This window comes from Phormidesmis sp. 146-20, assembly GCF_052939475.1.
Window position 1 is genome coordinate 228,638 of sequence record NZ_JBJPHT010000001.1, and the last position, 115,343, is coordinate 343,980.

Here is a 115,343-nt window from a genome sequence, read left to right on the forward strand (position 1 = left end):
CATCGATAGTGACCGTCAAACCTTGATTAACTAGCTGATCGCGAACGGGTTCGATCGTGTCACAGACGATTTTTTGCTGTTCTGCTTCAGATAGCTCCGATCGTCCCCCTTCCTGGGCAACCCAGCTTAACAAAATCTTTTCTAACGACTTATCTGTTTGAGGAGAAACTTCTTGAATCGGACGCTTTTGAGCCAACTCTTTAACCTTCTCAACGGTATATCGCGCTGCATTACTATTATCAAAAGGCAACAACAATGTGCGAAATAAATGCCGACAGCGCAGGTTTAATTCTTCAGAAGTATAAGTCGAAATCAACTGAGGCCGCAGCGTTAACAAAGGAATATTGGTGCGTTGGGCCAAGCCCATTGTGGTGCTACCAAATAACTTTTCGGTGAGCAACGTGCGGCTGGGAGTGCCCAAAATAATTACGTCTGACTGATACCGCTCTGCCGTTTTGAGAATGGACTCGATCGCTCGTCCTGACTCCACCTCAACCTTAACTTCAGTCCCCGCTGGAATCTGATTGAGGGCGGCAGAGAGTTTGGACTTAGCGCGATCGACTCGTTCTGCATTGACGCGAGGAATATTACTTTCTTCAAGAGGGACAATATGCAAAAACACAATCTGGGACATGCCACCCGCCACCAGGCTTGGTACAAAATCAACCAGACGCTGCAAACCGTCAGAAAAATCGGTACAAATCAGAGGTCGTTGAAACATAACCTGAAGTCGAGGTGAAACTTCTCCCTCACAGTAGCATTGTGCGACGTTTGCAGTCAGGACTTCTACACAACACTTTCAACCGCTCCAGACAGCAATTTACCTCCCGAATTCAACACTGCATTATCAAACTTACTATCAAACAGAGAACTAGAGATACAGCCAATTCTAATTTTCCTTTCCTCCCTCCTCCCTCCTCCCCCATTTCTGATTTGTTTCTGCGGATACAAGTTCAGGCGCTCACCTATTCACTAGACTGAGAATAACGATCGGTATCCGCCTATACGACCAGGAGATTTCAATCTTGACTAGCCTGCAAACCTTTGAACTTGAAACAGCAGAAACGCTTGTGCGGCTCTCGATTTTGCTGCTTTTGGTGATTATTGTTGCCTTGTTTGTCGCCGCTGAACTGGCGATCGTCTCTGCCTCCAAAAGCGAAATTTATCAGCTATCCCAAAAAGCAGACGATCCGAGAACCAGCAAAGCGGCTCAACGAGTTCATTATGCTCAAACCAACCTGGAAAAATACTTGTCTGTCACCCAAACCGGAGTCACAGCGGGCAGTTTGCTTTTGGGGTGGCTTGGAGAAGGGGCAACGGTGCATTGGATTGAGCCGTGGATTAGTCGCATTCCGATCGCTCATCTGCCTGTCATGATCACGTCTCATACGATCGCGGCGACGGTCGCGTTTTTGCTCGTGACGTATGTTGAGATTGTGCTGGGCGAACTGGTTCCTAAAGTGTTGGCGGCCCATGCGCCCGAAAAAACGGCTCTGTTGCTGATTGGGCCGCTTCAGATCTGCTCCTATCTGTTTTATCCTGCGCTGGTGGTTTTGAATGGGACGGTGAAGTTGCTGACGGGCTGGTGGTTCGATCGCGAGAATGCCAAGCCGATTTTGCCTGCCTCAGACACGCCTTTGGTCTCCAATGATGCTCACTCAGTTTTTGTGGCGGGCGCGTTAGATTTGCACAGTTTGAATGAAAAATTGGGTCTGAATATTCCCGTTCAAAACACGCACAGTACGCTGGCAGGCTTTATGATTCACCATTTGGGACGGATGCCTGTGGAGGGCGATCGCTTTCAGTGGGGCGAGTTGGAGTTTGAAGCCGTCTCCATTCAAGAAAACCGGGTCGAAACGATTTTGCTGCGTCAAGTCACTCGTCCGTTTGGCGATCTCAAGCTTCAGATTCCCGTCAGCTCAGAAGTTCTAACTCCGAGTACGCTAGAAGATATTCCCGCTTAGGAGGCGAATGTGATGGCTCTGACTGCCCAACAATTGGCTGATCTGATGCCTGATGCGACTCAGCTTGACAGTGACGAACCAGAGATGGAAACTTCTGCACATTACGATCAGCTTGCTCTCTTGGTGACTTGTTTAGAATGGCTGTGGCGTGACCGCGACGACTTCTTTATCGGTGCCAATTTAACCCTCTATTTCAGTCGTCAACAGCTTAAAAATCGAGACTTTCGCGGCCCTGATTTCTTCTTAGTTCAGCAAACTCAAAACCATCCCCGGCGATCGTGGGTAGTCTGGGAAGAAGACGGTCGATATCCTGATTTAATTATTGAATTACTGTCTGATGAAACTGCAAATGTCGATCGTGGACTCAAGAAAAATCTCTACCAAGATCGCTTCCGAACCCATGAATATTTTTGGTTTTCACCGGATAGTTTAGAGTTTGCTGGCTTTCGATTGGTTAGTCAACACTATCAACCGATTTCGCCCAACGATCAGGGATTACTTTGGAGTGAAGCGCTTGGACTTTATCTAGGAATTCACGATCGCCAGTTACGTTATTTCACCCCTCAAGGTGATCTTGCTCTCACTGCTGGCGAAGCAGCGATCGCTGCTGTACAAGAGGCTCAAACTGTTCAACGACAAGCACAAGAACAGATACGAGAGGCTGAACAACAAGCTCAAGAAGCCCAACAGCAAGCTCAAGAACAGATACGAGAGGCTGAACAACAAGCTCAAGAAGCCCAACAGCAAGCTCAAGAAGCCCAACGTCGAGCAGAACGACTAGAAGCCCAACTACGATCTCTTCGAGTTACCCGCAAGGGGTCGCTCAACATCGATCCAGACTAAAGTTCTACCGTGTAATTTAACGCTAACTCATCACCTGTTTTGCCTCGAATTCCCCAGTTGTGTTTCGGCGTTTCTGTGAGGGTGATTTCGACATCGATCGGGTCAATTTTGACTTGGCTTGAGAGCCGCTCAAACAACAGATGAATCAGCTTTTTCTTAGTTTCAACAGTGCGCCCTTCAAATAGACTGATTTCGATCACAATATGCTGATGAGTTCGAGTTGAGAAATAGATGAAATCTTCTGGTTTCAGCAAGATAAATCGATGCGCTCTTTTCTCTACTGGAAATGCCAACGCCTCCACTACACAAGAATGAATCGCATCAGAAATCAGAGTCCAATTTTGACTGAGAAAGTCTGAACTTCCATAAATTTTGATTTGTGCCATCGTTCTCAACTCACTACATTCTTAACTTAATAATGTTAGTTAGTCCGTCAATTTATAACGCTAATTAACCGCCTCACTCAGCGAAGTTTGGGTCGATCGCTCTCCATTGGCCGATAGCTCTGCGGGCGAAGATTGCACTGTTCCCCATTGGCGCATTAGGGTTTGTAAAATCGTCTCTTGCTGCGATCGAAATCCTTCTAAATTTGCGCCGCCGCCATTCATAATTACAAACCAGACAACGCCCTGTTTTTGGGTTGGTAAGGCACCCGCCAACGCACTCACCTCATTGAGACTGCCCGATTTTGTCACTGCCAACGCAGGCAGCTTACGCTCGTCGAGAATGCCTGTATCTTTGCCTACGATCGTGAAAATATCTGCAACCGTCAGCTTCATGGGTTGGAGTGAGCGATCGATTGCCAAAAACATCGCACAAACGGCACGCGGAGAAATCCGATTTTCAACCGCTAGACCAGATCCGTTGACCAGCAAAATTTCACTTTGAGAAACGCCAGCCGCTTCAGCCGCCTTCGAGGCCACAACGTTTGCCCCCCCAACCGAACTAGCGATGATCTCCGCCATCAGATTATTGCTATAGCGATTCATTTTTTTGAGCAACTCAGCCAACGGCAGCGATCGATGACGCGCCAGCGGTTTTGTATTAGCGGGCACCGAGGATGCCACTTTGACCGAGCCAGCGATCGCGACTTGAGGGCGAGGCGTACCAGGAGGCAGGGTTTGATATTGAGTTTGCGCGTCTGCTGACCAACTTTGGGCGTTGATTCCTTCTTTGAGCAGGGCACCTGACTTTTGCGGGTCTAACTCATAGTTCATATAAAATCCGTTCACGACGATGAGATTGCCCGTAACTCGTCGGATTTGCAGCTTGTTGAGCAGATTGCCCACCGCGATCGCTTCTTCCCATACAAAAAACGGATCTTGCCCGCCCTGCACAATCAGATCGCCTTTGAGAATGCCATTCTTGATCGTGCCTGTGGTGCCAATCTGTGTTTCAAATCGGTGGTCGGGGCCAAAGGTTTGTAGAGCCGCTAAAGAAGTCGCAACCTTGGTCAAAGAAGCCGCCGGGAGCGGTGTGGTGCCTTGATGATTGGCCAACAAAGTGCTGCCTGACTGCATCCAAACGCCGTGAGATTTTGCTGAAAAGCCTTGGGTAGTGAGCTTGCTCAGATATTGCTCAATGGCCTTGCTGGTCTGAGGATCGGGCGCTGTTGTGGGAGCGATCGTCAACGAGGGTAAAGGCTGCTGGCTGACCGCTGGAGAAGAAACCGGGGTCGGTAACTCAGAGGCAGGTTTAGACGATTCCACAACAGAACAGCCCACCGTGGCCAGCAGCAGTCCCAAAAGCATGGCGAAAGAACGAGAATTTGACATAGCGGTTTTTTCTGACAACAAGGGGCATCGCTACAACATCAACATTGTGCAACGCTTCTTTGACTATGTTAGGCGGTCGTTTGTACTAATTTGTACTAATTGGATCAGTTTGCTTGATCTCAGAAGCTAATGAACTCTGGTGATCTTACACGCTGGATTGGGATGCAATTTGTAGTTGTTTGTAGTATAAATGTAGTCAGATCGCTCCCCACCCTGGACAATGGAAAACTCACGCCTGGTTAAAGTCAGCAAATATCTCAGCAAACATCTGCGTCACCAGCCAGAACGACTTGGCTTAACCTTGATGCCGGGGGGATGGGTGACGATCGCCGATCTTCTCTCAGCCTGCACCGCCCATCAGTTTCCGATCGCTCTGACTGAGTTGCAAGAAGTGGTTGCCAAAAGTGACAAGCAGCGATTTGCGATCGATCCTACAGGCACGCTGATTCGAGCCAACCAGGGGCACAGTGTCGCCGTCGATTTGCAGCTAGAACCTCAGATTCCGCCAGACGTGCTGTATCACGGGACAGGCGCACCGTTAGAGGAAGCGATCGTGCGATCGGGATTACTCAAAATGGCCCGCCATCACGTTCACCTTTCCTCAGATCTCGAAACTGCTCGCAAAGTCGGTAGTCGAAAGGGTCGCCCGATTATTTTTGTAGTTGATGCGGCGAGAATGCAGGCGGCAAACTTTACTTTCTACTGTTCTGAGAATGATGTGTGGCTGGTGGATTTTGTACCTCCAGAGTTTTTAGTGCTGCAAAAGTGAGCTAGCCAGGTGACGATCGGGACTTGTTGATCATCAGACGGGATGCGGGTTTTGGTGAGGTGATTGGGGTGAGCGATCGTAGAAGTTAGGCTGAAATGAGCTTTTGTTTAAGTGTGTGCATTGAGTGATTTCATGTGATCTTAAAGCATTCTACGGTGAGTTGGATTTATTTCTTCAAACGGGATGCTTTTTATAGTCTATGAAGTACAAAAACTGCTGTCTTTTGTTTTCTAAGGATTAGTTCTAAGCATTAGCTGGTAGATTCCAGATCGATTAAGTGATTCAATCACGAGTGTTTGGCTCAATCACTTTTCTAAGTGTTCCATAACCGAATCTAGGATGAGTGAATCTGTAAAATTTTGCTCATCCTACGATCGTTCTATCGTTGTACTAAGGATCGTGGATTAAATAACTTCGAAATTTCACCCTCACCCTAGCCCTCTCCCCAAGGAGAGGGAACCGCAGAACCATACCCCCCGGCCTTGAGCTTTGAAAAATTGCTGGGCGATCTCTGCAAGGCGGTCAGCGAGATTCGAGATCCCTGTCAAGCGAGCAACGCGACACGCTACCGATTGAGCGACGTGATGCTCGGAGCGTTTTCAGTGTTCTTGATGCAATGCGAATCGTTTCTAGTGACCCTACTGCGCGAATCCGATGGGAAAGTGCTGTACTCTAATGCCTTTGTCACCAATCACGACCTTACTGCCGAAACCGTACCGCAAGTCGTCAGTGTCGGGAGAAGTCGGTGGAAAACCGAGAATGAAAATCACCCTGTCCTCAAGGCCAAGGGCGATCATCTGGAACATACTCCTCTACTATCACTCCAGACGAAGCAAAATTACTCAAAAACGATGTAACTCTTTCTCAGTGAACGTTTTAGCATTCACAATTTGTTTCTGTTCCTTCAAGAGAGTAGTAAATGCAGTGCAAATGCTAGACAGCTTGCTGGAGAGGCTTTTCAGCATTTAGAGGGCTGTTTACTTCGCCCAAAGTGATTCAAGAGGGGTATCTGACAACCTATCCACAAATCCTCGGTGATTCTGCAAGATTAATCCTGATCTTGTTTAAAATTGAAGAAGTTAGGTTTAGAGATGAAAATATTTGCAAAGGGGCTGAGAATCAATATCTATATCAGAATCTATATCAGATTGAGGCAGGTCAAAGGATAAGTGCCATTACTACAGCGATCCTAATTTAAGTTGCAAGGCTCAGAAACACCCCTAAGTTCTCTTGGGTGAAGATATTCATGAATGCCCTGACAAAAGAAATGCTAAGAGAAGAGTAGATAGAACAATCTCTAACTACATTCACCTTCAGTAATTTTAGTTGAAGTTTATCTAATGATGTGCTCACTGATACTGGCTCTCCACAAGCTTAATAGAAAATTCCTCCACTGACAAGGGTTATCGTTATTTAAGTTTTGTGTAAGTTCATATGGCATTGGTATAACTTACTTAAATTTGAACTTCTTTCATCTGCGACTGGTCATCAAACACTGTCACTATTAAGCCTTTATTCCTGTGTTGAAATTATGAATCATCGAAATCAACCTGGAGCCTACATGCGTCGTCGTTCTTCTCAGCGGGTTTCTTACTCTACTGATAGTCGAATTCGTCGGCCAATAAAGTTGTTCCGGGAGATGGGTCGAGATCTTCTCGCTTCGCGGGAACTAGCCTGGCGCTTGCTGATACGAGATCTTAGTGCTCAGTATCGCCAATCGTTTCTAGGGGTGTTTTGGGCATTTGTACCACCCTTGGTCACATCGCTGGGACTAGTGCTTGCTCGAAATAGTGGAGTCATCAATATTAGTGAGACAGATCTGCCCTATCCCGCTTATGTGATGTTTAGCATGACTATCTGGCAAACTTTTGTAGAAGCATTGAATGGGCCGATCGCAGCAGTCGGACAAGCCAAGCAAATGCTGGCAAAGATTAATTTTCCTCGTGAGGCAATTGTTTTAGCAAAGTTGGGTGAAGTGTTTTTCAACTTCGCGATTAAGCTTATTCTAATTCTTGGGTTATTTCTCTGGTTCAAAATTCCTGTAACTTGGAGTGCTTGGTTAGCTCCAGTCGCGTTAGTTCACCTGGTAATGTTGGGGACGGCGATCGGGCTTTTGTTAGCCCCCCTAGGGACGCTTTATGGTGATATTTCAAAGGTACTCCCGATCATTACGGCTCCCTGGATGCTGCTAACTCCAGTTATCTATCCAGTTCCTCAAGCGGGTTGGTTTGGGTCAGTAGTTCGCTTAAACCCAGTCACACCATTACTGATCACAATTCGGGAACTACCAACCACTGGGGTAGTCTCAGATCCAGTTGGATTTTGGATCGTGAGTGGATTTGCACTAGTTGGCTTATTGGTTGCTTGGGTGATCTATCGGTTAGCAATGCCTTATGTTATTGAACGAATGAGTGCATGAACATTACACCACTTTCTAAAAATGCTGCTCAAGAGGTGGCAATTCTAGCGCCCTCCAGCGATGACGATATTGTCTTGTCTGTCAATGGGGTATCAAAGAAGTTTTGCCGTAATTTGAAACTCTCCTTGCTGTATGGAATGCAAGATATCGCCTCAGAATTAGTAGGTTCGCGGGGTGGTCACAAGAATGAATTACGCAAGCAAGAATTTTGGGCGCTGAAAGATATAAGTTTTCAACTGCGACGAGGTGAGGCTCTAGGTCTTGTCGGTAAAAACGGTAGTGGAAAGTCAACCATTCTGCGGGTGATTGCTGGACTGATCAACCCAGACGCAGGGACGGTAACCGTCAATGGACGAGTTGCACCACTCATTGCATTGGGCGCAGGGTTTAATCCGATTTTAACTGGACGAGAAAACATCTATGCGAATATGTCCATTTTAGGATTGACCCAGAAGGAAATTGATGAGCGGTTTGAGGAGGTCGTTGAATTTGCTGAGATTGGGGAAGCGATCGAGTCTCCACTACAAAGCTATAGCTCTGGGATGGCAGCCCGATTGGGCTTTGCTAGTGCAATCCATACAAATCCAGAAATTCTCTTGATTGATGAAGTCCTGGCAGTTGGAGACAGCCGTTTTCGGGGAAAGTGTTTCCAAAAACTACATGAACTTCGTCAAAATGGCACAGCTTTTATTCTGGTTAGCCACAATGCCCACTCCATACTCACGGTTTGTGATGAAGCCGTTTATTTTGCCAAAGGGCATCTCAAGAGTATGGGGCCTGTTGCCTCGGTGATGAGCCATTATGAACAAGATCTGTTTATCGATGCCGAAATAGATGCCAGTCTTATTGGGATACCTGCCCTAAAAAAACGCCCCACTGTCGGTTTCGATATTCAAGGAATCGTCTTTAGAGATGAAAATAACATAGTCGTTGAAAAGCCGATTAGTGGTTGTGCAACTTCTATTGGTATTCAAGCAAAGGTTCTAGATAGTTTAACCAATGTGAGTATTACGATCGCCATCAAAGGTCTAACAGAAGGCGGAGAGATGATGCTTTCACTGAATAGTTTCAATGACTCTATTCCGATCGAGTTGCTGCCAGGAGAGTACGAAATCCAACTACAAATGCCCTATCTCGGACTCAAACTTGGAGACTACTTAATGGATGTATATGTCAAGAAAGATAAGCTGTTTCATTTAGATGCAGTAGAATCTTTTCGCTTTACTGTTGAGCCAGGTCAAGACGCGATCGGCAGGTCACTTTTTTATCAACCTAGAAGCTGGAATGTTTTTGTTGCCAAATAAAGGAGAGTATTATGCAATTGTCAAACGTAATCTCAACAAGCCCCAGAGAATCTACACTTCCAACGTTTTCTCTTGTCTTTGAAACCGAAAACCTCTCCAGCGTTGAGCTTGATAACATTTATCGGAGCTTAAACTCCCTGGTCACTCAAGATATTTCGCTAGAGCAAGCCAACGAATTTTTGATTATTGATAGCGGCGATGCACCACCAGAATTGATTGCAGAAATATGCTCAAATTATCCGTGGATTCAAGTTCACCCTGCCCCTCATATTGGCTATTATGCAGCGAAAATGCTGGGTGCATCGCTTGCTACAGGCGATATTGTCATTTATTGCGATTCTGATTGTGTCTACACACCAAACTGGCTAAGAGACCTTCTCGTCAGCTTTAATCAGTATCCAGACATCAATATGGTTGCTGGAGAAACGACGACTCCTATTCGATCTATCTACGAACTAGCGATCGCTCTGCATTATTTCTTTCCTCGATTGTCTAATCAAAGCGACACTTATATTTCTGATAGCTACTTTCTGAATAATGTTGCTTTTCGTCGAGCTTTTCTACTAAGCAATCCAATTCCAACATCTCTACCGCTATATCGGGGTAACTGCAACATTCATCATCACTTTTTACAGCGTTTCCACCAGGAGAAGATCATAAAGCGCCCCCAAGCTCAGGCCCTACATGAGCCTCCTACAGTGGGATTTATAACTTGGCGGTACTTGCTAAAGGGGCGCGACAGCGTTATCAGAGAGTGTATCAAAGCCTCCCTCACGCAAGATTCTAAAATCACCAACCTCTCAACATCTTTTACACTGAGTCCATTTGAGCGCGTGTGCGGAATTCTATCGAGTATCTTGAGCATCAAGCCCCTTAACCTACCGCAAGTTCGCTCTGTGCTGCGTGAGGATAAGACCCGGATTTTATTATTTCCTCTAGCGCTTCCCATTGTGTTGTTGTTTGAGATGGTGTTTATCTTGGGTAAGGTCGCTACATACTTGAATTTCAACTTGATCTTGAATCTTTATTACACTTTCTCAGGAGAATCAGAAAATAAAGAGACTGTCACCCATGAAGATGTCTCCCAATTTTCGTAGGTTTGCAAAACAGTTTCGATAAGGGCAACTCACCGCTGAAAAAACTCTAGTCGCCTTGGGGATGTTTGGAAAAATCCTATCGTGGGTCAAAAATTTCTCAACCATCCTCTTCAACTGACCAAGCCTTAAATCAAGGGCTGCGATCGCTTAAATCTCTCATAGAACAGCAATCCTGCATAAAACAATGCCTAGTTCATCACTAGATTATTGGTTGTAAGAAATAGGTGAGTAAGCCATGACGACCATTTCAGTTGTTATTCCTGCCTACAACGCGGAAGCTACGATCGGAGAAACTGTTGATTCAGTGCTCCATCAAACTTTCTCAGATATCGAGGTCATTGTTGTCATCGATCGGTCTTCAGACTCGACCTTCGAGATTGTTTCAGCGAAACCAGATCCTCGGATTAAGGTCATTGTGTGTGACAAGGGTAATGCTGCGGCTAGCCGCAATATCGGTTTTGCTCAAGCTTCTGGCGAATGGATTGCATTTCTCGATTCAGATGATTTGTGGTTGCCTGATAATCTGTCAAATCAATGGAAGGCTTTACAACCTCCTGTGAAGGCAGCAGTTGCCTATAGCTGGTTCGATCGAATTGATGAATCTGGCAAATTAATCGGAATAGGTGGGCGTTGTAATTATTCCGGCAATGTTCATGCTGAGTTGTTGTTGAGTAATATCGTGGGTAATGGTTCTAACTCACTGATAGCGAGAGCGGCTTTAGAAGCAGTCGGAGGATTCGACGAGTCGCTGTCTCATAGCGAAGATCGAGACTTATATGTGAAGTTAGCTGAAAAATATGAGTTTGTTTCAGTTCCCAAAGTTAACTTGCTTTATCGGGTCTCCATGCGCTCAAAGTCCTTTCGAGATATTTTTCGGTCAGAAGCCTCTTACTTACAACTCATTGAAGGTGCGTACAACCGCGCTCCGGAGTCTCTTCGTCACCTAAAATCACAAAGCTTTTCCAATCATTATCAATATTTGATCTCTAAAGCATTGAGTAGCTCAAGCGGTTGGAAAAAATATTGGATTGCTCTGCAACTTTGGACTCATTACTGCGTCAAGCGACCAGGATGCTTGAGTTTTCTGTTGCTAAAAAGAGATTTGCTGCTAAAAATTCTAAATGGAGCCTTTTCAGCATCCGGCTTTCATATAAAGGCTCATTTAAATCTATATTTTTTCAGATTATTCAATACGGCAAAAAGTACTGAATAATAGCGTGGAAATCCCTCAGTTATACTGCCTGTTGTTGAAAAATGAGTGCCTGGGTGTAGTGAGTTTTGTTTGAAGGAAAGCAGGTTCTGAAAGAGTCTCAATTGCTAACCGTAATTCATATCACCTCTACGACAGCGTGTAACTCATAGCGTAAATTTTATGTCTCACCCAACTCCTAAAGTCAGCGTCGTTATGTCGGTCTACAATGGCTCTCAATATTTGCGAGAAGCTGTAGACAGTATCTTAAACCAAACCTTTACCGACTTTGAGTTCATCATTATCAATGATTGTTCTACAGATAGCACTTGGCCTATTTTAATTGAGTATGCCGATCGAGATTCTCGGATTGTATTACTTCATAACGAACGTAATTTAGGACTAACAAAGTCACTAAATAAGGGCTTGAGTTTATCTAAAGGCAAGTATATTGCGCGTCAGGATGGTGATGATATTTCTTTTCTCGATCGCTTGAGTCAGCAGTTTGACTATCTGGAAATGCATCCTGAAGTGGGTACGATCGGGACGGCCGTTGAGTTGATCAATCCCCAAGGGAGTAAAATAGGAGAGGATTATCCTCCTTCAGAGCATGAAAGATTAGAAGCAGCTTTTCTGTTTAATAATCCCATGCATCATTCAACTCTGATGTCACAGAGTGCCCTCATGCAGAGCATAGGGGGTTATAACGAAACGTTTTTGAGATCCCAAGATTATGATATGTTTTGGCGCTTGAGCCGTCAGTCTCGATTAGAAAACATTTCTAGAATCTTACTAAAACGCCGGATGGATGACAGGTCGCGAATAACTACAATCCATCGTAAAGAACAACTTGAATATGCTTACAAGATTTCCCTAAATGCTGTTCAAGAACTTACAGGTACCCAGTGCTATCTTCCAGAAACGAGCTATCAAAGACTCTGGTGGGCTTTGCTTCAGACACTGGACAACGATGCTTATCAAAAATATTGGCTAATGGCGGAAGGAGTAGACGGAGAATTGACTCACAGAGATATTAAAGCTCTCAATTCCTTCTGGGATTTCATTAGAAGTCGTCCGCTAGCGCCAGTTGTCTGGGGGCAACTATTGGAAGGATTGCTCGTCAATCTGTTTGCTCAAAGAAAACTTATAGAAGGGTTACAGCTTATCCATTTGATAAGGTTTCGATGGAAAACTGATCTCAACTCTTCTCTAGCTTTTAAGAGTTTTCTCAAACCTTATGCACCTAAATTGCTATTAAAAGTTTGGAGAAAAGTAGCGCAGTTTTAGGAGACCGTTTGTGTAAGTGGGTCGATTAGAGCCGATTCAAAGTAATTATGGACTCTGGTCTTCAAGTCTCGTGTGGTTGATTTGAGTTTTGATTCGACAAGGGCACATTTGGCATAGGTTCACTTGGGTTCGATTTCACCCAACCAAGGATTTGTACCAAGTATTCGCATCGTAGGATTGGCGAAGTTATGTTCAGCCAATGCTGTTCATTTAATCATCCTATGTTCATTTAATCACCCCAAAGGGACTGCTCTTTCTAGTCCGTATTTCTGGACAGATGTGAACTGAGTTTTGAGCGAGTTGGTAGGTTTAGATAAAAGTAAACTTGTTAGTTTTGGTGAATTAAACTATAATAACAGGAACACAGGTCTTTTATTCAACCGATCGCCATCGTGTTTACTCAGCTTTCCTCTCCAACGGTTCGTTTGCCTCATGATTTGCCTCATGATTTGTTTGAGGCGATCGCAGACCTCAAGCGCGAACTCAATGCAGTCATTTTGGCGCACTACTATCAAGACCCCGATATTCAAGACGTGGCTGACTTCTTAGGCGATTCGCTGGGGCTTTCGCAGCAGGCCGCTCAGACAGACGCGGATGTGATCGTCTTTGCAGGGGTGCATTTCATGGCAGAAACAGCCAAAATTCTCAACCCCAACAAGCTCGTTTTACTGCCTGATTTGAATGCGGGGTGTTCTCTGGCCGATAGCTGCCCGCCGGATGCCTTTGCTGAATTTAAGGCAAAACATCCCGATCATTTGGTAATTTCTTATATAAATTGCACGGCAGACATTAAGGCGATGAGTGACATTATTTGCACTAGCGCCAATGCGGTGTCGATCGTGCGTCAGATTCCAGTCGATCAGCCGATTATTTTTGCGCCCGATCGCAATCTCGGCAAGTATGTCAGTGAGCAATCTGGACGCGATCTGGTGCTGTGGCAAGGAAGCTGTATGGTGCATGAGACGTTTTCAGAAAAGAAAATGGTGCAACTTCAGATTCAATATCCTGACGCTGAGGTGATTGCTCACCCAGAATGTGAACCTGCTGTTTTGCGTCATGCAAATTTCATCGGTTCGACAACGGCGTTATTGAAGTATTGTCAGCAAAGTGCGAGTCCGTCTTTTATTGTGGCGACCGAGGCAGGCATTCTTCACCAGATGGCAAAAGCCGCCCCCGACAAGCAGTTTATTCCTGCTCCACCGATGAGCAACTGTGCCTGCAATGAGTGCCCCCACATGCGTCTCAATACGTTAGAGAAGCTGTATCTCGCCATGAAAAACCGCACCCCAGAAATCACCTTACCCGAAGCCACTCGACTCGCGGCCCTCCGACCGATGCAGCGAATGTTAGAAATGAGTGTTTGATGTTAGAAATGAGTGTTTGAAGTAGCGTCAGTTCGATGAAGTCTTTTCGCTTCGTTGTAAAGCGCTTCCGCCGCCCCAACCTCCCAACTTTTGGGAACTTTAACGCAAGATTTCCAAATCAAAGTCCCTCACTCGTGGGGGATCTAGGGAACTGGCCGGATTGACAACCGCAGATGAGCTTGGCAGTTAAAACCGCTGCGATAAGAACAAAGTCAGCCTTCGCAGACTGGGGAATGCGCCTCAACGGGTAAGTCTTGTTTGCACATAGGCTAGACGGATCTATTTAGCAGGTTTATTCCTCACATTTTCTCTAGCGGATCACATCACCGAAATGTCTGTTCACGGTTCCAAATGGCTTGATTCCATGTCAGACTACCGCTTACTGGATGGCTGGTAGATTTCATGAAGGGCAGTTTTGACGCGCAAATTTCTAAACCCAGATGGCAGGCGATCGTCCCCATTCTCTGGGTCTTGCTTTTGAGTTGGCTGGTCTTTTTTGATCGACTCGGCAGCACGGGATTACTCGACGAAACAGAACCGCTCTTTGTCGAAGCCGCCCGTCAGATGACCGTCACCGGAAACTGGATCACGCCTTATTTCAACGAAGTCACCCGATTTGACAAGCCACCGCTAATCTACTGGCTGATAGCGATCGGCTTCAAAACGATCGGAGTCAACGAATGGGCCGCCCGGCTCCCCTCCGCCCTCGCTGGCACGCTCCTCACAGCCTTCTGCTTCCACATTCTCAACATCCATCGCAAAGCCAACGAACCTCCCTCCTCCCTCCTCCCTCCTCCCTCCTCCCTCCCCTACCTCGGCTCCGCCATCTGTGCGCTCAATCTTCAGTCATTCTTTTTTGGGCGATTGGGCTACTCAGATATGGTGTTGAGTGTTTGCTTTGGAGGATCGCTGTTTGCCTTCTTTTTGGGATATCTTCAGGTCGATCGCCCCCAACTTCAAGCGCGTTTTTATCTGACGTTCTATACCCTGATGGCGCTGGCAGTCTTGACCAAAGGGCCCGTGGGAATTGTGCTGCCGGGAGCGATCGTGCTTCTCTTTCTGTTTTGTGTGGGCAAGCTGCGAGAAGGGCTGAGAGAGCTTAAACTTTTGCCGGGGATGCTGATCTTTTTAGGGTTGAGTGTGCCGTGGTATGGGGCGGCCTATCTTCAAAATGGAGCGGCTTTTGTAGACTCGTTTTTTGGGGTGCATAACGTCGATCGCTTCACCAGTGTCGTCAACCAACATCAAGGCCCGTGGTACTTTCACATTTTGATTGTGCTGGCGGGGTTCTTTCCCTGGTCGATTTATTTGCCTGCTGCGATCGGTCATTTTGCTCGACAAAACTGGAGACAGAAACCGCGATCGCAACACCTCGGACTGTTTGCTTTAATTTGGTTTGGGGCTGTACTGGGATTTTTTACGATCGCCGTCACAAAATACATTACTTACACCTTGCCGCTCGTTCCGGGTGCCGCCATTCTAGTCGCGCTGTGGTGGGATTATCAGATGCAAACTCAGTCCAAATCGTGGGCGTTTAAGCTGAGTGTCTATGTCAGTTTGGCATTGTGTTTGACGCTGGCGGTTTGTGCGTTTTATAGTCCCAATTGGCTCGATAGTGATCCCTCCATGCCCAATCTGGGTGAGCGAATTCGACAAGCAAAATTGGATTGGGTTGGATTATTGATCTGGTTAGGAGGCGCGATCGCAGGCACAATTTTGATTTTTCAACACAAGATTCAGCGATTTTGGAGCGTTCAGTTAATCACTTACGCAGCATTCATTTTATTGTTTGTCACGCCCGTTTTTGGAGTGATCGATATTGAGCGACAACTGCCTTTGAGAAAGGTTGCCGAAACGGTGGTGCAAATTCGTCAGGCAGATGAACCGATCGTCATGGCAACCAATTCTTTTGAGAAGCCGAGTCTGGTTTTTTACACACAACAACCGATCGTGTTTCTCAACCGCGCCCGCAAACTGCCACCTTATTTAGAAAAATTCCGTCAGACAAAACAGCGATCAGTTCTGGTGATTACAACCAGCAGCACGCTACAAGAAGCCCAAATCTCACCTCAGCAGTACGAAATGCTAAAACAGGTAGGCGTTTATCAAGTCGTTCGTTTTCTGGGTCGGTAATGCAAACAATTCAAAAATGGTGGAGCAACAAAACGAATCGGGCAATCTCAAAGAGATATCTGCCGAAGCAGATCGTCACTCTGCTGATCGGAGGGCTGGTTTTTAGAAGTCTCGTCGCGTTTTTACTACCTCCAGGGTTTGACGAAGCATACTACTACATTTACACGCTGCACCCCGACTGGAGCTATTTTGACCACCCGCCCCTCGTCGCCTGGACAACCGCTTTTGGCATCTGGCTTACAGGCAGCGTCTCACAATTTACGATTCGATTAGGGGGACTGCTACTCTACACCGCAACGCTGTACTTTCTCTACCGAGCCACCGTCCAGTTATTTTCTCAGAAGGCCGGCTGGTGGACATTGGCGATCGCCTCCTGCATTCCCATCTTTCAAATCGGCTTCGGCATTCTCACACTCCCCGATGGGCCGTTGATGTTTTTTTGGTCACTCTGTTTGTGGGTAGCGGCTTGCGAATTTTTTCCATCTGAACAAATATACCGTCCCACTTATCGATTAGCGCTGATCGGATTGCTCGTCGGCTTCGCATGTTTAGGAAAGTATCATGGCTTTTTGTTAGGCTTTGGTCTGCTGGCATTTGTGTTAACTAGTTCACCTCACCGCATCGCTCTAAAATCGCCCTGGACACTTCTTAGTTTTGGATTGTTTCTATTAACGATTTCACCCATTTTGTATTGGAATGGGCAACACGATTGGGTATCTTTTCGCTTCCAAAGTAACCGTGGCATTCCCTCCAAAGGTTACAGCATTCCCAACGTCATCAAAACTGCCCTCATTCAGTCAGCCTACCTGTTTCCAACCTTCGGACTGCCGCTCTGGTGGGTATCCCTTAAGGGACTCGTCCGCCCCCTCCCTCCTCCCTCCTCCCTCCTCCCTCCTCCCTCCTCCCTCCCATCCCGCTTTCTCCTCTGGATTTCCGTCCCCGCCTTCCTCAGCTTCACCCTGATCGGAGGCTATCAGCAAATCTTGCCCACCTGGACAATGCCCGGATTTTTTGCCGCCACCCCGCTGCTGGGTCAACAGGCCGCACTCTGGCAACAATGGCATCCAAAATTAACGAAACGATGGCTAAATGGGTCAGCGATCGTCATCTTCACCCTACTCCTGATCGCCCTCTCTCACGTCAGTTTTGGCACGCTACAGACTCCCAGCAATACCGCATTTTGGGGAGGATTTCTCAAGCCAGAAGAAGATGCGTCGATCGAGCTGGTAGATATTCAGCAATTACGGCGAGAGTTTGCCAATTCTCCACAGCTTTTGGCGGCGCTCAAATCGGCCGACTTTATGTTTAGCAATCGCTTTCATCTATCAGGACATGTGGCAATGGCGTTGACACCTTTGGCCCCGATTCCAATGACTTGTTTTGATCAAAGAGACGTGCGCGGGTTTGCATTTTGGTCAACCGCAACAGAATGGATCGGCAAAACTGGGCTATATATCACCTCAAGTCAATACCAGAAGCGAGAAGACTCGGCGGCTGAATTTGTGCCTTATTTCAAGACCTTTCAAAAGTTAGGAGAAGTGCCACTCAGACGGGGTGGAATTGTTGTTGAAACCTTCTATGTCTATCGCGGAGAAACCTTAGTCAAACCTTATCCTCGTCCGGCAGGTGGCGTAAGGTCTTAGCTTGCTTGAAAGCGATCGCTCAGTTCGTTAATTTCAAACTTTTGGGCCCACTCAATCCAATCACTCGAAACTTTGACGGTCGCGGGCAGCAAAACTGCTACATACGTCTGAGGTTGCTGAACGAGCAGAATGCAATGATTTTGTCCATAAACGATCGCGTGGTCAAAGTCACCTAGTGAGAGCAGCGATCGCAGTCCCAACGTTTGAAAGGCGGTTTGAATCCACATCAGATTGGGGTTGTCTTCGGTGGCAAAATAGCATTGAGGCAACCCCTCTAAATTAAAGGTGGCAATTCCTAAAACAGAGTCTAATCTACTAATCAATGAAATCCTCTGGGAAAAGAGCGATGAGGTCAAAAAATCAGCTTTGAGCATTTCGAGTTAGTAGATTGGGTGGATCAAAGTATATCCTTAATTATTCATGAACTAAAAAACAAATCCCTATAACTTAAGGAATAATTTCTTTTCAGGTTTGTTGGCTTTGAAATAACAAATTGGGGTTTCCACTTAAGCAGATTTACGTGATTTAATTCCTAGAACTGTGAAGCTTTTAAGACTTGCGATCGTTCTACTAATTGATCTCTAAAAAACTTCTAAAAAACAGTCGGCCTGTCAGAAGTAGCTCTTTTTTCACCTGTAATTCCACACTCGACTAAGTGACTATCATTACAAAGCGGGAACCTGTAAATTCTCGATACGTCAACCGTTAAGTTGTATAAAAGGGCTGTCCATGCTGAAAAACCTTTTGTCTGGAGTCACGATCGGCACGATAGCGATCGCAAGCAATTTGAGCCTGACTCAGTGTGCTCATAGCTTTACTCCGGCCACACTGCCGCAGGCTACTTCTACAGCACCCAAACTGATTGCTCAAGCCGATCCATCATTAGCCGCGATGGAGCAATCCATTCTCAAGCAGATCAACCAATATCGCGCCACTCGCAAACTACCCGCCCTAAAGCTGGATTCTTCTATCACTCAGCAGGCGAGGCTTCATAGCCAAAATATGGCGAGTGGAAGGGTGTCTTTTGGTCATCAAGGCTTTGACCAGCGCATTCAAGAAATTGGTAAGACGATCGCTTATCGGGCTGCCGCCGAAAATGTGGCCTACAACATGGGCTACAAAGATCCGGCAACTCAGGCTGTACAAGGCTGGCTCAAGAGTCCGGGGCATCTGAGAAACATTCAGGGGCAATTCAATCTCACCGGGATTGGCGTAAGCAAAAATGCCAAAAATGAGATCTACTTTACGCAGTTGTTTATCCGTGGATAGTACAAATTGGGAGTAGGAAAGGGAGCTTAGGGAATCAAAAAGGACTAGAATAATCGGGCAAATCACAGCAGGGCAGCATCTCCCTCCCGATTCCTACTCTTTTTTATGGACTCCAACGATTTTCAAAACGATTTTCAAATTTACACGGGCGATCTCTCCGCTGACATGCTGGAGACTTATTTGCAGACAGACGCGCTGGCCGTTGATACCGAAACGATGGGGTTGTTGCCTCTGCGCGATCGGCTTTGTCTCGTTCAACTCTGTGATGCTAGCGATCGGGTGACGGTCGTGCGAATCGATCGAGGTCAAACTCAAGCGCCTCATCTCAAACAGCTTCTAGAAGCGCCTCACATTACAAAAATCTTTCACTTTGCCCGATTCGATATCACGACGCTGCGCCATCATTTGGGCATTCAGGTCAATCCTATCTTTTGTACAAAAATTGCCAGCAAGCTAATTCGCACTTATGCGCCGCGTCATGGTCTTAAGGATCTGATTCAGGAGTTGGAGGGGGTGGAGTTAGACAAGAGTGCTGGAAGCTCTGATTGGGGCAACGCGATGAATTTATCTGAAGCCCAACTTCGCTATGCGGCGAATGATGTCCGCTATTTGATCAGCGCTCGGCAAAAGTTAATCACCATGCTAGAGCGAGAGGAGCGACTAGACCTGGCTGAACAGTGTTTCCAATGTCTTCCCGTCTTTGCGTCGCTGGACTTATTGCAATATCAAAACATCTTCGAGCATTAACAAAAATCTTCAAACATCCCACTGATGACGAATTTCTGGCACCGAGGCTGAAACTCTTACAGATTGGGAACGATAACTAGACCTCTTACAGATTCACTAACAAGAGGCTTAATAGAAATCCTTCTGATGTAATATGATCGAACCCATCCAAATCGATAACTCAGTCATTTCCTTCACAGTACCCAAGTTTCACTTTGGGCAAAAAGTTCAAGTAAACCGAAGACCTGGTTATATCCTTGGAGCACAGCGCGAAAAGTATTGTTGGAGCTATTTAATTGTCGAGGGCGATCCGCCAAACAATGACAGTGACGAGCATTGGCATGTTGAAACCGACATCTCTCCAATGGAGTAGAGCCACTCCAAATATATACAAATGCCTGCAAAAGCTTCTCTAAGATCAGTCTAAGGGAGGCTTTTTGCTTTCAACTTAGAATTTAGCTGGATTGTTCCATATACTGGTTGAGATCGTCAATGATCCGACTTAGTTCAGCTTCGGTGGTGATGCGAATCCGATCGTCCCTCAATGTAATCAGCACTTTGGCGGCGAATGGAGTAGGCCAAATATTGGGGTTGCAGAAGATTTCTAGAAAAACATCGCCCGTGTAGCGATATTCCATCGGCTTTTGGGGCGTTGCTCTAGTGCCGGGAGTCCTGGTAGCGGTGGCTTTCAGGCTTTCCATCAGTTGAGCGATCGCTCCCTTTAGGTCGGCAGCGGCTTCGGGGGTAAACCGAAAAGTAACAGAACCTTCGATTAAATTTAGAGTCAGGGATGTCATGGCATAAAGCGATAAATCTTTCTTTTATGGTACGGCGATCGGGCTTCTAGAAATGTCTTTTTTGATTTCCGTTTTTTCATTTTCTCCCAAACCTGTGCTGTTATTGAAAATAGGGGGAAGGCTTAACTAGATTTGTGAAGCTAAAAAATGAGTCGCAAATCAGCCCCGATCGCTCATACAAGGAAAGAACAGATGCCCACATCGGATCGCCTCCAACTTAATGCCAACCCCTTGAGTTTCTGGAGTTGTGATGCTCCGCTACAGACTGCTCTTGCGGTGAGTGCTGCTTCTCAGTCCGGTGTGGGAGGTTCAGTTCAGCCTGGGGTCTCTACTCAGGAGATGGACTTGGGAACGCTAGCCGGGACTCGCATATTAAGGGGTGATGTGAGCGATCGCAATCCCTTAGACAACTATCGATTTAGCGTTACTTCCAGCATTTCTGCCAGCATTACCTTAACTGGGTTGGCTAGTGACGCAGATATTCAATTAGTCCGCGATACTAACGGTAATAAAATTGTAGACGACAGTGATTCTATTGTTAATTCTCTTCAACGGGGCAGTGTTGCCGAATTAATTGGCGCAGAGTTATCTATCGGAACTTACTTTGTACAAGTCAAACAATTTAGCGGTGACACTCGCTATCATCTCAGCGTTTCCGAAGGCGATTGGTTTAGTACTAACTTACGCGACGCAGGACTGATTGGCGAAGCGCGCTACTTACTGTTTGCAGACGGCTCCCTCAATCGCAACGACATGATTACGCTGCTTCGAGAAACCAAAGACTACAGCACGATCGACCTTACAGAATTGACCGACTTGAGAGCGATCGTGACTCATGCGGCTCAGTTTGGAATGCCAGAATACGTCAAGGTTCTTGCCAACAAAGTCGTCTACAGTGAACCCGCCAATCTGCGCTCCGGAATCGGCAGTCTCTATGCCAACAGCAGCGCTGGACAACTCGATCGTCTGATCGGCAAATGGTTTTTGGGACAGGATCGTCCGATCGCGCTTTCCTACGATCGCACCACAACTTATCAATACGAATCTGTAAATGGCGATCTCTTTCAAAACGGAATCAGCTACCAAGATATCGTGCAGCAAGATGTATCAAACTGCTACTTGCTTTCGGCGTTGGGGGCGGTTGCGTTGCGCGCTCCTAATATCATTCTCAGCATGTTGATTGACAATCGAGACGACACTTACACGGTTCGCTTTTTTAACAAGGGCGTTGCAGATTATGTGACGGTCGATCGCTTTCTGCCCGTTCGTCCCGAAGGAGCGGCGGCCTTTGCTAGTTGGGGGGGTGGTCACTTCACCAATCCTAATAACGAACTATGGGTCGCCCTCATCGAGAAAGCCTATGCTCAACTCAATGAATCAGGCTGGATTGGTCAAGACAACAGCAACTCTTACAACGGTAAAACGATTGCGACCACAGCCACTTTTACCAACGCCAGTGGAATCAACTATGGTTGGCCAGACGACACGCTGACACAACTGACAGGACGCACTACGAGCAGTCACACCCAACCCAATAATGCCAATCATCTGATCAGCTTAATGAACGCTGTCAGCATGGTTGCACTCAACACAAGAGCGACGGTTGAGTATGGCATTGCGGCCAATCACTCTTACACACTTCTCAACTACAACGCCATCAGCGATCGCTTTCAGCTTTACAATCCCTGGGGCACTCAAATCGAAGTCACACGCAAACAGATTGCAGATAACTTCAACAGTTGGGATTTTACAACCGTCTCTTGACAGGTTTAACGAAATGAAGACAACAGCGATAGCTCCGCCTATTGATAGATTCTAAGTTGCTCAAGAAAGAAAACAACACTTTCTTAAATGACAAAGATACACATAAAGAAACAGCCTCTCAATCACAAAGACTTGCGCTTTTAACCGTCTTGCTCGATCGCTAGTTGACAGTAGCCTCAAGAGTTCACACACGCTATAGAAAGCTGAAATCTATAAGCAGTCAAGACTTCAGGATTTTTTAGCCCGCTCTGTTCTACACTAATCGTCATAGCAACTAAACGGTATCAGGTGGATCTTGTGATTCTGGACAATCGATCGACAGTACGCAAAGTATTAGTCGTTACTCTACTGCTCAACCTACTTGTCATGGCGCTCAAAACCGTCGTTGGATACTCAACAGGGTCGCTGAGTCTGCTGGCGGATGCCCTTCATAGCCTCACCGATAGCGCTAATAATATTTTAGGATTGATTGCCAGTCGCTTTTCATCTCCTCAGCCCGATCGTGACCATCCCTACGGACACCAAAAGTTTGAGGCGGTCGGCGCACTAGGCATTTCTGCCTTTCTAGGAATTGCTTGTTTTGAGATTATTCAAGGCGCGATCGAACGGCTGATTGGCACCAACAAACCCATTCAAATCTCTGCAACCGAACTCTGGCTACTATTGCTGGTTTTGGGCGTGAATATCTTTGTGGCATTCTATGAGCGGGGAGAAGGAAAACGGGTCAGCAGTCCGATTTTGATTGCGGATGCCCAACACACCATGAGCGACGTGTGGGTGACGATTAGCGTGTTGGCTGGTTTGATTGGGATCTGGGCGTTTAACTGGCAATGGCTGGATGTGGCGTTGTCTTTTCCGGTGGCGATTCTGGTTTTTACGAGTGGATGGTCAGTGCTGCGCCAAAATTTGCCCTGGCTAGTGGATGAGATGGCGATCGCGCCCGAAGCGATTTACGAAACTGCAACGCAGGTGCCTGGAGTCCTAAATTGTCATGACATTGCTTCGCGGGGAGTGGTCGGTCGTCAATCTTTTATTGAAATGCACCTGATTGTGGATGCTCAAGATGTCGAGACGGCGCACCACATTACCGAAGAAGTCGAAACCCGGCTGGCGGAAAAGTACAGTCCTGTCAGAGTCCTGATTCACGTAGAGCCACCCGCTTATCAGTCAGATCACATTAGCTATGAGGCGTGATCGTAAGACTCGTCTGCGAATAGTCACACCACAGTTTGGGTTTAGGAGAGTTGGAAGGAGTCGATCGACTGCCCCACAACCCCGATCACCCAACAAGACCGCCACACTTTTGACTACAGTCTTTGAATATCTTGGCGAATGGTTTCGAGATCGATGTAGGAATCAGCAACGTTAATCAACGTATCATTGGTCATCGAACGCAAGCTAACCACTTCGATTTGCACACCTTGATAGCTAATTTGATTGACTGCATAAGTCAAATCGCCATCGCCACTGAGCAAAATCATCGTGTCGCAGTGAGCCGCCAATGTCAGCATATCGATCGCAATCTCAATATCCAGATTCGCCTTTTTGGAACCATCTGGAAGCTGGATTAAATCTTTAGTAACCACTCGATAGCCGTTGCGCCGCATCCAATGTAAAAACCCTTGCTGCTTTTCGTTGGAGCGATCGACCCCCGTGTAAAAATAAGCCCGCACCAGACGACGATTTTTGGTTAAATAAGCCAGCAGCCGCGCATAATCGATTTCTAAATTGAGTTGAGAAGCCGCATAAAACAGATTGGAGCCATCAACCAAAATCACCACGCGATCAGACTCGCGATAATCTAAAGCGTCATCGGTGTAGCGATCGCGCAAAATTCCAGTTTGCAGGTCACGAGAGCGTCTGTCATCTCCCACCTTTGACTGCTCGGTAAACGCAATCCAGGGTTGATTTGGCGGATGATCAGATTCAAACTTTTTAGAGGACTCTCCATCCCGTCGTGGTCGTGGAACTAGCTGCATTTTGAATGACTCCTTTAGAGCGGCATTTCGATCGAACTCATGGATGGAAAATTCGCCGTTAAAATAATAAAGTAAACATGACAGTGAACTGAAATAGGCACAGAACTTCAAGAGTGGCTCGTTTTTGAAAAGGAAGTAGGAGAAACTGTCCAGGACTCAAACTCCGAATAGGTCAAACCCTGCCTTTAGAATCGTGTTCACAGTCTATCCTAAACGGAGAATTGAAGAGTCGGTTAAACTTCTCCTAAATTGCGTTTAAAGAAATTGAACAGTTCTTATCTTTTTTTATCTATTACTTGATTTCCCTAACAGTCTCTAGCATCGTTTGATACAAACACACAAATCTTATTATTTCTTAAGTATTAGTCCGGCTTAATCCGACTTAATATGACTGATTAGTAAATCAAACCTTTCACATAAACAGATCCCCGACTTCTTGATGAAACCAGGGGTCTGAGGAGATGTTGAATTTAACTTGTCAGCTTGCTATGAAGTTGCCTATCAACTCACTGCTGACTAGTCGATCGGCTGCCGCTTCTCTAAGTCAAATTTGTAGCCTTGGGGCAGAATGTGCAACGTGGCACCACACAAAGCAAGTGGCTCATCTTTGAGAAGTTCATCAACGTTGTTATGAGTGATGTTGGCAACATCCACAATCGTCACTGCCCCTTCGCCAATCACTTCTAACTCTTTGCCATTGATAGCGATCGCTGTATTTTCATCAATGCCAAATCCTAGATTAACAGGTTGTTGAGCAACGGCTGATAGGAGACGGCCAATTCTGCCGCGTTGGGCAAAGTGTTGATCGACCACCACACCTGGCAAAAAGCCCATGCCCCGATCCATTTGGGCAACTTCCATCCGAGGATTGGTTTCTGATTCGCCTTCAACAATCATCATGTCGGGCATCATCGCCGCGCCTGCACTCGTCCCCGCAATCACAATGCCTTCTGAAAACCGCTTATGCAACAAGGCTTCCAGTTCTGTGTCTTTGAGCAACTCGGTGATCCGTGCCTGATTGCCTCCCGTAAAAAAGACACCCGTTGCTTGCTCGATCAGTTCCAACGCTCTTGGGTCACTGGCATCTTCTGGTTTGGCATTGTCCAAAACTTTGACGCTCGCAACGCCCATTCCCTCAAAAAGTTCGGTGTATTGGGTGCCAACTTCTCCGGGCAATCCTGTTGCAACAGTCATGATCACAAGTCGCGCTTGCAGACCGCCCGATCGCCGCACAAATTCCCGCAGGATTTTGCAATCTCCTTCTTTGTCTTCTGCCCCACCAATGATTACTAGCTGTCCGTGTGTTTCGGGCAATGCGACACTTTCTTGAGGTTCAGTTTCTGCTGCCTCTTGCACCTGATTTGCGACCATGCTGCCTCCGAATTTGTGAGTATGTTGTTCACTAAATCATGACAGCCCAGCCACAAATAACATCCGATTGGTAGATTTCAATACAAAACATCTTTCAGTCTTGTGAAATAGAGACGGCTGACACTGGAATTTTTATACTATTTTTTATACTATTATTGCCCTCTAAGCTTTGAACATTTGAAGCCAGGTTAGGAGCTTGTTGGCGTTGCTGCAACTCTTTTAGAAATTGAAGAACATTATCTTCGAGGGGACGATCGCTAATTCTCTTGACAAACTTATCAAAGGGATTGAGATCCACGATGAATGATCCAATTTTCACGCCCACAGGTTCGAGATGTTTACCCAAAAGCTCTTGATGGAGTAGTGGAAAAGCCCGTTGCTTAAGTTGATTTAGTAACCACAAAACATCATTCTCGGTGTATGGTTTTTGTCCAGGATTGGCAACACTTCCAGCAATGGTGTCGCGATCAAAAGAGATCAAGCCCGTCAAATTAAATAAATCACTTTGAGCAATCAAACATTGGGTCTGTTTGCGCGTAGGTAATACACATAATTGAAGGCGATCAAGCAGTTGAGCCAGCGCCCGAATCGGAATCGCACTCTCGGTATTTGAGATATCGGGTGCCAGCAAAAGTGAGGGTTGTCCCTTGATCGAAACGGTATCGGGGCGAAGGTCAGCAATGGCGTGTTTGAGTTGCTCAACTTGACGAGCATCCGTACAGGTTTCTAGAAGAGAAGGCCAGCGATCGTCGCTCAAAAATTCTAGTAGTGCAATGTATTTGCAGCCGAGACTGTGACCCATCCAAAAGTAGCGAGTTTTGTCTTGATAAAGGTCACATTCGTAGCCCAACTGTTGAGCCGTCAGCGCAATTTCTCGCCGCAGTTCATCCTGTTCTTTGAGCAGACCTACCGCCAGCGGCCAATGCCGAAAGCTAAACCGAAACGGCAGCGCAATCACTGTATAACCTGCCTCATAGACACGTCTAAGCAAGTATCGGTAAAACAGTGTGGGAAACGTGCCAAAAAAAGCGCCTCCCATAAACTGTACTACGCCCCTCGGTTGAGGATGAATTGCAACCCAGCTAAAAGAAAGCGGCCGAAAGCAAAATTCTGCATTCATGACGGTGAAGGAAAGAGAGAAAGGACGGGAAGTGTGAAGTGTGATTGTGGGCAGCGATCGTTTCTCAGGAGAATTCGACGATGAACTCAACGCAATGCTTTACTTTGGGTGCATCAAGTTGTCCCTCAAATTCCGCACTTGTAAGGGACTTTGAACCAAAAATCCTGTCTGAAAGTCCCCCAGGTTGGGGGTTTTGCCGTGTACGCACAAGTTGATCGATCTGTCATTGCTGAGATCTTTCGCCCCCTAAATCTCCCAAAAATGGGGGACTTTGAGCCGTCGTCATAGCTCTGAACTTTGGAAATCTTTCCTTTGTCAAAGTCCCCCAGAATGGGGGATTTAGGGGGCTGAAGCCGCCTGAAACGAAGCGACGACTTGTGTATACACGGTAGGGTTGGGAGGCAGAAGCACCTGAAACCGAAGCAGAAAACTTTGTCGAACTTACGTCGATCGAGGCTTCAACGCGAATTGTTGTAAATTCAATAAAGTCGTTGACTGCGTTATTGATCACGTCGTCTAATCAAACCCTCTAGTTAGGGAGAACTTCAAGCCATAAGTTTTGGTTCAAAGTTCCCCCATGAAGGATTTAATAACTTAGAGCGCAGACATTCTCAGCGGTAGATTTAGCTCGGCGAACGATTGATTTAAGGTTTCAATTTCGTTCCCATTTCCACTTCCGTTACCATTGCCATTAGATAACATTGCAGCCAGCATTGACACAAGATTTGCGGAGTCGGTTCCGTTTCCATTGGCAGGGGGCAGACTGGGGATTTCAGATGTGACTTCGATCCCGACTGCACTACCGGGCACCAACAGTCTAGAAGGCTCAGAGGGCACCAGATTGAGCGCTTTGCCGCTTGCCAATGTTAGAGAGTAGTTGATTTGGTCAAAGTCAGCACTGTTGGGATTGCTGGGGAAATCGTTGGGCAAAAACGTGCCGCGAATTTCAGCATTGAGTAGCACTTTGGCGGGCTGAGGCAGTTGGGGTCTGCCAATCAGTTTTTCAAACGGAGTCGAACCCGAAAAATCGCGAGGCAACGACAGCGACACATAGCCGCGAATTTCTAACTGGGGATCAGGCAAACTGGCAAACTTGGTGACATCAGGTAGCAGTTCGACAGAAGCCGTTTTTTGAGCAGGAATAATAAACTCCTGGCTCACATATCGACCCGTCATGCCAATGCGATTGAGCGTCAAGATGTTGTTAAACCCAGCAATGTCGTAGATCAAAAAGGTGTTGCCTTCTAGAATGCGATCGACCGCATCCATATCCGCGGGACTGTCAGGCAAACTGATGCGAAACTCTAATCGATATCTCAGATCTTTGGCTTCGAGGTTAGAGATTGTCAAAAAGTAGCCTTGAACGACGCGACGCGCGACCGATTGCGCTGCGGGAGGTAATGCCATTTTAGGAGCAATTCGCTTGACCAAGAGTTCCAGGGTTGAGACTTCTATCATGGGTTCCTTTGAGAATTGGGTGTAGGCTGTACTTCTCAAATTCTGCTAATTTTCCTAAACTTCTACAGTGCCCATGCGGGTAATCTGTTTTGGAGGCAGGAATGAATGATCTGACGGTGCGATCGATGTCGCTGGCGGATGTGCAATTGGCGTTAGATTGGGCTGCTCTGGAAGGCTGGAATCCGGGACTTGAGGACGCGATCGCGTTTTATGCAGCAGATCCCGCAGGCTTTCTCAAGGCAGAGATGAATGGAGAAATGATCGGCTGTATTTCGGCGGTTTGTTACGATCGCACCTTCGCATTCATCGGTCTATACATTGTCAAACCAGAGTGGCGGAAACGGGGCTACGGGCAACAGATTTGGCAAGCTGCGGGCAGCAATTATCTACAAGATTAGAGCCGTCTCAGCGCTGGATTGGACTGGATGGAGTGGTCGATCGAGAAGCCACTTATCGCCGCCTTGAGTTTATCCCAGCTTATCGTCATGTTCGTCATGTTTATCAAGCGTCGAGCCATGCACAAGGATCTGCACCCGTTCCATCTGATGAAATGACTCCATTAATCAATGTGCCGTTCTCAGAGCTTGTCCGTTATGATGCCGAACTCTTTTTAGCCAGTCGTCCTCACTTTCTAAAACCCTGGATTTCTGTCCGAGAAGGAGCCGCCTACGGAGTGTTGTCCAGCGGTCGCTTGGTGGGATATGGCGTGTTACGTCCCTGTCGTCAAGGTTTCAAAATTGGGGCTTTGTTTGCTGATCACGTTGACATTGCGGATTGTATTTTCGTGCTTTGATCGGTCATGTTGCAAATCAACCTGTCTTCATTGATCTACCTGATGTGAATCCAGCGATCGCGTCTCTAATTCAAAAGTACCGACTACAGCCTGTGTTTACCTGTGTCCGCATGTATCATGGTCGGATTCCAGACGTAGAGAGCGATCGTATTTTTGGTGTCACCAGTTTGGAGTTAGGTTAGGTTTCATCTCTGATTTTTCAGGAACCCTCAAAAGAGGAGCCTTGACCTAACTCAAATGTATGAACCTAATAACTATGATGTGGAAGCTGAGTTAGTCTCGCCCTTCAAATCCAAATGCTTCTTAACAAGTTTCAACAATTCTGGAGGGTGGGGAGGTTTAATTAAAAATTCGGTTGCACCGATCATTGTTGCACGGATTCGATCAATTGAAGACTTGTTCTGGCCGGTAAGAATATTATGGAGTTGTTAAGTCAGCCATTAAAGACGTTTGTTAGTCCTGCTAAAGTTATGGTCATCGAGGTTAATAGCCTTGTGGTTGGTATCGTGGTTGATGGAATTCGAGATACCATGTTTTTGTTAAATCCACGCGAATTGTCCAAGATCTCAAATGCGATCGAGTCCGTGCCCGTTGACTATCTTCAAGGAACAGTGCCTTATCAAGAGCGATCGCTGTACATTCTTGATCCATCTACACTGTTTGCAAAAGGACTAATCACTCAGTAGAGTGACAAACTCTCTAGTTCAAAGTTATTTAGGGAAATGATACTAAAAGGGTAGTGAGAAGTGCTACCCTACAAGTTCTTCAAGTCTCCTTCCTCATCACTGCCATTCCTGTAGCTGAGAAAGCCAGTTTTGCATCAAGGTTGTGACTTGCTCTCGACGGGTTTCAAAGTTAGCAGCCACCCAGATTAGGAGAATTCCAATACACAGACCAATTACCCACTTGAGGAATGAGTAGACCGTAGCTAAAATCACAAGCTGATTGAATACATTAAGCAAAAAGACAGCCGTTCCGACATACAGAAATGCACGGGTCTTTAGTCCCAATCCAGCAAAAATCGCAATCAAACTGACAATGCCCGGAAGAATACCATAGTTCTCTTGAGTAAACAAAGCAACAATGCAAATTAAACCCGCTCCACAAATCCGAACATAGTGGCGAGATTCATGCTTGTCTGATTGCTGAAAAGATGGCTCAATGTAAGCAAAGTACAAAATTGAGACCCCGACCGGTAGCACCTGCCAGAACAACAAATCAACATTCAGCCGATTTAATTGACTCAAAACTAACCAATTTAGTAAGCCAACGCTGAGATAAGTCCAGCGCACTTCTCGACGAATGGAAGCAACTAAACTATAGAAAACGCCTGTAACAATCAGACTGAGCGGCTGTATGATCGCTGCCGTTCCCACCAGCACCAAAAGAGGAACCGCCAACGAAACCCTCTGCCAGGGGCGCTTTGCCCAACCCAACCGATCCCACGGAGTCACGAAGATCAAGAAGGCAGCGATCGCCGTAAGTGCCCCCGCATAAGGACGGAAAACGCTGCTAAAAATTCCGCTAAACCAGGGTTTTGTGCTGAGATACCAGGCTAATCCTGCGGCTTCTAAGAGACCTGCGTAGAGCCAAAATTCGGCTGTTGTGAGGCTAGGGTGTCGTCGTGCCTGAAAAATGGCATACAGCGATAGGATCATTCCTGTTGTAAAACCAATTAGCGCTAAAGTTCCAGGAGTGGGGACGAGTAATGTGAGAACAGCCGCTCCGATTAAAATAAGGCTACTCATTCCCCAGTGAAGATGAGCCAGTTGTTTCACTTCGGCAAGACTTAATCGAAAGTAGTTTGACCACAGCGGAAATAGCCATCTGTAGAGCACCATCAGAACGGCACCAAGGGTTGCCATAGCCATTAAGCGATCGCTCCAATCTAATGCCTGAATTTGATAAAAGAGCAGTTCATAAGCCGATAGAGAGATGCCGATCGCGCCCAAATAAGTCAGTGGTTTAAGCGTCGGAAGGCGGCGACCGACTCCAATGGCAATCAGCGCCACACCCAGAGAAATCATGCCCGTCCAAGACTCAAAGGTTTGCAGACGCAGGAGCAGCGCAAAGCTACCGTAGACCAAAGGCAATCCATGCCAACCCCAAAATCCATTTGTCTGCCGTCGATCGCCCACCACTTGAGTCGCCAATCCTAATCCGACGTTGATAATGCTCAGATAGGGAATGGAGGGTTCTGCCCAGGCCAGGCTTTCGGCAACTAGTAACTCTAAGCCCAGTCCGATGACCCAAAATGATAGCTCTGAGCGGGTTTGCCAGGTGCGGGTGCTGGCGGCTGTCACGAGGAAAATTGCTGCCAGGACAACCAGGGAGGGCGAAGTAAGCGCTGCGTAAAGTGCGATCGCATGAACCGTTGAACCAATCAAAACCCCTGCACAGAGAAACAGGGCCCACCCATCGCTGGCAGTTGCATAAAGGGCAAGAATTTGTGAGGTTCGAGTTTGAAAGATGCGACGCAGTTGCCAAAGTACAGTGGCCGCGATCGCACCCACCAAAAGCCAACTTTCTGCTTCTCGCATTCCCGGCACCCAATGCCAAAGCAGCCAACTGATAAACGTTAAGCTAAATCCAATTGCGATCTGAGCCGCTTCGAGTTGGAGCAAACAGCGTGAGTTTACGACCGTCAATAAGGCTGCTAACCCCAAGCTAAAGAGTCCTATTTCTGGAGATTGTAAGGTAAGAAACTGAACCGCCAGAAGCGCGATCGTGCTGATGCAGCTTGCAATTCGTCGTCTGTCTGAGAATCGAACGGCAATTCCAGTTAACGCTAAAGGAATCACTAACCAACTGGTTGATAAAATTGGTGGAGCTTTCTCTAATAACAGCGTATAGGATGCAGCCGCAAAGCCGAATCCAACATACCAGGCGCTTTTCTGCAATACAGTTTGAACGGTTACGCTAAAAACCCACTCTGCTATCGTGAACACGAGCAAGACTCCTGCCCAATGGCTCTGGTCTAAATCTGGAAACCAATAGTGAATCGCAGATAGAATTGTAAATAACCCAGTGAGATGAGTGAAATGAACTAAAGAATCATAGGCTGAACGAGAACGACAGCGCCAGGTAACGCATACCAGCGTGATAGTCGATAAGAATAAATTGCAGGTTTGGGTCAGGGGCACAAATGCACTCAGCCCAGTGAACAAAATTCCCAACGCTAATGCAATTCTGGCAGCGAGTTTTTCTAAGGCTGGTTTCTGCTGCTGGTGCAACCATTCTGACAATGCTAGCGTGATAGGCACGTAGGGAAATAAAATCAATCCTAACAATGCTGCTGGGATTCCTTGAGTTTCAGTCAGGCGCGTAGAAAATTCAACAATCTGTACCTGAGTTGTCGGAGGAATCAAGCGCCAAAGTAACCAGGACATTTGTAGCGCGATCGCGACCAGTCCCACGACCTCAAATCGCCGCCAAAATCGACGCAGCCGTTCTACACAAACCCATAGCCCGATCGCGCTCACGACCAGCGCCTGCCAGGGCACACTGCCGACAGACACTAACCAGCCCAAACCAAGCAATCCACTGCTGAGTGACCACGATCGCCGCGATCGTTCTGTTTGTTGAGCAAATCGAGCCGTCAGCCAGCCACAAATTCCAAACGCCAGACCCAACTGAGCAACATCCACACCAACAATAAACACCGCCCGGATCAAGAGAAGCGCTAAGGCAAACCCAAGCAGTGACAGTAATTTGGACGACGATCGAGGACGTGCGATCGTTAGCCCAACCGCAGCAAGATAAATCGCTAAAATCGGAAATTGTGCGAATTCCCAACCGCTTTGTAAATAGCTGAGTCCCAAATAACAGAGCAGCGATCGTGTTTTTTCGACGGCACTAGCAGAGAGTAACGAACTTTTAAATAGTGGAAATGTGATTGCTGTGAGAATCAAACCTGCAATTGCTGCCGTTACCCCATTCTGAAGCTGAAAAGACTGAAGGAGAAACCGGTCGATCGCCCAAAAATTAACCGGAACCAACAATAGCGCGATGATTTGTAGCGTCGAGGCTGTCAGCCGCAAATTTTCTTGACGACCCGCCCAGGTTGAGACACCCCAAAAGCTCAAGGTGTAAGCCAACAGCACAAGATACTGACCCACAGGCGGAAAGTTTTGCCACTGACTCGCCGCCAGCACCGCCGAAGACACAATCACCATAAACACGCCCAACACCAGCAGCCAAACGACGCTGAGTTCTGCCATGAAGGACTGCAAAAATCGAGTCAAAAAATTGCTCGGAGCCGGCCCAGGTTGAGAACGCTGCTCTCTAGGAATCGTTGTGATAAAGTCCGTGACTGAGACTTCCGACGGGTCACTTGAAGAGATGGCTTCTCTGACAACGGGAGCCACCAAAACGTCTGGCAAAGCACAAATTAAATAAAGACGGCTCAACGACTGAACTTGTCGATCGGTCAGTAAATCAAGCTGCAACCAGGCTTCTAACCCGTTTAACAGATTGGGATGATTGGCATCTAGATCGACGGTGATGGGGCGAGGAGAAGAGGTCATAGGACGCTTCTAAACAAGGTTGAATGGCAAATTACTAACGGCTAATACCAAATCAACCAACAAATGATACTCATAAAAATCAGTTAATTAACCGATTTCTATCTCTCAGATTTGAAAAAACCTATCAGGCAAGCCGTTTCAAAGTCCCCCAAACTGGGGGATTTAGGGGGCGAGGATCTGTATCAGTAACTAGTGAATTTGGTATAACCACTTGCGCTTCACTCTATCGGAGCGCCTCTTCTGGTAGCAGGATCAATCACCCATTTTCTCAACTGTCACAAAAACTGTCACATAGAGATGATTTACAAAAATTAGCTCCTGGCGATCGTGATTCCTGAAGTGATTAATTTAATTAATGCCAGGTAAGCAGCGGGCTATTAACTAATACAATTCGCAACACTCCGCAAAATCTCGGTATCCTTTACGAAATCTTATACTCAATGTCTTCTAGCGAACTTGGATTCACGATCGACATCTACGATACTAAACCTGGTTTTTCTCAATTCAACGCTTCACTCAATCGTCTGGTGAAGGGAATCAGTTTGCTTTTCGGAGTCCCATCGATCGCATTACCATTCCTAAAAATATGTCAAACGCAACCCTTAAAGGATTCGCTTCACTTCCTGCTGACACGTTTGCGCCTGGGCCTCAGGCGGGTAAAGATGTCGTTTCTACAAATCGTCCTTCTCCATTTTCAGGGCAGCCTGTACAGGGGTTTAGCGCCGTCCAATTTGCAGACAAAGAGACTCTCTGGTTTATGCCTGACAACGGGTTTGGAGCAAAGGGAAATAGCTCGGACTTCTTGCTGAGAATCTACCGCATCGATCCTAATTTTCGAGAAGTAGGCAGCGGTGACGGCAGTGTTAAAGTTTTAGATTTTATTCAACTGTCTGATCCTGACCAGAAAGCACCGTTCAAACTCACCAACAACGACACGTCAGAACGGTTGCTAACAGGAGCCGATTTTGATATTGAATCTTTTGTATTTGATGCGGACGGAACGATCTGGATTGGGGATGAATTCGGCCCTTACTTGCTCCACTTTGACACCAGCGGCAAGCTGCTCGATGCGCCTGTTCCCACGCCCAACTTCTTTAAGCTCAATACACTCAACGGACAAACGCCACTCGTTTTGGGTCACCGAGGCGCAAGTGGATTGCGTCCAGAACACACCTTGGCAAGCTATGAATTAGCGATCGAGCAAGGTGCTGACTTCATTGAACCTGACGTAGTTTCAACCAAAGATGGAATCTTAATCGCACGGCACGAGAATGAGATTTCTGGCACCACGGATGTCGCTAATCGTCCTGAGTTTGCGAATCGCAAGACTACCAAAATGATTGATGGGGCTGCGGTCACTGGATGGTTTACTGAAGACTTCACGTTAGCAGAAATTAAAACGCTACGAGCGATAGAAAGATTACCATTCCGGGATCAGTCTTTTAATGGTTTGTTTGAAGTTCCGACATTGCAAGAAGTGATTGATCTGGCAAAGCGCAAAAGTGCTGAAACTGGGCGGACGATCGGCATTTATCCCGAAACCAAACACCCCACTTATTTCAGCAAGCCGACCTACGTTTCGACTGTGACCCCTGGGCCCCAATCGTTGGCGCTCGAAGAACCTCTAGTCGCAATTCTCAAAGAAAATGGCTGGGACAAAAAAGATTCCCCCGTTTTCATTCAGTCCTTTGAGGTGGGCAATCTCAAAAAGCTAAATCAGCTAATTGATGTGCCGCTGGTTCAGCTTCTCGACGCAGAAGATGTGAGACTCGACGGATCGCTGATTGAAATCAAACCCTACGATTTCGTCGTCAGTGGTGACCCACGCACCTATGCTGACCTGCGATCGCCCGATGGTCTCAAAGAAATCGCTACCTATGCCGACGGAATTGGCCCCTGGAAGCGGATGATTGTCTCGGTCAAAGGCATGGATGCCAATGGGGACGGTCAAGCCGATGACGTGAACGCAGATGGAGCCGTGAACGACGCAGACAAAACCACCCTGCCTCCGACTTCTCTAGTCAAAGATGCTCACGCAGCAGGCTTACAGGTGCATCCCTACACCTTCCGCAACGAGGCGCGCTATCTAGCTGCCAACTACAATGGCAACCCTGAAGCTGAATTTAGACAATTCCTTCAATTGGGGGTCGATGCTTACTTTACCGATTTTCCCGGCACGGGTGACAAAGTGCGCGATCAAGTGGTGGCTGATTTGGTGCGATCGCCCGACAATCCCGATGTTTTGGCAGGCACGAAACTAGCTAACCTTGGCGGTTCGAGAGGCTTTGAGGGAATGGCTGTGAGTCCCGATCGCTTGACGCTCTATCCGTTGCTCGAAGGCTTTGTGGTAGGCGATCCTGAGAATGCGCTGCGGATTCACGAATTTGATGTTGCCTCCAAGCAGTTCAAAGGGTTGGTCGGCTACTATCAGTTAGAATCAGCCAGCAATGCGATCGGCGATTTCACCGTGATCAATGCCACTGAATATTTGGTGATCGAACGTGATAACGCTCAGGGCGCAGCGGCTCAATTTAAGAAGATCTTCAAAGTGGATCTGTCAAAAAAAGATGCCAATGGGTTTGTGGCTAAAGAAGAAGTGGCTAACCTGCTGAATATTCAAGACCCCCATGATCTGAATCAAGACGGCAGCACCACCTTTAGATTTCCCTTCCAAACGATCGAGGATGTTTTGGTCATTGATGCGAATACTATTCTCGTTGCCAATGATAATAACTATCCATTTTCGATTGGCAGACCTCCAGCGATCGATAACAATGAGAGCATTCTACTCACCCTTGATCAGTCCTTAAACCTCGACCCACAGGTTGGTCTGGCAGGTGTGGGATTGCCAACCACATTAATTGAGGGAGGCGACGGAGACAACAAACTGTATGGCACTGCAAAAGATGAGTTGTTTGTTGCAGGGAACGGGAACAACACACTTTTTGGTGGCGGCGGTAATGATGTCTTCAATACTGGTGACGGCAACGATATTGCCTATGGAGGATCACAAAATGACACCTTCAATCTCAGCAACGGCAACAACAAAATCTACGCTGGCGAAGGTAATAATCGAGTCACGACTGGGAATGGTAAAGATCTCATTTACGCTGGCTCCGGGAATGACACGATTAACACAGGTGCAGGAGACGATCTAATCTATGGAGGTCAAGGCAACAATACGATCGCATCTGGTACAGGGAATGACACCGTTTATACCGGAAGCGGCAACGATCGATTCGTTTTGGATGCCGGAATGGGATCGGTGACGATTGTTGGATTTGGTTCTAACGATCGCATCAGTCGCGGTAGCGGTTTATCTGCCAACGCTGTATTGAATGTGACTGCAAGTGGATTGGATACCCTGGTTAGCAGTGGCGATGATCTGCTGGCAACGCTGAAATGGACACAGCCTAACGCCGTTACGATCGTCTAAATGTAACGAAAAAATAGCACTATCTGTAGGGATGTTCTGTCTAGCATTTCTACAGATTTTTAATGCTAAAGAGATTGTAGAAGTGATAGTAAACAATTGATAATGTCACGTTAACCTCATCACAACCTTTTTTGTCTCCGAATACGGTCACAATTGCATCAGGGAATTCCAGGTTAACAACTCTGTTACCAGCAACTATCATGACTGCAAGCTTACAAGCGAACGGATCTTCTCGTTTATTAATCTCTGAAATGACGGAGCAATCCACTTTAGAGCAGCTTCGACAAGGAACGATCGCACCTTCAAAGCTTCTAGCATTACTCACGCAGTATCGATTGTTGCCGCAGCTATTACGTGAGTTGAGCGTTGACTCAGCGATCGCTTCCTTAACGTGCAGCTTTGAGGAAACGATCGCCGCCCGTCAGCAGTTTTATGAACAACATCAGATTGTTGCGGAGAGCGATCGTCAGTCCTGGTTACAGCAAAATCATCTAACGCCTAGCCAACTCGAACAACTCATCACACGCAATTTTAAAGTCGAAAAATTTAAGCAAGCAACTTGGGGCAATCACTTAGAATCCCATTTTCTACAGCGCAAAACCCAACTCGACAAAGTGATTTATTCTCTGATTCGCGTCAGTGATGCAGGGGTAGCGCAAGAGCTTTTTTTCCGCATTCAAGACGGAGAGCAAACCTTTCCAGAACTCGCCCGTGAATACTCTCAAGGTCAAGAAGCCCAAACCAGCGGACTAATCGGCCCAATGGAGCTAAGTACGCCGCATCCCATTCTCGCCAAAATGCTGTCAGCCAGCCAACCCGGACAGCTTCTTCCTCCCACCCGCCTCAATGATTGGATTGTTATCGTCCGCCTCGAAAAATTTCTCCCCGCCCAGCTCGACGACTCCATGCGTCACCGCCTCCTCACCGAACTCTACGAAAGCTGGCTACAAACCAAAATCAACGAGGAATTGACCTTAAACTCCGAACTTTGAGCTTCTAAATGGTGCCTCCTGACTCCTCACCCCTCACTCCTGACTCCTCACCTCTTCATGACCTACACGACCAGCAGCACCCAAAATTTTCTCGCAACGCTTGCGCCTTTTGATCAACTTTCAGAAGCCGCGATCGCCACCCTTGCCAACCAAACGCAGTTATTGCGCTACCGGATGGGACAGGTGATTTTGACGCGAGAACAAATGCCCGGTCAAATTTCGATTTTGTTTGAAGGACAAGTACGTTTGCTAGGGCACGATTTTCACGAACCCATTACGCTAGAACGGTCACAGCCCGGTGCTATTCTGGGATGGGTGAGTTGGATCAGAGGAATTGCTTGTGAAACTGCGATCGCTTCCACTGAAACAATTTGCATTACGCTTCCCATTGCAGCTTTTTTAACATTACTGAAACAAGAATCCAAAGTTTCTGATTACTTTTACAATCGTCCTTCTATCATCGAAGTATTCGACCTACTGACTATCGAACTTCAACGCCGCGCAGACAGCGAATTATTTTTACAACAAACAGGAGCCAAAACCCTTAAAGAACTCGCTCTAATTTTTTACCTACAGGCAGTCGTTCACACGCCGCAGACCTCAAACGACTCCTACACCTGGCTAATTAGCAGCAAACCTACGTCTCCAGATCAGGCGATCGGCGATCGTATCACTCCCAATAGATCCAATCTGCGTCTCATCGGCTTTCCCAGCGCCCTGCTTGCCCCTTCAGCCGCTCCAATTGTCTCAACGCCCCCATTGCTTGAAGAAATTCCCTACGCGCCCGATCGCCCCCCTGAACCTGATCTAGCTTCCGTTAAGCAGAAGTATCCTCACGTCCGAGGTCACGGTGATTTGGAGTCGGCGATCGCTTGTTTTCAGATGTTGAGTCAGCATTTGAGACTTCCTTTTCGACGTGATGGCGTGCGGCGGGTACTGTCTAATCAGAAAGATCGCACTGGAAAATTGTCTCTGATGCACTGTGGAGCCGTTGCTGAATTGCTCGGACTGCAAGCCCAATTGGTAAAAGTGCCCGTGAGCGCGATCGGACGACTTCAGACACCCGCGATCGTGCAGTGGCGTGATTTTGCAGTGCTGTATGAAGTCACTCAAAAAACCATCGTTTTAGGTGTTCCAGAAGCGGGAATTTTGCGACGAAAACCAGAAGATTTAGCATCAGATTTAGAGCCGTCTGAAACGATCGAAGTTCTGCTATTACAACCGACGAAAAGCGCGCCTACAGGGAAGTTTGGCTTAAGTTGGTTTTTACCTTCGCTATACAAATATCGTCGTATTCTAATTGAGGTTTTTGTTGCGTCCTTTTTCGTTCAGCTATTCGGTTTAGCAAATCCGTTAATGACTCAGGTAATTATCGATAAAGTGTTAGTGCAAAATAGTGCCGATACGTTGCAGGTATTGGGTGTCTTTCTAATCGTTATTGCCGTCTTTGAAGGAATTCTTACCAGTTTACGGACTTATCTCTTTGTTGATACAACTAATCGAATTGATTTAGCGTTGGGTTCTGAAATCATCGATCATCTGTTGCGATTACCGTTGCGATATTTTGAGCGGCGACCTGTCGGAGAGTTAGCCACCCGAATCAACGAGCTAGAAAATATCCGTCAATTTCTAACCGGAACCGCGTTAACCGTTGTGTTAGATGCCGTGTTCTCTGTGATATACATCGTTGTGATGTTTATTTATAGCTGGCTATTAACACTAGTGGCTTTAGCCACGTTACCTTTATTTGCAGCATTAACCGCAATTACGTCTCCGATCGTGCGTCGTCAACTGCGCGTCAAAGCCGAACGAAACGCCGAAGCCCAATCGCATCTGGTCGAGGTGCTGTCCGGCATTCAGACGGTGAAGGCTCAAAATATCGAACTGCGATCTCGCTGGCAGTGGCAAGAACGATACGCCCGTTACGTGAGTGCTGGGTTTAAGACGGTTCTCACCTTTACGGCAGCCAGTTCTACAAGTAATTTTCTCAATCAACTGTCAGGTTTGCTCGTGCTGTGGGTGGGCGCTTATCTGGTGCTACAGGGGCAAATTACACTGGGTCAATTGATTGCCTTTCGGATCATTGCAGGCTACGTCACAAGTCCACTACTGCGTCTCACTCAACTTTGGCAAAACTTCCAGGAAACCGCCCTGTCTTTAGAGCGTCTCAGCGACATTTTAGATACGCCGCTCGAAGCGACGGAGGTCGATCGCCAAAATATTCCTATGCCAGTCATTCAGGGCACCGTCAAATATGAAAATGTGTCATTTCGCTTTAATCCGACGGGGCCACTTCAATTAAACAATGTCAGTTTAGAATTTCCGGCAGGCTCATTTGTCGGCGTGGTGGGGCAAAGTGGATCGGGCAAAAGTACCTTGATGAAGCTGTTACCGCGTCTCTATCCACTGGAGTCGGGTCGCATTCTCATCGACCAATACGATATTAACAAAGTTGAGCTTTACTCACTCAGACGACAGATTGGAATCGTTCCGCAAGACACTTTATTATTTGAGGGCACCATTCAAGAAAACATTGCGTTGAATTATCCAGACGCAACCGCCGAAGAAATTATTAACGCTGCAAAGATTGCGGCCGCGCATGACTTTATTATGGATCTGGCGAATGGCTACAACACTAGAGTCGGTGAACGCGGATCATCACTATCGGGTGGCCAACGACAACGGATTGCGATCGCTCGTACCATTCTTCAAAATCCCCGCTTACTCATTCTCGACGAAGCCACCAGCGCCCTAGATTACGAATCAGAACGTCAAGTCTGTCTCAATCTGGCACAGGCTTTTAGAGGTCGCACCGTCTTTTTTATTACCCATCGTCTCAGCACCATTCGCAACGCAGACAACATTCTTTTACTCGATCAAGGTTTGGTTGCCGAGCAGGGCACTCATGCCGACTTAATTTCACTCAAAGGTCGATATTTTTGCCTTTACCAACAGCAGGAGGCCGCTAGTGTATGACGATTCAATTTGATCAGCCTGTTATTTTACAGCGATCGCCCTTCCTCTCGCGTGCGATCGTTTGGGGCATTGTCAGTGTCACCACATTTAGTTTGGTCTGGGCCGGTGTGGCCAAAGTTGAGGAAGCCATTCCCGCGACCGGAAAACTCGAACCTCAAGGGTCAGTTAAAGAAATTCAAGCTCCTGTAAATGGCGTGGTGAAGGCGGTCTATGTCAAAGAAGGTCAGTCGGTAAACCAGGGAGATTTGCTCCTGACGTTAGATTCCACTAGCGCACAGGCACAGCTAACTTCATTACAAAAAATTCGGACTGGATTGATCCAAGAAAAGCAGTTTTATCAAGCAGCAATCGCAGGTTCCATGACCCAAATAGACGAAACAGTGAGGTCGCCAGAATTAGCAGCGTTGACCAAAAATCGCTTGGGATTGGTGTCAGAAAATCAACTCTATCGATCGCAACTCAACGATTCATCAAGCAATCTAACCGCCGACCAACAACTGCGTTTGCGCGCCAGTCAGCAAGAAAAAACATCTCGAACGGCAACTGCACAACTCGAAACCGAACAGCTAAAACGTCAGCTTCAACAAACTCAGACTAGACTTGCCAGCGCCCAAGATATTGCAGCAATTAACCAGGGAATCAACCGCGACCTTGAACCCGTCGCCAAAGAAGGCGGCATTTCTCGGATTCAGTTTCTCAAACAGCAGCAAGAACTGAGAACCAATCAAGCCGAAGTGACTCAACTCATACAGGAAGAGGAGCGTCTAAAGCTGGCGATCGCTCAGTCTGATCAACGCCTCAAAAATACGATCGCCCTCTCGACTCAGGATATATGGGTAAAAATTACAGACAACGAAAAGAAAATTGCCGAAATTGACAGTCAGTTAAATAAAGCGATCGTCGAAAACCAAAAGAAAATTACTGAAATCGATGGTCAACTCAGCCAAACTCAAGTCACCTTAAAGTATCAAGAACTTCGCGCCCCCGCCGACGGCACAATATTCGACCTCAAAGCAGCTAATCCGGGATTTGTCGTTAGCTCGACCGAGCCGATTCTCAAAGTCGTGCCCAACAACGCGCTCACCGCCAAAATTTTCATCACCAACCAGGACATCGGGTTTGTCAAAGAAGGAATGCCCGTGGACGTGAGAATCGATTCCTTCCCGTTCAACGAGTTTGGCGACATCAAAGGGCAGTTAGTGGCGATCGGCTCTGATGTGCTGCCCCCGACTCAGATTCGTCCGTTTTACAGCTTTCCAGCGACGATTCGCCTCGATCAACAATCGCTCACCATCCAAGGTCGTACTATTCCGCTCCAGTCGGGCATGTCGTTGACGGTCAATATTAAAGTGCGTCAGCGCCCCGTGATCAACATCCTCCTTGATGGAATGCTGCAAAAAGTCGAGAGCGTAAAATCTGCTCGTTAAAGAAAAGATGGAGACCGAAGACTTTAGACGATCGCCAATGTCCCATGTCCAATCTTTAGAACCTAGAGTCCAATGTTTAGAATTCACGCAGTTGTTTTTACTGATTGCTAAACAGTTTGGCGATCTAATTTCTAAAAAGTTCTTAATTAGAAGAAATGGGTAAATTGTGCAATACGTAAGTGTTTTAAAAGGGAATAGAGTAAATTTACAGAAAGATGTTACGTCATTTGTATTAAATAATTGAAATAACCGTCAAATTGCTGAAAAAATCTTGTTTTTTTGCCTAATGATTAGTTAATTCTACGAATTTAACGCAATCACGTTTTAATTGATATTAACTTCAAATCACATCGTGATCTCCGTCACACAGCAGGAGCTTTTACGTAAAGATTTCATGAACTAAGCATCAATTTGTTTAATAATTCTGTTTGAATTAGTTAACTTGCGAATAACTCCGTAATTACTCGGTACAATCAGAAGCGAAATCACAAATCAGCGGTTGCCATCAAAAATTCAACTTAAGGAGTTGGAACTGAAACTTTAAACCTGTGGAAACTTAAATCCACAACTTGCCAAACCCTACAGTCCCAACTTAAGCATCTCAGTGCTGCAATCTACCAGAAATCACTCAAGCAATATCACTCGGAATATTCGTTTGAGAAGCAGCATCTACCGAACTTTGCCAATATTGATGGATTAATTGCTCTAGCTCACCTCGTTGAATCTCTGTCCCGATCGTCACATTCCCCGGTGTTTCAAAAAAAATGGTGCTGAAGATCGTATTCATCGCCAACATTTGAAACAGAATGTCTACGACCGGAACAGGTAGCGCAATCAGGTTGGGATCAGAGCGGGAAAAGGAACCTGCGGACACGTCTTTGAGCGTCGGGAAAGCGTAAATCACGTTCTTCTCTACTTCCGTTTGGGTACGATGGCTCAAAGTAAACATCACCCAATCGTTATCTAGCGTTTGCATCACGTAATACTCCAGATGACGCAAGCGACCAGCCAGCAACTTAAGCACAGGAGCGATCGACTCAATCAGCTGAGGCGTATTTCCATCCTGCGGCGCACCCTTGATGAGTGCCTGAATTTGTTGGTCTAGATCCATTTCACCAATCCATCTAAATTTCAGGGGTTTCTTCTACCTACATTCATTGTGATCGATACCTCGTCAAAACCAAATTGAGAGTAAGCAATTGATTTGTAAGACACTAGAAATCGTGGGGGATGTCTGCCAGAGCGTGGATGCCATCTTTGAACTTCTGTTGAGCGAACTGCAACAAGCAACCACTGCCTCTGAGCAAAATTGCCGTGATGTTGCCGATCGCTTGACCCAAGAGGTGGTCAGAATCTGCTCTGAAAGCAAACGCATTCAAGCCTCCGGAGAAGCAGACGCTTGGGCAACGGCGCTGGCTCGGCATCGGCTAGAGCAATGTTTGGGCTACTACCGACTCGGATCTCGGCGTGGTCGGGTAGAGCTACACAGCAACCTCAGCGCGGTCGTTTATCGCTATATCAATCCCATCCAAAGTCAGTCCAGCTATCAAGCTCGATTGACACTGATCGAAGACTTTTTACAAGGCTTCTATGTCGAAGCCCTCACCGCTTTTCGTCGAGAAACGCAGGTCGGCTCGATGTATACGCCCAAATCACTGCTAGATCTAGCTGAGTACATGGCGTTTTCTGAGCGCTACGGCAAACGGCGAATCCCCCTTCCCGGCAACCGTAACCAGCAATTGATCATTCTCAGAGCACAAACCTTTTCTCAACAGCAGCCTTCCGAGACCCTGGTTGATATGGAACGGGCAGCCGAGGGCACACTGTCAGAGTCCGAAACGCCCTGGAATGTGGCCTCGATTCAGCAGGTTCGTGAGCAGATGGTGGCTCAAGAGCCAGAAATTGAAGAAGACACGCTGCGGCAGACGGTGATCAAAGAGTTGATTGCCTATCTCGAAGAACGCAAGCAAAATGATTGTATTGACTACTTTACGCTGCGTCTGAGAGATCTGCCCGCCAACGAAATCGAGCAAATTTTGGGGCTAACGTCTCGTCAGCGCGATTATCTTCAGCAGCGATTTAAATATCACCTGATTCGATTTGCCTTCTCCAGCAATTGGGAACTGGTGCATCAGTGGCTAGAGGCTGACCTGGAGCGCAATCTGGGACTATCAAATCGACAGTGGCAGACGCTACACGACAAAATCACGACTCAGCAAGGCGAATTGTTGAAGCTGAAGCAGGAACGGGCAACCGATGCTACGATCGCGCAATCGCTGGGTTGTACGGTCAATCAAGTCCAAAAACAGTGGTATAAACTTCTGGAAATCGCTTGGGAAATTCGTAATGACCAAGATTCCGGAGGAAGTTCAACTCCTGATGAATAGGGTGTTATCAAATGGATTACGACTCAGAGGCTAAACAAAGAAGTTACCTGAAGTTATTGCAAGAACTGGGTTTGACGAATCCTGCCGATCTCGAAAGCATTGATCCCCTGATCCTTGCCGACCTCGCAGAAGACGCAACTCATTCACAAGACTTTACATCGGAGGTCTCTGAGTCGAGCCAACCCAACCTCTTCAAGGAGGATATGTTACTAAAACCGGGAGAGATACCTGCTGTGCAAGACCGTTTTCATGCGCTGCTGAAACGTCGCCTTCAAATTGAAATTCAACAAAAGCCGCCGCTGTTTCCGTGGGAGAAAGAAATTTCTGACTACCGATCGGAACCAGCGAGCGTCACCAGTCCTGTGTTCTCAACAGCCTCATTGTGGATGGCTCAACTCCGCAATCTCAGTCTGCCTGTTGCCCTGCCCGAAACCGTTTTGGTGCAGCTTTTAGAACGGTGTGAAGCGGTGGTTTTGTCTTCTTTGCGCGAGGGGGCAAAACTCGTCAAGGCGGTGGATGCTCTGTTTCCAGGGCAGACTCAACTGCTTAACGATGTCGCTAGATTAGTCACAGTGGCTCCGGCCCGTTCTGCGGGGACGCTCTTACCCGAAACTGACCTACCCACTAGCTTTGACGATGCGATCGAGCCTCAACAAATGGCCTTGTCGATGATGGCAGTCCGTGAAATTTTGGGGTCTCTGACGCTAACCGTCACACCCAGTCAACCCAAAGTCGATCGACAATGGCTAACCGATCAAGGGCTGCTGACCTTGCAGGCTGAATATCAACTCAGTCAAGGATCGGTGCGGCTCAAGGTAGAAGCAGATCTCCCTTGTGGTGGCAGCCTACAGTTGCAGGGTGAAGAATGGCAAGCCTTAGCCGATCGTCCGGATGCAGGCCGTCTCAATCTAGAGTTACGGGATTTATCTCCCAATAAAACCTACCCATTAGAAGTACAGCTAGGTGAACAAGACAAGCTTGTTTTTGCGATTTCTCCGATGAGCGTGGGATAAAAAATAACGGACGGTAAAGGGTGAATGTTTTCTCAATCAGGTGAAGCATTCTAGTCCTCCAGGTGCAAAGTAGATGCCGTGGTCAGTTGTGGTTCACCCTTTACCGTTTCTCAAGTAATGGATTAGTCCGTTGAATAATATTCATTGAGTTGAACCACGATCGTTTGTGTTCAACTTTTTTTGTGCTGTGTTTGAGGAGCAGAAAAGAGGACTCAAGACTAAAGGCTCTAAATGCTTTTCGGCCCAAAGTCTAAAGTCCAAAGCTTACGGAACTACACAGTCTCCGATCGCGCTAATTGGCAACCCCGACTGAATCACAGGCGGGCCAGCATTCCCCAGCGTGTCAGCCTGGAAGGTTGTCCCAGTTCCTCGTCCCACAATGAGCGGACTGTCACTGGTGTTGTTGTTTAACTTGAGACAGACCCCGCTGCTTCCGGTAGATTGAGCATTGAAGCCGGGGGCGGCATTTTGCGCAAACGTATTAAATCGGACATTAGCAAAGAGGCGGGCATTGTCCAAACTGACCATCCCAATCCCGGCAAATCCGTTGGTAAACGTTGCATTGCCGCGAAGTTGGTTGCCCTGCATTGAGATCTGAAGCGCTGCGTTGTTAAAAGCCACCACGATGATGCCGCCGCCTTCTTGTCCTGGAGGGCCTTCGCCCACATTGCCGATCGCCGTATTGTTATTGACGATCGCAACGCCTTGAACTGTCCCGACAGGCGGCGGAGGCAGAATAATCGGATTGGGCGGTGGAGGGGGCGGATTCAAGCCAACGTTGACTTCGATTCCATTCCGGCGATTGTTGTTGGCTGTGTTGTTGAGAATGTTGAAGGTTCCTTTACCCTGATTGGCGACAAAGGCAAAGATTCCGTTTTGTTCGTTGTTGATCGCCGTGTTGTTAGAAATCGTGGTGATGTTCTCGGCTCGTTCTTGTGCGCCGACAAAGATGCCATGTCCACTGGGGAATCCAGGCGGATCAATGTTGGGATTAAGTCGGTTGCGCGAAACGGTGTTGCCAGAGATGAAGCCAATTTCTTTGCTCGATTGTCTTGCTCCAAAAAATAAACCAATCCCCAAGTTATTTGTCGCAGTGTTGTTGAGAATGTTGGCACGCACGATCGAAGTATCTTCTGATCCGATAAACAACCCATTACTTTCGTTGTCTCGAATCATATTGTTAGCGACGGTCACTTCAACTCGTCCGTTGTTAAAAGTTCCGATGCGAATTGCACCATCTTGACCGATTGTTGATTGATTTGTAGTGACGGTATTGTTGGCAACGTTAGCGTTTAACTGAGCGTCATCGAGCGTGAAGATTTTGATTCCCGATGCGATCGTATCAGCCGTTGAATTATCAGTTACCGTTGCTGTAGTTTGTGCGGTTCCTCGGCTTCTAACAAAAATGCCTTCGGCTCTGGTATCCGTGATGGTGTTACGAGCGATCGTAAGATTGACGGGCACTGAGTCATTTTCAACGCTGATTCCTGGAGCAACGCCATTCATAGTTGGAATCACGTTATCGGTAATCGAGACATTTCCTGAAACGTTGTTTGCAGCGATCGCTGACCCAGTATCAGGCGTGATCCGAAAACCAGACAACGCTGAATCGCTACCGAGCGTAATCGTACTCGTCACATTTGGCAAAACTCCGCTCCCCGACTGAGGGAGAAGGACACGATCGCTCTGGGCCGTTCTAACAGTTTGGGGCACCGCATTAGACAACACGCTGACACCCGCTGGGACTGTAAACCCTGCAACTCCAGGATTAGTGCCAGAACGCACGTACACCACCCCATTCGAGGCTGAATTTAAAGCTTGATTGACCGTCCCAAACGGACTCTCGACCGTCCCGTTTCCGCCCGCCGTTCCCAACTCAACGTGAACCACTTGCAAAGGCTGATTAGTTCCGGGTGCCAAAGCAATTACGCGATCGCGATCTTGCTGTTCATCTACAGTGACACTCATCGTCCGCTCGACAGAACTGCCCAACCGAGACACGATCGTCGGATTGCGGTCTTCTCCTCGCGCTGCATTTCCAGGGAAACTCAGTTCCACATTGACAAACGCTCTCGTGTCAAATAGAGAATCGTGCTGAACGGTGAAGCCGATCGCCGCAAACTCATTGATCTTTGCCGCCAACCGCACTCGCCCCCCCAACGCATCATCGCCCTCATTGCCTGCGTAGTAATACAATCCCGCATAGCCGCGCAGAGAGCCACTTTGTCCGAGGTTGGTCAGCTTGCGCCCATACTCCACATCCACCCCAGCCAGTCCCGCTTCATATTGACGAAAGCGATCGAGAACCAGTGAGTTTTGCTGAAAGGTCGCGCCACGATATGCTTCTCCTAGCTGATTGCGCGTCGTCCCGATCGGCACATAAACATTCGCTCGCGCATCCCAGTCTTCACCCAAAGTTTCAACGCCTGCACCCAGTTGATGAAAGAAGCTGTTGCCTGTGTCGCGATTGTCATAGGCCAAGTAGCCGCCCAAAATGCGCTGGTTTTGAGGATTTAAGGCACGGTAGCCGACGAGAAAGTTGCCACCAAAGGCGCGATTTTCGGTGTCGTAAAGCGCACGTCCTTCCAAGAATGTGATCCGCTGAGCAGGCGTTTGCGACAGGGGAATAAAGCCTTCAACGCCAACCACCTGATTGATTCCTGCGCCTTGACTGTTGTAGCGAACCCCGATTCGAGGCGAGAACGTGGGCACAGGGGGCGGGGGAAGTGTGGCAGTGGGAGGAGCTACAGGAGGCGTAGCGGTTTGGGCGACCTTAGAGACATCCGTCGTTTTGGGTTTGATCGCTTCAACAGATTCTGGAGCAGGCTTGCTGGGCTTGACTGTCTCAAAAGCGGGATGCTTCCACACCTCGTTAACGTAGAATGCCCGCTCAAAGGCTTTGTGGGGCGACACGGATTGAGTTGGGGTCTGGGCTGCCGCAGCGGGTGCAAGGGCGATCAGTCCCCAGGAGATTAGAGTGATATGTCGGGTAAATGGTGACATTGAGAATCCTCACACAATGCTTAGAAGGATGTTTAGAAGAGTGCTTGAATAAAGCGCGATCGAGTTACAGAGTTGAGTGGTCACAAACAGGGTTCCTCAAACGCCTGTCCAAAACGCTGTTCCACAAAAATTCATGCAGGCAATTAGCTGTCGAGAAGTTAGAAGCTGCCTAAAACTGAGTTGAAGCAAGACCTCTTCTGTTTCTTAAAGCTTGAGAATTTTTCAACTCAGCCAACAAACTTTGAGAGGTGCCCAACGTTGCCTCCTACTATGTATTTTTTATGTATTTTTTCTTAAGCCGCCTTTTGACTGAGTTGATGTATCCGTGAAAATACTGTTTAACCTGGCGGCGAACTGCGTCAACAGAGACACCACTACGTGACTTTAGCAAGAACTATCAAAAGTATACCCGCGAATCACTGAGATGCTATTTAAGAAAATAAAGTTGACCAAGGTCGAGGACTGGTGGAAGCACGATCGACACTTAAGCAATCATGCCCCTAATTTTTGGCACGTAAGCAAATGCAGCGATCGACACCTTATATAATCAGGAAGATATCCGACTATTTACTGACAAAGCCAGCCTCAAATAGCCTGTTTAACTCGCTTCTAAAAAGTCAAAATTTAACGATCGGGTTGCCCAACTGCCTCGATCGCCGCTTCTAATGCGATGGCGATGTGAGTCCAGTGAGTCCCACCCTGACAGAAAACAACATACGGATCTCTTAGTGGCCCATCCGCCGAAAATTCTGAAGTGCTGCCGTCGATAAAGGTGCCCCCTGCCATCACCAGTTCGCTCTCGTAGCCATGCATTTCGCCAGGAACCGGATCGAGATAGGAACCGATCGGCGAATTTTGCTGAATTGATCGACAGAACGCAATAATCTTTTCGGGTGAACCCAGCTTGATCGCCTGAATCACGTCTCTGCGAGGTTCCATCGGTCGAGGATTTACCAGATAGCCCAACTGCTCAAACACGTAAGCCGTCAAATGGTTGCCCTTCACCGCTTCACCGACCATCTGAGGCGCGAGAAAAAGTCCCTGAAAGAGCAGCCGATTTTGATCAAAGGTTGCTCCACCAAAGCTGCCAATCCCCGGAGCCGTCAACCGACAGGCGGCTGCCTCAACCAGATCGGCCCGACCAGCCACATAGCCGCCTGCGGTGACGATCGTGCCCCCTGGATTTTTGATCAGCGATCCCGCCATTAGATCAGCCCCTACCGCCGTTGGTTCTCGATCTTCGACAAATTCGCCATAGCAGTTATCAACAAAGCAGACCGTCTGAGGATTTTGCTGTTTGACGATGTAAACAATTTTTTCGATGTCAGAAATCGACAAACTGGGTCGCCAGGAATAGCCGCACGATCGCTGAATCGACACCAAACGAGTATTGGGATTGATCGCATGTTTTAATCGATGCCAATCGATGGTGCCCTCTGGGGTCAAGTCCAACTGTCGATAGTCAATCCCAAATTCCTTAAGCGACCCTTGCCCCGTGCCCCGCAAGCCGATCACTTCTTCTAACGTGTCATAGGGGGCCCCCGCCACCGCTAACATTTCGTCCCCTGGACGTAGAACACCATATAAGGCGGACGCGATCGCATGAGTTCCCGAAACAAACTGAACTCTGACTGCGGCTGCTTCTGCGCCCACAATTTCGGCAAAGACGCGATCCAAAACCTGCCGCCCCAAATCGTCGTGTCCATAACCCGAAACGCTAGAAAAATGATGCACCCCGACTCGATGATTTCGATAGGCCGCCAAAACTCGTTTCAGATTTTCCTTGACCTGAGAGTCAATACCAGAAAAAATCGGGATCAGTGCTTGTTCTGCTTGTCGCAGCTTTGTCGAGCTATCCATCTGCCTTTTGTGGGTGAGAACGCTAAAGTGAAGTTTGCGAGTCGGTTTAACCTGCCTGGACAGCCTGTTCACCAGATCGGAGACATCGGGAACTCATTATACGGCCCTGCTCCCCTTGACGACAGCGCTTCCCATTCAGGTCACTTCTTCGCACAGACTATAGGCACTGTATTCAAAATATCGAGACAACTGCATGACTGTCGCAACTTCAAAACAACTTCGCTTAGATATGCCCGTCATTTTATTTATGGCTGCGGTGCATATTGGGGCGCTCTTTGCGCTCTTGCCGAGCAACTTTAGCTGGGCAGCCGTGGGTGTAGCGGTTTTTCTACACTGGGTTACAGGTGGTTTGGGGATTACATTAGGATTTCATCGTCTGGTGACACATCGGAGTTTTCAGACTCCCAAATGGTTGGAGTATTTTTTGGTGTTTTGTGGAGCGCTTTCTTGCCAGGGTGCGCCGATCGACTGGATTGGGATGCACCGGATGCACCACTTACATTCTGATCAAGCGGCTGATCCCCACGATTCCAACAAAGGTTTCTGGTGGAGCCACATGGGTTGGATGCTCTATGAAGTTCCTTGTAGAGACGAAATTGGCCGATACACCAAAGACATTGCTAACGATCCGTTTTATCTCTTTTTGCAAAAGTTTTTCTTTCCGATTCAAATCGGTTTAGGCATCATTCTTTATTTGCTGGGTGGTTGGCCCTTTGTGGTGTGGGGCGTGTTTGTCAGACTGGTGGCGGTGTTTCATTGCACCTGGTTTGTCAACAGCGCGACACACAAGTTTGGTTATCAGACTTATGAGTCAGGCGATCACTCCAAAAATTGCTGGTGGGTGGCGATCTTGACCTATGGCGAAGGCTGGCACAACAACCACCACGCTTACCAATTTTCGGCTCGTCACGGCATCAAGTGGTGGGAAATCGACATGACCTGGATGACGATCCAACTGCTACAAGCTTTGGGATTAGCAACCAAGGTCAAACTGGCAGGCGACGAGTAGAAAGCGGCCTGTGAGAATCGCGATCGATTTTCCATCGCACTGTTGAACTACTTTTGAACTAATGACTGAGTGTAGAGGCAATCTTTGACCACCCTAAAATTTTGGGTACGCGAGAAAATTGCCTCTACGTTAAAGATTGTGAACTAAATAAAATCGTTATCCATACCACCGCCAACGCTTCAAATCGCTGCGTTTCTAGTCTTCGGGGTTATTAAATTTACAGTCCTAACCTGTAGCCAGTAGATTCAATCAGCGATCGTCCTTCCTCAAAACTGCCCAGTCCCCTGCACAATATGCTTCATCGTCGTCAGCGTCTCCAGTCCAATCAAGCCCCGGCGGTGACCTTTTTGGTTAGACATGCCTAGAAAAATTGCGTCACCTCGTTTGGGGTTGCGGTAAAAACGCGGGGAAGCGTTGATGTAGGTGGAAGCACTGTTGACCCCCAGGGCAAATTGGCGGCTCTCTTGATAGGATTCTGTCGCTAGACAATCGGCATGACCGCTACTGTGATGATTGACCCAATCGATCGCGCCCTCCAGATTATCCACAACTTTGAAAGCAACGACGCGATCGAGATAGGCCTGATTCCATTCAGTCTCTTCTGTGGGGATCAGTTCTGGAAAGTCGCTGACCAACTGAGCATCGCCGCGTACCTCAAATCCCTTTTCTCGCAGACTACTCCACAGCATGGTCAGAGAAGAAGGATTTTGTTGTCGATGGATTAAGACTTTCTCGATCGCATTCACCGGATCAGGCTCACTCATGTGACTATCCAAAATCATCCAGCGTGCCGATTCGAGGCTGCCAGAGGGCGACCAATAGAGATAACAATTGCCCATCGCCGACTTTAATACAGGCGCTGCCGACTGCCGAACCACTTGCTGCACCAGACTTGGCCGACCATAGGGGATCACTAGATTCAAATAGCGATCGTGGATCACCAAATCCCGAATCGAAGACCCCTGATCCGCCGGGAGGGGTTGTAAACAACCGATTGGAAGTTCTGCATCTTCGATCGCTTCTTGCAGGGCTTGAGCAATCACCGCGTTGGAATGACTCGCCTCACTGCCGCCTTTAAGAATCAGACTATTCCCTGTTTTGACACAGAGACCTGCGGCGATCGCGCCCAATTCGGGAAACGCCTCATAGACTAGGGCAATCACCCCCAAAGGCATCATTTGCGAATAGGTCTGGCACTGATCCACCTGAAAGTTTGCGGTCATGACGCGACCGATCGGATCAGGCAACTCGCTCAGATGTTGCAAAATCTGGACGGTGTTTTGAATCCGCTCTGGGGTCAGTTTGAGCCACTCCAGCAACAACTCAGGGACGGCCATTTCTCGACTCATCTCTAGGTCGATCGTATTGGACTCCAAAATTTCGTCCTGATGCCGCTTGAGCGCCTGCGCCATAATCTGAACCGCCCGACTGCGAACGGTTCCCTTGATAGTCGCGAGTTGTAGAGAAGCTCGGTGGGCGTTTTGAATAGCAGCGGTCGGGTCTAAAACAGTCCCCAAAGAGTCATTAGTCATGGGTCAACGCCGATAAGCCAGCCAGACCATGAGCGCGGGCAAGACTGCCAACAACAGCGCCACGATCGCCCAGAGAATGATATTCACGTTGGAGGAGCTTCGCAGCGCCACAGGTAGCCCAATACTCAGCAGCACCAGCACAATTCCTAACGCTAGAGGCAGATAGCTATCGCCTAGACCGGGGTGCACCACATTCCACTGATGCCCTGTCCAGCGCCACGATCGCTTATAGGGATAGCTCGTAGACAACTGCTCGATAACGTATCCGCCTTCTTCAACGACAAAAATCTGTTGACAGCGACTACACCCAAAGGCTTCGGTGAGCGTAATCGGGGTCAAACGTCCGCGCCGTCGGCAGGGGCAGGGGTAGTCGATATTGAGTTCGATCTTGTGGGCTTTTTGAGGTTGCACAAGCGGCACTAGAACAGGATTTTCTTAAATTATCGTCAAATCAGTTGGGCAGACGTGAAATCCAGGCGAGAAATTCACTATGCGACTTGAGAACCACCGCTTGAGAATGGGTAATTCTCCTGATTGAGAAACTTGATAGCTCATTGTAGGGGGCACCACGATCGAAATTCTATCACTCTCCACTCAAACACAGCCCCCCCGATTTTGGTGAGATTTTAATCAAAAGCTGCACAAAAAAGGTTCCATTCTATATTTTGGCGGCTGCACTCTCCCAGTTTGGATCGCTTACCGTTTTGATCCTGTTTGTTCTTTAAATTCTGGGGAACTTTATACTCAACCTCCTGTTAGGTAAAAAATTTAACAAGAAGTTCAGGGTTTGTACCAGTTAAGCCTGAAACTAATTGGTCTACCAAGAAGATTTTGTTTAAGTTTGCCCACCAGGTTGGTTCAGTTCACCCGCCTCTAGTCAAACGTGGACTATGTGAGGCGATCGGTTTAAGGCAGTCACTTCATGAAACACATTCTAATCGTCTTATCTGAGTGGGGATACTGGGGCGAAGAGCTAATTGGCCCCCTCGAAACCTTCGATCGCGCAGGCTACGAAGTTACCTTTGCAACGCCTAAAGGCAAGCGTCCGGTCGCCCTGCCTCCTAGCATGGATCCTCACTACATTGACCCACCTCTGGGGCGCTCTGTCACCTCTCCCCAGGTTGCTGAGAAGGTGCGCTATATTGACCAGTCACCTCGCTTGAGCAATCCGCTAAATTTGTCTGAGTTGATGCCGGAGATGCCTTATTTTAGTTCTCCGAGCCTGATTCGGGATCTCGAAGCGTACTATTCGGCGATCGACAAAGCGCGTGTCAATGTGCTGTATCAATATGATGCGCTGCTGATCGTGGGAGGCAGTGGCCCGATCGTTGACTTGGCTAACAATCAACGCATTCACGATCTCATTCTCAGCTTTGTCAAAATGGGCAGACCCGTGGGCGCAGAATGTTATGGGGTGGCGTGTCTAGCGTTTGCACGAGAACTCGAAGATCGCAAGAGTATTCTCTGGGGCAAGCATGTCACCGGACACTGCAAAGAATATGACTACCACGACGGCACGGGCTTTATGGGCACCGACTTTAACATGGGGCCGCCTCCCTATCCGCTGGAGTACATTTTGCGCGACGCGACCGGGCCAGATGGGGCATACATCGGCAATTTTGGTAAAGAAACGTCGGTAATTGTGGACTATCCATTTATTACGGGTCGATCGACTCCCGATTCTTACCTCACTGGCGAAAAAATGGTGGAAGTTCTAGAAAAAGGTCTGACTCGCTACGGCTGGTAGATCTCTGATAGACCCTTCTATTCATACTTTCATTCAATCCAAGCTCAATTCTTAAGAGGAAGACGATGGCTTTTAGCGCAACCCTGGAAACGACCAATGACATTGCCAAAATTACCTTATCTGGCGATCTAGATGCCAGTTCCGCAGGAATTTTTAAGGCAGAAATCGAGAAGGCAGCCATGCAGCCCATCAAGCATCTTGTTCTATTGATGCAAGATTTGGAATATATCGCCAGCGCAGGGCTGCGGGTGCTAATTTTCGCAAAACAGAAAATGGGAGCCAAAGCTGATATCTATGTGGTTGGCGCTCAAGAAATGGTGTTGGACACGCTCGAAAAAACAGGTTTTGACCAGAGCGTTATTGTCACTGATACCTATGAAATAGCTGCCTGAGTAACGGGATTTTTGTAGTAGGGAGTGGGGAGAGAACGCACGTTTCCCGACTCCCTTTTGTTTAAGTGATTTTAAGTGATTTGAGGTAGGTGGATGATGCAAATAACTGAGCGAATTGAGTCTCCAGATCTGCAATCTTTGACAGTGCCGGGGGTGTTAGATTCTCTAGACGACATTGCTAAATTTGTCGTTGCGGCCACACAAGCGGCAGGTTTGGACAAGAAGGCAGCCTATCGATTTCGGCTGGCCGTGGATGAGATTGCCACCAACATTATTATTCATGGCTACGAAGAAACGGGTCATCAAGGCGATATTCATTTTCAAGTCAATTTGACTCCAGAAATGCTGACGTTGGCGATCGAAGACACGGCCACTTCTTACAATCCCAATCAACAGGATCTGCCGGACGCAGAAGACCTCAACGAACCGCTAGAAAGCCGCAAAATCGGAGGGTTGGGCGTTTATCTGGCGATTCAAGGAGTCGATAAGTTTATGTACGAACGAACGGGCGATCGCAATCGCAATATTTTTGTCGTCAATCGTTCTATGGCTAACGAAGCATGAAAACCATTGAATCAGAAGAACTACAGCTACTACGTCAGGAAATTGCGTCTCTCAAAACAGAGCGATCGGCCGCAGAAGCGCTGAGAACCTTGCTCGAAAAATTGGTCTCCATGGCCCGCACTCCAGCCAAAGAAGAAGTTCTCAAAGAAACGCTACAAGAAACGCTAGATATCTCCAGACGGCTCACCGATGCCGAACGGGGCAGTTTATTTCTTTTAGACAATGATGGCGTGGTGATCGAGAGCATTCTGACTCAGCAGGATATGACGGGAGAGGTGCGATCGCGGCTCATCGGGCGCGTGTTGGACAAAGGACTCGCAGGTTGGGTGAGCCGTCACAAAACTTTGGGCTTGATTGTCGATACCGAAACAGACGATCGCTGGTTAGAACTGCCCAATCAACCTTATATCGTACGATCAGCGCTGGCGGTTCCCATTCTCAAAGGCGACGAACTGTTGGGCATTTTGACGCTGCTGCACTGTGAGCCTGAGCAATTTAGTCCAGAAATCGCCAATTTGATGCAAATCACAGCCGATCAGATTGCCCTGGTACTGGAAAATGCTCGACTCTATGGGGTGCTAGAAGACTCCTATGACTCGCTCGATCGCGCCAAACAAGAAATCGAACTCTACTCCAGAGCGCTGGACGAAGAACTCGAAAAAGGTCGGCAAATTCAATTAGATTTTCTGCCCAATGAGATTCCTCAGTTGCCCAATTGGGAGATTGCAGCGTGTTTTTATCCAGCGCGTCAAGTTGCAGGAGACTTCTATGATGCGTTCACGCTGCCAGGAAATTATTTGGGATTAGTAATCGCAGATGTATGTGATAAAGGAGTCGGCGCAGCATTGTTTATGGCGTTGTTTCGCAGTCTAATTCGCGTATTCTCTGGGCAATTACACGAAGATGATCCCGATCGCACCTTGGAAGCCGTTTCGCTCACCAACGATTACGTCGCTCAAGAGCACAGCAATATGAATATGTTTGCGACGCTGTTCTTTGGTCTGTTGAACCCTGAAACTGGGCAGTTGACCTATGTGAATGGAGGACATGAACCGCTTTATATTGTCGATCGCACAGGGGTAAGAGAAACTTTAAAGCATACTGGCCCCGCTGTGGGGATGTTGCCCAAAATGAAGTTTAAGGTGCAGCAAGTCTACTTAAAACCAGGCGACATTTTGATTGGCTACACGGATGGCGTGACAGAGGCGCATTGCCCCCAGGGTAAGCTGTTTGGCAACGATCGTCTCTTACATTGTCTTCAAAAATCCGCCCCATCGGCCGCTGCCTTATTAGAGCGGGTCAAAGTTGATTTGTTTGCCCACATGGACAACGCCACTCAGTTTGATGACATCACGATTTTGGCGATTCAACATGCGCCGATCGCATCTGACATCTTCTAATTAACGTGAATTCGGTCAAATCCTTCACCACAATTTTCCGTTTGGAACCGCCCCCTCAATCCCCCACAATTGGAGGACATTACACGAGAGCAATTGTCTGAAAGTCTCCCAAAATCGGGAGGTTGAGGGGCAGAAGGACAGAATAACGAAGCGAAAAACTTCATCAAGACGACAATAGAACATTTCTATAAACCGTCTCTACAGGAGGTAGTTTATGCAACTTCTTATTAGAGCGCTTCGATCAACGCTTGTCCCATCGCCTGACATCCCAAAAGTGTTTTCCCTTCGGACATGATGTCTCCCGTTCGGTAGTCCTGATCTAAGACTTTTAGCACCGCTTGCTCAATGCGATCGGCTGCCGCAGGTTGATCTAATCCATATCTCAGCATCATCGCAGCACTGAGAATTTGCGCTAGAGGATTGGCTTTATCCTGTCCAGCAATATCAGGAGCAGATCCGTGAACAGGCTCATAAACTCCCGGCCCCGAACTGCCCAAACTTGCAGAAGGCAACATTCCAATACTGCCTGTCAGCATCGCCGACGCATCTGAGAGAATGTCACCAAACAGATTGCTCGTTACGATCGTATCAAACTGTTTAGGATTCCTGACCAATTGCATGGCAGCGTTGTCTACATATAAATGTGAAAGTTCTACATCAGAATAGTCTTTGGATAACTCGGTGATGCGATCGCGCCAGAGCTGAGACACTTCTAAAACATTTGACTTATCTACAGAGCAAAGTTTCTTCCCTCGTTTGCGAGCCGTTTCAAACGCGACTCTGCCGATGCGATCGATTTCCGATTCGGTGTACGCCATTGTATTCACCCCGCGTTTCTCCCCGGTTTCGGTGGTAAAAATGCCTCTGGGTTGTCCAAAATACACGCCGCCAGTCAGTTCGCGCACCACCATCATGTCCACGCCCTCAACGACTTCCCGCTTTAGCGTCGAAGCGTCAATTAACTGAGGCAAAATGGTTGCAGGACGCAGATTCGCGAATAACTTTAAGCCCGATCGCAGCCCCAGCAATCCTGTTTCAGGGCGCAGATCACGAGGCAGCGTATCCCATTTGTAGCCGCCGATCGCAGCCAACAAAACGGCATCACTATTTTTGCAAGTTTCCAGCGTTTCGGGGGGCAAAGGTTGACCTGTTGCGTCGATCGCAGCCCCACCAATCAGAGCTTCTTGAAACTTAAAAGTGAAGTCAAATTGTTCACCAACCACCTTGAGAACATTGACGGCGATCGCCATAATTTCGGGGCCAATCCCATCGCCCGGAAGAAGCGTGATGCGATACTGCTGTGCCATGAGCGTCTTATCTAAAATGTGAAACGGCTGAACATCCTGCGCGTCACATCATAAAACATTTGTAGGTAACATTAACCAGTGTCGGGGTTTGAATAATGAACGGAGCTACAGTTTTGCAAAATGAATCTACACCTGAGCAGACCTATGATTGAGAAGGCGAAATTTAACGGTTTGAGGAAGGCATTTGAGAACAAAGTGACCATTTGGCTTGTTGGTGATCGTCTTTTACAAAGCGTTCGTTGCTGCATTATTAATGGTGACAGCGATCGCAATCTTTCTGACCTTGAGAAACTTTGAAGGACTGCAAGATTTTGCCGAATCCTATGAACTGGAGGGCAAATCTAGAATCATTCGCTGGCTTCTAGAAAAGGTTCTTGACTTTACTCCAAACACGCTGCGTAGCGCGATCGGGACGGCTATTTAGGCGAGTGTGACGGCGATCGAAGCTGTGGGCTTATGGTTTGAGAAACGTTGGGCCCACATTCTTGTTTTGCTGCTGGTTGGAATTAGCATTCCTCTCGAAATCTATGAGTTAATTCAAGAAATTTCTCCGCTCAAACTGATTGTATTTGTGATTAATATTGCTGTGTTTTGGTATTTACTTCACACTTTTCCTAAACACAAAGCAGAGGTCAAAGGAGAGTGAGAAGCAGGAAGGGTCAATTCATCTTGCGCTCATCCCAAATCTGGAAACACATCTCGAACAGCAGGATGAATCAAGTGATGATTCTGCACATTCAACCCTTTGGCTAATGTTTCATCCTTGCCCAATGCTCCTAATCCATCCGTAGCCAGCTTTAAGACATAGGGAAGCGTACTGTTGTTGAGCGCCTGAGTCGCTGTCCAGGGCACGGCCCCCGGCATATTGGGCACCCCATAATGGACGACCCCCGCTTCGACATAGGTCGGTTGAGTATGAGACGTAGGTCTGACCGTTTCGATACAGCCGCCTTGATCCACCGCCACATCGACGATCACAGAACCGGGACGCATTTTGCTTACGAGATCACGCGACACCAAGGTCGGGGCCCGTCGCCCAGGAATCAGCACCGCCCCAATCAGCAAATCGGCTTGAGGAACGATCGCCTCAATCTGGCTCGAACTGCTGTAAAGTAGCTCAACCCTCGACCCAAACAGCGTTTCTAAATAAGACAAGCGATCGACGCTCAATTCTAAAATACTCACCTGGGCACCCATGCCGATCGCCATCCGAGCTGCCTCAGTCCCCACGATACCGCCACCCAAAATCACGACCTTCCCAGGTTTCACTCCCGGTACGCCCCCCAAAAGCACGCCTCGTCCGCCCTGCTGCCGCTCCAAAAATCTTGCCCCAAACTGTACCGACAACCGCCCCGCAATAATGCTCATGGGCGTGAGTAAAGGCAACCGTCGATCGGACAGTTCTACCGTTTCGTAGGCGATCGCGCTGACCCCGCAGTCGATCAAATGCTCTGTCAGCGGACGGTTAGCCGCCAGATGCAGGTAAGTAAAGAGAAGCTGTCCTTTTTGGAGATACTGATATTCCGTAGCTAAAGGCTCTTTGACTTTGACCACTAATTCTCGATTCCAGATCTCTGAGGCACTTTGGGCAATCTGGGCACCCGATTGGAGATAGTCTGCATCCGTAAAGCCCGACCCGTCTCCAGCCTTTGTCTCCACAAAAACAGAGTGGCCCTGCTCTACCAACACCCGCACACTACTAGGACTCAACCCCACGCGAAATTCCTGATCTTTGGTTTCCTTGGGCACTCCGATTCGCATGTTGACCTCTGTCTCGATCGCATTTCTTTCTAGCTTAAAGCTGGGCTTCTCAGTTAACAGTTACCCTTGTGGCGGGATCTGTGCAGAATCTCGCAGATCTGCTTACAATGAATCTGTCAGGGTAAAGAATTGTAAAGAAAGCTGGCTCAACCCATTTATTCTTTACCTAAACTCTCAACTTTTCTTACTTAACTGCGAGGCCGCAACGATGACTTCTACACCCACCACTCCCAAAGTTCAAGAACCCAAGTTTGGCTTCAACGATTACGCAGAGCGGCTCAACGGTCGAGCAGCTATGATTGGTTTTGTGGCCGCGCTCGTGGTCGAATATGTCACAGGTCAAGGCGTACTCTCCTGGCTAGGACTTCTGTAGCGCTCAGAATTCTGTAAATCTAAGCAGCGATCGGGCGGGGGAAACTCTGCCCTTTGTTGTATTCAGCCTTGGTTGTATTCAGGGTTGTATTCACGCCTAAATCTTCAGCAGTTCTAACTGAGAAGCTTTTCTGTAATTTTGCTTATAATCTTGACAAACTCTAAAGTGAGTTCTCTGAGCTAAGGATCTAACCTTGTGGTTAACACGTAGGAAGATTCAGACGCTTTAAAATAAGAAGTAACGGCGTATAGGCGTAATGATATGAATGCTATCTGGTCGCGTATGTTGAAGTCAGTTTACAAAAAGGAGCCGATTACAGGCTTTGTGATCATTGCGGGTAGCATGGACGTAGCGATCGGAGGGATCGACAGCAACACTTCTCTCGTCGTCTTTGGCCTAAGTGCGGTCGGAATTGCGCTGGCGCTTCGATGGTGGCAGTTACAGCGCCGTTCTCCTGAGTCATCTGCGCGGGGAGCCGTCTATGCGCTGCCGCCAGCGTCTTCTCATTCCGCGCTACCACCGCTTACAGTGTCCAAAAAGCGGCCGACTCCCTAGCTTGAGAAGCATTGCTGGGAAATTCACCCTTTAGTATCCTATTTGGGATGTGAACTGATGGTTTCTCTCGCGTCTGATCTCCTTAAAATTGGCGAAGTTGCTGAGATGAGCGGACTGCCAATCAAAACCATTCGCTACTACGACGAGATTGAGCTACTCACTCCAACGGTAGGACGATCGCAGACGGGCTATCGCTTGTTTCGCCCAGAAGTGTTCGATCGCCTGACCTTTATCAAACGCGCTCAATCGCTGGGTCTGAGTCTGACCGAAATCAAAGATATTCTCAAAGTGCATGATCAGGGCAAACTTCCCTGTGGCGAAGTCAAACATCACATTGAGGAAAAGGTTTCTGCCATTACTCACCAAATCCAAGAACTCACTACCCGCAAAGCTGAATTGCAGTCCCTACTGACTCACTGGCAAGAACCCCCTTCAGTCGATCGTGCCAGCAAAACCATTTGCCCCAACCTGGTGACCCAAAAGAGCGCTTCATCAAACTTTTAGCTTCCCCTATTAAGCAATCGCTCATCTGTAAAGATTGTTTGGTGCGATCGCTGTTCTCCCAGAAATTTCTCAAATCTGAGGTGAAGTATTCAACAGTGGGTACTCTGAAGTCGGAATCATAATCTGTGTGATTCTCTGTACGTACACGGTGCCTTGCCTAGTGTTTTTCACGGTGAGGTAAAAGTCAAAATTCACCTGATTCCTGGATGGATTTTACAGACTCTTCAGCGTCGAGCATCTTCAATTGCTTCTCGATCCCTCATCACTAGATCAAGCGCTTGACCCGTTTAGCGATCGGGTTGTCATCGTCCCTTTCTTGCAGCTTTCTTATGCGTAGCGTTCCAAATCCAATTCCTTTTGTTGACCTGACTGCCCAACATCAGCCGATCCAGGCTCAGATTGAGCAGGCGATTCAGGGAGTTCTTAACCGGGGCGACTATGTGCTGGGTCAAGCGTTAACTGAGTTTGAGCAAGACTTTGCGGCGGCCTGTGGCGTGCAATATGGAATTGGGGTCGCCTGTGGCACAGATGCGATCGCCCTCGGTCTGCAAGCCTGCGGGATTGGTGCCGGAGATGAGGTCATTTTGCCAGCCAATACGTTTGTGGCGACGCTGATTGGAGTGTTACGATCGGGCGCCACGCCAGTTTTCGTCGATTGTGATGCAAAAACGGCTCTGATCGATCTGGTGGCGGCTGAGAAAGCGATCACGCCCAAAACTCGTGCGATCGTTCCCGTCCACCTTTACGGGCAAATGGTGTCACCAACCCTGCTGTTAGGTTTGGCAAGTACTTACGATCTGCTGATTTTTGAGGATGCGGCTCAGGCTCATCTGGCAGAACGGGAAGGCTATCGGGCTGGCTCGATCGGGGTGGCAGCGGCTTTTAGTTTCTATCCCAGCAAAAATTTGGGGGCAATGGGCGATGGAGGAATGGTCGTCACCAAAGACGAAACGATCGCTCAAACGATGCGAGCCTTACGCAACTATGGAGCACCGCGCAAATATTTTCATACCGACTACGGAACCAACAGCCGTTTAGATACCATTCAGGCGGCCGTCCTGGGGGTGAAACTGCCCTACCTGGCAGAGTGGAACCGCGATCGCCGCCGCATTGCCGATCAGTACCACACTCAACTTAGACCGCTCCAAACTCAGGGTATTTTACCAATTCAAAATCAGTCTGGTAGCGGGCACGTCTATCATCTTTATATCGTCAGAGCGTTAGAGGTAGGCTGTCGGGTCGATCGTGAAACCATTCAGGAAAAACTCAATCATCAGGGCATCCAAACCGGAATTCACTACCCGCTGCCTTGCCATCTCCAGCCTGCCTTCGTCAATTTGGGCTATCGATCGGGAGATTTTCCAGTTGCAGAAACCCTCTGTCGAGAAATTCTCTCACTGCCAATGTATCCAGGGTTGACCAAGGCGCAAATTGATCAAGTGGTGACTGCGCTCGACACCGTGTTATCTCCGTCCTCGTCTTTAAAAATTTCTGCTTAACGCCATGCGAACTGCTCGCCTCTCTCCAACGCTCATCGATCGCTACTGGAGTGACCTCGCCCTGTGGGGATTGCTGACGCTACTCTATGCGCCACTCTTGCTGCACTGGTGTGATGGCTGGCTGCGAAAGAGCATTAGCATCGAACACGAATACTTTAGCCACGGTTTAATTGGGCTACCTTTTGCAGGCTACATCATTTGGACAAATCGCAAACGCTGGCAGCGGATTGACGGTGAGCGACCAGGACTCTGGAAGTTTGCCGGAGCCATTTTGTTACTGTTGGCGGGTGTGCTTTATCTAAGTGGGCTACCCGATTTTGTTAATCTGTCTCTCCCAGTTCTGTTGATCGGGATTTGTCTGTGGCTAAAAGGTCTACCTGGTCTCAAGCTTCAGGGATTTGCGCTGCTTCTAGTCTTTCTGGCGACACCGACCGAGATTCCCTACCTGATTGCGCCCTACACCTTACCGCTACAAAGTTTCATCGCTGCAACCGCAGGCTTCATTCTCAATCAACTGGGGATGGATGTTACCGTTGAGCAAATCTACCTCTCAGTCGGGGGCCGCATTGTCGAAGTTGCTCCCTATTGTGCAGGATTAAAGATGCTGTTCACCGGTTTATATGTGAGCCTGATGTTGCTGTATTGGACGGGAGCTTTGCGATCGCGCCCCCTTTCCATCCTATTTTTGATCAGTACCGTTGTCATAAGTGTCAGCGCCAACATTGTCCGCAACACACTGCTCACTTACTTTCACGGCACGGGGAATGATCAGGCGTTTGGTTGGCTCCACGAAGGCTGGGGCGGTGATGTGTATTCTGCCTGCATGTTAGGCTTGCTGGTCATTCTGCTTAACCAGATCGATCGCTTCTTTCCTGACGCATCTGACTAATTTCTACCCCACCCATCTTCCCCTCATGATGTCCCTTCGCAAGGCTGTGTCTCTTCAACTCTCCAAGGTCGTTTTGCTGCTACTGTTACTGATTTTGGTCGGTATTGGAACCGTTCCAGGCTACTTATCAGGAAAATGGCGTTGGACAGAGCCACCCAAAGTCGTCACCCTGAATAAGTTGCGGAGCCTGCGTGAAGTCGGACTGCCCTTACCCGGTTGGCAAATAGTCCAACAAAAAACTCCACAGATCGGCGAACATAAGTGGCTGAGTCAGGAGATGAGCCGCGCCAATCAAACAGCGACCTTGCTGCTATTTACGCAAAAGGGCCCCAGAGAACAGCCCGAAGTGGAATGGAGCGATATCAACGGTTTTCAGCGGTGGAAGACAGATTCCTCCAAACAGGTCACCTTCACAATCGCAACTCCCCCCACGCAGGTGACAGCCCACTTCTTCCGAGGATGGACGGCTGATCAGACCTACGCCGTGCTGCAATGGTACGCCACCTCTCAAGGAGGACACCCGGCTCCGAGTCACTGGTTTTTTGCTGATCGCATCGCTCAGTGGCAAAATCGTCGCGTTCCCTGGGTTGCTGTCAGTGTGCTGGTGCCGATCGACCCGCTTGATGACATCCAAAAACACTGGACTGAAGTGGAGTCACTGGCTCAGACCGTACAATCGACGCTGATGGCAGACGTGTTGAAGCCAAATTAGACGGGTTGAAGGCATCCTATTGAGTCATCGATCCAGTACTCAAAGCATACAATGTCCTCAACTCAGACAGCCTTGCTCACACCAGGAACAGATTCTTCATCAATCTCATCACTGAAAAGCAGAATGATGGTTGAAGAATAACCTATGACCCAAGATCTCCGTCTCTAATTCGTCTCTAAACTTACAACTTACGCCTCATTCGCCATTTCTCTAATCCACGCCTCATGCCCCCGATCGTGTTGTTATGTCCAAAGTTTTCTCTGTCAGATTAACGGCTTTATCGCTGGTCAGCATTCACTCCATGACCGCCAGTCTGCCGTTTGCGATGTGGTTTTGGGCTGCGAGCACGTCTCCAAAAGCGGCTCTGAGCCAAACGCCTCTACCACCCTCTACCACCCCAGGACAGCCTTCTCCGCCACTCCAGCCAAAGCGCCCTCCAACCTCTCTAGAACTGGTAGAACAAGCCAGACAACGACTACGCGATCGCGGTGAATTGTCCGCTCCGACTCCTGCACCCGTTAACCCTGCCAAGGCTCCGACTGCGCCTGTGGTCGTTCCGACGGTGCCTGTGCCTACCACACCTGCCGCGATTCCCAATAGCTCATTTAACCTCTATCGTCTGGGAACGGGAGACACGGTTTCTGTGGTAGTTCAGCGATTTCCGGATCTCAATTTTCAGGCGGTGATCGATCAAGAAGGCAACATCACAACGCCCTTGCTAGGTAAAGTTCGGCTTCAAGGACTGACGATCGAACAGGCTCAAGAACGGGTGCGTCAGGGAGTCGATCGCTTTGTGATCAATCCAGTTGTGCTGTTGGCGCTGACGGGGCAACGTCCGGTATTGGTGACGATGACTGGAGAAGTTGGGCGACCGGGACAATATGCCCTGCAATTACCGAGAGTTTCTTCGGCGCTGCTGTCAGCCGGGGGAATCACCAACAAGGCAGATTTGCGATCGGTCAAAGTTCGGCGCACCCTCAACGATGGCTCTGCGGTAGAAGAGAGTTTAGATCTGGTACAGCCGCTAAAAGATGGAACTCCCCTGCCCGATGTGCGTTTGCAAGATGGGGATGTGGTCGTAGTTTCACGACTAGAGGCAGGCGCAGAAAAGGATTACGATCGCGAACTGGTCGCTCGATCTGCTCTGGGCAAAGGTAAAATTACCGTCCGCTACTTGAGTTATGTAACCGGAAGACTTCAGCAGTTCGATTTGCCTTTGGGCAGCACGTTTGTGGATGCGTTGGCGACGATCGGCCCCAGTCCTGACAACACAAATCTGAGTCGGATTGCCCTGATTCGATTTGACCCAGACACCAAAAAAGCCGTCACAAAAGAATTAGATGGGAAAAAAGCCCTCACAGGTGATCTCGCGCAAAACGTTCCGTTAGAAGACAATGATGTCATTGTGATCGGTCGCAACTTGGTCGGAAGAATCACCTACGCGCTAAATGTTTTTACCCAGCCTTTTCGCGATGTTCTGGGATTTTTGCTGTTCTTTAGAGAACTGGGCAACAGTGCCACAAATCTCTTTGGCCCGACCGGAAGAGACCGTTAGACTCAAGACGAGGTAAATCGATACAACAAACTTCTCAAAACACCGCTTCCAGACTGTTCAGCTTACAATCAAAGCACCCTTTCTTTTTCACGTTCATCGGTCGCGACAAACCCTGTTTTTCATCCCCCTGGTGTTATGACTCCGCCCATCGTCAAACGTTACTTTCTAGCTGTAGACCGCTATAAATGGATCATTCCTGTGGGTGTTGCGGTAGGAATGGCTGCGGCGGGCGTTGTGGTGTCTCAACCCGAACCCTCTCCGACCTATCAAGCAGAAGCAACTCTGGTAGCTAACCGTCCGCCCATTAGTTTCTCAACGATCGGCACCGAAGTTCGTCAGCCAGTCGAATCACTAACCAGTGACATGCTGATGCCGAGGGAAGTCATCGAAGCGGTGGGCAAAGAGGTCGGCATTGACCCGCGTGAATTAGCCAGCAACACAAAAGTGGATGTCAACGTCCCCAAAGCGGTCAGAGGGCAAGCAGCGGGAGCCGCCGAGGTTGTGGTTTCCTACAAGGATGGGGAGCCAAATCGAGCCAGCGAAGTGGTCAGCCAATACACCAAACGCATGGTCGAACAAAGCCGACTAAATAATTCTGCACGGCTGCGATCGGTCATTGATTCCATCAACCAGCGACTGCCCAAAGTTAGGCAAGAGTTACAACTCGCCGAACAATCTCTGGAGCGATACGATCGAGCCGAAGGCCCCCAACTGCTAGCGGCTCAAAATGGTAGCTTGATTGGTGCAATCACGGGCAGCGAAACTCAGCAGCGACAGCTTCAACTCCAACTCCAAGGTGTGAATGCTCAGATTGCCAGTATCGAGCAACGGTTAGGACTCGACCCCAATCAAGCTTATGCCTCTTCTGCTCTGAGTGCTGACCCGATTATTGGCGGTCTTCGTGCCCAAATTCAGCAAATCGAATCTCAGTTAGCCGTTCTCAGCAAAGATTTGCGTCCAGAACACCCCACCATCATCACCCTCAAAAAGCAGCAGCAGGCCTACGAAGAAGAGTTGAGCAAGCGAGCGCAAGAGGTGATTGGCGGTGATGGAGGAGCAGCCCCCCTAACGGCAGTTCGTCAAAATAGCAGTCTCGACCCAGCTCGTCAACAGCTTGCCAATACCCTGGTCGCCCTCAAGACTCAGCAAGAAAGCCTACAGCAGCAATTGATTGGCACGGTGCGATCGGAGCAAACTCTTCGGCAACAGTACTCAACAATCCCTAATAAGCAACTGGAGCGGACTCGCCTAGAAGATCAGGTAAAGCTCAAAAAAGCCCTTCATGATCAGATGCAAGCAAAACTGGTTGATGCAAGAGCCGCCGAAGCTGAAACTGTCAGTAGTCTGAGTCTATCTCAAGCGCCTGCGGTCAAAGCGAGCGAAGTCAAAGCACCCAAGAGCATTCCGGTGACGCTGGCGATCGGCGGTTTGGTCGGGCTACTGGTTGGGGGCGGGTTGATTTTCCTGCTGGATACGCTAGAAGGCAAATTTTACACCGAAGAAGATCTGCGAGAGGCGCTTCGCCAACGGGATGTCACCATTTTGGGAGCGTTGCCGCTGGTCAAGGTCTGGCAAATTGACGATTCCCCTGTTTTGCTAAGGTCAGATTCGCCTTACGTTGAATATTACGAGCGGTTTCGCAGCAAGCTGCGCTTGGCAGAAGGCAAAGCCCGAATGGTGCTAATCACAAGCACGATCGACCAGGAAGGTAAAACCGTCTCCGCCTACAACTTAGCGATCGCCTCTGCCAGAGCCGGAAAACGCACTTTGCTGATCGAAGCGGATTTACGATCGCCGTCTCGATCCGACTATGTAGGGATTGCGCCCGATCCAGATAGCTTAATCGAGCCGTTGCGCTACTACGGGCAGATCAGCGAGTGTATTCGTCTGGCCCCTGAAGTCGAAAATCTCTATATCGTTCCCAGTGCTGGGCCGCAGCGGCAAGCGGCCTCGATTTTGGAGTCGAGTGAGATGCGGCGACTGCTCGAAGATTCGAGAGGACGATTTGATCTGGTAGTTCTCGACAGTCCTTCTCTAAGTCGCTGTAATGATGCGCTGCTGCTAGAACCTTATAGTGATGGCATGGTAATCGTTACCCGTCCCGGAACGACTCAAGAAAGCATTTTGACAGAAGCGATCGATCACCTAACCGAATCGGACGATCACCGCTTGTTGGGCGCTGTCATCAACGCAGTAGACATTCAGCTTCCTCGTGCGGTTGAAGATGCAATGATCGCTGGTTCGTATGAGCCGTCTTCAAACAATGGAACGGGAGCCGATGAGGAAATGAAAGAAGTCACAACCAGCAACCGCAACTAGTAAAGATTGCTTTATTGATTGCTTTTCAACAAGCCACGAATCTCTTTAAGCAAAGGTGATGAGCCAGAATTGCTGCGTGGGTAGGTAAACACGCCATGACGGGGACTAAAGAGCAACGCCAGTAAGAAAAGTCCTGATACGACTAGAACAATCGCTGGCCCCGATGGCAAATTGTAAAAATAACTCAAATACATGCCGCTTACACTAGCAATCACCCCGGTCGCGGCTCCCAACAACATGACGTAATGCAGCCGTTTCACCAACAAATAAGCCGTCGCGCCAGGAGTGATCAACAAAGACAGCACTAACACCACGCCGACGGCCTTCATGCTGGCTACAATTGTCAAGGCAATCAGCACCATCAATCCGAGGTTGAGCAAATTGACGGGCAATCCAGCGGCCTGCGCGCCCAAAGTATCAAAGGTATAAAACAACAGTTCTTTATAAAAGGCAACCACCACAATCAGAACGATCGCTGAAATAATTGCAGTATCTCTGACTTCACTAGAAGTAACGCCCAGAATATTGCCAAACAAAAAATGATTCAGGTCGATTTTATTATCCTTTTGGATGACCGTAATTAACGTTACTCCCAGGGCAAAAAAGGCCGAGAGCACAATTCCCATTGCTGCATCTTCTTTAATCGGCGATCGGGCCCGAATCCAAGCGATCGCTACAGTACTCAAAACGCCCGCAATGAAGGCTCCTACAAAAATATTTGCCCCGATCAGAAACGCGATCGCCAACCCTGGCAAAACCGAGTGACTAATCGCGTCTCCCAAAAGGGCTAACCGTTGCACCATCAGATAGCTGCCAACAATGGCACAAATCAGCCCGACCAAGATTGCAATGGTCAGCGATCGCTGCATGAAGCCATACTGCAAAGGTTCAATTAGCGCGTGCATCAGGCGGCGGCTCCCGAAAAGAACATGACACGCCCCCCATAAGCCTGCTCTAAGTTTTCTGGAGTCAGAACGTCTTGACGCTTACCACTTGCGACTAAGGTCTGATTTAACAACAGCAATTCATCAAAGTGGGTAATCGATTCGCCCAGATCATGGTTGACGACGAGGACGGTTTTTCCAGCCTGGGTTAGTTCTTCAAAAACTTCAAAAATAATCTTTTGCGTTTTTTGGTCAATTCCTACAAACGGTTCGTCAAAGCAAAACACGTTTGCCTGTTGAGCCAGCGATCGCGCTAGAAACACCCGTTGCTGCTGTCCGCCCGATAGTTCCCCAATGGGACGGTCTTTGTAAGCATCCATTCCCACGCGGGCAAGAGACTCGATCGCCACCCGCCGACTGACCGACGAAAATCGATTAAACCACCCTGTTTTCTTGACTCGCCCCATCATCACGACATCCCACACAGTCACCGGATAAGTCCAATCAATCTGACTGCGCTGAGGAACATACGCGACTTGATGGAGTTGCTCTGCCAGCGGTTTGTCTTGATATAGAACTTCGCCACTGGCCGCAGGGATTAACCCCAGCATTGCTTTGACAAGGGTACTTTTTCCAGCCCCATTCGGCCCAAAGATTCCGACAAGGCGACCTGGCTGCACTGTGAAATTGACACTCTTCAAGGCATCTACTGCACGATATTTGACGCTCAGATTCTGCACAATCAAAGGGGCTGAGGTTGATCGCGCAAGTTTTTTCTCGCTAGTCGGGAAGTGCAGCGGCAGAGGATCAGGAGTCGCATCATTCATAAAGGTGTCAAGCTGCATCACAAATTCTCCAGTGCATCAACTAAAAATGAAAGAAATATGAAAGCTACTAAACTTAAAGTATCCCAAAAGTGAAAAGATTTCCGAAAGTTACAGTATGAAGATTTGTATCAGTTGTACTTGTTCTCCAAAAGCTTCCAGCGTTTCGCTAATGACTATTTCTTTCTTTAGGGATTGGTCAAAACTCGACGGTCAGTAATAAAACTTTAAAGGGCATCAAGGCTCTGCGGACTCCTCCCAAATGCGGGTCAAATCACCCGAAGGTCTACAAAATAAGACATAAAATGAAAACTCTATGAAATCTTTTTCTAAGCAAAGTCAACTGAGAACAACCCTGACAGCCATACTGCTGACCTTGACTTTGAGTAGCTGTGCGGCTTCCAGCGGCGATCGCTCGACTTCCCAAGGCAAACCTCAAGTGGTTGCAACCAGCACAATTTTGGCTGACTTAACAGCTCAGATTGGCAAAGACGAAATTCAGCTAACCGGACTTCTCAAACCGGGAGCAGACCCACATACCTACGAGCCAGTCCCAGCAGACAGCGTGGCTCTAGAGAAAGCAAACTTAATTTTGTACAACGGGTACAACCTTGAGCCAGGGCTAATTAAATTGATGAAAGCCGCAGGCAGTAATGCGCGTCAGGTGGCTGTAGGAGAAGTAGTCCCGTCATTGCAGCTAGAAAAAGAAGGGCGCAAAGTTCCTGATCCCCACGTTTGGGGCAGTGTGCAAAACTCAATTCGGATGGCAGAGAAGATTCGAGATACGTTGATTGAACTGGAGCCAGAAGATCGCGATCGCTTTACCCAAAACGCTGATCGGCTTATTGCAGAGCTAAAACGCCTCGACACCTGGATCACTCAACAGATTCAGACCATTCCCCCCAACAGGCGCAAACTGGTTACGACCCATGACGCTTTTCAGTATTACGGGCAGGCCTACTCGTTGGCGATCGCAGGAACGCTAATTGGCATCAGCACCGAGGAGCAACCCAGTGCCCAAACGGTTCAAAAGCTAGTAGAAACCATTAAAGCGGCAGGCGTACCAGCTATTTTTGCAGAAACTACAATCAACCCGACCTTAATTCAAACGGTGGCACAGGAAGCAGGCGTGAAGCTAGCTACGCAGCGATTATATTCAGACTCGATCGGTGCTCCTGACAGCAATGGTGCCTCCTATATCAGAATGATGGTTGCCAATACCACTGCGATCGTTGAAGCTTTAGGTGGAAAAGTTACTCCCTTTTAGAAGTCGCCGTCAAACAATGCCCGTTCGGTCGAATTTCCGCCCTTTTTGACTCGACTCTTCCAGATTCCAACTCCGACGAAATTAAAGTTAAGGTCTCTAGTTCAACAAAGATCCACAATTACCCTCAAACGCGAAAAGAGCCTTCCCTCTCAGGAAGACTCTCTTCAAACTAACCTAACTCAAGCACTAGACGGTCAAGACTAAGCGTTGATGGCTGGAGCAGACAGGGCGACAGGAGCCGCTTGCCCAGCAGCCAAGTCCAAGGGGAAGTTGTGAGCATTGCGCTCGTGCATCACTTCCATCCCTAGATTCGCCCGGTTGATCACGTCCGCCCAGGTGCCAATCACCCGACCCTGCGAGTCGATGATGCTCTGGTTGAAGTTGAACCCGTTCAGGTTGAATGCCATCGTGCTCACGCCCAGGGCGGTGAACCAGATGCCGACGACGGGCCAGGCACCCAGGAAGAAGTGCAAGGAACGCGAGTTGTTGAATGAGGCGTATTGGAAGATCAACCGCCCGAAGTAGCCGTGCGCTGCCACGATGTTGTAGGTCTCTTCTTCTTGCCCAAACTTGTACCCTGCGTTCGCGGATTCGTTCTCAGTTGTCTCTCTCACCAGTGAGGAGGTGACCAATGACCCGTGCATGGCGCTGAACAGGCTGCCGCCAAACACTCCGGCGACTCCCAGCATGTGGAAGGGGTGCATCAGGATATTGTGCTCGGCTTGAAATACCAACATGAAGTTGAAGGTGCCGGAGATTCCCAGGGGCATTCCGTCTGAGAAGCTGCCTTGTCCAATCGGGTAGATCAGGAAGACGGCGGTCGCGGCGGCCACAGGCGCGGAGTAGGCGACGCAGATCCAGGGGCGCATTCCTAGGCGGTAGGACAGTTCCCATTCGCGTCCCATGTAGCAGAAGATGCCGATCAGGAAGTGCAGGACGACCAGTTGGTACGGACCGCCGTTGTATAGCCATTCATCTAAGGATGCGGCTTCCCAGATCGGGTAGAAGTGCAAGCCGATCGCGTTTGAGGACGGAACTACGGCACCGGAGATGATGTTGTTGCCAAACATCAAGGAGCCAGCAACGGGTTCGCGGATGCCGTCGATGTCCACGGGCGGTGCGGCGATGAAGGCGATGATGTAGCAGATGGTTGCGGACAGGAGGGTGGGGATCATCAATACGCCGAACCAGCCTACGTACAGGCGGTTCTCGGTGCTGGTGACCCAGGAGCAAAACTGCTCCCACAGGTTGGCGCTTTCGCGTCTCTGCAATGTCGTTGTCATGGTGAATAATTACTAATTTTTGAGATGTATGTTGTGGTGTTTTCCACACTTCATACATTAGGGCATTTCTTAAGCTTTGTAAAGAGTTTTCACAATGTTTGTAGAAAGGTCACTGGGTGTTGCCTTAAGAGATACCCCGAAAACAGTCCCTCATCAGGGCTGTAGGCTGTTTTGGATAGGAGCTACGATCGTCCCTCCTTTTATGAAAGTTCACATTTGAAGAAGTCCGAGCTTGCCAGGTCGTGAGTAACTTCAGGCTGAGAATAGTAAATTGGCGACTCCTGAAATCTGTTCTACTGGCGCGATCGAGCGGGGTAATTGGGGTAAATGGACGATCGCTTGTTTGGGAAACCGTTTGATTAAATTCTGATCGACTGTCTCAGCGCGGTTGTTGACCAGGTAGCGTTGAGTGATTTTCAGCTTGATTAAGGATGCGGTCAGTCTCTCAGTTTCGGCGAGGATGGCGGACTGATTCTGAAAGACACCGATAAATTCAGTGTGTTGGGGATTGAGCAGTTTCTTTTGGGTTTGGATGACCCGCTGACGCAGACTCCGTAACCGATTCATAAATTCTGTCCGTCCCAGCACGTCTTGATATTTGATCCATAATTTGAAGATCCAGGACAACCAATCGCCCAGCGCTGTCGGCATTTCTAAGAAACGCAGTAAGTGGCCTGTAGGAGCCGTGTCTAGAACAATCAAGTCCTGTTCTTTGGACTCCAGCAGTTCCATCACTGTAATGAGTGAGAGCATTTCATCGATGCCAGGGAGCGCCTGAGAGACGATTCTGCGCCAAGCTTCGGGACTGTAGGCGATTTTTAGGCTGCTGTCGGAGGTGCTAGACTCGCCACTCATCATTTCAGCAAGCTCCCACAGATATTCTTCGCGAAACTGCTCTAGAACTTGTTTTGAGTCGATTTCTTGTCCGCTTAAGTGAGTCGTGAGGGGTGTGGAGGCGTGTTCTAGTTGAGTACCCAGCGCGTCTCCCAGAGAGTGAGCCGGATCGATCGAGATCACTCGAATGTTTTGATCAGGATGTCGTTGGGCCATGCCCCATGCGATCGCCGCTGCTACCGTCGTTTTGCCCACCCCTCCTTTGCCGCCAACTAAAATCAGCTTGCGGCCTTCGGTGATGAAGTCACTAAACCCTGGTGAAAGGCGCTGAGAAAAATGAGTGGGCGGCGATTCTAACGGGAGAATTTTGACCTGGGCTGGCTGAATTTGGCTAATCAGCCGATCGAGAGCTTGATCTCCCACAGGTTCAACAGGCTGCTGAAAGGAGAGGACGATCGGTTCGGATTCCGCTAGGTCAAAGAATTTTGTGATCAGGTGCTGTTGTTCGCTGAACTGATCGAGATTGCTGGCAACGGGCAAGATGTGGTTGATGAAAAGCCCACCAAAGGGAATGTGTAGCAGTTTGAGCGCGTCCAAAAATCGCTTGGTTTCTAAAAGGCTCATCCACTCAGCGATCGCCACCACCAAACAAGCCGTCTGCGTTTTGTCCTGGAGTAACTGTCGTCCGTTGGCTAAGTCAGATTTCATCTCGATCAAAAAGCGATCGGCTTCGTCTGCGGTGTACCTTCCTGTAAAGCTTTGACTGATGACATGATGTTTTTCTTGAAAGAGTTCTAACGCAGATAGGAATTCGTCTAAAAAGTCCATCAAACTGAATAAGTTTAAAGTGTGACCGCTGGGAGCCATGTCGAGAACGATGCGATCGACCTGCTGATCTCGCAGCAGACGCTGAATTTCTAAAATGCCCATCAGTTCATCTAGTCCCGGCCAACTTAAATCCCAGATGGGTGACAGGTCTTCTTTTTGCACAAAACTACCCCGCTCGATCAGCAACTCCAACACTTTGCCATAGGAGGCTCTAAATTCTTCTAAAAGGGTTGGCGCGTCTAAGGCTCTAATGGTCAGATTGGGTAAATTTTGTCGCGAAACGGCTGTATTGCTAATCGGCAGTTGCAGCACATCGCCCAGGGAATGAGCCGGATCGGTAGATAAGAGAAGAATTTGCTCATTGGGAAACTGCTGGGCCCATCTGCGTGCAAATCCACAGGCGATCGTGGTTTTGCCGACACCGCCCTTGCCGCTAAACATTGCGAGATTCAAAGAGTCAAACTGATTCATAGGGGAGTTTTGCGTTGACGATGCGGAACTGTTTGTGGGAACACTGTGGCTGTAGTTTTCCCAATCGATTGCGGAGGGCTGCGATCGCAAAAAAATTCTGTCTCAAGTAGCGACGGTGAGCCAATGAGTGATTTGTTTAAGGGATTTGAGCAATTATTAGAACTCGCCAAAATTTTGGAGGAGAAAGCAGAGAAAGGAGAACTGAAAGCAGACATTCAGATTAGCCGCAATCTCAGCAGCATTCCTCGTCAGGGCAATATTCCAACAGGAGTCACCCGAGTCCGCCCTCCCAGTCATCCCACAAACGAAACTTCAACGCCGTTGGAGGAGATGGTCAGTTCTCCAGCCTCTCTTAAAGATGTGGGTGGATTGGGAGAAATTTTGCGAGAGCTTCGTGAGTTGGTCGAGATTCCGCTCAAGCGTCCTGATCTGTTGGCAAAATTGGGATTAGAACCGATTCGAGGCGTTTTGCTCGTCGGCCCGCCCGGAACCGGGAAAACCCTGACCGCTCGTGCCTTGGCAGAAGATTTGGGCGTGAGCTACATCGCGATCGCCGGCCCCGAAATCATGGGCAAATACTATGGAGAAGCCGAGACTCGTCTGAGAGGCATTTTTGAGAAGGCGGCGAAGTCTGCTCCCTGCGTAATTTTCATCGATGAGATTGATAGTCTTGCGCCCGATCGCAGTAAGGTTGAAGGCGAAGTCGAAAAGCGCGTTGTGGCTCAGTTGTTGAGTTTGATGGATGGGTTTGCCAAGACCAAAGGCGTGATTGTTTTAGCCGCAACCAATCGCCCTGATCACCTCGATCCTGCGCTGCGTCGTCCGGGAAGGTTTGATCGAGAAGTGCAATATCGAGTTCCCGATCGCGACGGACGCTTAGAAATTCTCACCATTTTGACTCGTGCTATGCCTCTGAGTGAATCAGTGGAACTGGGCGCGATCGCTGACCTGACAGTTGGAATGGTCGGTGCGGACTTGAAAGCCGTTTGTCAAAAAGCAGCGTATACCGCATTACGGCGGCAGGTTGGTTCGCTGAAGGAGCCATTACCCGATGTGATGACAGTGGAACAAGCGGACTTCTTACATGCCCTGAGAGAAATCAAACCATCGGTGTTGCGATCGGTCGAAATCGAGTCACCAAACCTTGCCTGGAGCGAAATTGGCGGATTAGAACTCATCAAGCGTACTTTACAAGAATCTGTTGAGGGCGCATTGCTCTACCCCGAACTGTATCAACAAACAGGTGCAAAAGCGCCCCGTGGCATTCTCCTTTGGGGGCCACCTGGAACGGGTAAAACGCTCTTGGCCAAAGCCGTTGCGTCTCAAGCGAGAGCCAATTTTATCGCGGTCAACGGGCCCGAACTTCTCAGCCGTTGGGTCGGGGCAGCAGAACAGGAAGTTCGAGAATTGTTTGCAAAGGCTCGGCAAGCGTCTCCCTGTGTCATCTTTATCGATGAGATTGATACGCTGGCTCCTGCTCGTGGAAAGTTTAACGGGGATTCGGGAGTAAGTGATCGCGTCGTCGGTCAGTTGCTTACCGAATTAGATGGACTGCAAGCCTGTCCCAATGTTCTATTAATTGGCGCGACTAATCGACCAGATGCGATCGACACCGCTTTGATGAGAGCAGGTCGATTGGATCTGCAACTCAAAGTAGATTTACCTGATGAAACCAGTCGGTTGGCGATTTTGCAGGTTCACAATGGCGATCGTCCTTTATTTGAAGTGGATCTTAATAATCTTGCTGCCCAGACAGAAGGCTGGAATGGCGCAGATCTGGCACTTTTTAGCAATCAAGCTGCTCTACAGGCGATTCGTCGATACCGTGCCCAGGGATTTACTAATCCATCCAACATTCAAATCACAATGGCTGACTTTACCGCCGCTTATCAAGCACTCATTAGCCAGCGCCAAGCGCTTCAGTAATTTGAGACCTGTGATTTGAGAATTGAAGTATGAAGCCAGCCTCTGAGTGAATTAAATAAGCCCAATGAATCAAGGGGGGCTACGTGAACAAAATCTGCTTGCGCGAGTTAAAACGCAGCACTCTCCTGGACTTTTAGTGAAAAAAGAGAGTTACCAATAGCTTCCTCAGAAAAATCGATCTAGAAACCTTACTAAATAAAGAGTTCAAGATTTATCAGTTAGCTTATGGTCGTAACATCAGGAGAGCCATCAAAAACAAGAAAACTGCTAAGTATATAGGCAAATAAGTAGATAGGCACAATTGAATTGAAGATGGTTTTCAAACTGTGCAAGGGTTCTAGGCGAAGCCATCTTTATATTTAATTTGACCTACCCACTTAGGAACGAAAACTAAATAACATCGACTTCTGTAGGTTGGGTAGAGCCTTGCGAAACCCAACGATTACTGGCGACGTGCTGGGTTTCATGCTTCAACCCAACCTACGAAGTTATTTAGTTCGTGATCCTTATTTGTGCAAATTAAAGAGGGTGCCGCTTACCGACACGTTCTTCATAGAGCTTTCGATAGGCATCTTGAGCAGCGGGCTTTACTTTATCCCAAGCTAACCCTGTCTTCCCATGAGTTTCCCCATATTCGCTTCGTAACTCAGGTTCGATCTCGTCAAAGGTTTTTCCGGTGTTGCCATGTCGAGAGAATGCCTCGTAGCCAGTTTGATAAGCGGGGGCGTAATCATCAAAGGTTCGACCCGCCTCAATATAAGGGCGAGAAGTGTGATGAGCGCGCCAGTGTTCGTGTTCGAGGCTGGCATCAATGACCTCAGCCGTTTCCTTGCCTAGTAGCCCGCCACCGATCGCTCCGATCGCGGCTCCTACGACTGCTCCGATCGGGCCCCCAACGGCACCCCCCACGATCGTTCCAATTGTCCCTGCACCAGCAGCACCGAGTCCGGTCTCTACAGGATGGGCACCCGGTTCACCCGTGATTGGGTCAGGATGAGAAGTAAGGTCGCTTAAAGGTTTCTTGGGGTCATTCATGATTCAGTTCCTTGAGAATAATTACCAACTAAAACTTTAGATAGCGAAGTCGTATGCTTTGAAAGAGGCAGGTGCTCTAATGTCAATCCTTCTAGAAAATTATTGGAGTGACAACAAAACACCGCCCACCTCCATTAGTTGCTTTTTAACCAGAGAATTCATCTATATTTGGGGGAGTTTATTCTTATCAAAAGGAACAGGCACTATGTCTGCTCAAGAATAGCAATGGAGAATAGGGGAATCGAACCCCTGACCTCTGCGGTGCGATCGCAGCGCTCTACCAACTGAGCTAACTCCCCTCACCCAGCCATTTTAGCATTTATCAACTGGCATCTAAGCTGCTGTAAACTTGCTGCACGCGATCGAGTTCTAAGTCAGAAAGATAATCAACCGTCCAGTTGGCGCAACGCTGGAGCATGTGGAAGGGGTAACTGTTGGCAACTCCGACGACTGAGATTCCGGCTCGTTTGGCAGCGGCAATTCCGGCAAAGGTGTCTTCGATCGCCAGACATTCAGAAGGCTGTAAGCTGAGATCGGGAAACTGCTGATTAAGGCGATCGACGGCGAGTTGGTAGCCGTCGGGTTCGGGCTTGCTGGCGGTCAGGTCGTCTCCAGAAACAATGAGCGAAAAGTTTTGGTTAAGTTGCAGGCGAGTCAGAACGGATTCAATTTCGCTACGAATAGCTCCACTGACGATCGCCAGTTTGCAGGGTGTTGCTTTTAGGCTAAAAATCAGATCCTCTAGCCCTGGATAGGTCGGGAGTTTTTCTAGCGCTGCAATCTGCTGAAGGTAGGCTTTGGCTTTGCGGGCGATCAGTTGATTGAGGTATTCCTCGGTGACGACTCTGCCCCGACTGGCAAGCAGATCAGTTAAGCAGGCGCGATCGCTTCGCCCCAGACAGATTTCTCGAAATTCTCCGGGTCTGGGACGCAGATTCTCCTCCACTAAAATCTGTTCGATTAGCTTCTCGTGAAGTGGCTCATCGTTGATAATTACGCCATTAAAATCGAACAGAACAGCTTTGAGAACCATGAAACCGTCGCGGATGAGAAAGGCTACCCTCACTTTACCAGTCTGAGAGAAGCGATCGGCTCAAACCTCTTGTCTCTTGCCCCTATTCGAGGAAAAGCTATCGGATTTGCCTTGGTTTTTCTATACTGGTTGCGTAAACCCACTTAGCCCTCTCCCCTATGGATTTCTCTGGTCAACATCTGCGAGGACGTAACTTTAGAGGGCAAGATCTGACGGGGGCAAATTTTTTGTACGCAGATATCCGAGGGGCAAATTTTAGCAACGCGATTTTGAAAGGGGCAAATTTTACGGGCGCAAAAGCAGGACTGCAAAAGCGCTGGGTGGTATGTCAACTGCTGATTTCACTAATGCTGTTATTTTTATCTGGCATCTTATCTAGTGTTTCTGGTTGGTTTGCCGCCTATTTCTTTCAGCCTAAAATAATCTCGCAAAGCACAATTATTTCTGCTGGTGTAAGTGCCATTCTCTTGTTTGTACTTGTTAAAATTGTTCACCAAGGATTCACAGTTCAAGCGTTTGGAACCATAGCTAGTATTGTTACTGCTCTCGCTGCGGGTGAGATTTCTGCTGCTGTTGTCAACAAAGTTTTTGGTGATGGCATTGGTGACGACTCTATTTCTATTGTTATTCCTGTAGCTGGCGCTATTACTGCGGCCGTTATTAGCTTTGTGATTAGTGCTGTTTTTAGTAATCTCGCCGACAGTTTTTATATATCTGTTACTTTTATAATTTCTGGTTCTATTACTGGTGCTGTTGCTGTTACTAGCACTGCTAATGCTGCTATTGCTGTTGTTGCTGCCGTTACTGTCGCATTGCTCAGTTTCTATGCGGCGTGGAGATCGCTAAAAGGAGATGAAAAATTTGACCTAACTCGGACAATCGCTATCACACTCGGCGCGATCGGCGGTACTTCGTTCTGCGGCGCTGACCTCACTGGTGCAGACTTCACCAAAGCCATTCTCAAAAGCACTAACTTCAACCACACCAAGCAAAAACAAACCATTCTGCATCAAGTCTGCTGGTCGGAGGCTGTGAAGCTTGATCGTGCTCGTTTAGGAACTTCCATTCTTGCAAATCCTGATGTCCGTCAATTATTGGTTACGCGCAATGGCTACAAAAAATCCTATGCGAATCTCGATCTCTCTAACGTCAATCTCAGAGGAGCCAATCTTAATCACGCAAACTTAACCAAAACCCTTGCTGTCGGTGCAGATTTTAACCAAGCCTGCCTCACCGGAGCTTGCCTCGAATCCTGGAACATCGACCACACGACAAAGCTCGATCATGTCGATTGCCAATATGTGTTTTTGCTAGAGCAACCCAACAAATTTGGTAGTCGAGAACGTCGCCCCCACGACTCCGACAAAGTGTTTCAGCCCGGAGACTTTGAGAAACTCTATGCCAAAATTATGACCACGATGCAACTTTTGCTGAGAAATGGCGTAAATCCAGAAGCTTTTGCCGTTGCCTTTCAGAAATTGATGCAAGAAAATCCTGATATCTCGCCTGACTCAGTGCAAGCGATCGAGAAAAAAGGCAACGATGTTTTGGTCACACTTCAGATTTCAGAAGGAACCGATAAAGGCAAACTAGAACATACTTTTGATACCGCTTATCAAGCAAAATTAGAAGCACAAAAGAACGCTGAATTATTAGAATCTGAGAAACGCCATAACCAGGAATTAAATCATCTCGCTCTGACGCTGGCTCAAAACACAAATCTGGGAAATCTACTTTCTAACCTCACGATCGTTGCAGGAAACGACAACACCATGACAGATAACAAAAATCAAGGCATCAACACAGGCGCAAACAGTTTCGTCAACACTGGAACTAATAAGATGATAAACAGCATTCTTAACATGAGCGGTGCTGTCACAAATGCCCTAAATCAATTACCAAACACAACGACTGAAGAACCTGGAATCAAAGAATTATTGACGCAACTGCAAACGGCGATCGAATCCGATCCTGAACTCTCAGAAAAAGGCAAGACGAACGCTCTGGAACAAGTCAAAACCCTGGCAGAAGTCGGACAAAACCCAGAACAGTTAGAGAAAAAGAACTTGGGCGAGAAAGCAATGATCTTTTTGAAAGGAACGATCGCCACGCTTTCCGACACCGCCAAACTAGCCGAAGCCGCCAAAGTTCTATTACCCCTGATCGCCAAAGCGTTAGGATTACCTGTATAGACATCCAGCTTGCGAATTTTAGCTTGTCGAGCGATCGAGGTTTCACCCATGACCACTCAAATCGTAACGCCAGTCACCGTCCCCATCAAAAATATTGTGCTTGAACCCGGCAGCGTCTTGACCATTACAGACATTACCTGGGAGAAATTTGAAGCCATTTTAGAAGAACTGGGCGAAAAGCGAAGTGCCCGCATCGCCTACAGCAACGGAGTGCTAGAAATTGTGGCACCTTTACCCGCTCACGAACGCCCCAACCGCATCATTGGTCGCATTGTCACCCTTCTGCTGGATGCTCGAAATTTAGAGTGGGAAGATTTTGGCTCAACGACCTTTCGACGCAAGAAAAAGCAAGCCGGACTCGAACCCGACACCTGTTTTTATATCGGAGAAAATGCCAAACGAGTGCGATCGTGCATGATGTCGATGAATCTGGACGTGTACCCACCGCCCGACTTAGCCATTGAAGCCGATGTCACCTCAAAAACCACACTAGAAGCCTATGCTGGAATCCAGGTGCCAGAAGTCTGGATCTACAACAGAGGCAAGCTAAAAATTAATTTGCTCAACGACAGCGAGTATCAAGAATCAGCCACCAGTCTTGTATTTCCCGATTCGCCCATTACACAACTGATTTGTGATCGCGTCCAGCAAGCCATGCAAGAGGGCACCAGTTCGATGTTGAAGCAGTTGCGGCAGGAAATGAGGGATGAGCTAGTGCAAAACGTTTTGATTAGCTGATTGCCCATTGTCCGTCTTGGATTTCTTGAGTAAATGGTTTGGGCTGAAAGCGCTCACCTGGTAACGGCTTCACGCCGCGAGTCACTTGATGAATCCACCAAAATTCTTGAGTCTGCACCGCACCAAATCCGGCGGTCTCCATCCAGGTATCCAAATTGCCAGCCGCGTAGGATTGAATGTAGGGTTCCTCAAAGATTTGGGTCAGCCACTCAGTTTGACGCAGCGTTTTTTGGTTGCCATCCAGAATCAGCACTTCGCCTCCAGGCGTGAGCAAGCGATCGGCTTCCTGCAAAATGGACTGCGCGACGATCGGTGGCGTTTCATGAAACAGGAGAGAAGCTGTCACCAGATCAAAAGAGCCGTCTGGAAACCGGGTTTGTTCGGCTTTACCGTGTTGCCAGGAAATCTCAAGTCCGGCTTGTTTGGCTTTGTAGTCAGCGACAACGAGCATGTAGGGAGACAACTCTAACCCAATCACGTCGGCTTGTGGAAAAGCCTGTTTGAGCATCAGCGTGGTGGAACCCGTCCCACAGCCGAGATCTAGAATGCGACGCGGATGAGTTTGAATGCTGTCGATCAGACTTTGGCGCACCCAGGTTTCATTAGGCGGCAGGGCGTACTGAGTGATCGGATCATAGGAGACGGCAGCGCTGATGTTGAGATAGCCCCCTTCGATGCTGTGAAAATGTTGGCTGCTGTAGTAACTGGGATAAGCAAGCTGGGGATCGCGAAATTGGTCGCTGGCAGACTGCCAATCGATGCTTTCATAGAATCGTCTCAGGGCAGATTCATCGATAAACAGTCGAGCGATCGGGGCGAGATATTGCTCAAAAATGGTGTCTTTACGAACGGCCATAGGACAAGTGGGGATTGTGGTGTCTAGGGACTTTGGACTGAGCAGCCTTAGAGGTTTTTAGTCTTTGGTCTTTGTCGCGCTTCATTAGAACATCTTCACTGTATATCAATGTTTTGGATCGATGCTCTTAGAGAAGGGTTCAAAGATCGACCGCGAATCTAGTAGCAGATCTAACCGATATCGCTTTAAATGCCAGTGTCACTTTGAAACTTCAAATGTTAATTAAATGTTAATTGATGGCGTTCTCTACTTTTTTCTCAGTCCGCTCCGATACCAATGGGCGATTGTTTGGGGAGAAACCCCTACCAGGTAAGCAAGAATTATCCATTGATTCATTAAAGTGGTTTGCAAAACGCCCAGAGCTTGCCAGCGTCGTCCTGAAGTGATTACGGCGGCAGGGAGAAGGGCGATCGTCCCGTATCGTCTGAGTTGTCGCATCAGCTCAAAATCCTCCATAATTGGCAAATTGGGAAATCCGCCTAGCGTTTTGAACGTGTTGCTGCGTAAGAAGATAGCCTGATCGCCGTAGGGCATTTGTAGCCAGCGAGATCGCCCATTCACGCCCCATTCCACCAGACGCAAACTCCAGAGATCTGCGTCGATTTTGAGCGAAAAGGCTCCCGCGATCGTGGCAGGTTGACTAAGCGCCCGACGAATCATCGTGTCAAAACCAGCAGGCAGCCGGGTGTCGGCGTGAAGAAACAGCAAAATGCTTCCGGTGGCGGCGTTGGCTCCGACATTCATCTGGTGGGCCCGCCCAGGAGTCGATCGCAGCACTCGCGCCCCTGACAAGTGAGCTAATTCCAGAGTCTGATCTCGGCTACCTCCATCAACGATGATTAACTCTATCTCGCTCGCTTGCTGTTGAATTTTCAGTATTTGAGCGATTTGATCAGCCTCATTTAGAACCGGAACCACGATTGAGATTTTTGCACAGAGCATGGAGAATCAAGGCGCAGGGCTTTTGGGATGTTAAGGTTGCGAGGCTTTTTTGGCGATGGTTTGCTCTATTTTTTCAGGTTTCTCTTTGTTCTGGCTTGAGATCTTCGGGTCGATCGACATCACTGAGAACAGGCAAGTAAGCAATCGAACATCCTAATTTCTCTGCGATCGCAACCGTTTGCTGTAGGACGATCGCAGTACTCCAGGCAACCCCAACAAATAGATCTGGCATAAAGTGGCGCAACCCAATTAAGTAGTATCCACCATCGGTTGCCGCACCCAAAACTAAATCGTGAGTTTGCAGTTTCTCGAATGCGATCGCGAGAATGGAGGCATCTAAATCAGGACAGTCTGTACCAATGGCGATTACAGATTTTGCGCTGCGATCGAATGCTGATTGGAATGCTTGAGAGAGACGATCGCCCAAGTCTCCTGAATGCTGAGAAGAATAGCTTAAATCTTTGCCTAACCAGGCTTGCATTTGATCGCGACCCCTTGCGGGTGACTCGAAGAGATCGCTCCCAGAAAATCGAACTTCTACCGCAACAGGACGCAACGTTTGCAAATGTCTCACTTCTGTCAAGGTTTGCTCGGTCATCTGTCGATGTAAGGCGGCCGCTCCTTGGGGCCCCAAAGCTGGAATCAGACGAGTTTTTGCTTTTCCGGGTTCTGGATAGCGCGTAAAAATAATCAGGCAGGGAGTCTCCGAATCTAACGGTGAGACAGTAGAGTTTGACATCGTTTGGTCTCGATCGTTGAGGATTAAACGTTTAGCATTAGGACTTCGACAATCTTAGCGGCTGTTTTGAGCTGAGTGAGCAATGTATCCTGCGTTACTAGACTTTTTGTAAAGTAATCTGGTATAAACTAACTTGAGGTTACTAATTTTAGTGAAATCACAATAATACCGATCTTTTTGAGCAAAAAAGCCAAAAGAAAACATAAGCGAGATGTTTGCTTTGATCCAAAAATAGGGTGCGAGTCATCAACTACCTGAAAGCAGTTAACTTCTAAACGGGAATGACAAACTACTAGAATTAGAATCGACTGGAGTACATCACCAGGCATACTTTAAATACGCCATTGGGTACATTATTTTCTGTCGATCGCAGACTAAGGTAAGACTGCTCTACAAGAGGGCACAAATGTTGTAAAGTTTATGTTCTGTGCATCTGTCTAGTGACTTTAGATCACCAAAAGATCAGCAAAGTGGCTCTACTAGAAACTTCTCTAGCTTCCTGTCGTTTCGCTATTCAAGACTCAGGAGAATTGAAGATAACTGCACAAAATTAGAGAACGCAGAATTAGGAGAACTTGACCCTTCTAGACTGAGATTATGCAAATTTGGCACGTTGGCGCTTCACCCTCAATTACAACCGTAGATGGATGCAACAACACCGTTTGGAGTCTTGCAAGAGAGCAGGCATCTCTCGGACATCACGTTACTCTAGTGCTAGACCAGCAACCCGACCACACAGCGCAAACGATCGCTGACCATAATCCAAAACTCCATCTTTGTTATCTTCCTTCTAACTTTTGGCACTATGAGCCAGATGCTCTCTCCCAAGAGTTTCAACTACAGACTCCTGATATTGTCCATTTTCACTCTATTTTTATTCATAAACAAGCCAGTTTAGCTAGACAGCTACGGCAGATTGGCATTCCCTATGTGATCACTCCCCATGCGCGGGTGTTATCTCAACGATTTGGGCGAAGTTGGATTAAGAAGTACTTCTACAATTGGCTAATTGAGAAAGCCAGGTTTCGGGGAGCCGCTGCCATCACAACCGCCACGGTGCGAGAAGAAGCCGAGATTCGATCATTCATTCCAGGCTATCAGGGCACAATTCACTCGCTGCTCAATCCGATCGATACCTCTACATTAAGTCAAGCTTCCTGGGAAAGGAATTCTCAAGCAACTCGACTGGTTTATTTAGGGCGATTTGATGTGTTAGTTAAGGGCATCGATCGCTTGATTGAGTTAGCGCGTCTGTTACCACAGGTTGAAGTTCACCTCTATGGCACAGAAGACCCCAAAACAAAATCATGGCTCGCTCGCCTCAAAGCAGACTTGCCCACAAACGTCTATTTTCATCCTCCTGTATTTGGGGTAGAAAAGATTCAAGTTCTCAAAAAAGCAGCGCTCTATATTCAAATGTCTCGTCAAGAAATGTTTGGCATCTCGATCGCAGAAGCGATGTGTATTGGCACGCCCTGCGCGATCGCTGAAACATTAAATATCGCCGAACTCTTTCACCATCACAATTTGGGACTGGTATTGCCTGCCGATCTTGAGCAGAGCGCGATCATGTTGTCAAATGCGTTGCGCTCAGAAGCCCGTCTAAACCAGTGGTCAGAACGAGCGAAACAGTTTGCACAAAGTCACTTTGAAGCGTCAGCGATCGCCGCTAACTGTCTTCAACTGTATGAACAGGTTCTCTGTCAGCGTGACCCGTTTTCTCAGTGTGGCAAAGTTCTCAAGCGTTAAAGGCTTTTAGACTGCGCGGAGACCTTAGACTTTAGACGGGAGATCAAAGACTTGAACTGCTGTGTCGAGAGTCCAAGATCTAAAGTCCAGAGTCCAAAGTTCCCAATCCAACGACACGACACCCCATGAGCATTCAGCCTTTTGCGTTGCGAGACAAACTCAAAGCGCTTCATTCAAATTTTTTGGTGGCTAATATTGTGAATTGGACAAGTCACCCGATCGTGATCGATGAGCGATCGGCAATGGTGTTTTCTCCCCATCAGGACGATGAAACGCTGGGCTGTGGGGGGATGATTGCGCTCAAGCGACAGTACAAAGGGTCTGTGAGCGTGGTGTTTTTGACCGATGGCCAGTCGGGAGGGGCCGATTTGAGTGTGATTGGTGAGCAGCGGATAAAACTGCGGCAACAAGAAGCGATCGCAGCCCTGACAATTTTGGGAGTCGAGAAGTCAGATGTGCATTTTCTAAACAAACCAGACGGCACGCTTGATCAGTTGTCAGAACCGCACCGTCAACAGACGGTCGATCACATCGTACAACTGCTGCGTGATTACCAACCCAAAGAGGTCTACGTTCCACATCGTCGCGATCGTCATCCTGATCACGAAGCCACTTATCAATTAGTGCAGGCGGCCATGACACAAGTCGGACTGCAAGCCACAGTTCGAGAATATCCCGTCTGGATTTTTTGGAAAGCGCCCTTATTACTCGATTTGCAGATCAAAGAAATTGTCGGAGCCAAACGGCTATCCATTCAATCTGTGGTGGAGAAAAAGAGAGCCGCGATCGCAGTCTACGATTCACAAACTCATGCGCTACCTGCTGGTTTTCTCAAGCGATTTACTAGTACTGATGAGTTTTTTTGGTAGAGTTTTGGTCTTTTACAGAGAAAAGGACAAAATTCGGCGTTGCTGAACGATAGTCTGAACTCGCCCTCCAATTCTGAAAACCTCCAGACTTTCAATCTCAACGATTCATAACTTACGGAGATCTAACAGGCAGTGTAGATCACCAGAGTTTTGTATTGATCAATTTGCTTGATTCTTCCGGCTGATTCAAACTTGCGAACGATCGGTTCTGCTTGCTGCCAGGCCCATGAGCCAGTGTAGAACACCAGCCTGCCATCAGGATTAAGCTTGTCTAAAAATAACTGCACTAGAGATTCGTCAGTCTGGTGAACTGAAGCAGCATTCTCAGGGAGATAAAATTCGCATAGGTGAAACAGCGATACCAGATCAAAAGTGGGTAACGTGTTTTGAGTCAGCGTATAAATATCTGCAAACAAAACTTTATAGTGCTTCGCCAGGGTTGTATCTTTTAGCACCAGTTGGATGTAAGCGCGATGCTCAGGGGCCGATGCCGTAATGCCCATAACCTCATTTGGTTGAGCAAGCTTCTGATTTTCTAACCCGACAATGTGGTGACCACCCGTGCCAAAGTGAAAGATGGTTTTGTTTTGAATCTGCGATCGCTGCAAATAGTCAACTAATTCGAGATCACAGGGGCATTGGTTACGATCGAGCGCCCAATAAGAAGCCTTTTGATAATAAGAAAGCCCAACCAGTTGAGGAATCGACGGCCGAATCTGTCGAATGGTGCTGATTAACTGCTTGGCGATCGGAATCTGGGTAAGAAGCTTGAGGTTCATCGCAGCCATTGTTTGCCATCTCCCTGAATTGATGTGAACTTTGCACCTTGGACTTTAGACATGATTCATGGCTTCGGTCTAACGTCCCTCTTTGCCGCTTTTGTCGCGTTTATTCAAAGAATTGATATTACACAAGAATTTACAGAAGAGGATTAGTCAAGTCAAGATTGCCAGAATACCTTTTAAAAAAACTGTCTCAATCATCACACAGTAGTAAGAAGACAAAACGCTTCCTCTCTAAAATTAAATCGCTGGACAAGGCAAGCGATCGACCAACGCACCCCTCAAACCCAGTAGATCGCAAATCGACATTTTTTGATCAATCGCCAAATCTCGCTCCCTCTAAATCTCTACAAATCCTGCTGATTAAGCGTGACTTTGAGTTCCCGTCCTTTTTAAAAAGAGTCAGAGGGAGGTTACGAGAAATGACCCCCTAAAAATAGTCATCGCAATCTACTGAAGTTGCTCAATTGTTAGCGAGTCGGCTTAAAGTTGCGGGTAAAGCTCATCCAGCGATCGATCTTGCCGCCCGTGATTTCCAAAATTGGAATATTGGATGTTTTCGTTTCGCCGCCTGCCTCTTCGTAGAAAAAGTAAATCGAGGTGGGTTCTTTGCGAGCTAACCCGTAAGCGATCGCAATATCATTCGCAAGTTTGCAGCTAATGGAAAAAGTGCCCATCTCGATCGAACCGTTGCCTGCGGTGTATGACCAGGTAGTGCCCGGAGACAGTTGACCAGAGGCACACATAAAATGAGTCACCTCAAACATTTTTGCCACATGCACATCGTACAGGCGCAATCGTCCCCCATAGGCGGATTTTGTTGTACTCGTGTCAGGCACCGTCAGGCTAAACGCCCCTTCGCCTGTTGAGATTAACATGGGTAACGCGGTAGCTAACCCTGGGCTGTGAGGAGCCGCAATCGCAGCGATCGACCCAACAGACAACAAAAATTGGCAAACAGAACGCTTCATCATCATCCTGGCGATAAAAGTTTATATCCCAGCGTTCCCACAACCAGCCCAAAATCCTATGAGAACTGATTGCCTCTAGTATTTTGTCGGCAGCGATCGAGTTCAACTCAACATCAAACTGGATCAAAGAGAGGATTTAGTGAGGATTTAGTTTTGATCCATTCCTCACAGGTCAGTTAATTCTGTTAGCCATATGTCATAACAGATGTACAATAAACAATCACAATCCCTAGACTTCCATGTTTTTAATCTAAATAGATCAAACTCAGATCAAGCTTGACCCAATAATTTGTTAAGTGCTCAAGGTTATTAGATCGTTTGAACTGAGAAACGAAAAGATTGGAAGAAACAGGGTGGTTGTTAACCCAACAGTTTTAGGAGCAGATCCAACAATGAGTTTTACGCAATCAATGACCACCTTAATTGAACATTTAGAAACTCGCAGACAACAACTCGATACCGAGCTACAAGAAACCACTGCGGCGATCGAAGTCTTAAAACGGCTAGACGGACAAAAGGGCGATTCGGCAGCAGCCCCTGCGGCAGTCGTCAGTGATAGCAACGGTCAAGCGACCCCCCGTAGACGCGGACGGATTCCTCGCGCCAAGGTCGAAGATACAGCGGCGACCAGTTCCACCTTTAGCCCTCGCACTTCAGTCTTGCGGGCTTATCAAGGAAAAACCATTCGAGATGCGATCAAAATGATTTTGCAAAGCGAAGCGGGTGAGGAGTTTAGCGTTAATGACATTCTCTACGCGCTCTATGGCAAAACCATTAGCAAAGATGCGCTCAAAGTGGCTCGACCGATCGTCCTTGCCGAACTCTCTAAAGGAAAAATGGCCAATCACTGGTCAAACGTGCCCGGACGCAAAGGCTACTATACCTTCCTGGAAGACGGCGACTCAGACGGTGAAGAAGACGACGAATAATCTGCGCGACCCCTTGCGGGAACTCAAAGAGATCGCCATCCCTTCCTCTGCAAAAAGACGCTTGGCTGGACGCTGAGTTCATTCAAAAAATGCGATCGCCCCAAACCGTTTAGAGCGTACCCTAACTCGGTATGATGGCAGTGCTAGTTTAGCGAATTGCTAACCGCCAAAAGAGCGAATCGCTGACTGCTCAAAAACTGCCAACTAAGGGGAACCCCAAGGGTTAACATGCGAATTTTGTTTGTTGCTGCGGAAGTGGCTCCGATCGCCAAGGTCGGCGGCATGGGAGATGTGGTCGGTGCGTTGCCCAAAGTCTTGAGAGCAATGGGCCACGATGTCCGAATTTTCATGCCCCTCTATGGGTTTCTGCCTGACAAAATCAAGATTCCCAAAGAACCCGTCTGGCAAGGGAATGCCATGTTTCAAAGCTTCTCAGTTTATGAGACGGTTTTACCGGGTTCTGATGTACCGCTCTATTTAATGGGGCATCCCGTATTTGATCCGCGTCGCGTCTATGGCGGAGATGATGAAGATTGGCGGTTCACCTTTTTTGCGAACGGTGCGGCCGAGTTTGCCTGGAACTATTGGAAGCCTCAAATTATCCATTGTCACGATTGGCATACGGGCATGATTCCGGTGTGGATGCACCAAGATCCCGACATCTCGACGGTGTTCACAATTCACAATTTGGCGTATCAGGGGCCGTGGCGCTGGAAGCTAGAAAAGATGACTTGGTGCCCGTGGTATATGCAGGGTCACAATACAATGGCGGCAGCGGTGCAGTTTGCCAATTGGGTTAATACTGTGTCGCCCACCTATGCCGAACAGATCAAAACTCCCGCCTATGGAGAAACGCTAGAGGGACTGCTGTCTTTTATTAGCGGCAAGGTGTCTGGCGTTCTCAATGGCATTGATACTGAGGCTTATAATCCTGAAGTAGATAAGAGTCTGACGCAGACCTTTGGTGTGGAAACGTTAGAGAAACGATCGCTCAACAAAATCACGCTACAAGAAGAAGTTGGGCTAGAAGTTAATTCCAAAGCATTCCTGTTAGGCATGGTGACGCGATTGGTCGAGCAGAAGGGGTTGGATCTGGTATTGCAGATTCTCGATCGCTTTATGTCTTACACCGATTCTCAATTTATTTTATTGGGGACGGGCGATCGCTATTACGAGACGCAAATGTGGCAACTAGCCGGACGCTACCCCGGACGTATGGCCATTTATCTGCTCTACAACGACGCACTCGCACGACGCATTTATGCAGGGTCAGATGGATTCTTGATGCCGTCAAGATTTGAGCCTTGTGGCATTAGTCAGATGTTGGCGTTGCGCTATGGCTGTGTGCCGATCGTGCGCCGAACGGGTGGTTTAGTCGATACCGTATTTCACCACGATCCCGAAAATCACACAGGGACGGGGTATTGCTTCGATCGCTACGAGCCATTAGATCTCTACACCTGTCTGGTACGAGCCTGGGAAGGATTTCGATTTAAACCTCAGTGGAATGAACTTCAACAACGAGGCATGAAGTCAGACTTTAGCTGGGACAAGTCGGCTGTTGAATACGACAAGATGTATCGCACCGTTCTCGGCTTGCCGCCAGAAGATCCTCAGCCCCAAAAGCAAGCCGAATTAGCGAAATAAAAGTTTGATATAACGTCAGTCTCCAATAGAGGCACACCTTTAGGAAGGGCAAAAGAAATCTGCGTTTTCTTAGGAGTTCGATGAGAGGGACTTGCTTCGTTTGAATCGGCTTCAGCCCCCTAAATCCCCCATTCTGGGGGATTTAGGGGGCGAATCTCTCAATAACGAAGCGAAGAAACTCCATCGAATTCACGTTGATGTAGCCTCCTTAAGCTCAAAAAGAAAACACGATCGCGGCCACAAAACCTGGATCGTGCAGTTGTTTAGGGGGAGTAGAAAACTGAGGGCACCTTATTCGGTGTCGTCGTGGGCAAAACGATGATAGAGGAAGTCAAGCGCATAGTTGCGAACTTTGTAGTATTCGGGTGTTTCCATAATGCGGGCCCGATCGCGAGGACGCTTAAACGGAATCTCTAACACTTCGCCAATTGCAGCGGCTGGCCCGTTGGTCATCATCACCAGTCGATCGGCGAGAAACAGCGCTTCGTCAATGTCGTGCGTGATCATTAGAACGGTACAGCGGTGTTCATTCCAAATCTTCAGCAGTTCTTCTTGCAGTTCTTCTTTGGTAATCGCATCTAATGCGCCAAACGGTTCGTCAAGAATCAACACTTCAGGGCGAATCGAAAGGGCGCGGGCGATCGCCACCCGTTGTTTCATCCCACCCGAAATTTGGGGAGGCTTTTTCTCCGCCGCTTCGGTCAGACCCACCATCGCCAGGTGATCTTTGACAATCATCGTCTTCTCAGCTTTGGACTTGTCGGGATAGACCGAATGAACGGCCAAATAGACATTCTCAAACACCGACAGCCAGGGCAACAGCGCATATCCCTGAAACACGACCATGCGATCGGGCCCCGGTTTTGTAATCGGTTTGCCTTGCAGTCTGACTTCGCCATCGGTGGGTTGAGCAAAGCCACTGACCATATTCAGTAAGGTACTTTTGCCGCAGCCTGAGTGACCAATCACGCAGATAAATTCACCTTGCTGAACCGTCAGATTGACATTTTCTAAGACAGTGTAGGTGCCGCCGTCGCGGGTGGGATAGATTTTAGAGACATTATCCACGACCAGAAAATCTTTCTGAGTCTTGGGTGTCACAGAGTCTCGAACTTGCGTTGTCGTAGTCATTAACGTTTCGCTCGTCTTAAGTGTTTGCATGGGTGTCTTGGGAGCATCCTAGGGGTTTACGCGGTGCGAGGCAAGGGGGCATCGAGGGCAATTTCTGCCATGTAGATGTCGTGCTTAATCTTGAGGTCGTTAAGATAAGCGATCGGGTCGTCTGCGCTAAAGGTCACCCCATCAAACAGATGAATCGCACCTCGGCTGTAGGTCAGATCAGAGAGGCCCAATTCTCGTGCCGCTACGCTAAACACATTCACTTTGCAAACGCGCTCCAAAATTTCAACCCAGTTGCGTGGGAAAGGAATGTCACCCCAGCGCGCTAATTGAGTCATGAGCCAGAGATGCTCGGTACGACTGGGACGGTTGACTCCTTGCCCATAAAATTGGTGGTGCGCGTACTCTTTGGGAGAAGGATGCAGGTCACACACGGCTGAATTTGGATCGCCTAGCTGAATGTAATCCACTTCGCAGGCCAGATATTCACTGCGCGATAGGATTTGACGAATCTCTTCGTGATTGTTGGCATCTGTGCAGTAGCGACAAGCTTCGAGCAGAGCTTTGACCAGGGCAACGTGCGTGTTGGGATAGGCATTGGCCCAATCTTCACGAACACCGAGAACCTTACCAGGGTGACCGTTCCAGATTTCGAGGTCGGTGGCGATCGTGTAGCCAATCTCTTCGACCGCCGCCCGAATGTTCCAGGGTTCACCGACACAGTAGCCGTCAATGCTGTCTGATTGCAGGTTAGCCACCATTTGGGCGGGAGGCAGCGTGGTAATCGAAACGTCTTTATCGGGATCAATTCCCCCGGCCGCCAACCAGTAACGCAGTAATAAATTATGCATTGACGCAGGATGCACCACCCCAAACATGTGACGGGTATCGGTGCTTTCTAGTAGCATTCGCTTCAGGTCACTCAGCGTATAAACGTTCTGTTCTTGAAAGCGTTTGTCGAGTGTGATCGCGTTCCCGTTGCGGGTGAGGGTGAGAGCGCTGACGATCGGAATCGGTTTGCCATCCATTCCCCCAGTCGTCAACCAGACAGGCATTCCTGAAGGCATTTGAGCCGCGTCGATGTAGCCACCTGCAATTCCATCCTGAATGCCGCGCCAGCTTGATTCGCGCACCAGATTGACTTCATCTAACCCATGATGAGCAAAGAAGCCTTTTTCTTTAGCGATCGCCAGCGGAGCGCAAGCCGTCAAAGGCACAAACCCGATTTCTAGATTGACTTTTTCTAACCCGTGACGAGCGACAGCGGTGGTCTTTCTAGCACGCAGTTTTTTGATTTGCTTTTGCTGATTGAGAAAGTAGATCAGTTCGCTGCGGTAGCTGTAGTAGTTGGGGTGGGTGATGACTTCCATGCGCTTGCGAGGGCGAGGAATGTCTACTTCGAGAATTTGACCAATTTTGGATTCGGGGCCGTTGGTGAGCATGACAATGCGATCGCTGAGCAAAATCGCCTCATCCACATCGTGCGTGACCATCACCGTCGTCACATGGTTTTCTTCGCAAATCTCCATTAGCTTTTCTTGGAGGTTGCCGCGAGTCAATGCGTCTAATGCACCAAACGGTTCGTCGAGCAGCATCAGTTTCGGTTTGGTTGCAAAGGCACGAGCGATCGCGACGCGCTGTTTCATCCCTCCAGAAAGCTGGTCGGGTGGCTTCTCGGCGGCGTGTCCCAGTCCGACCATTTGAATGTTTTGTTCAACAATTTCTTTGCGTTCTTCGACTGACAGATGAGCCAACACGTTATTGACAGCCAGTTCAATATTTTGCCGAACGCTCATCCAAGGCAGCAGCGAATAGTTTTGGAACACAACCATTTTGTCGGGCCCCGGCTTGAGAATCTCTTCGCCTTCAAGCATCACCACGCCATCGGTCGGCAAATCCAGCCCCGCGACCATATTCAGCAGCGTAGATTTACCACAGCCAGAGTGACCAATCAGCGAGATAAATTCACCTTTGCGAATCTCCAGGTCAATCCCCTTGAGCGCAACATAGCTGCCACCATTGGCAAGGGGAAAAGTCTTTTCAACGTTTTCGACAGCAACAAATTTAGACATGACTAGCAGGGATGAAGAGTGGGGATGAGGGATGAGGGATGAGGGAATTTAAGAAGGAATGAGGGATGAGGGATGAAAAGTGAGGGATGAGGGATAAAAACTGAGGGGTAAAGGCTAGGAGTAAAGAGCGAGAAAGCGATAAGGTGGTGAACAAAAATTACCAACGCCAACGCATTCCTTCTCTTACTTCATCCCTCATCCCTCATCCCTCATCCCTACTGCTTCTGGCTTGGGGGCAAAATCAGGTCTTGAATGTACGCCATGATCTTGTCGAGTGCCCAGCCCACCAAACCGATGTAGACCAGTGCCAAAATGATTTCGCTGACCTGGCTGTTTTGGTAAGCGTTCCAGATAAAGAAGCCGATGCCGACGATGCCAGACATCACGATTTCAGCAGCGATGATAGCTAACCAGGCAAGCCCGATCGAGATCCGCAACCCGGTGAAAATGTAAGGCAGTGCAGCCGGAAAGAGAATCTTAAAGAAGTACTCTGACTTGGGCAAGTTCAACACTTTGGCCACGTTGTTGTAATCGCTGGGAATCTGACGAACGCCAACAGCAGTGTTAATCAAAATCGGCCAGATTGAGGTAATGAAAATGACAAACAAGGCAGCAGGTTGGTTTTGTTGTAATGCTGCTAATGCAATGGGAACCCACGCCAACGGAGGAACGGTTCTCAAAATCTGAAAGATCGGATCGAGTGCTTTCGACATTCCCTTATTCAAACCAACGAGAATGCCAACGCCAATACCCACGATCGCCGCGAGTGTATAGCCCACTGCAACCCGCTTCAAACTCTCAAATACCTGTAGTGCCAGTCCTTTATCGGTGCCGCCTCTGTCGTAAAACGGCCAGAAGATTAGCACCCAGGTTTCTTGCACAACTCGCACCGGACTGGGAAGTGTGGCCCCCGGCAGAGAAGAAAACAGTTGCCAAAGGATGAGTAAGACAGCGATCGCAATCAGTGGATAAACAAAATCTTCGATCCGTTCTTTGAGTTTTGCATTAGCGGCGCGTGACTTCTTAACAGGTGCGACGGTGTTGGGTTGAGCGACGGTCATGGAATTAACTCCTGGATAAGAGGGATGAGGAATGAGGGGTTGCCGCTGGCGGCACGCTTTGCGAAAGGGATGAAAGACCTTGGACTTTAGACCTTGGACAAGGAGGGATTTTAGTCTTCAGTCTTCGGTCTTCAGTCTTCGGTCTTCAGTCTCAGCTAGACGATCTTTTTGATCTTTAAACTGTCCAAATAAGCTTGAGGGTTCTCTGGGTCAAACTTGATGCCGTCAAAGAATTCTTCTACGCCGCGAGAAGTACTGGTGGGAATGTCGGCGGCGGCAATTCCAGCTTCTTTGGCCGCTTCCTTCCAGATGTCTTCGCGGTTGACGCGATCGATCAATGCCTTCGCAGTCGTCAATGTCTCTTTGGGTAAAAAGCCCCAGCGGACACTCTCCGTTAAGAACCACAAATCATGACTCTTGTAAGGATAAGAAACGCTGCCCTTGCTGTCTTTCCAGTAGAGAACTGCCATCGATTTGTCGTCGATCGTGCGTTCGCCCAGGTTGTATTTACCCATCAGCGGCTCTAGCAAGACGGTCTCTGGCACATTAAAATATTCTCGCCGAGCTAGGATCTGTGACAGTTCCTTACGGTTGTCAAAGTTATCACACCACTGTTGCGCTTCCATGATTCCTTTCAGAATCGCTTTGGTGGCTTTGGGATGCTTGTCTGCCCAGTCTTTTCGGATTGCAAAATATTCTTCGGGGTGTGCTTTCCACATTTCCGCAGTCAATGCCGCGATGAATCCATTGTTGTCTGCAACAATGCGGTAGGGCCAGGGGTCGCCTGTGCTGAAGGCATCCATTGCCCCTCGTTTCATGTCTGCGACGGTTTGCGATGCGGGGACGGTGAGCAACTCTACGTCTGTCTCCGGATTGATGCCACCTGCCGCTAACCAGTAGCGAATCCAAAACTCCTGATTGGCTCTCGGAAACGTGTAGGCTGCTTTGAATCGCGAACCTGCTGACTTGAGTTGACTAAAGAGCGCAACCTGGTTGTCTAGCTTTAACCCAATGTTCTTACCTGCGTGTTTGTTAGCGATCGCAATTCCATTCCCTTGAGTGTTTAACTGACACAACACATACATATCAATTTTGGTGTTGTCAGTAATCAGCCCCTCGGTGATCAAGTACGGCATGGGCATCTGCCACTGTCCACCATCAATGCCGCCGCCACCAGAGCCAATTTTGACATTATCTCGCGCTGCACCCCAGTTGGCTTGCTTGTCAACCTTGACTTCGCTCATGCCATATTTAGCGAAAAATCCCTTCTCTTGAGCAATGATTAAAGGAGCCGCCTCGACGATCGGAATGTATCCCAATTTCACCGTTTTGACTTCTGGTTCTTCTCCCGGCTTGACGTTGACCACAGGAGTTGCAGCCGGAGAAGTCTGACCACTATTAGTAAGTGAGTCAGGAGGATTGCCCAGACAGCCTTTTAGTAAAACAGAAGAGGCTGCTGTTGCGCCAGCTGTTAATAGAAACCGCCGCCTAGAAACCGATTCAAACCGAGTCATAACGCTCTCCTTAGCCTTGGATATGAAAACCGAATCCCCATTGATTTGCGCTTCAAGGGGTGCCGAAATCGCAAGCAACAGCTTCAAGAATGAACGTGAGTTTTCATCAAGAATCTGCTAACTTATTTAATTAAAAAAATCGTTCCTAATTACAATCAATCGCTTTGAAAGCTGATCGATCTTTGGGTGGCTGTTAGTAGTTATTAAGTCCGTTATTTGGTTTGAGTAACTTAGCTAACACGCTTGAAATAACATTACTGTCTCAAGTCCCCTAAAGTCCAGTGTGAAGAGCCAAATTACAAAAGAAATCTTAAATTGAATCCATAAGTAAATACCTATCATTGCATTTAAGCAGTTCTGGTTATCTCTATAAATGGGAGATTTACCAAGGGATGTGATTGCTCTAAATAGGCTTTTTCTTAATGATTCTCAACACTTCTAGAGAGCAGTCAGAGTTATTTATAGATGAAACTTGATACCTTTAATAGGTTGCAGATCAAGTTAGCACTAGAACGTTAGAAGCAGCTTTTTCAGTGTCTAGAAATCTTACTGATCCATCTGACTACTTCTCGATCTTTCCGCGTCTTTTGATTGAAATTCTTTAGTGATCAATAGATGAGAGTGAATACCTTGAATTCTTTTAGTTCAGAAAAAACTGATAGGAATTGGAAGTTGATCGCTGCGACCCCTTGCAGGCAACTTGAAGCGACCCCTTGCGGGTAACTCGAAGAGATCGTCGCTCTCAAAAAATACCTTAGGGGGGTATCGGATTTGTCCGATCGCAAGCTATGTCATTAGATACCGTAGGTTATGAGTGACTGAGTTAGAACGTGAAGAAGTCAGATAGCGCGTATTCGTTTGGCTGGTTTGATTGGGTTTGCCTCTGGTATCCTCCCGGTTGGCTGATTTTATTTAACCGTCACTGGCAGCACTACCACCCTGACCCCGACGGCTGGAATTGGCTGGAGTATGGGCTGTTTTTGATTCCGGGCGGGTTTTATGTGGCGTTGCTGATCCGATGGCTGCGGTTGGGATGCCGATCGCCTCGCTCTTTTATTAGCGATCCTGATCCTCATTATCAGCAGATCTTTCAGCGGGAAATTTTGACCCCGATCGCGCAGCGTTATTTTCGAGCCGAGCTGCATCAAGTTGAGAATCTACCCGACTCCGCCCCCGTTATTGTTGCTCTCAATCATGCAGGCATGTGCTTTCCGTGGGATTTTTTGTGTCTGGGCGTGTTGCTCAATCAAAAAAAAGGCTGGTTTGTCGAGCCAGTGGCGCATCCGATTTTCTTTGACCATCCCTGGCTGGTGTGGTGGTTGCCGCCGGGTTGGGCACAGGTGTTAGGAGGAATTCGAGCAGAAAAGCAGCGTTTTGAAACCGCCGTTCAGACCTGCGATCGCTCCACCGTTTTGTTATACGCTCCCGAAAGTTGGCGAGGATTGGCGAAGGGTTGGCGCGATCGCTATCAGTTAGCCAGGTTTGATCCCAGTTTTATTCGTCTCAGCATGGGTGCTCAGGTGCCGATTCTCCCGGTAGCTTGTCTGGGTAGCGAATATTTGCATCCGTGGACGTTGAATAGTAGAAGGCTGGCTCGCTGGCTCAAAATGCCGTTGTTGCCCGTTTCGCCGCTGCTGCTGGTGTTTGTGCTGTTTCCCTCGATGGGTGTTTGGGCAATGAGAACTCGTTTGCGCTATTTCCTACAGCCGATCGAGCGTCCCTGGAGTCGTTCTCTCAAACCTGATGAATCCATTCGATCGACCACATACCACCAGGCTGAACAGATGCGATCGCACTTAGAAAAAGAACTCGATCGACTGAGAAAAGACAAATCGTGACGTGTAGTTGATGAAGTTCAAAGTCTCTCAGAATGGAGAATTTAAGGGGCGAAGATTTGAGAAGCGAAAAGAACTTGATCGAACTGATGTCCAATTAAGGTTTCTGACGCAAAAAGGGATTGGGATCTTCTGCAACCCAGCCTAAATTGGAGTTCGATCGCACTTCAAAATGCAGGTGAGGGCCGTTAGAACTGGGAATGCCCGTGCTGCCGACGGTGCCGATCGTTTGTCCACTTTTCACGGTTTGTCCCACTTTGACCTTGATACCGCCCAACTGGGCATAACGAGTCTGATAGCCTTGCTGATGGTTAATAACAACCAGATTTCCGTAAGCTCCTTGTTGGGCTGCAAAGGCGATCGTTCCGTCTCCGACCGCTCGCACCGGGGAACCGATCGCCGCCGACAAATCAATGCCACTATGAAACACAGGTTTGTCCTGCCCAGCGGGGAGATACCACCCATAGCCCAGCAGCACCGGAGAATTGGCAGAAAGCGGATAGCGGGTCAAAACATTGGGATTAGCCTTGGCGACAGGCAATCGACTTTCTGAGACAGGCGACCAGTTGACACCGGGAATAAACACCACTTTGGGCGCAGTCTGACAGCCATTGACCTCAAACAACAGATCGGGACGCACTTTATATTTAGCTGCAAGATTTCGTAACGTTTGACCCGCAGGCACTTCGGCGCGAATTCCATTGTAGGGAGGAACGAGAATTTCAGCCCCGATCGGAGCCTTGCCTTCTCTCAACACTGCATTCATGCCCATCAGCGTCGCGGGAATCAGATTGTATCGACGCGCAATACTTTCCAGCGTTTCGCCCGATTTGACCCGATGACGAGTGACACGAGAAAGCGCAGGAGTCGGACAGGTTGAGTCTGGAGCCGCTTGACTGGGCAGAGCGAACCCGTTGAGCAGTAATCCGATCGCCGTTCCAAATAAAGTCAATCGCCGCATTTGCTTCTCCCGATCGCTTACCAACCTCCAGTCTAATTTGCGAATGAAATTGTTTCCCCAGGGTCAAGCTTGCCTTCTCAAAAAGGTTTGAAGCACTTCGCTGACTTTTTCGGGCCAGTCCTCTTGCGGATAGTGTCCGACTTCTTCGAGTTCGACAAATTCTGCGTTTTTGGTGGACTGGGTAATCGCTTCCGCCACACTCTTTGGCAACCACGGATCACGATCGCCCCAGGCTAATAGTAATGGCTGTGTCCATTGGCTCAATCCCGTTTCAATTTCTAGCGTCGTCTCCTTAAGTTGGAGCTTTTGAATCGTGGTCAACAGCGATCGCCCCGCATCAGAACTTTTGAGCCAGGGACGACGATAAATGTCCAAGTCATTGTCTTCAATCAGATAGCCCCCACCGCCTTCTAGCGTGCGATCGACCAGCAGCGGATCTTGAGTCAGCATGTCACCTACGAGCGGAATGCCCATTTGCCTTAGCTTCCAGGGCAGTTTGGCAGTTTGAGAAACCGGGGCGTTGAAAATGGCGAGGCGATCGACCTGTTGAGGGTGCCGCAGCGCATATTGAATGCCGACCGAACCGAGGTAGCCCTGAGCGACGATCGAGAATTTTTCTAACTCCATTTCTTTAACAAAATCAGCAAGCGCAGTCAGAAACGCATCCGGTGTGTAGGCAAAATCGCGGCGATCAGGCTTTCCCGAAAATCCACAGCCTAGCCAATCGGGGGCGATCGACCGAAATCCCTGACTTGCCAAAGCGGGCATGACTTCTCGCCAACTGTAGCTTTGAGACACCAACCCATGCAGCAAGAGAACGGGCAGTCGGTTACTCTGTCCAGTCGGCTCAACTTCCCGATAAAACCAGACGTGTGAGCCGATTTCTAACCAATTTTCGCCAGTAGACATCTTCTCTTAACCCTTTCTTAAGTGTTTTGAGCTTATCGTTTTGGGCATCGCTCCGCAAAACATTGCTCAAAATCAATCAAATGTTTGTCAAACTTCTATGATTTATTCACATTTTGTAGCTTTCAATACAGAATTTCTCTGGTATATTAGTCTCAGGTACAGAAAAGCTAAAGAACTGGAGGAATTCACCATGTCAGTCCAAGATAAATCCCGTGCATTGATGGTGCGTCATCACCAAATGATCAAAAATCGTCAACAGTCCATGTTGAGCCGGACGGCTGCCGAGTTGGGCATTCCCGCAGAAGTCGCAAACCTCTCCAACCACACCAAAGGCGAAGACTACCCAACTCCTGGAAGTGGCTACGATCGCAGCAACGTCGGTTTGAGCTAGATCGAGTTGAGAAAGGGCGATCGTTCAGCTTCTGAACGCAAATTAAATGATTGATCCAAAATGGGCGTTTCTTCTATCCAATGAAGGAGCGCCCTTAAATTTTGAAGAGTCGTTAGTTCTTCTGGGGCTGGTTGGTTGTCAGCAGAAATCTAAAGTCAGTTTTGCTCCGGTTACTAGTCCAGCAAGATAGCCTGAAGTTGGATACTATGACTGTCCTTATGACATGGATGTAAGGGGTTATTCTTGTCGTGGCAGATCTGCTTATGAACGAACTGAACGAACAGGAGGTAGAGAGCCTGTTTGCTACGTTCAAAGCCTTGTCCCTGTCAATACTGTTGATCAACCTCGCTCGTCTGGATTTAATCTTTCATGGCTTTTTTGGGGCTGTGTTTTACTGTACGCGCTTGTAAAATTGTGTACTGGAGGATTTGAAGATGGTTAGAAAAAGTAACGCAATTCAGAAGCGCATTATCGAGGTCAATCACCCATTCGTGCAAGATGCCCGACTAGCAAGATTTTTGTTCCATTCAAAGCGTGATTAATCTCGACACTAACACTGCGATTGCATTTGTAGCGGAAGGCTCCACCGTTCGTTATCAACTGCGGACATTTGTTCAAACTCAACAACTGGTCATGGCGCAAACAGCTTTTGATGAGTTTGTTAACATCATCCAGTATTCAGCAAGTGCTTTAGAGCAGGACAGAGCAAACCGATTCCTTGATCGAGTTACGATCATGCCCGACAATCCCTCGATTGCTGCTCAAGCCCTGAAGCCGACGCGGAGTTTAGACCCAAACGATATAATTATTTTAGGAACAGGGGATCAAATGGGAATTGTCACCATGACCGCTGATGCAAAAGCAGTTCGAGCCGCCAGTGCCCAGGGCGTTAATTTCAACGTCTACCTTCATTCCTCCTATCCATTGACAGGTAGCTGAATCATGCAGAAAACAATTCCAGTCCATCTCGTCAGTACCTATCAGTTGCTGCAATGTGCTTTTCCCCAGGGTATTGAAGATCAAGAATATCTTCCTCTGTTGTCGATTCTCTATGAGCAAATGTCTGATCGGAGTTTAGCTCAAGTGATTGCTGAGTTTACAAGCAGAGAATATCACACTGTTCTCAATGATGTGTATCGAGTTGGCGCGGCTGAGACATTGAGAGTTGGAGGAGTTGTAGATAGCGTTAATCAAAAGTTAATGCGCTGCGATTACGAGAAGTGGTTGCTTGAAGGCTAGTCGTGTCGAGAAACGGTCTAACAACACAGTGGAGCGGACGGTAGGGAAACTTTCTCGCTTCGTTCTAGTCTACTCGCCGCCGCTCATTTTAGTTGTTCTGCCGCTTCGGTTTCGGGTGGTGGCGGTTGTTTAAGATCTGTCTCTAGGTTCCATAGCTAAGACTTCTGGGTGTGATCGGGAGTTTCAAGGCGCGACTTACCGCTTTGCGTAAGCCACTAGTGATACGCCCAGCATCACGATAACAACGCCTGCAATTCGAGTTGGGCTTGCGGGATACTTTGTTAATCCAATCGCTCCGTAGTAATCTAGGAACAGTGAAGCCATCATTTGCCCTGCAAACGTGAGCGCCAGCGTCAGAGTGGCTCCGACTCTCAAAGTCGCGACAATGGTTGCCCAGACATACATCGTGCCTAAACAGCCGCCCGTCCACATCCACCAGGAGCTTTGAGTAAGAGCCGCTGAAGTGGGAAGGGGATACCGTGCTATGAAACAAATGAAGAATGCGGTCAATGTCCCCGCTAGATACGAGACAAAGGTCACTTGCATTGGCTCACCGACATATCGCCGCAGCAATGTGTTTAGGGCAATTTGCACAGGAATAAAAGCACCGCCAGCTAGCGCAGCTAGAAAGTAGATCGTCCGTTCATTCATCTGAAACTCCTCCATTATCTTGAAGTTAAGATACTTGATATCGAGATTATAGCGGTTATTTTGATGTCAAGATACTTAGTGTCAAGAAATTTAGAGAGGTGAGTTGCACAATGGATTCTGATCCAGTCGATAAGATTTTGGCGCAGTGGCGACGGGAACGCCCTGACGTAGATGTTTCACCAATGGGCATTATTGGACGGCTCACACGATTAGCCAAACATTTAGAGCAAGCTATCCAAGAAACCTTGTCAGAATTTGGCTTAACCGTTGGAGAATTCGATGTACTAGCCACTCTTCGCCGTTCTGGGCACCCGTACCAACTTTCACCCACTGAGTTGTTCAATACCTTAATGGTGTCATCGGGCACTATGACCCATCGCATTGATCGCTTAGAGCAATCTGATCTCGTTCAACGGATTCCCGATCCGAGCGATCGTCGGGGAACGCAAATTAAGTTAACTGATAAAGGTTTTAGTATCATTGAAAAAGCAGTTGAAGCTCACGTTGTCAATGAACATCGCATTCTTGGTGCTTTAAAGGTGTCAGAACGTGAAGCCCTCACTCAGTTGCTTCGTAAGCTTTTAGTTTCATTTGAATCGTAGTCAAAAATGAACAGTGACGGCTTGAAGTGTTTGGTAGTTGCTGTATAAACGCGGCAGAACAACCCGGTTGGAGCGGACAGTTGAGAGTCTTTTCGTTGATTGCTATGGTCAATCTGCTGCCGCTCATTTTAGCCGCTCGATCGCTTCCCCTTCACTCGCCAAGTCAGCAGTCAACACTTCAGATCCGGTTTCTGTGACCAATACATCGTCTTCAATGCGAATGCCGCGCACGTCGCTAAACTCTGCCAAACGCTCCCAGTTCACCACATGCTGATAAGTCTCGCGATGGGTTGAGTCTTGCAAGATTGCCGGAACTTGGTAAAAACCAGGTTCGATCGTCACCACCATTCCAGCTTTTAGAGGACGATCGAGCCGCAAATATCCCAGTCCAAATCGCTGGCTACGAGTTCTCCCCACTTCATATCCCGCCAAATCGCCCAGATCTTCCATATCGTGGACATCCAAGCCCAACAGGTGCCCGACTCCGTGAGGAAAGAACAGCGCATGAGCATCCAGCTCGACCAGATCCGCAGGTTGCCCTTTGAGAATGCCGAGATCGACGAGTCCCTGAGCCATCGTCTCACAGGCGAGTAAGTGAATGTCTCGATACTCCACATCTGGACGAATTTTGGCAATACAAGCGTCGTGAGCAGCCAGAACAACGTCATACAAATCGCGCTGAGTCGCTGAAAATTTGCCAGAAACGGGCCACGTTCGCGTCACATCCGATGCCCAGCCTGTCGAAGTTTCTGCACCCACATCCGCTAATAGTAAATCGCCCGATCGCACCGGATGATGATAGCGATCGTTGTGCAACACTTCTCCATGCACGGTGACAATACTGCTATAAGCACAAGTCATATTGTGAGCGATGATCACCCGTTCCATTGCACCACGAATGTCTGCCTCAAGTTTGGCATCAGAGGTTGCTGCCATTCCTGCTTGATGAGCTTCTACGGTGACAGCAGCCGCTTTCCGCATTTCTACGAGCGCAGCATCGTCGTGAGTGAGGCGGAGACGAACGATCGCTTGAGCTAATTCGAGATCTACTCCTTGAGATGACTTAGGCGAAGCGATCGCTCGATCTAACCAGCGAGATTGTTCCTGTCGAGTCAACGGATCTTGAACGGCGATTGTGGCAGCCTCTTTAACATGGTTTTCTAACGCTGAAAGGGGATAGGCAGCATCGGCGGCGATCGTTGCGGCCAGTTCTTCTCGTGTTGGGGAAGCTCCATGCCACAGCGCACTCGCTGGACTCGCTTCATCCACAAACAGCGTCAGTTTTCCAGCCTCCAACCGAATCGCCGCATTCTCCAACGGCAACCCCGCAAAGTAGAGAAAGTGACTACTCGCCCGAAACGGAAACGTATTAGCCGGAAAATTACGAGAACTGTGACTGCCCGACCAGAGAACGATCGGGCGATCCATCAGTTGAGCAAGCTGTTGACGACGACGTTTGAGTGTATCCGTAAGTGTAGTCATGAAGGTTAAGACGCTTTGAAACTGTAATTAACTCAAAGTCTCCCAGAATGGGGAGTTGGGAGGCAGAAGCTCTAAACACCAAACCAAATTGAATTCACAACATTAAACTCACAACATTGAATTCACAACATAAACTCGCATCATTGAACTCACCTTAACTCAATGCCCCGCCACAAGAACTTCCCGCCCCAGCCGTACAGCCAAAACAATGACGACCCGTTACAATTTGACGCTGTGCAAGTTCGACGGGATTAAAGTCCCGAATGTGGGGGGGACGATCGCTCGATCGACACTCCAGATCCAGCATTTGGTTAAAATCGCAGTCATAAAGCCGCCCATCCCAGGACACTGAAATCGTATTGCGACACATCAACCCATTCACCGTCGCGGCATTAAAGGAATTCACCAGCAGTTCTAGATAAGTCTGCAAGTTGCCCGATTGCTCCAGCCATTCTAGATAGCGAGAAATCGGCATATTGTTTAGCGTAATCAAGCGATCGAACTCAATGCCATAATTCTTCCGCAAACCTGTCTTCCATTCTTGCTCTAGCTTGGTCTGACTACTGGCCAAAAAAGCGCCTACCGGGTTGCTCATCAGCGTCAGTCTGCGTTTGGGGTCGCCTTGTCCATATCCGGCTGCATTGAGAAGATGGAGAGCGGCGATCGACTTCTCAAACGTACCGTCTCCGCGTTGAGCATCGGTATTGCGCTGACGATAATGCGGCAGAGAACAGACAATTTCGACCCCGCGATCTCCCAACCACTGAGGCAAATCCTCCATTCGAGGTAACAGCAACACAGTCAGATTGCAGCGATCGATCACCTGTTTTCCGCGTGCGACACATTGATCGACGAGATAGCGAAAGTGCGGATTGAGTTCGGGTGCGCCTCCCGTGATATCAACCGTACGAGCCTCAGTCAGATCAAGGGCCCGAAGACAAAGGTCGATCGTTTCACGATTCATGTTTTCTTGAGTACGATCGGGGCCCGCATCCACATGACAATGACGACAGGTCATATTACACAACTTGCCGATATTGATCTGAAAAATCTCTAATTTGGCAGGCGTTAAAGGATGTTGTCCTAGTGTTTTAGCAAAGTTGCCTTCATGTAGGGTGTGGGATAGATCAACGTCAGCCAATACGCTGTGTTGATATTGAGTCGATGCCAGTGGCGCATGTCTCTTATGCAATGACGTTGCCTTGGTTCTTTTTGAACTCGTCTCAGATTCCGCTTCAAAATGGCTCAAAAGATTTGTTTTAGACTGCGTTTCAGAAAGTTCCATGACCTCAGCTTTTAAAGTGTCTACAATTCATGATCCAAATCTGTTAATTCAACACGCCGATCACATCGCCACCTGATTGACATGATCAAGCATTTGCAGCCCATGAATGAGCGAAGAACCGCCCCGAATCGCCGTTGCCACATGGACAGCTTCTGTCATTTGTTCTAGATCAGATCCTTGCTGAAGGCATTCTTTAGAATAAGCATCAATGCAATAGGGACACTGAACGGTATGGGCAACGGCTAAAGCAATTAAGGCTTTTTCCCGCTTTGACAAAGCACTTTCTGCAAACACCGCTTCATAATACGCGAAAAACTTTTCTGCAAGTTCTGGGCTACCTTCCCCGATCTGACCAAAATGAGGAAGATGCTCTGGTTTGTAATATTGCTCCATTGGGTTGCTCCTTGGCATATCCTTTAGGGTAGAAGATCCAGGCGAGTTGCGGCCCGTCACGACTCTTTAACCGATTTAACCCTACCATTGTCGATCGCCATGAAATTGTCGCCGCTCCTGATTTTTCTATCGTTCGGGTTCTCGCTCACGACGGCTGTGGCAGCAGATTCACCTCAACTCCAAAAGTTGCTCAACACTGGACAGTGCGAGGGATGTGACCTGCCTGGAGTCAGTTTGTACAGCTTTGTTTTAGACGGTGTAAATCTGCGGGGCGCAAACCTCAATTCGGCAGCGTTGCAGGGTGCGAAACTCAATTTTGCCACGCTGGAGAAGGTTAATTTGGAGCGATCGAACCTCGCCCTGGTTGAGTTAAAAGATGCCAACCTACAGAGCGCAAACCTATCTCAAGCCAATCTGTATGGAGCAGATCTCAGGAATGCTGATCTGTCGGGCGCAAATTTACAGGGGGCAATTCTGGAAGGCGCAGATCTGAGAGGAGCAAATTTAAGTAGAGCAAATCTCCAAAAAGCAAATTTTATTCGAGCAAAAATGACGGGCGCAAACTTAACCTCCGCTCAACTCAAAGGTGCCAGAATGCCTGATGGTCGCGAATACAAACAGTAGTCTCAAACAAGTGCTTTTTGGAATGGTTGCTTAAGTAATATTAAAATGCTGATAAGAATCAAAATATCTTATTTATAAAACGCTGGTTTTACTTTTAATTAATCAAAAATTTCTGTAGGGTAACACTCAGGATTAAATAGCCCCGGCGCATCAATTCACCGCTATGAAAACAAACCGACCTTCGCAGGCAGAGCCGCCCTCCTAATCAGCCAGGGTGGATTTCGTTTTGGTCGGCACAGTTCAAACCGCTAGCCAGAATTACGGGCGATTAAATCTTTGCTCCTTTAGCGATCGAGCTTTCGATTCCGTATTAGCCCTTTCTTTACCGTCTCTTCACGGTGTTACTTTACGAACTTCGGTAAAATTAAGGAGACTTTTAGAACAGAAGTCTTCTCTCTTACGAGAGAGGTATTAATCGTGCGTTGTGAAGAGTTTGTGAAGTTTAAATTTTTGTGTTAAATACTCCGGACTGCCAGAACTCTCAGTGTAAGGATCGATCATTGTTAGGAAAAAACTCCGTATTCTTTGGGAGGGTGATTGATTTGTTGAGGAAGTAGTTCTATTGATCAAATGGTCAGAACCTGTGCATCTTTTGAGCGATCGCCAGTTCCATCTCTGCGTGAAATCTCTTAAGTAATTCTCACCATTTGAGTCAGTTCTTTCACAAAAGTCAATTTTCCGCCAGCCTCTTTTTAGAATGCTGGATTTGCGACGGTCATTGGGGTTTTGAGGGTGCTTCATTTGGTCATATCAAGGAAACCTAAATAAACTTATGAACTGGATAAGTGGAACATCTACGTCCTCATCGGCTGCTTTGTCTGGAGAAATAAAACTGCTTTTTCAAAAGCCCCCGATCACAAGTGGAACCATCCAAGACCCGGCGAGCAGGCTCTCTCTAAGATCCGCCTCAACCGGATCACCGCTAGGAGCGAGTTCTTCCTTACCTAATCCCACTCCTGTCGAGACACCGACTACCCTACCCACGCCAGCCGAGTCCCTGAGTGGGCAAATTGTCTTTATTGACCCTCGGCTGCCCAATTACAAAAGTTTGGTAGCGGGGGCGATCGCTGGGGTCAATGTGGTTGTTCTGGATGCAAAACGGGACGGCATTGCTCAGATTACTCAAGTGCTGGCCCAAGCCACCCAAGTTTCTGCGATTCATATTGTGTCCTTTGGAGATGAAGGAGTGTTTACGCTGGGAGCCGCTCAAGTGACCAGTCGATCGCTCGATATCTACCAAAACAGTATCCAAAAGTGGGCAACCTCCTTTGCGCCAGATGCAGATATTCTGCTCTATGGTTCCAAGATTGGAGCGGGCGCAGGTGGGGCAGCCTTCGCCAAAAAGCTGAGTGACCTCGCCAAAGCAGACGTTGCTGCCTCCAACGATCGTACGGGTCAAGGCGGCGATTGGGTTTTAGAAGTCAATACGGGCGCGATCGCGACCAAGATTGCCTTTGAATCCAATGTCACATCCACGTATGCCGCTTCGTTTGACTTGAGTTAGACCGTGAGCAAATTTAGCTTGCGTTAATCAATAAATGCAGGGTGTTGGGTTAGTTTAAAACTCAATGCCCTTTTTTATTAGCACGATCGAGAGTTGAAAGCTCCGATTCGTAACTTTTTAGAGTCTTAATTAGAGACTTCAGTTCAATGAACCTCTTTAGTTCCCGAAGCGAAAAACTTTCACCTTGAACCTTGGGTTTCCCGCCGCTTTGGGGCAATTCATCCCCTGATTCAGCAACGCCACAAATTGATTTGATATCAAATACTTCTGTACAACGCGCTTAGACACTGCAATAAAACAAAACTTACATCGCAAAAGAGAAGCGTTATTCTATCCATATTTTTAATTCTTAAATCTTCATAAGCTGTGACGGCTTGCGTAAGTAGATCTGCTGCCGTAAGGGGTTGAGCGCTTTTAGCTTCAGTGTTTTCCGTGGTTTTTTTATATTATTCAACCTATAGACTCGACTCAATATCAAGTTCAAAGTCAAATTTAGACCAACTGCTTATTGCGACGCAGAACCACTCTTTCTTAAAGATTGTTTGACTCGCCAAACCTCCCAGCTACAACCGTTTTGTAACTATCCCATGCAACTCGATCGAATGGCTAAATCGCCACAAGTCAAGGAGTTCTTCTAAAACCTGGAATAGTACTTTCACGAATGATCTCTTACACCGCTTCTCTTAAATGGATGCGGCAAAATCGGTAAAAGACTAGAGATCAGAAACTGAAGCTGTTAAGCACTGTTCAAATGCTCGATCGATAGCCACTCTCGCGTGAATCAGTATTGCGATCGCCAGAACCCCAGGCTGAGAGATACCACACCGGACTTGGGAATTATTAGGTACAAACAAAAAATTTTGACATGAGTCAGGCGCTCAACGAGGGAAAGTTAACATGCTAGTGGATGATTCATCTACCGATACACCCAGTGGTCTTTTAGGTGTCCGAAGCCGGATGCATTTTACAGGACGACTGGATGTTAGAACCAGTGCCCAGCAATGGAGCCTTTACCTGTATATGGGGCGTTTGGTTTGGGCAAGCGGTGGCCCTCATCCCAGAAGACGCTGGCAGCGATACTTGACCCAGCACACTCAAGTCAGCCCTGGTGTCTCAACGAGCGTTCGCGCAGTGGACAACTGCGAACACTGCCAGGACTATCACACCCTGGCAATGTTAGTTAAGCGTCAGCAAATTACACCAGAGCAAGCAGTGGCTATCATTCGCAGCACCGTTGCAGAAGTCTTGTTTGACATCATTCAACAAGAAGAAACCAAACCTGTCACCTTTAACTCTGACGCTGAAGATGTTCTCGATACGTCTCTCGCATTATTGAATGCAGAACAGCTACTCCTAGAAATCCAACAAAACTGGAATGCCTGGCGCACACTGGGGTTGGCAGACCATTCCCCCAATCTGGCTCCTGTCTTGAGAAATGCAGAACAACTTCAACAATACACCTCCGAAAAGGTCTACAAAACGCTGGTGTCTTTTGTTGATGGACGACGCACCCTGAGAGACCTGTCGGTGTTGATGAAGCAGGATTTGTTGCAGTTAACACGAGTGTTGGTGCCCCTCTATCGCAAAGGGCTGGTCGCCCTGACTAAGATTCCAGATCTGTCTACTCCAGGAATCGGGACGCGACCCCTTGCGGGTAACTCGAAGAGATCGCCACACCCGACCCCACCTCCTTCAGGGATTCCAACTGCTCCTGTTGGTGGCTCCTCGGTGCCCATCTCTAATGCGCCTATGATTGCCTGTATTGACGATAGCGTTCGAGAATGTCAGGTGATGGAGGAGATTATCACTGACGCAGGCTATCGGTTTGTCGGCATTCAAGACTCAATTCAGGCGCTGCCGATTTTACTTGAGCAAAAACCTCAATTGATTTTTCTGGATCTGGTGATGCCGATCGCCAACGGGTACGAGGTCTGTGCTCAGATTCGGAGAGTTTCTCTATTCAAAACAATCCCAATCGTGATTTTGACCAGCAATGACGGAATCATAGATCGAGTGCGAGCAAAGATGGTTGGCTCCTCTGGGTTTCTGGCAAAGCCAGTCAATGCTGAAAAAGTGTTAGCGATCGCTCAAAGATACTTAGCCGTTTAAGTGCAACAAAGCTTTGAGTGCAAGGGCTTTACTCAGACCCCAAGCCTCAAAACTCCCCCTACCCCATTTAAGAGGAAAAGAATTTATGAGCACGGTTTTAGTGGTTGAAGACAGCGTGACGGAAATGCAGATTTTGACGAGTTATCTCAAAGGTGCAGGTTTATCAGTCGTCAGCGCTCAAAGTGGCGAAGAAGCTCAAGTTAAGTTGAATGGAGCCAAGCCTGATTTGATTGTGCTGGATGTGATCTTGCCCGGTCAAAGTGGTTTTGAGCTTTGCCGAGAACTTAAAGCAGACCCCAATACGAGCAAGATTCCCGTAGTGATTTGCTCCACCAAAGATACAGAGGTCGATAAGATGTGGGGCAACATGCTGGGCGCAAATGCCTACATTCCCAAACCTGTCGATCCGGTGGAGTTGCTCAAGACGATTCGCCAACTGATCAAGTAGAGGGGGTCAAGATGGATATGTCAGATCAGGCTCTCTCACTCGATTGGACGATCGCCACAAACCATGAAAGCGGACTATCGAGGTTAGAGGGTCTGTTTGAGGATGAGGCAATCGTCGAAGTAGGGCAAAAGTTTCTCCGCTTTCGGCTCTGCTCAGATCAAGACGCATTACTGCCCGTAGACGAAGTTGCAGCGGTGCTGACCCTTCAGACTCAGGACGTTTTGCCCGTTCCTCACATGCCAGATTGCGTTTTAGGGATTTATAACTGGCGCGGTGAAGTGTTGTGGCTGGTGGATTTGGCTCATCAGGTGGGGTTAGATGCCCTGGTTAAGCAAAATTCTCGGTTGACAAGCTGTATGGCGATCGTCCTTCAGGTCAATGGGCAATTTCTCGGACTCGCTGTTCCAGACGTTTATGACATTGAGCCACATGACCCCCAATTGCTCCAGCCGCCCCTGTCTGAGTTGTTTTCGCCCAAATTGCTGCCGTTTGTCAAGGGGTATTTGACCGGGGCAGATCGGCAATCAACCGAAGACCAGCGCAGCACCGTTTTGGAGGTCACGGCCATTCTGCAAGACCCACGTCTGCACCTTCATCAATTGAACTAGTAATTTTGACTAACCCTAAATCGAGGAATTTCTCATGGTAGCTTCTCGTCGCAACGAACCGACCCTGGACATGTCGTCTTTCTTTTCACCCGAACCGACCCTCGAAGAATTCTCAGAATTTCTCTCCGAATCTCAACCCAACGGCAACAGTAACGGTCACACTCAAGAACCATCTGAGCCAGAAGAATTTGAACCTGCGCCAATTAGCAATGGTAACGGTAATAGTAATGGCAACGGTAGATCAAAGGATTCTCACCGAGACATTCAACAAGTGATCACCGCGCTGACCGGGTTAAAGTCAGAACTCAAACGGGCAGGACTTTTAGACAAACCCAACGTCCAGAATTTGTTTCGTCAGGTGGCTGAATTTGCGGCCACTCAACCCAAAAGCTCCCAGGGACAAACTGCCGCAGCCACCCGATACCAGCGCAAACAGTTACTAGCGATCGCTTCTCAAATGCGACAAGTGACGGATCTAGAAGCGCTACTCAAAGTCGTGGTAAAGGTAGCTCGTGAGTCGCTGCAAGCCGATCGAGCGATGATCTACCAGTTTGAGACGGGTGAGATGGGCAAGGTGGTGGCAGAATCGCTCCAGCGCGGGTGGACTCCAGCGATCAGCGATCGCTTAACGCTCACCTGCCTATGTTTTGACCAGCCAGAAGACTATGTGAGACAGCAAGTAGTCGTAATTGAGGATGTGAACCGAGTTGATCTGACCCCCTATCAGCATCAGTTTCTCGAAAAGCTTCAGGTCAAGGCTAATTTGAGCGTCCCGATCGTCATTGGCGGTCAGCCTTGGGGGTTGCTGGTTGTTCAACAGTGTGCGAAAACTCGACTCTGGCAAGAAGCCGAAATTAACCTGCTTTATCAAGTCTGCTTAGAGCTAACCATCAATCTGCAACAGTCCGAGTTTTTGGTCAAGCTGAGTCAGCAGGATGAAAAGGAAAAAGCCAGCTTCAAAATTCTGGATCGGATTCGGCGATCGCTCGATATTGACTCGATTTTTAGAACCACCACTCAAGAAGTTCGGCAGTTTCTCAAAGCCGATCGCGTGGGCATTTATCGATTTGAATCCGATTGGAGTGGCGAATTTGTTGCGGAGTCGGTCGCCAGTGGCTGGGTTTCTCTCCTACAGGAGCAGATCGACAACCCGATGCTCAAAGAAAATATCAGCGACTGTAGTGCCAAAATTTTGGGCGGCGGTGCAAAAACGACAGATACCTACTTACAGCAAACCCAAGGGGGACGCTTTTCAAAAGGCTCTACGTTTAGAACCGTGAATGACATTCACCACGAAGGTTTTAGCCCTTGCTACATTGACATTTTGGAGCGATATCAGGCCAGAGCTTATGTCATTGTGCCGATCGTTCAAAATAACCGGATCTGGGGCATGTTGGCGGCCTATCAAAATTCTGGCCCACGCAACTGGCAAGACTCCGAAGTCGGGCTGATGACGCAGATTGGGACTCAACTAGGTGTGGCCTTGCAGCAGGCAGAAACGTTGCAGCAGGTCAAAAGTCAGTCCGAGCAGTTAGCAAAAGTTGCAGAGCGAGAGCGGGCTGCGTCTGAGGTGATTGAGAGGATTCGCACCACGCTGGACATCGATACCATTTTTAAGACCGCTACTCAAGAAGTGCGTCAACTCCTGCAAGCCGATCGTGTGGGAGTCTACCGCTTTGAGTCTGATTGGAGTGGCGAGTTTGTAGCAGAATCCGTGACCACTGGCTGGACTTCGGTGATGCAAGAGCAAGAAGACAACCCCATTCTCAAAGACAATATCAGCGAATGTAGTGCAAAAACGTTGGGCGGCGGTCTCAAGACGACCGATACTTATCTTCAAGATACCCAGGGCGGCAAGTACGCCAAAGGCACCAAGTTTCGCGTCGTCAATGACATCTACAAAGCCGGATTTTCTGCTTGCTATCTGACAATTTTGGAGCGGTATCAAGCCAGAGCCTACATTATTGTGCCGATCGTTCAAGACAACAAACTGTGGGGACTGTTGGCGGCCTATCAAAATTCGGGCCCGCGTCACTGGGAAAAGGCAGAAGTCGCACTGATGACGCAAATCGGCTCTCAGTTGGGCGTGGCGCTTCAGCAGGCAGAATATGTGCGGCAGGTGCAAGACCAAACCGATCGTCTAGCTAAAGTGGCAGAACGAGAGCGCAGCTTTGTCCGAGTCATTGATCAGGTGGGCAAGTCTGTAATTGAGAAGATTCGACTGTCTCAGGACATTGAAACCATTTTTGGGCAAACCACTCAGCAGATTCGTCAATTGCTGCAAGCCGATCGCGTCGCTGTCTATCGGTTTAACCACGACTGGAGTGGTGAATATATTGCTGAGTCGGTTGCAAGTGGCTGGGTCAAGCTCGTCACCCCTGACCACAAGATGGTTTGGGAAGATTCTCACCTGCAAGAAACTCAAGGCGGGCGCTACCGCAACAACGAGTCTTTTGCAGTCAACAACATCTACGAAGTGGGGCACCAATCCTGTCACGTTGAGATTTTGGAACAGTTTCAGGTGAAGGCCTATGTGATTGTGCCGATTTTTAAGGGGCAAAAGCTTTGGGGATTGTTGGCAGCTTACCAAAATGCGGCTCCTCGCCAGTGGGAAGAGTCTGAGGTTAATCTGCTGGCTCAAATTGGCGCACAGTTGGGAATTGCCTTGCAGCAAACTGAGTTTTTGGGACAGATTCAACGTCAGAGCGATCGAGAGAGAACTTTAGCGAGAGTCAGCGATCGCATTCGTCAATCGGTGGACTTTTCGCGGCAGTCGTTGGATATTGACAAAATCTTTCAGGTGACCACGCAGGATGTCCGGCAGTTGATGAGGGTCGATCGTGTCGCAGTCTATCGGTTTAGCCCTGATTGGAGCGGCAGTTTTATCGCAGAGTCGGTCAGTGCGGGTTGGTCAAGACTGGTGGGCAGCGAGGTC

95 protein-coding genes, 1 tRNA gene and 2 pseudogenes (2 of these 98 running past the window's edge) are annotated in these 115,343 nt (G+C 48.2%); 59 read left to right on the forward strand and 39 right to left on the reverse strand.

Annotated elements, in window-relative coordinates:
* Positions 1-721, reverse strand: partial view of a universal stress protein gene (locus tag ACKFKH_RS01095; RefSeq protein ID WP_446856371.1) — the 5' portion only. The gene continues 179 nt to the left of window position 1, outside the view; 721 of the gene's 900 nt are visible here — the first part of the coding sequence; the start codon lies at positions 719-721; its stop codon lies beyond the left edge, outside the window.
* A gap of 304 nt (positions 722-1,025) precedes the next feature.
* On the opposite strand from ACKFKH_RS01095, the gene ACKFKH_RS01100 reads away from it, so the two are divergent.
* Entirely contained in the window at positions 1,026-1,964 is a 939-nt protein-coding gene (locus ACKFKH_RS01100; RefSeq protein ID WP_446856372.1) for a CNNM domain-containing protein, read from the forward strand.
* A 12-nt stretch (positions 1,965-1,976) separates the two neighbouring features.
* Positions 1,977-2,807, forward strand: a complete 831-nt coding sequence (locus ACKFKH_RS01105) for a Uma2 family endonuclease (RefSeq protein ID WP_446856373.1) — start codon at positions 1,977-1,979, stop codon at positions 2,805-2,807.
* Here the strand turns inward: ACKFKH_RS01105 and ACKFKH_RS01110 are convergent.
* Positions 2,804-3,193, reverse strand: a complete 390-nt coding sequence (locus ACKFKH_RS01110) for a tautomerase family protein (protein ID WP_446856374.1) — start codon at positions 3,191-3,193, stop codon at positions 2,804-2,806. The two genes, ACKFKH_RS01105 and ACKFKH_RS01110, sit on opposite strands and share 4 nt — an antisense overlap.
* Before the next feature lie 60 nt (positions 3,194-3,253).
* Complete coding sequence (locus ACKFKH_RS01115; RefSeq protein WP_446856376.1) at positions 3,254-4,582, reverse strand: D-alanyl-D-alanine carboxypeptidase; 1,329 nt, start codon at positions 4,580-4,582, stop codon at positions 3,254-3,256.
* 220 nt (positions 4,583-4,802) lie between these two features.
* Here ACKFKH_RS01115 and ACKFKH_RS01120 point away from each other — a divergent pair, with 220 nt between their 5' ends.
* From ACKFKH_RS01120 to ACKFKH_RS01165, 10 genes are all read left to right on the forward strand, one after another.
* Positions 4,803-5,351: an RNA 2'-phosphotransferase gene (locus ACKFKH_RS01120; protein ID WP_446856377.1), complete on the forward strand. Its 549-nt coding sequence runs from the start codon at positions 4,803-4,805 to the stop codon at positions 5,349-5,351.
* A 482-nt stretch (positions 5,352-5,833) separates the two neighbouring features.
* Positions 5,834-6,208, forward strand: coding sequence for a hypothetical protein (locus ACKFKH_RS01125; protein WP_446856378.1), 375 nt, complete (start codon positions 5,834-5,836; stop codon positions 6,206-6,208).
* Between the two features lie 674 nt (positions 6,209-6,882).
* On the forward strand, positions 6,883-7,770 hold the full coding sequence (locus ACKFKH_RS01130; protein ID WP_446856379.1) for an ABC transporter permease: 888 nt from the start codon (positions 6,883-6,885) through the stop codon (positions 7,768-7,770).
* Positions 7,767-9,074 (forward strand): ABC transporter ATP-binding protein, encoded by a 1,308-nt coding sequence (locus ACKFKH_RS01135; RefSeq protein ID WP_446856380.1) that lies wholly within the window; start codon positions 7,767-7,769, stop codon positions 9,072-9,074. Before ACKFKH_RS01130 ends, ACKFKH_RS01135 begins: the two co-directional genes overlap by 4 nt.
* A gap of 11 nt (positions 9,075-9,085) precedes the next feature.
* Entirely contained in the window at positions 9,086-10,171 is a 1,086-nt protein-coding gene (locus tag ACKFKH_RS01140) for a glycosyltransferase family A protein (protein WP_446856381.1), read from the forward strand.
* 235 nt (positions 10,172-10,406) lie between these two features.
* A complete protein-coding gene (locus tag ACKFKH_RS01145; RefSeq protein ID WP_446856382.1) occupies positions 10,407-11,384 on the forward strand; it encodes a glycosyltransferase family 2 protein in 978 nt (325 codons plus the stop codon).
* Positions 11,385-11,543: 159 nt separating this feature from the next.
* Positions 11,544-12,647, forward strand: a complete 1,104-nt coding sequence (locus tag ACKFKH_RS01150) for a glycosyltransferase family 2 protein (RefSeq protein WP_446856383.1) — start codon at positions 11,544-11,546, stop codon at positions 12,645-12,647.
* A 392-nt stretch (positions 12,648-13,039) separates the two neighbouring features.
* A complete protein-coding gene (gene nadA / locus ACKFKH_RS01155; protein ID WP_446856384.1) occupies positions 13,040-14,011 on the forward strand; it encodes a quinolinate synthase NadA in 972 nt (323 codons plus the stop codon).
* Positions 14,012-14,413: 402 nt separating this feature from the next.
* Positions 14,414-16,144, forward strand: coding sequence for an ArnT family glycosyltransferase (locus ACKFKH_RS01160; RefSeq protein WP_446856385.1), 1,731 nt, complete (start codon positions 14,414-14,416; stop codon positions 16,142-16,144).
* Positions 16,144-17,787, forward strand: coding sequence for an ArnT family glycosyltransferase (locus tag ACKFKH_RS01165; protein WP_446856386.1), 1,644 nt, complete (start codon positions 16,144-16,146; stop codon positions 17,785-17,787). Before ACKFKH_RS01160 ends, ACKFKH_RS01165 begins: the two co-directional genes overlap by 1 nt.
* Here the strand turns inward: ACKFKH_RS01165 and ACKFKH_RS01170 are convergent.
* Entirely contained in the window at positions 17,784-18,110 is a 327-nt protein-coding gene (locus tag ACKFKH_RS01170; RefSeq protein WP_446856387.1) for a hypothetical protein, read from the reverse strand. The two genes, ACKFKH_RS01165 and ACKFKH_RS01170, sit on opposite strands and share 4 nt — an antisense overlap.
* Before the next feature lie 406 nt (positions 18,111-18,516).
* Between ACKFKH_RS01170 and ACKFKH_RS01175 the strand changes: the two genes are divergently transcribed.
* From ACKFKH_RS01175 to ACKFKH_RS01185, 3 genes are all read left to right on the forward strand, one after another.
* Positions 18,517-19,056 carry a CAP domain-containing protein gene (locus ACKFKH_RS01175; protein ID WP_446856388.1) on the forward strand — a complete coding sequence of 180 codons (540 nt, stop codon included), beginning with the start codon at positions 18,517-18,519 and terminating at the stop codon, positions 19,054-19,056.
* Positions 19,057-19,161: 105 nt separating this feature from the next.
* Positions 19,162-19,803, forward strand: coding sequence for a ribonuclease H-like domain-containing protein (locus ACKFKH_RS01180; RefSeq protein WP_446856389.1), 642 nt, complete (start codon positions 19,162-19,164; stop codon positions 19,801-19,803).
* 133 nt (positions 19,804-19,936) lie between these two features.
* Entirely contained in the window at positions 19,937-20,155 is a 219-nt protein-coding gene (locus tag ACKFKH_RS01185) for a hypothetical protein (protein WP_446856390.1), read from the forward strand.
* Between the two features lie 82 nt (positions 20,156-20,237).
* Here the strand turns inward: ACKFKH_RS01185 and ACKFKH_RS01190 are convergent, their stop codons facing one another.
* Positions 20,238-20,579 carry a hypothetical protein gene (locus ACKFKH_RS01190; protein WP_446856391.1) on the reverse strand — a complete coding sequence of 114 codons (342 nt, stop codon included), beginning with the start codon at positions 20,577-20,579 and terminating at the stop codon, positions 20,238-20,240.
* Positions 20,580-20,726: 147 nt separating this feature from the next.
* On the opposite strand from ACKFKH_RS01190, the gene ACKFKH_RS01195 reads away from it, so the two are divergent.
* Positions 20,727-22,343 carry a C2 family cysteine protease gene (locus ACKFKH_RS01195; protein ID WP_446856392.1) on the forward strand — a complete coding sequence of 539 codons (1,617 nt, stop codon included), beginning with the start codon at positions 20,727-20,729 and terminating at the stop codon, positions 22,341-22,343.
* Positions 22,344-22,640: 297 nt separating this feature from the next.
* Positions 22,641-23,537: a cation diffusion facilitator family transporter gene (locus ACKFKH_RS01200; protein WP_446856393.1), complete on the forward strand. Its 897-nt coding sequence runs from the start codon at positions 22,641-22,643 to the stop codon at positions 23,535-23,537.
* 113 nt (positions 23,538-23,650) lie between these two features.
* Here the strand turns inward: ACKFKH_RS01200 and ACKFKH_RS01205 are convergent, their stop codons facing one another.
* The 4 genes from ACKFKH_RS01205 to ACKFKH_RS01220 form a co-directional block, all read right to left on the reverse strand.
* Positions 23,651-24,322, reverse strand: a complete 672-nt coding sequence (locus ACKFKH_RS01205) for a LabA-like NYN domain-containing protein (protein ID WP_446856394.1) — start codon at positions 24,320-24,322, stop codon at positions 23,651-23,653.
* Positions 24,323-24,838: 516 nt separating this feature from the next.
* The gene (locus ACKFKH_RS01210; RefSeq protein ID WP_446856395.1) at positions 24,839-25,693 is read right to left on the reverse strand and encodes a cyanophycinase; all 855 of its coding nucleotides are present in this window, start codon (positions 25,691-25,693) and stop codon (positions 24,839-24,841) included.
* A 94-nt stretch (positions 25,694-25,787) separates the two neighbouring features.
* Positions 25,788-26,903 (reverse strand): DUF1350 family protein, encoded by a 1,116-nt coding sequence (locus ACKFKH_RS01215; RefSeq protein ID WP_446856396.1) that lies wholly within the window; start codon positions 26,901-26,903, stop codon positions 25,788-25,790.
* 504 nt (positions 26,904-27,407) lie between these two features.
* The gene (locus ACKFKH_RS01220; RefSeq protein ID WP_446856397.1) at positions 27,408-28,271 is read right to left on the reverse strand and encodes a hypothetical protein; all 864 of its coding nucleotides are present in this window, start codon (positions 28,269-28,271) and stop codon (positions 27,408-27,410) included.
* A 101-nt stretch (positions 28,272-28,372) separates the two neighbouring features.
* On the opposite strand from ACKFKH_RS01220, the gene ACKFKH_RS01225 reads away from it, so the two are divergent.
* The 3 genes and pseudogenes from ACKFKH_RS01225 (at position 28,373) to ACKFKH_RS01235 (ending at position 29,750) form a co-directional block, all read left to right on the forward strand.
* Positions 28,373-28,669: a GNAT family N-acetyltransferase gene (locus tag ACKFKH_RS01225; protein ID WP_446856398.1), complete on the forward strand. Its 297-nt coding sequence runs from the start codon at positions 28,373-28,375 to the stop codon at positions 28,667-28,669.
* A 152-nt stretch (positions 28,670-28,821) separates the two neighbouring features.
* Positions 28,822-29,246 (forward strand): annotated as a pseudogene (locus tag ACKFKH_RS01230) (hypothetical protein).
* Positions 29,247-29,483: 237 nt separating this feature from the next.
* A complete protein-coding gene (locus ACKFKH_RS01235) occupies positions 29,484-29,750 on the forward strand; it encodes a chemotaxis protein CheW (RefSeq protein ID WP_446856399.1) in 267 nt (88 codons plus the stop codon).
* Between the two features lie 96 nt (positions 29,751-29,846).
* On the opposite strand, the gene ACKFKH_RS01240 is transcribed toward ACKFKH_RS01235, so the two are convergent.
* A complete protein-coding gene (locus ACKFKH_RS01240; protein ID WP_446856400.1) occupies positions 29,847-33,590 on the reverse strand; it encodes a hypothetical protein in 3,744 nt (1,247 codons plus the stop codon).
* A gap of 586 nt (positions 33,591-34,176) precedes the next feature.
* Here ACKFKH_RS01240 and ACKFKH_RS01245 point away from each other — a divergent pair.
* The 4 genes from ACKFKH_RS01245 to ACKFKH_RS01260 all read left to right on the forward strand — a co-directional run bounded on the left by ACKFKH_RS01245 (position 34,177) and on the right by ACKFKH_RS01260 (position 42,421).
* A complete protein-coding gene (locus ACKFKH_RS01245; RefSeq protein WP_446856401.1) occupies positions 34,177-37,026 on the forward strand; it encodes an esterase-like activity of phytase family protein in 2,850 nt (949 codons plus the stop codon).
* 200 nt (positions 37,027-37,226) lie between these two features.
* Positions 37,227-38,018 (forward strand): peptidylprolyl isomerase, encoded by a 792-nt coding sequence (locus ACKFKH_RS01250; protein WP_446856402.1) that lies wholly within the window; start codon positions 37,227-37,229, stop codon positions 38,016-38,018.
* A 57-nt stretch (positions 38,019-38,075) separates the two neighbouring features.
* Positions 38,076-40,994, forward strand: coding sequence for a peptidase domain-containing ABC transporter (locus tag ACKFKH_RS01255; RefSeq protein WP_446856403.1), 2,919 nt, complete (start codon positions 38,076-38,078; stop codon positions 40,992-40,994).
* Positions 40,991-42,421, forward strand: coding sequence for an HlyD family efflux transporter periplasmic adaptor subunit (locus ACKFKH_RS01260; protein ID WP_446856404.1), 1,431 nt, complete (start codon positions 40,991-40,993; stop codon positions 42,419-42,421). The genes ACKFKH_RS01255 and ACKFKH_RS01260 overlap by 4 nt, the downstream gene beginning before the upstream one ends.
* Before the next feature lie 628 nt (positions 42,422-43,049).
* Here ACKFKH_RS01260 and ACKFKH_RS01265 read toward each other — a convergent pair.
* Positions 43,050-43,532: a hypothetical protein gene (locus ACKFKH_RS01265; protein ID WP_446856405.1), complete on the reverse strand. Its 483-nt coding sequence runs from the start codon at positions 43,530-43,532 to the stop codon at positions 43,050-43,052.
* 88 nt (positions 43,533-43,620) lie between these two features.
* Here ACKFKH_RS01265 and hetZ point away from each other — a divergent pair, with 88 nt between their 5' ends.
* Together hetZ and ACKFKH_RS01275 are read left to right on the forward strand one after the other, a co-directional pair.
* Positions 43,621-44,808, forward strand: coding sequence for a heterocyst differentiation protein HetZ (hetZ, locus tag ACKFKH_RS01270; RefSeq protein ID WP_446856406.1), 1,188 nt, complete (start codon positions 43,621-43,623; stop codon positions 44,806-44,808).
* An 11-nt stretch (positions 44,809-44,819) separates the two neighbouring features.
* On the forward strand, positions 44,820-45,821 hold the full coding sequence (locus ACKFKH_RS01275) for a PatU (RefSeq protein ID WP_446856407.1): 1,002 nt from the start codon (positions 44,820-44,822) through the stop codon (positions 45,819-45,821).
* Between the two features lie 264 nt (positions 45,822-46,085).
* On the opposite strand, the gene ACKFKH_RS01280 is transcribed toward ACKFKH_RS01275, so the two are convergent.
* Together ACKFKH_RS01280 and ACKFKH_RS01285 are read right to left on the reverse strand one after the other, a co-directional pair.
* On the reverse strand, positions 46,086-48,824 hold the full coding sequence (locus tag ACKFKH_RS01280) for a right-handed parallel beta-helix repeat-containing protein (protein WP_446856408.1): 2,739 nt from the start codon (positions 48,822-48,824) through the stop codon (positions 46,086-46,088).
* Between the two features lie 624 nt (positions 48,825-49,448).
* The gene (locus ACKFKH_RS01285; protein ID WP_446856409.1) at positions 49,449-50,684 is read right to left on the reverse strand and encodes a methionine gamma-lyase family protein; all 1,236 of its coding nucleotides are present in this window, start codon (positions 50,682-50,684) and stop codon (positions 49,449-49,451) included.
* A gap of 193 nt (positions 50,685-50,877) precedes the next feature.
* On the opposite strand from ACKFKH_RS01285, the gene ACKFKH_RS01290 reads away from it, so the two are divergent.
* On the forward strand, positions 50,878-51,693 hold the full coding sequence (locus ACKFKH_RS01290) for an acyl-CoA desaturase (RefSeq protein WP_446856410.1): 816 nt from the start codon (positions 50,878-50,880) through the stop codon (positions 51,691-51,693).
* A gap of 266 nt (positions 51,694-51,959) precedes the next feature.
* Here the strand turns inward: ACKFKH_RS01290 and ACKFKH_RS01295 are convergent, their stop codons facing one another.
* Positions 51,960-53,225: a glutamate-5-semialdehyde dehydrogenase gene (locus ACKFKH_RS01295; protein WP_446856411.1), complete on the reverse strand. Its 1,266-nt coding sequence runs from the start codon at positions 53,223-53,225 to the stop codon at positions 51,960-51,962.
* Positions 53,226-53,228: 3 nt separating this feature from the next.
* Complete coding sequence (locus ACKFKH_RS01300; RefSeq protein WP_446856412.1) at positions 53,229-53,636, reverse strand: hypothetical protein; 408 nt, start codon at positions 53,634-53,636, stop codon at positions 53,229-53,231.
* A gap of 511 nt (positions 53,637-54,147) precedes the next feature.
* Between ACKFKH_RS01300 and ACKFKH_RS01305 the strand changes: the two genes are divergently transcribed.
* The 4 genes from ACKFKH_RS01305 to ACKFKH_RS01320 all read left to right on the forward strand — a co-directional run bounded on the left by ACKFKH_RS01305 (position 54,148) and on the right by ACKFKH_RS01320 (position 57,328).
* On the forward strand, positions 54,148-54,972 hold the full coding sequence (locus ACKFKH_RS01305; RefSeq protein ID WP_446856413.1) for a type 1 glutamine amidotransferase domain-containing protein: 825 nt from the start codon (positions 54,148-54,150) through the stop codon (positions 54,970-54,972).
* Between the two features lie 65 nt (positions 54,973-55,037).
* Positions 55,038-55,364 carry an anti-sigma factor antagonist gene (locus ACKFKH_RS01310; RefSeq protein WP_446856414.1) on the forward strand — a complete coding sequence of 109 codons (327 nt, stop codon included), beginning with the start codon at positions 55,038-55,040 and terminating at the stop codon, positions 55,362-55,364.
* Positions 55,365-55,457: 93 nt separating this feature from the next.
* Complete coding sequence (locus tag ACKFKH_RS01315; protein WP_446856415.1) at positions 55,458-55,928, forward strand: ATP-binding protein; 471 nt, start codon at positions 55,458-55,460, stop codon at positions 55,926-55,928.
* Complete coding sequence (locus ACKFKH_RS01320) at positions 55,925-57,328, forward strand: PP2C family protein-serine/threonine phosphatase (RefSeq protein ID WP_446856416.1); 1,404 nt, start codon at positions 55,925-55,927, stop codon at positions 57,326-57,328. Before ACKFKH_RS01315 ends, ACKFKH_RS01320 begins: the two co-directional genes overlap by 4 nt.
* Positions 57,329-57,555: 227 nt before the next feature.
* Here the strand turns inward: ACKFKH_RS01320 and leuB are convergent, their stop codons facing one another.
* A complete protein-coding gene (leuB, locus tag ACKFKH_RS01325) occupies positions 57,556-58,635 on the reverse strand; it encodes a 3-isopropylmalate dehydrogenase (protein WP_446856417.1) in 1,080 nt (359 codons plus the stop codon).
* 214 nt (positions 58,636-58,849) lie between these two features.
* Between leuB and ACKFKH_RS01330 the strand changes: the two are divergent.
* Positions 58,850-59,281, forward strand: a pseudogene (locus ACKFKH_RS01330) (DUF2127 domain-containing protein).
* A gap of 29 nt (positions 59,282-59,310) precedes the next feature.
* Here ACKFKH_RS01330 and ald read toward each other — a convergent pair.
* Positions 59,311-60,396, reverse strand: coding sequence for an alanine dehydrogenase (gene ald, locus ACKFKH_RS01335; RefSeq protein WP_446856418.1), 1,086 nt, complete (start codon positions 60,394-60,396; stop codon positions 59,311-59,313).
* A gap of 208 nt (positions 60,397-60,604) precedes the next feature.
* Here ald and ACKFKH_RS01340 point away from each other — a divergent pair, with 208 nt between their 5' ends.
* The 8 genes from ACKFKH_RS01340 (at position 60,605) to ACKFKH_RS01375 (ending at position 68,802) form a co-directional block, all read left to right on the forward strand.
* Complete coding sequence (locus ACKFKH_RS01340) at positions 60,605-60,769, forward strand: chlorophyll a/b-binding protein (RefSeq protein ID WP_446856419.1); 165 nt, start codon at positions 60,605-60,607, stop codon at positions 60,767-60,769.
* A gap of 282 nt (positions 60,770-61,051) precedes the next feature.
* Entirely contained in the window at positions 61,052-61,324 is a 273-nt protein-coding gene (locus ACKFKH_RS01345) for a hypothetical protein (RefSeq protein WP_446856420.1), read from the forward strand.
* 57 nt (positions 61,325-61,381) lie between these two features.
* Entirely contained in the window at positions 61,382-61,828 is a 447-nt protein-coding gene (locus ACKFKH_RS01350; RefSeq protein WP_446856421.1) for a heavy metal-responsive transcriptional regulator, read from the forward strand.
* Between the two features lie 329 nt (positions 61,829-62,157).
* Positions 62,158-63,327, forward strand: coding sequence for a DegT/DnrJ/EryC1/StrS family aminotransferase (locus tag ACKFKH_RS01355; protein WP_446856422.1), 1,170 nt, complete (start codon positions 62,158-62,160; stop codon positions 63,325-63,327).
* Between the two features lie 4 nt (positions 63,328-63,331).
* On the forward strand, positions 63,332-64,216 hold the full coding sequence (crtB, locus tag ACKFKH_RS01360) for a cyanoexosortase B (protein ID WP_446856423.1): 885 nt from the start codon (positions 63,332-63,334) through the stop codon (positions 64,214-64,216).
* A gap of 28 nt (positions 64,217-64,244) precedes the next feature.
* Positions 64,245-64,928, forward strand: coding sequence for a cyanoexosortase B system-associated protein (locus tag ACKFKH_RS01365; protein ID WP_446856424.1), 684 nt, complete (start codon positions 64,245-64,247; stop codon positions 64,926-64,928).
* A gap of 244 nt (positions 64,929-65,172) precedes the next feature.
* A complete protein-coding gene (locus ACKFKH_RS01370; protein WP_446856425.1) occupies positions 65,173-66,483 on the forward strand; it encodes a polysaccharide biosynthesis/export family protein in 1,311 nt (436 codons plus the stop codon).
* Positions 66,484-66,618: 135 nt separating this feature from the next.
* Positions 66,619-68,802, forward strand: coding sequence for a GumC family protein (locus tag ACKFKH_RS01375; RefSeq protein WP_446856426.1), 2,184 nt, complete (start codon positions 66,619-66,621; stop codon positions 68,800-68,802).
* 11 nt (positions 68,803-68,813) lie between these two features.
* Here ACKFKH_RS01375 and ACKFKH_RS01380 read toward each other — a convergent pair whose 3' ends face one another.
* On the reverse strand, positions 68,814-69,707 hold the full coding sequence (locus ACKFKH_RS01380) for a metal ABC transporter permease (RefSeq protein ID WP_446856427.1): 894 nt from the start codon (positions 69,705-69,707) through the stop codon (positions 68,814-68,816).
* Positions 69,707-70,531, reverse strand: coding sequence for a metal ABC transporter ATP-binding protein (locus ACKFKH_RS01385; RefSeq protein ID WP_446856428.1), 825 nt, complete (start codon positions 70,529-70,531; stop codon positions 69,707-69,709). The genes ACKFKH_RS01380 and ACKFKH_RS01385 overlap by 1 nt, the downstream gene beginning before the upstream one ends.
* Before the next feature lie 295 nt (positions 70,532-70,826).
* On the opposite strand from ACKFKH_RS01385, the gene ACKFKH_RS01390 reads away from it, so the two are divergent.
* On the forward strand, positions 70,827-71,777 hold the full coding sequence (locus ACKFKH_RS01390) for a metal ABC transporter substrate-binding protein (protein WP_446856429.1): 951 nt from the start codon (positions 70,827-70,829) through the stop codon (positions 71,775-71,777).
* Between the two features lie 200 nt (positions 71,778-71,977).
* On the opposite strand, the gene psbA is transcribed toward ACKFKH_RS01390, so the two are convergent.
* A complete protein-coding gene (gene psbA, locus ACKFKH_RS01395; protein WP_446856430.1) occupies positions 71,978-73,060 on the reverse strand; it encodes a photosystem II q(b) protein in 1,083 nt (360 codons plus the stop codon).
* A gap of 252 nt (positions 73,061-73,312) precedes the next feature.
* Positions 73,313-75,193, reverse strand: coding sequence for an ArsA family ATPase (locus ACKFKH_RS01400; RefSeq protein ID WP_446856431.1), 1,881 nt, complete (start codon positions 75,191-75,193; stop codon positions 73,313-73,315).
* Between the two features lie 123 nt (positions 75,194-75,316).
* On the opposite strand from ACKFKH_RS01400, the gene ACKFKH_RS01405 reads away from it, so the two are divergent.
* On the forward strand, positions 75,317-77,119 hold the full coding sequence (locus ACKFKH_RS01405; RefSeq protein ID WP_446856432.1) for an AAA family ATPase: 1,803 nt from the start codon (positions 75,317-75,319) through the stop codon (positions 77,117-77,119).
* A gap of 519 nt (positions 77,120-77,638) precedes the next feature.
* On the opposite strand, the gene ACKFKH_RS01410 is transcribed toward ACKFKH_RS01405, so the two are convergent.
* The 3 genes from ACKFKH_RS01410 to ACKFKH_RS01420 form a co-directional block, all read right to left on the reverse strand.
* Entirely contained in the window at positions 77,639-78,154 is a 516-nt protein-coding gene (locus ACKFKH_RS01410) for a hypothetical protein (protein WP_446856433.1), read from the reverse strand.
* Between the two features lie 226 nt (positions 78,155-78,380).
* Positions 78,381-78,453: transfer RNA gene (locus ACKFKH_RS01415), tRNA-Ala, on the reverse strand.
* Positions 78,454-78,476: 23 nt separating this feature from the next.
* The gene (locus tag ACKFKH_RS01420; RefSeq protein WP_446856434.1) at positions 78,477-79,187 is read right to left on the reverse strand and encodes an HAD family hydrolase; all 711 of its coding nucleotides are present in this window, start codon (positions 79,185-79,187) and stop codon (positions 78,477-78,479) included.
* A 158-nt stretch (positions 79,188-79,345) separates the two neighbouring features.
* Between ACKFKH_RS01420 and ACKFKH_RS01425 the strand changes: the two genes are divergently transcribed.
* Both ACKFKH_RS01425 and ACKFKH_RS01430 read left to right on the forward strand, forming a co-directional pair.
* Positions 79,346-81,379, forward strand: coding sequence for a pentapeptide repeat-containing protein (locus ACKFKH_RS01425; protein ID WP_446856435.1), 2,034 nt, complete (start codon positions 79,346-79,348; stop codon positions 81,377-81,379).
* Between the two features lie 9 nt (positions 81,380-81,388).
* The gene (locus ACKFKH_RS01430) at positions 81,389-82,117 is read left to right on the forward strand and encodes a Uma2 family endonuclease (protein ID WP_446856436.1); all 729 of its coding nucleotides are present in this window, start codon (positions 81,389-81,391) and stop codon (positions 82,115-82,117) included.
* Here ACKFKH_RS01430 and ACKFKH_RS01435 read toward each other — a convergent pair.
* The 3 genes from ACKFKH_RS01435 to ACKFKH_RS01445 all read right to left on the reverse strand — a co-directional run bounded on the left by ACKFKH_RS01435 (position 82,110) and on the right by ACKFKH_RS01445 (position 84,654).
* Positions 82,110-82,973 carry a class I SAM-dependent methyltransferase gene (locus tag ACKFKH_RS01435; RefSeq protein ID WP_446856437.1) on the reverse strand — a complete coding sequence of 288 codons (864 nt, stop codon included), beginning with the start codon at positions 82,971-82,973 and terminating at the stop codon, positions 82,110-82,112. The two genes, ACKFKH_RS01430 and ACKFKH_RS01435, sit on opposite strands and share 8 nt — an antisense overlap.
* 246 nt (positions 82,974-83,219) lie before the next feature.
* On the reverse strand, positions 83,220-83,891 hold the full coding sequence (locus ACKFKH_RS01440) for a TIGR04283 family arsenosugar biosynthesis glycosyltransferase (protein WP_446856438.1): 672 nt from the start codon (positions 83,889-83,891) through the stop codon (positions 83,220-83,222).
* A gap of 97 nt (positions 83,892-83,988) precedes the next feature.
* The gene (locus ACKFKH_RS01445; RefSeq protein WP_446856439.1) at positions 83,989-84,654 is read right to left on the reverse strand and encodes a TIGR04282 family arsenosugar biosynthesis glycosyltransferase; all 666 of its coding nucleotides are present in this window, start codon (positions 84,652-84,654) and stop codon (positions 83,989-83,991) included.
* A 597-nt stretch (positions 84,655-85,251) separates the two neighbouring features.
* Between ACKFKH_RS01445 and ACKFKH_RS01450 the strand changes: the two genes are divergently transcribed.
* The gene (locus ACKFKH_RS01450) at positions 85,252-86,403 is read left to right on the forward strand and encodes a glycosyltransferase family 4 protein (protein WP_446856440.1); all 1,152 of its coding nucleotides are present in this window, start codon (positions 85,252-85,254) and stop codon (positions 86,401-86,403) included.
* Positions 86,404-86,528: 125 nt separating this feature from the next.
* A complete protein-coding gene (locus tag ACKFKH_RS01455) occupies positions 86,529-87,272 on the forward strand; it encodes a PIG-L deacetylase family protein (RefSeq protein WP_446856441.1) in 744 nt (247 codons plus the stop codon).
* 122 nt (positions 87,273-87,394) lie between these two features.
* On the opposite strand, the gene ACKFKH_RS01460 is transcribed toward ACKFKH_RS01455, so the two are convergent.
* On the reverse strand, positions 87,395-88,060 hold the full coding sequence (locus ACKFKH_RS01460) for a hypothetical protein (RefSeq protein ID WP_446856442.1): 666 nt from the start codon (positions 88,058-88,060) through the stop codon (positions 87,395-87,397).
* A gap of 464 nt (positions 88,061-88,524) precedes the next feature.
* Positions 88,525-89,025: a hypothetical protein gene (locus ACKFKH_RS01465; protein WP_446856443.1), complete on the reverse strand. Its 501-nt coding sequence runs from the start codon at positions 89,023-89,025 to the stop codon at positions 88,525-88,527.
* Positions 89,026-89,417: 392 nt separating this feature from the next.
* On the opposite strand from ACKFKH_RS01465, the gene ACKFKH_RS01470 reads away from it, so the two are divergent.
* Both ACKFKH_RS01470 and glgA read left to right on the forward strand, forming a co-directional pair.
* A complete protein-coding gene (locus ACKFKH_RS01470) occupies positions 89,418-89,954 on the forward strand; it encodes a hypothetical protein (protein ID WP_446856444.1) in 537 nt (178 codons plus the stop codon).
* Positions 89,955-90,182: 228 nt separating this feature from the next.
* Positions 90,183-91,601, forward strand: coding sequence for a glycogen synthase GlgA (glgA, locus tag ACKFKH_RS01475; RefSeq protein WP_446856445.1), 1,419 nt, complete (start codon positions 90,183-90,185; stop codon positions 91,599-91,601).
* A 291-nt stretch (positions 91,602-91,892) separates the two neighbouring features.
* Here glgA and ACKFKH_RS01480 read toward each other — a convergent pair whose 3' ends face one another.
* From ACKFKH_RS01480 to ACKFKH_RS01495, 4 genes are all read right to left on the reverse strand, one after another.
* Positions 91,893-92,732 (reverse strand): nitrate ABC transporter ATP-binding protein, encoded by an 840-nt coding sequence (locus ACKFKH_RS01480; RefSeq protein WP_446856446.1) that lies wholly within the window; start codon positions 92,730-92,732, stop codon positions 91,893-91,895.
* Between the two features lie 56 nt (positions 92,733-92,788).
* Positions 92,789-94,792 carry a nitrate ABC transporter ATP-binding protein gene (locus ACKFKH_RS01485; protein WP_446856447.1) on the reverse strand — a complete coding sequence of 668 codons (2,004 nt, stop codon included), beginning with the start codon at positions 94,790-94,792 and terminating at the stop codon, positions 92,789-92,791.
* A 215-nt stretch (positions 94,793-95,007) separates the two neighbouring features.
* Positions 95,008-95,853: a nitrate ABC transporter permease gene (gene ntrB, locus ACKFKH_RS01490; protein WP_446856448.1), complete on the reverse strand. Its 846-nt coding sequence runs from the start codon at positions 95,851-95,853 to the stop codon at positions 95,008-95,010.
* Between the two features lie 155 nt (positions 95,854-96,008).
* The gene (locus ACKFKH_RS01495; protein ID WP_446856449.1) at positions 96,009-97,367 is read right to left on the reverse strand and encodes a CmpA/NrtA family ABC transporter substrate-binding protein; all 1,359 of its coding nucleotides are present in this window, start codon (positions 97,365-97,367) and stop codon (positions 96,009-96,011) included.
* 830 nt (positions 97,368-98,197) lie between these two features.
* Here ACKFKH_RS01495 and ACKFKH_RS01500 point away from each other — a divergent pair.
* Positions 98,198-99,205 (forward strand): 1-acyl-sn-glycerol-3-phosphate acyltransferase, encoded by a 1,008-nt coding sequence (locus ACKFKH_RS01500; RefSeq protein WP_446856450.1) that lies wholly within the window; start codon positions 98,198-98,200, stop codon positions 99,203-99,205.
* Positions 99,206-99,299: 94 nt separating this feature from the next.
* Here the strand turns inward: ACKFKH_RS01500 and ACKFKH_RS01505 are convergent, their stop codons facing one another.
* Both ACKFKH_RS01505 and ACKFKH_RS01510 read right to left on the reverse strand, forming a co-directional pair.
* A complete protein-coding gene (locus tag ACKFKH_RS01505) occupies positions 99,300-100,163 on the reverse strand; it encodes a peptidoglycan DD-metalloendopeptidase family protein (RefSeq protein WP_446856451.1) in 864 nt (287 codons plus the stop codon).
* 63 nt (positions 100,164-100,226) lie between these two features.
* The gene (locus ACKFKH_RS01510) at positions 100,227-101,072 is read right to left on the reverse strand and encodes an alpha/beta fold hydrolase (RefSeq protein WP_446856452.1); all 846 of its coding nucleotides are present in this window, start codon (positions 101,070-101,072) and stop codon (positions 100,227-100,229) included.
* A 190-nt stretch (positions 101,073-101,262) separates the two neighbouring features.
* On the opposite strand from ACKFKH_RS01510, the gene ACKFKH_RS01515 reads away from it, so the two are divergent.
* The 3 genes from ACKFKH_RS01515 (at position 101,263) to ACKFKH_RS01525 (ending at position 102,702) form a co-directional block, all read left to right on the forward strand.
* Entirely contained in the window at positions 101,263-101,463 is a 201-nt protein-coding gene (locus ACKFKH_RS01515; protein ID WP_446856453.1) for a hypothetical protein, read from the forward strand.
* 534 nt (positions 101,464-101,997) lie between these two features.
* Positions 101,998-102,402, forward strand: a complete 405-nt coding sequence (locus ACKFKH_RS01520) for a DUF1308 domain-containing protein (protein WP_446856454.1) — start codon at positions 101,998-102,000, stop codon at positions 102,400-102,402.
* A gap of 3 nt (positions 102,403-102,405) precedes the next feature.
* Positions 102,406-102,702, forward strand: coding sequence for a hypothetical protein (locus ACKFKH_RS01525; RefSeq protein ID WP_446856455.1), 297 nt, complete (start codon positions 102,406-102,408; stop codon positions 102,700-102,702).
* A 195-nt stretch (positions 102,703-102,897) separates the two neighbouring features.
* Here ACKFKH_RS01525 and ACKFKH_RS01530 read toward each other — a convergent pair whose 3' ends face one another.
* Positions 102,898-103,353, reverse strand: coding sequence for a DMT family transporter (locus tag ACKFKH_RS01530; RefSeq protein WP_446856456.1), 456 nt, complete (start codon positions 103,351-103,353; stop codon positions 102,898-102,900).
* A 110-nt stretch (positions 103,354-103,463) separates the two neighbouring features.
* On the opposite strand from ACKFKH_RS01530, the gene ACKFKH_RS01535 reads away from it, so the two are divergent.
* Positions 103,464-103,955, forward strand: coding sequence for a MarR family winged helix-turn-helix transcriptional regulator (locus ACKFKH_RS01535; RefSeq protein WP_446856457.1), 492 nt, complete (start codon positions 103,464-103,466; stop codon positions 103,953-103,955).
* A 123-nt stretch (positions 103,956-104,078) separates the two neighbouring features.
* Here the strand turns inward: ACKFKH_RS01535 and ACKFKH_RS01540 are convergent, their stop codons facing one another.
* From ACKFKH_RS01540 to ACKFKH_RS01550, 3 genes are all read right to left on the reverse strand, one after another.
* Positions 104,079-105,437 carry an aminopeptidase P family protein gene (locus ACKFKH_RS01540; RefSeq protein ID WP_446856458.1) on the reverse strand — a complete coding sequence of 453 codons (1,359 nt, stop codon included), beginning with the start codon at positions 105,435-105,437 and terminating at the stop codon, positions 104,079-104,081.
* 154 nt (positions 105,438-105,591) lie between these two features.
* Positions 105,592-106,686 (reverse strand): arsenosugar biosynthesis radical SAM (seleno)protein ArsS, encoded by a 1,095-nt coding sequence (gene arsS / locus ACKFKH_RS01545; RefSeq protein ID WP_446856577.1) that lies wholly within the window; start codon positions 106,684-106,686, stop codon positions 105,592-105,594.
* 96 nt (positions 106,687-106,782) lie between these two features.
* Complete coding sequence (locus ACKFKH_RS01550) at positions 106,783-107,115, reverse strand: arsenosugar biosynthesis-associated peroxidase-like protein (RefSeq protein ID WP_446856459.1); 333 nt, start codon at positions 107,113-107,115, stop codon at positions 106,783-106,785.
* 99 nt (positions 107,116-107,214) lie between these two features.
* Between ACKFKH_RS01550 and ACKFKH_RS01555 the strand changes: the two genes are divergently transcribed.
* The 6 genes from ACKFKH_RS01555 to ACKFKH_RS01580 form a co-directional block, all read left to right on the forward strand.
* Positions 107,215-107,739, forward strand: a complete 525-nt coding sequence (locus ACKFKH_RS01555; RefSeq protein ID WP_446856460.1) for a pentapeptide repeat-containing protein — start codon at positions 107,215-107,217, stop codon at positions 107,737-107,739.
* Positions 107,740-108,511: 772 nt separating this feature from the next.
* Entirely contained in the window at positions 108,512-109,243 is a 732-nt protein-coding gene (locus ACKFKH_RS01560) for a DUF4347 domain-containing protein (RefSeq protein WP_446856461.1), read from the forward strand.
* An 897-nt stretch (positions 109,244-110,140) separates the two neighbouring features.
* On the forward strand, positions 110,141-111,352 hold the full coding sequence (locus ACKFKH_RS01565; protein ID WP_446856462.1) for a response regulator: 1,212 nt from the start codon (positions 110,141-110,143) through the stop codon (positions 111,350-111,352).
* An 85-nt stretch (positions 111,353-111,437) separates the two neighbouring features.
* A complete protein-coding gene (locus ACKFKH_RS01570) occupies positions 111,438-111,800 on the forward strand; it encodes a response regulator transcription factor (RefSeq protein ID WP_446856463.1) in 363 nt (120 codons plus the stop codon).
* 11 nt (positions 111,801-111,811) lie between these two features.
* A complete protein-coding gene (locus ACKFKH_RS01575) occupies positions 111,812-112,408 on the forward strand; it encodes a chemotaxis protein CheW (RefSeq protein ID WP_446856464.1) in 597 nt (198 codons plus the stop codon).
* A gap of 34 nt (positions 112,409-112,442) precedes the next feature.
* Positions 112,443-115,343: the 5' portion of a GAF domain-containing protein gene (locus tag ACKFKH_RS01580; protein ID WP_446856465.1), read on the forward strand. It continues 1,356 nt past the right edge of the window; 2,901 of the gene's 4,257 nt are visible here — the first part of the coding sequence; it begins with the start codon at positions 112,443-112,445; its stop codon lies off the right edge, out of view.

Excerpts from the sequence above, each read along its gene's own strand:
- ACKFKH_RS01550 (WP_446856459.1), bottom strand. The coding sequence starts at position 107,115 with ATGGAGCAATATTACAAACCAGAGCATCTTCCTCATTTTGGTCAGATC.
- ACKFKH_RS01255 (WP_446856403.1), top strand. The coding sequence starts at position 38,076 with ATGACCTACACGACCAGCAGCACCCAAAATTTTCTCGCAACGCTTGCG.
- ACKFKH_RS01560 (WP_446856461.1), top strand. The coding sequence starts at position 108,512 with ATGAACTGGATAAGTGGAACATCTACGTCCTCATCGGCTGCTTTGTCT.
- ACKFKH_RS01385 (WP_446856428.1), bottom strand. The coding sequence starts at position 70,531 with ATGCAGCTTGACACCTTTATGAATGATGCGACTCCTGATCCTCTGCCG.
- psbA (WP_446856430.1), bottom strand. The coding sequence starts at position 73,060 with ATGACAACGACATTGCAGAGACGCGAAAGCGCCAACCTGTGGGAGCAG.
- ACKFKH_RS01205 (WP_446856394.1), bottom strand. The coding sequence starts at position 24,322 with ATGCAGCTAGTTCCACGACCACGACGGGATGGAGAGTCCTCTAAAAAG.
- ACKFKH_RS01105 (WP_446856373.1), top strand. The coding sequence starts at position 1,977 with ATGGCTCTGACTGCCCAACAATTGGCTGATCTGATGCCTGATGCGACT.
- ACKFKH_RS01220 (WP_446856397.1), bottom strand. The coding sequence starts at position 28,271 with ATGATAGAAGTCTCAACCCTGGAACTCTTGGTCAAGCGAATTGCTCCT.
- ald (WP_446856418.1), bottom strand. The coding sequence starts at position 60,396 with ATGCGAATCGGAGTGCCCAAGGAAACCAAAGATCAGGAATTTCGCGTG.
- ACKFKH_RS01140 (WP_446856381.1), top strand. The coding sequence starts at position 9,086 with ATGCAATTGTCAAACGTAATCTCAACAAGCCCCAGAGAATCTACACTT.
- ACKFKH_RS01340 (WP_446856419.1), top strand. The coding sequence starts at position 60,605 with ATGACTTCTACACCCACCACTCCCAAAGTTCAAGAACCCAAGTTTGGC.
- ACKFKH_RS01350 (WP_446856421.1), top strand. The coding sequence starts at position 61,382 with ATGGTTTCTCTCGCGTCTGATCTCCTTAAAATTGGCGAAGTTGCTGAG.
- ACKFKH_RS01210 (WP_446856395.1), bottom strand. The coding sequence starts at position 25,693 with ATGGTCGCAAATCAGGTGCAAGAGGCAGCAGAAACTGAACCTCAAGAA.
- ACKFKH_RS01320 (WP_446856416.1), top strand. The coding sequence starts at position 55,925 with ATGAAAACCATTGAATCAGAAGAACTACAGCTACTACGTCAGGAAATT.
- ACKFKH_RS01365 (WP_446856424.1), top strand. The coding sequence starts at position 64,245 with ATGTCCCTTCGCAAGGCTGTGTCTCTTCAACTCTCCAAGGTCGTTTTG.
- ACKFKH_RS01425 (WP_446856435.1), top strand. The coding sequence starts at position 79,346 with ATGGATTTCTCTGGTCAACATCTGCGAGGACGTAACTTTAGAGGGCAA.
- ACKFKH_RS01165 (WP_446856386.1), top strand. The coding sequence starts at position 16,144 with ATGCAAACAATTCAAAAATGGTGGAGCAACAAAACGAATCGGGCAATC.
- ACKFKH_RS01280 (WP_446856408.1), bottom strand. The coding sequence starts at position 48,824 with ATGTCACCATTTACCCGACATATCACTCTAATCTCCTGGGGACTGATC.
- ACKFKH_RS01505 (WP_446856451.1), bottom strand. The coding sequence starts at position 100,163 with ATGCGGCGATTGACTTTATTTGGAACGGCGATCGGATTACTGCTCAAC.
- ACKFKH_RS01485 (WP_446856447.1), bottom strand. The coding sequence starts at position 94,792 with ATGTCTAAATTTGTTGCTGTCGAAAACGTTGAAAAGACTTTTCCCCTT.
- ACKFKH_RS01380 (WP_446856427.1), bottom strand. The coding sequence starts at position 69,707 with ATGCACGCGCTAATTGAACCTTTGCAGTATGGCTTCATGCAGCGATCG.
- ACKFKH_RS01180 (WP_446856389.1), top strand. The coding sequence starts at position 19,162 with ATGGACTCCAACGATTTTCAAAACGATTTTCAAATTTACACGGGCGAT.
- ACKFKH_RS01190 (WP_446856391.1), bottom strand. The coding sequence starts at position 20,579 with ATGACATCCCTGACTCTAAATTTAATCGAAGGTTCTGTTACTTTTCGG.
- ACKFKH_RS01145 (WP_446856382.1), top strand. The coding sequence starts at position 10,407 with ATGACGACCATTTCAGTTGTTATTCCTGCCTACAACGCGGAAGCTACG.
- ACKFKH_RS01405 (WP_446856432.1), top strand. The coding sequence starts at position 75,317 with ATGAGTGATTTGTTTAAGGGATTTGAGCAATTATTAGAACTCGCCAAA.
- ACKFKH_RS01400 (WP_446856431.1), bottom strand. The coding sequence starts at position 75,193 with ATGAATCAGTTTGACTCTTTGAATCTCGCAATGTTTAGCGGCAAGGGC.
- ACKFKH_RS01235 (WP_446856399.1), top strand. The coding sequence starts at position 29,484 with ATGGAGTTGTTAAGTCAGCCATTAAAGACGTTTGTTAGTCCTGCTAAA.
- ACKFKH_RS01345 (WP_446856420.1), top strand. The coding sequence starts at position 61,052 with ATGTTGAAGTCAGTTTACAAAAAGGAGCCGATTACAGGCTTTGTGATC.
- ACKFKH_RS01390 (WP_446856429.1), top strand. The coding sequence starts at position 70,827 with ATGAAATCTTTTTCTAAGCAAAGTCAACTGAGAACAACCCTGACAGCC.
- ACKFKH_RS01510 (WP_446856452.1), bottom strand. The coding sequence starts at position 101,072 with ATGTCTACTGGCGAAAATTGGTTAGAAATCGGCTCACACGTCTGGTTT.
- ACKFKH_RS01370 (WP_446856425.1), top strand. The coding sequence starts at position 65,173 with ATGTCCAAAGTTTTCTCTGTCAGATTAACGGCTTTATCGCTGGTCAGC.
- ACKFKH_RS01535 (WP_446856457.1), top strand. The coding sequence starts at position 103,464 with ATGGATTCTGATCCAGTCGATAAGATTTTGGCGCAGTGGCGACGGGAA.
- ACKFKH_RS01530 (WP_446856456.1), bottom strand. The coding sequence starts at position 103,353 with ATGAATGAACGGACGATCTACTTTCTAGCTGCGCTAGCTGGCGGTGCT.
- ACKFKH_RS01570 (WP_446856463.1), top strand. The coding sequence starts at position 111,438 with ATGAGCACGGTTTTAGTGGTTGAAGACAGCGTGACGGAAATGCAGATT.
- glgA (WP_446856445.1), top strand. The coding sequence starts at position 90,183 with ATGCGAATTTTGTTTGTTGCTGCGGAAGTGGCTCCGATCGCCAAGGTC.
- ACKFKH_RS01160 (WP_446856385.1), top strand. The coding sequence starts at position 14,414 with ATGAAGGGCAGTTTTGACGCGCAAATTTCTAAACCCAGATGGCAGGCG.
- ACKFKH_RS01245 (WP_446856401.1), top strand. The coding sequence starts at position 34,177 with ATGTCAAACGCAACCCTTAAAGGATTCGCTTCACTTCCTGCTGACACG.
- ACKFKH_RS01410 (WP_446856433.1), bottom strand. The coding sequence starts at position 78,154 with ATGAATGACCCCAAGAAACCTTTAAGCGACCTTACTTCTCATCCTGAC.
- ACKFKH_RS01315 (WP_446856415.1), top strand. The coding sequence starts at position 55,458 with ATGATGCAAATAACTGAGCGAATTGAGTCTCCAGATCTGCAATCTTTG.
- ntrB (WP_446856448.1), bottom strand. The coding sequence starts at position 95,853 with ATGACCGTCGCTCAACCCAACACCGTCGCACCTGTTAAGAAGTCACGC.
- ACKFKH_RS01295 (WP_446856411.1), bottom strand. The coding sequence starts at position 53,225 with ATGACTAATGACTCTTTGGGGACTGTTTTAGACCCGACCGCTGCTATT.
- ACKFKH_RS01115 (WP_446856376.1), bottom strand. The coding sequence starts at position 4,582 with ATGTCAAATTCTCGTTCTTTCGCCATGCTTTTGGGACTGCTGCTGGCC.
- ACKFKH_RS01185 (WP_446856390.1), top strand. The coding sequence starts at position 19,937 with ATGATCGAACCCATCCAAATCGATAACTCAGTCATTTCCTTCACAGTA.
- ACKFKH_RS01470 (WP_446856444.1), top strand. The coding sequence starts at position 89,418 with ATGAGTTTTACGCAATCAATGACCACCTTAATTGAACATTTAGAAACT.
- ACKFKH_RS01565 (WP_446856462.1), top strand. The coding sequence starts at position 110,141 with ATGCTAGTGGATGATTCATCTACCGATACACCCAGTGGTCTTTTAGGT.
- ACKFKH_RS01260 (WP_446856404.1), top strand. The coding sequence starts at position 40,991 with ATGACGATTCAATTTGATCAGCCTGTTATTTTACAGCGATCGCCCTTC.
- ACKFKH_RS01110 (WP_446856374.1), bottom strand. The coding sequence starts at position 3,193 with ATGGCACAAATCAAAATTTATGGAAGTTCAGACTTTCTCAGTCAAAAT.
- ACKFKH_RS01450 (WP_446856440.1), top strand. The coding sequence starts at position 85,252 with ATGCAAATTTGGCACGTTGGCGCTTCACCCTCAATTACAACCGTAGAT.
- ACKFKH_RS01150 (WP_446856383.1), top strand. The coding sequence starts at position 11,544 with ATGTCTCACCCAACTCCTAAAGTCAGCGTCGTTATGTCGGTCTACAAT.
- ACKFKH_RS01305 (WP_446856413.1), top strand. The coding sequence starts at position 54,148 with ATGAAACACATTCTAATCGTCTTATCTGAGTGGGGATACTGGGGCGAA.
- ACKFKH_RS01275 (WP_446856407.1), top strand. The coding sequence starts at position 44,820 with ATGGATTACGACTCAGAGGCTAAACAAAGAAGTTACCTGAAGTTATTG.
- ACKFKH_RS01375 (WP_446856426.1), top strand. The coding sequence starts at position 66,619 with ATGACTCCGCCCATCGTCAAACGTTACTTTCTAGCTGTAGACCGCTAT.
- ACKFKH_RS01310 (WP_446856414.1), top strand. The coding sequence starts at position 55,038 with ATGGCTTTTAGCGCAACCCTGGAAACGACCAATGACATTGCCAAAATT.
- ACKFKH_RS01250 (WP_446856402.1), top strand. The coding sequence starts at position 37,227 with ATGACTGCAAGCTTACAAGCGAACGGATCTTCTCGTTTATTAATCTCT.
- ACKFKH_RS01515 (WP_446856453.1), top strand. The coding sequence starts at position 101,263 with ATGTCAGTCCAAGATAAATCCCGTGCATTGATGGTGCGTCATCACCAA.
- ACKFKH_RS01130 (WP_446856379.1), top strand. The coding sequence starts at position 6,883 with ATGAATCATCGAAATCAACCTGGAGCCTACATGCGTCGTCGTTCTTCT.
- ACKFKH_RS01455 (WP_446856441.1), top strand. The coding sequence starts at position 86,529 with ATGAGCATTCAGCCTTTTGCGTTGCGAGACAAACTCAAAGCGCTTCAT.
- ACKFKH_RS01175 (WP_446856388.1), top strand. The coding sequence starts at position 18,517 with ATGCTGAAAAACCTTTTGTCTGGAGTCACGATCGGCACGATAGCGATC.
- ACKFKH_RS01525 (WP_446856455.1), top strand. The coding sequence starts at position 102,406 with ATGCAGAAAACAATTCCAGTCCATCTCGTCAGTACCTATCAGTTGCTG.
- ACKFKH_RS01540 (WP_446856458.1), bottom strand. The coding sequence starts at position 105,437 with ATGACTACACTTACGGATACACTCAAACGTCGTCGTCAACAGCTTGCT.
- ACKFKH_RS01265 (WP_446856405.1), bottom strand. The coding sequence starts at position 43,532 with ATGGATCTAGACCAACAAATTCAGGCACTCATCAAGGGTGCGCCGCAG.
- ACKFKH_RS01575 (WP_446856464.1), top strand. The coding sequence starts at position 111,812 with ATGGATATGTCAGATCAGGCTCTCTCACTCGATTGGACGATCGCCACA.
- ACKFKH_RS01195 (WP_446856392.1), top strand. The coding sequence starts at position 20,727 with ATGAGTCGCAAATCAGCCCCGATCGCTCATACAAGGAAAGAACAGATG.
- ACKFKH_RS01420 (WP_446856434.1), bottom strand. The coding sequence starts at position 79,187 with ATGGTTCTCAAAGCTGTTCTGTTCGATTTTAATGGCGTAATTATCAAC.
- ACKFKH_RS01290 (WP_446856410.1), top strand. The coding sequence starts at position 50,878 with ATGACTGTCGCAACTTCAAAACAACTTCGCTTAGATATGCCCGTCATT.
- ACKFKH_RS01285 (WP_446856409.1), bottom strand. The coding sequence starts at position 50,684 with ATGGATAGCTCGACAAAGCTGCGACAAGCAGAACAAGCACTGATCCCG.
- ACKFKH_RS01480 (WP_446856446.1), bottom strand. The coding sequence starts at position 92,732 with ATGACTACGACAACGCAAGTTCGAGACTCTGTGACACCCAAGACTCAG.
- ACKFKH_RS01445 (WP_446856439.1), bottom strand. The coding sequence starts at position 84,654 with ATGTCAAACTCTACTGTCTCACCGTTAGATTCGGAGACTCCCTGCCTG.
- ACKFKH_RS01435 (WP_446856437.1), bottom strand. The coding sequence starts at position 82,973 with ATGGCCGTTCGTAAAGACACCATTTTTGAGCAATATCTCGCCCCGATC.
- leuB (WP_446856417.1), bottom strand. The coding sequence starts at position 58,635 with ATGGCACAGCAGTATCGCATCACGCTTCTTCCGGGCGATGGGATTGGC.
- ACKFKH_RS01240 (WP_446856400.1), bottom strand. The coding sequence starts at position 33,590 with ATGACCTCTTCTCCTCGCCCCATCACCGTCGATCTAGATGCCAATCAT.
- ACKFKH_RS01460 (WP_446856442.1), bottom strand. The coding sequence starts at position 88,060 with ATGGCTGCGATGAACCTCAAGCTTCTTACCCAGATTCCGATCGCCAAG.
- crtB (WP_446856423.1), top strand. The coding sequence starts at position 63,332 with ATGCGAACTGCTCGCCTCTCTCCAACGCTCATCGATCGCTACTGGAGT.
- ACKFKH_RS01465 (WP_446856443.1), bottom strand. The coding sequence starts at position 89,025 with ATGAAGCGTTCTGTTTGCCAATTTTTGTTGTCTGTTGGGTCGATCGCT.
- ACKFKH_RS01495 (WP_446856449.1), bottom strand. The coding sequence starts at position 97,367 with ATGACTCGGTTTGAATCGGTTTCTAGGCGGCGGTTTCTATTAACAGCT.
- ACKFKH_RS01120 (WP_446856377.1), top strand. The coding sequence starts at position 4,803 with ATGGAAAACTCACGCCTGGTTAAAGTCAGCAAATATCTCAGCAAACAT.
- ACKFKH_RS01135 (WP_446856380.1), top strand. The coding sequence starts at position 7,767 with ATGAACATTACACCACTTTCTAAAAATGCTGCTCAAGAGGTGGCAATT.
- ACKFKH_RS01355 (WP_446856422.1), top strand. The coding sequence starts at position 62,158 with ATGCGTAGCGTTCCAAATCCAATTCCTTTTGTTGACCTGACTGCCCAA.
- ACKFKH_RS01225 (WP_446856398.1), top strand. The coding sequence starts at position 28,373 with ATGAATGATCTGACGGTGCGATCGATGTCGCTGGCGGATGTGCAATTG.
- ACKFKH_RS01555 (WP_446856460.1), top strand. The coding sequence starts at position 107,215 with ATGAAATTGTCGCCGCTCCTGATTTTTCTATCGTTCGGGTTCTCGCTC.